We start from the raw sequence: 111,776 nt of genomic DNA, 5'->3' as shown, positions 1-111,776 counted from the left end.
TCGCGATCGGTGTCGCGTTGAGCCCGCTCGGGCTGGGGCTGCTGGTGCTCGCGGGGGTCGTGCGGGGGATGCGGCTGCTCGGGGGCCTGCACCGGCGGCTGGCGGGCGTGTTGCTCGACGCGCCGCTGCGCGCGCCGGCGCCGGTGGCGCTGCGGCCCGGGTTGTGGCACTGGCTGGTCGCGCGGCTCGGCGACCGGCACGCGTGGCGCGCCGGCGCGTATCTCGTGCTGCGGGTCCCGATCTCGTTCGCCGGGTTCGCCGTGGCCGGGTCGCTCCTGGTGTTCGGCGTCGCGGGGGCGAGCTACCCGGTGTTGTGGTTCTTCACGCGCGACGTGCTGCCGGTCTACAACATCGTCAGCCGCACGTGGCCGGGCACGGTGCTGTGGGCGGTCGGCGGCGTGATCGCGCTGGCCGCCGTGCCGTGGGTCGTGCACGCGCTGGCGGTCCTCGACCGGCAGCTCGGGCGGCTGCTGCTGTCCGGGCCCGGGTTGCTGCAGCGCCTGCGGTTCCTGGAGGAGACGCGGGCGACGGCGCTCGAAGACGCGGCGCAGCGGTTGCGGCGCATCGAACGCGACCTGCACGACGGGGCCCAGGCGCAGCTCGTCGCGATGGCGATGAAACTGGGGCTGGCGAAGGAAGAGCTGGCCACGGATACCGTCGACCTCGACCAGGTACGCACGCTCGTCGCAGCCGCGCACGGCAACGCCAAGCAGGCGCTGGTCGAGCTGCGCGACCTCGCGCGTGGCATCCACCCGGCGGCGCTGGACAAGGGTCTCGACGTCGCACTGTCCACTGTGGCCACTTTTGCCGGGATGGCGGCGACGGTGTCCGTGCGGCTGGGCCACCGGCCGCCGCCGTCGCTGGAGGCCGTGGTGTACTTCGCCGCTGCGGAGCTGATGACGAACGTGGCGAAGCACTCCGGAAAGCCTTGCACCGTCCGGATCGACGAGCACGACGCCGTGCTGCGGCTGACCGTCACCGATCCCGGCCCCGGCGGCGCGGCAGTGGTACCCGGCGGCGGGCTGGCCGGGGTCGCGGAGCGGCTGCGGCCGGTGGACGGCGAGCTGACCGTGGCGAGCCCGCCCGGCGGCCCGACCGTGGTCACGGCCGAGGTCCCGCTGCCTCGCTAGGCTGGCGACGAGGGGGGACGCATGCGGATCGTGATCGCCGAGGACTCGACCATCCTGCGCCAGGGCCTGGTTGAGCTGCTGGGGCTGCGGGGCCACGACGTCGTCGCGGCGGTGAAGGACGCCGAGGAGCTGCGGGCGGCCGTGCGCGCGCACCGGCCCGACGTGTCCGTGGTCGACATCCGCATGCCGCCTTCGCACACCGACGAGGGCCTGCGCGCGGCGATCGAGCTGCGCGAGGAGCTGGCCGGGTGCGCGATCCTGCTGTTCTCGCAGTACGTGGAGACGAAGTACGCGAAGCAGCTGCTCGCCGACCAGGCCGGCGCGGTCGGCTACCTGCTGAAGGACCGCGTCGCCGAGGTGTCCGACTTCCTCGACGCGCTGCGCCGGGTCGCGGCCGGCGAGACGGTGCTGGACCCCGAAGTCGTGCGCCAGCTCTTCGCCGCCACCGGCCGGTCGGGGCCGCTGGCAGAACTGACCGCCCGCGAACGCGAGGTGCTCGACCTGATGGCGCAGGGCCGGTCCAACTCCGCCATCGCCGGCGATTTGTTCCTGTCGGCGGGTTCGGTGGAGAAGTACGTGACGAGCATCTTCGCCAAACTCGGCCTGCCGCCGTCGGAAGGCCACAACCGCCGGGTGCTGGCGGTGCTCCGCTACCTCGGCGTGTGAACGCACCTACGCTCATCACCATGTACTCCACCGAACTCGAGGTGCACACCGGAAACACCGCCGTCGTGCACGACCTGACCCACGAGGCCGAGAAGTTCCTGCGCGACGCCGACGCCACCGACGGCCTGCTGCACGTCTGGGTCCCGCACGCCACGGCCGGTCTCGCGATCCTCGAGACCGGCGCCGGCAGCGACGACGACCTGCTCGCCGCGCTGGAGGACATCCTTCCCCGCGACGCGCGCTGGCGGCACCGCCACGGCAGCCCGGGCCACGGCCGTGACCACGTGCTACCGGCGCTGGTGCCGCCGTACGCGACGGTTCCGGTGCTGGGCGGGGTGCTCGCGCTGGGCACCTGGCAGTCGGTCTGCCTCGTCGACACCAACGTCGACAACCCGGTGCGCAAGGTCCGCTTCAGCTTCTTGTGTGGCTGAGTCTTTGGCCCCGGCTGTGTCTTTGGCCCCGGCTTCGCCGGGGCGTGCGAGATCGCCTTTGAGCCGGCTTCCGGATGGGGTGGTCGGATCGGCCGGGGGCCGATCGCACCGCCCCATCCGGAAGCCGGCGCGATCTCGCTGGTGGGTCGGCTCGGCAGGGTGAGTTGGGTGGGTGGCGCCGATCTCAGCCGGCTGCGACCTCGACGGGGCGCTCGGCGGGCTGAGGTAGCTCACGTCGCGAGCGGGTCGGCCACAGGGCCAAGGCCAGGCCGACGACCAGCAGCCCGGTCAGGACCCACACGCCCGTCGTCACGTCCGGAGCGGCTGGCGCGCCCTGCAGGAGGCTGCGCAGGCCTTCGGTCGAGAAGCGGAACGGCGTCCACGACCACAGCAGCGCGCGGTAGGCCGGGTTGAGCAGTTCGGGCACCTGCCCGGCCACCGCGGGCGCCACGAGGTACAGCGGCGCCAGGATGGCGAGCGCGCGCAGGCCGAGCAGCCGCAGCAGACCGGCCTGCAGCGCGGCGAACGCGGTGACCGTGAGGAACAGGAAGCCGAGCACGTCCCAGGTCAGCGGCAGCGTGGAGTCCCACAGCGCGGCGAAGCCCACCAGCACACCCGTCACCAGCACGCCGCTGCCCAGCACCTGCGCCAGGCGGACCGGAACGCTCACGCGACGGCCGGCGCTGAGCCGCACCAGCACGGCACCGGCGACGAGCGAGCCCAGCCAGGCGAGCGCGCTGGCGGCCAGCGGCACGATCCGGCCCGCGGCGCTCGCCGGCTGCAGCATCTCGAGCCGCGGCTCGCCGGGCAGCGCCTGAGCGGCGCCCGCGAGGACCTGCTGCGCCACCTGCGTGCCCGCCGGGTTCACCGCACCGGAGAGCACGACGGTGGCGGCGGGGCCAGGACGAAGCTCCAGGACCCCGTAGACCTCCTTGTCCGCCAACAGGTTCCGGGCCTCGGCCGGGTCGGCGACGCGCCAGTCGAGCTGCGTGCCGCCGTGGGAGGCGACCTGGTGCGCCAGCCCCTGCAGCGGCGGCGGCGCCGAAACGGCGACAGGAACGTGATCGGGCGCGACGGAGGCCTGCGCCCCGAAGGTCAGAAACCCCAGCACCACGGCGGCGAGCGCACCCACCAGCACCGCGACCAGGGCGAACGCGCCCGCGGGGCGCCGAGTAGCAGCCGACATATCGGCCTCCCAGTTATTCTTCACATGTTGAATTACGATCAAAGTAGGTCGCGCCCCCCGGAAAGTCAACAGACGTTGAATACTTCCGCCGGTACCCTCACGGCCGTGACGACGACGCACGCGCACCGGCTGGTGCTCTGGGACATCGACCACACGCTCGTGGACCTCACGGGGGTCGGCAGCAGCTGGTACGCCACGGCTCTCACGGCCATGGGCACCGAGCTGCGCACCCACCCCGACTACGGCGGGCGCACCGAGCGCGCGATCACCGCCGACATCCTCACCACGCACGGCATCGAGGCGACCGAGGAGAACATCCAGCGCCTGTGGAGCGAGCTGATCGCCGTGGCCGACGAGGCCCGCGGCACGCTGCACGAAGCCGGCCGGGCGCTCGACGGCGCGGCGGCGGCACTGGCCGCGATGGCCGGCCACGGCGCCGTGCAGACGCTCGTCACCGGCAACCTGCCGGAGATCTCGGTGCACAAGCTCGCCGCGTTCGGCCTCGACGAGCACCTGGAACTGGAGATCGGCGGGTACGGCTCGCTCTCGGCGCACCGGCCCGACCTCGTCCCCCACGCCGTGGCCGCGGCGGCCGCGAAGCACGGCACGGCGTTCGTGCCCGGCGACGTCGTGGTGATCGGCGATACCCCGAACGACGTGAAGGCCGCCCTCGACAACGGTGCCGTCGCGGTAGCTGTCGCCACCGGGCACTACAGCGCCGAAGAGCTCGCGGCCTCGGGTGCCCACACCGTGCTGCCCGATCTCGCCGACCTCGACTCGGTGCGCAAGGCCGTGCTCGGCTGAGCGGTTCACCCCTGCTTTCGCCCCGCACGGCGGTTTCGGCGCCCGCGCCGAGGCCGCCGTGCGGGGTTCGCCCCTGGTCGAGTGCTGTTCCCTGAGCCCGCATCCGCCTTCGGGTCAGGGTTTTCTCCCTCCGGGGTGGCACTCCCCTAGGGGGACAAGTCGCTCCCACGAAGGATGTCGGCTTTAGGTCCAGGCGCAAGACTCGGATCATGACGACCGCATCGCCGGCGGCGGGGACCGCCAGCGGTGCCGGCACGGGGGGACGCGGGCGGGCGGCCGGAAGGCCGAAACGCGAGCGGTTCGCCGTGCTCTGGCGCCGCCTGCCGTTCACCACCGCCGTCGTGCTCGCGATCCTCGTGGCCGGGGTCGCGAGCCGCACGCTCTGGCAAGCCGCCGAGCACCAGCCGTCGTTCGCCTACTACGCCTACGGCCTGCCCTCGCTGGAACACGGCCGCTGGTGGACGCTGGCGACCGGCCCGTTCTTCGCGCCGCGGCCGCTGTTCTACCTGCCGATGGCCGGCACTTTCGCGCTGCTGACAGGGTTCGCGGAGTGGCAGCTCGGCACGCGCCGCACGATCCTGGTGACCGTCGGCGGGCAGCTGGCCGCGGCCGCGGCGGCGATCCAGTTCCTCGTGCTGTGCCGCCATTCCGGCTGGACGTGGGCCGCGCACATCGCGACCACACTCGACGTCGGCTTCTCCGGCGGCACGCTCGCGGCCATCGCCGTGGCCAGCGCGACGCTGCGCGCGCCGTGGCGGCTGCGGCTGCGCGCCGGGTTGTGCGTGTACGCGGGCGTGGCGATCGTGTACGTCGGCACGCTCGCTGATCTCGTGCATTTCTTCGCACTGGTGCTGGCGTTGCCGCTCGGCCATCGGCTCGCGGGCACGGCGCGGCTCACCGAACCGGTGCGGCCGAGCGTGCGCGAGTGGCGGCTGCTGGCGTGCGCGGGACTGCTGCTGCTCACTGTGGCCGAAGTGGTCATGTGGCTCGTCCCTGGAGACGGCCCGTTCGGCCCGTCGGACGCGGTTTCCCTGTCGGCGCGAGAGATTCTCATCATGGGTGTGCTCGTGGTGCCGATGCTCAACGGCCTGCGCCGCGGCTCGCGCGTCGCGTGGCGCTGGGCCGTGGGGTTGTGCGTGTTCGCGGTGTCGCAGGTGCTCCTGGTGAGCGGGGTCCTGGCCGTGGCGAAGCTGGTGCGCACCGAGTACGACAGCCACGGGCTTTCGCTGTTCTTCGTGGACAATCTCCTGTGGACGGTCGAGCTGGTGCTGCTGATCGCGGCGAGCGGGGCGTTCCGCGTGCCCTCACGCCGGCGGCGCCGCAAGCTGCTGCGCGGTGGTCCGGACGGCAGCCTTGCCCGGCTTCTGCTGGGGCGCAACGGAGGCAGCACGATCTCGTGGATGACGACGTGGCCGCAGAACGCGTACTTCGTCGCCTCCGACGGCGCGTCCTACCTCGCTTACCAGCGCCACGCGGGGGTCGCGATCGCGCTCGGCGATCCCGTGGCGCCGTGCGGCTCGGCGGCACACGCGCTCACGGAGTTCCGGGAGATGTGCGAGAACTCCGGGCTCGTGCCGTGCGTTTTCTCTGCGACGGCCGCCACTGCCGGCGTGACGCGGGAGCTGGGCTGGCAGCACGTGCAGGTCGCGGAGGACACGCTGGTGGATCTCGAGAACCTGGAGTTCCGCGGAAAAGCCTGGCAGGACGTGCGTTCGGCGTTGAACAAGGCCCGCAAGGACGGCATCGAGTTCCGCCTGGTGCGCCTGGCCGAGCAGCCGCCCGCGATCCGGGAGCAGGTGCGCGCGCTGTCGGAGGAGTGGGTCGGCGACAAGGGCCTGCCGGAGATGGGGTTCACGCTCGGCGGTGTCGCCGAGGCGATGGACCCGGCGACGCGCGTGGGGCTCGCGATCGACGCGACGGGCACGGTCTGTGGTTTCACGTCGTGGCTGCCGGTGCACACGGGCTCGGGCACGGTCGGCGGGTGGACGCTCGACGTGATGCGCCGCCGTCCGGACGGGTTCCGGCCGGTGATGGAGTTCCTGATCGCGTCGGCGTGCCTGGCGTTGCGTGACGAAGGCGCGCGGTTCGTGTCGCTTTCGGGCGCGCCGCTCGTGCGCAGCCGCGACACCGCACCGGCGCGTGCGGTGGACCGGGTGCTCGACGCGGTGGGCGCGTTGATGGAGCCGTACTACGGGTTCCGCTCGCTGCACGCGTTCAAGGCGAAGTTCCAGCCGCGGCGCGAGCCGCTGTACCTGGCCTACCGCGACGAGGCCGACCTGCCGCGCATCGGCCTCGCGCTCGGGCGCGCGTACCTGCAGGGGGCCGGGCTGAAGGACTTCGCGAAGCTGGCGTTGCGGCGTCAGCGCGTGGTCGGCGGCGGCGTGGTCGTGGTCCGGTCGGCGGCCGGCACGCCGCGGTAGCTCTGAAGCAAGCGGACGACGTCGGCGCGGCTGGTGGTGTCGTCGGTGTAGACGACGAGGACCACGGACTGGGTCGCGGTGGCCAAGGCGAGCGCGCCGACGGTGACGTGCTTCTGAGTGCAGGCGTCGGTGCCGCCCTGGGTGACGTCGGCGAGCACCACTCGCGCGGGACGGGTTAAGCCTTCGAGCTGCACGGTCGCGTCCTGCGCCGGCGCGTACGTCACCTTCGCGCCGGGGTCGTAGGCACTGCCGACCAGGTCGCCGACGGCTTTGCGCGCGGCGGCTTCGGCGTTGCCGCCGTCTTCGGTCGTGACTCCGGACCCGCCGTGGCGGCTGTCGCTGCCGCAGTAGCCGCGGCCGACGGACGCCGTGGTGCCGAGCGTGATCCCCGGCGAGGTCGCCGTGCCGTCCCAGCCGTGCACGACGCCGGGTTCCGGTGTCCAGCTCGGCGGGACGTCGTAGGCGAAGCTGCCGTCGCGCGCGGCCACGGAGGACCAGCCGTCGACCACCGCGGGCACGACGAGGTGCGGCTCGGGCTGGAAGGTGACCGGGCCCTGGCTGGGTGTCGACGGGCTCGCCGAGTGGTGGCGGGCGGCGCCGAAGAAGTTCATCGCGGCCACACCGAGGGCGATCACGGCCACGAGGATCCACAGCGCCCGCGACGGCCGCCCCTTCAACCGCGCAGGCGGCCGGCTCGGCGGCCGGATGCGCTGGGGCTCCGCGCGCGGAGCGCGCCCGGTGGCGGCGGGATCCTCGGCGTACCAAGGAGTTCCGCCGGGTTTCTCGCCTTGCGCCGGCCACGGACCGCGTCCCGGTTCGGCCGCCGGCTCGGCGGCGGACTTCCCGGAAACCGGGGAGCCCGTGCCGTAGCCGGCGGCCGGGAAGCCAGGCGCGTCAGCGGGTTCGTACCCGCCGACGCCGGTGAGGGCGGCGTTGTCCTCGTAGCCGCCATCACCATCGGCGCCGTCGGCACCGTCGCGGCCGGACCGGCCGAAGAGCCCCACCGGCGTGGGCCGTCAGGAGCGGACGAGCTTGACCAGGTGGCCGACCACGGAGTCGACCGGGATCTCCTCGCGCTCGCCGGTGCGGCGGTCCTTGACCTCGACCAGCCCGTTGGCCAGGCCGCGCCCGACGACGAGGATCGTGGGCACGCCCACCAGCTCCGCGTCGGCGAACTTCACGCCCGGGGTGGCCTTGCGGTCGTCGAACAGCACGTCGACCCCGGCCGCGTCGAGCTCGGCGACGAGCTTCTCCGCACCCGCCGCGATGGTCTCGTCCTTGCCCGCGACGACCACGTGCACGTCGTACGGCGACACCTCGCGCGGCCACACGAGGCCGGAGGTGTCGTGGTTCTGCTCGGCGAGCACGGCGACCAGACGCGAGACGCCGACGCCGTAGGAGCCCATCGTGATGCGGATCGGCTTCGAGTCGGGGCCGAGGGCGTCGAGCTCGAACGCGTTGGTGTACTTGCGGCCCAGCTGGAAGATGTGGCCGATCTCGATACCGCGCGCGGCGACGAGGGTGCCGTGGCCGTCGGGCGACGCGTCGCCCTCGCGGACCTCGGCCGCCTCGATCGTGCCGTCGGGCGTGAAGTCGCGGCCCGCCACGAGGTCGAGCACGTGGTGGCCGTCCTGGTCGGCGCCGGTCAGCCACGCGGTGCCGGTGACCACGCGCGGGTCGACGAGGTAGCGGACGCCGTTCTCCTTGAGTGCCTTCGGGCCGATGTAGCCCTTGACGAGGAACGGGTTCTTCGCGAAGTCCGCCTCCTCCAGCAGCTCGACCTCGGCGGGCTCGAGTGACGCTTCGAGGCGCTTCATGTCGACCTCGCGGTCGCCCGGCAGGCCGACGCCCAGGAGCTCCCACTCCTTCGCGCCCGGCTGGCGGATCTTCAGCATCAAGTTCTTGAGCGTGTCGGCCGCGGTGAACTCGCGGCCGAGGCCGGCGGCGTTGAAGAACGCCACGAGCGACTCGATGGTCGGCGTGTTCGGCGTGGCGTGCACCTGCGCGGCGGGCAGGCCCTCGATCGGGCGCTCGGCCGGCGCGGGCGTGACCACGGCCTCGACGTTGGCCGCGTAGCCGGACTCCGTGCTGCGCACGTACGTGTCCTCACCCGTCTCGGCGACGGCGAGGAACTCCTCCGACGCCGAACCGCCCATGGCGCCCGACGTCGCGGCGACCACCACGTACTCGAGGCCGAGGCGGTCGAAGAGCTTGGTGTAGGCGTCGCGGTGCGCCTGGTAGGAGCGCTCCAGGCCCTCGTCGTCGAGGTCGAAGGAGTAGGAGTCCTTCATCACGAACTCGCGGCCGCGCAGGATGCCGGCGCGGGGGCGCGCTTCGTCGCGGTACTTCGTCTGGATCTGGTACAGCGTGACCGGGTAGTCCTTGTACGAGCTGAACTCGCCCTTCACGGTGAGCGCGAACAGCTCCTCGTGCGTCGGGCCGAGCAGGTAGTCGGCGCCGCGGCGGTCCTTGAGGCGGAAGAGGTTGTCGCCGTACTCGGTCCAGCGGCCGGTGGCCTCGTAGGGCTCGCGCGGCAGCAGCGCGGGGAACTGGATCTCCTGCGCGCCGATCGCGTTCATCTCTTCACGCACGACGTTCTCGACGCGGCGGAGCACCCGCAGGCCCAGCGGCAGCCACGAGTAACCACCCGGGGCGACCCGGCGGACGTAGCCGGCGCGCACCAGCAGCCGGTGGCTGGGTACCTCGGCGTCCGCCGGATCCTCGCGCAGGGTGCGGAGGAACAACGACGACATCCTGGTGATCACTGCGGACTCCCTGCACTGAGAGACTGAGACGCTGAGCGGGCTGAGACGTCGAGCCTGGTTCGACCGACACAGGGTAGTCAACCGGCGTCCGGCCACTCCACCCGGTTATCGCGTGGTCGGGGTTTTGTCGGTGTCCCGGGCTAGCGTCGGCGGCATGGCACTCGAACTGAGCATGATCACCATCGACTGCGCGGACCCCCGGGTCCTCACGGACTTCTGGACGCAGGCGCTCGGCGTCGCGGTCGAAGCGGACTACGGACCCTTCGTGATGCTCGCGCGCCCTGGTGGCGACGGGCCCGCGCTGGCCTTCCAGCAGGTCCCGGAGCCGCGCACGGTCAAGAACCGCGTGCACATCGACTTCTCCGCGCCCGACCGAGAGGCGGAGGTGAAACGCCTGGTCGGGCTGGGTGCGAGCGAGCAGGAGCGGCACGCGCAGCCGGGCATCGAGTGGACGGTGCTGGCCGATCCGGAGGGCAACGTGTTCTGCGTGGCACAGGCGGGCGCGCACTGAGCCGGCGGCACTAGGTTGGCGGGCATGAGCGCGCGAGTTCTCCTGCCCTGGACCGACATCGAGCTGCCCGAGGGGCTGGCCGCCGCGTACTACGACGGCGTGAACCTGCCCGGCGGCGACCTGTCCGGCGTGGAGTTCTACGTGCTGCCCTACGACGCGGGGAGCGAGCCGCCGAAGCTGATCGGGAAGCTGCCTTCGCTGCGCGCGGTGCAGGCGCTGTCGGCCGGGGTCGAGGCGCTGGTGCCGCTGGTGCCCGAGGGCGTCGTGCTGGCCAACGGCCGGGGTCTGCACGACCTCAGCGTGGCCGAGCACGCGCTGGCGCTGATCCACGCGGCTCAGCGGGACCTGCCGCGGTGGTTCGCGCAGCAGGCCACCGGGTCGTGGGAGCGCGAGCACACGCGTTCGCTCGCCGACAGCCGCGTGCTGCTCGTGGGCTACGGCTCCATCGGCCACGCGATCGAGCGGCAGCTGCTGGCCGCGGAGGCAGTGGTCACGCGGGTGGCGAGCCGCGCGCGTGAAGGCGTGCACGGGATCGCCGAGCTGCCCGAGCTGCTGCCATCGGCCGACATCGTGGTCTTGATCCTGCCCGAAACCGAGGCCACGAAGGGGTTGATGGGTGCCAGGGAGCTCGCGTTGCTGCCCGAGGGCGCGCTGGTCGTGAACGTCGGGCGCGGCTCCGCGATCGACACCGCCGCGCTGCTCGCCGAAACGACCACCGGCCGGTTGCGGGCCGCCCTCGACGTCGTGGACCCCGAGCCGCTGCCGGCCGACCATCCACTGTGGAGGGTTCCGGGCGTGGTGATCACGCCGCACGTCGCCGGCGGTTCGGCGTCGTTCTACCCGCGCGCCAAGAAACTCGTGGCCGAGCAGCTGCGCCGCTTCGTGGCCGGGGAACCCCTGCTCAACGTCGTCGAATAGAGCTTCAGATCGAGAGCACGTAGCCGTAGTAGGTGTCGGCGACCTCGTAGCCGCACCGTTCGTAGATGCCGACGGCGCTGTGGGCGTTGTCGGTGTCCACGGACAGGGCCGAGCGCTCGAACCCGGCGTCGCGAGCGTGGGCCAGCGTGTGGCCCAGCAGCGCCGTCGCCACGCCGCGGCCGCGCAGCTCCGACAGGGTGCCGACGTAGTCCACGTACAGCTCGCGCACGCCGGTCCCCGCGAAGTCGGCCGGGTGGAACGCGCTGAGCACGAACCCGACCACGGCGTCGTGCTCGGGGGTCAGGAGCAGGAACGACAGGTCGCCGCGGAAGTCCTTCGCCCCTGTGATGCGGTGGCGCCAGGCTTCGGCCGACAGCTCGGCGCTGCCCCAGTGGCCGGCGAAGGTCGCGTTGCGGGCCACGCGGGTGAGGTCGTCGTAGCGCTCGTCGAACGCGACCACCTCGTACTCGGCCGGGAGCGGCCGAGCGGGCGGCAACGCACGCAGGTCGGCGCGCATCTCGACGAACGACCGCGCGTGCCGGAACCCGGCCCGCGCCAGCGCGTCGAGGTACCAGTGCTCGTTCTCGTGCGCGCCCGCGTGCAGCTCCAGCGGCGCGTCGGGGAAGGCGCGCTCGTGCACGCGCTTGCCGGCGTCGAGGAACCACGTGGTGAGGTGCGCGGCGACGTCGGCCGTGCGGAACTCGGGGTGCGTCATCGCCTCGACGCGCGGCATGTGCACCGGGTCGGCGGCGTCGCGGCGGCGGATGGCCGCGTAGCTCACCAGGCGGCCGCCGGCCCACGCGCCGGTGCTGGCGAGCGCGAGGTCGAGGTCGGGTCCTTGCATCTCCTCGCGCAGGTCGGCGGCGGTGTAGTGCTCGCCGGTGCGGTCCAGCTCCTCGGCGGCCGCGAACACGGTCGCGAGCTGCTCCGCGTCGCCGAGGGTGAGCGGGCGCCAGGTGAGCTCCATGACGTCAGCGTAGGCGGGCGCCGAACAGCGGCGCACCCCGATTACCCTCGTCGTGTGCTGGTGCTCCTCCCTCCCTCCGAGACGAAGGCCGACGGCGGCAAGGGTGCGCCGCTCGACCTCGAGACGCTGTCCTTCCCCGAGCTCAACCCCGTGCGGGCCAAGCTCGCGGACGCGCTGGTCGAACTCGCGCAAGACGTCCCCGCGAGCCTCGCCGCGCTTGGCATCTCCGAGCGCCAGAGCCACGAGGTCGCGCGGAACGGGAGCCTCTGGACCTCGCCGACGCTGCCCGCGCTGCGCCGCTACACCGGGGTGCTCTACGACGCCCTCGACATCGGCAGCTTCACCCGCGCCGGCCTGGAGAAGGCCCACCGCCGCCTGGCCGTCACGTCTTCGCTGTTCGGGGTGGTCTCGGCCACCGACCCGATCCCCGCGTACCGCCTCTCGGGTGGCAACAGCGTGCCCGCGCTCGGCACCGTGCGCAGCCTGTGGAAGCCCGCGCTGGAGCCGGTGCTGCAGGACATCGAGGGGCTCATCGTCGACCTGCGCTCGGGCACGTACTCGGCGTTCGCGAAGCTGCGCCCCGGCGCGGTGACCGTGCGCGTGGTCACGGAGGACGCCGCCGGCAACCGCACCACCGTGAGCCACTTCAACAAGGCCTACAAGGGCCGGCTCGCCGCGGTGCTCGCGACCACGCGCACCGAACCGTCCACTGTGGACGAGCTGGTGAAGGTGATCACCAAGGCCGGCCTCACGGTGGAGCGCGCCGGCGACCACGCCCTGGAACTGCTGACCGACGACTGAGCCTGAGTACTGAGCCTGAGTACTGAGCCTGAGTACTGAGCCTGAGTACGGCAGCCTCAGCTGAACCGCGAAGGCGAGCACGCCGTCAGCAGGTCCGCCGGCAGGTCTTCGCCGAGGACGAGTGCGGCGATGAGCTTGCCCGCGTACGGCGCCAGCGTCAGCCCGGCCGGCCCGAAGCCCGTGGCCAGGAACAACCCCGGCGCGGCCTGGCCCAGCAACGGCAGCGTGTCCGGCGTCGCGGGCCGGAAGCCGACGCGGGTCTCGGCGAGCGTCGCGTCGGCCAGGCCCGGCGCGACGGCCAGCGCCTGGTCGAGCACTTCGCGCTGGCCGGCGGCCGTGACGCGGTAGTCGAAGCCGGAGTCCGTCTCGCGTGTCGCGCCCGCCACGACGCGGCCGCCCGCGAACGACAGCAGGTAGTGGCTCGACCGCGGCAGCACCACGGGCCAGGCCGACGTGTCCGTTTCCGGCAGGTCGAAGTGGCTGATCTGCCCGCGTTGCGGCGCCACCGGCACCGCGATCCCGAGCGGCTCGGCCAGCGCGGCCGACCACGCGCCCGCGGCGAGCACCACGGCGTCGCCGGTCAGCTCCTCGTCGCCCGCTTGCACGCGGGAGCCGGACAGGAGCGTTGCCTCCGCTGACACGAACCGTGCGCCCCGCTGCTCCGCGGCGGCCACGAGCGCCGCCCGCATCACCCGGCCGTCGACGCGGCCCGCGCCCGACAAGTGCACGGCGGACAGCTCCGGCGCCAGCGGCGGGAACAGCTCGCGCGCCTGCGCCGGATCCAGCCGCCGCACCTCGCCCGCCTCGGGTGCGTCCGCGACCCGCTCGACCAGCCGCTCGTAGGCCTCGTCCAGCTCGCCCGGGTCCGCCGAGACGATCATCCCGCCGACGACCTCGAACGACGGGTCCTGCCCCTGCTCGCGCAACGCCGCCGCCAGCTCCGGGTAGTACGCCCCGGCGGCGGCCGCGAGCGGGTAGATCGCGCTGTCCCACTGCGAGGTCCAGGGGCTCACGATCCCCGCGCCGGCCTCCGTCGCGACGCCGGGCAGCCCGGCGTCCACCACCACGACGTCGGCCCCGCTGCTCACGAGGTGGTAGGCAGTGGCTGCTCCGGCGATCCCGCCGCCGATCACGATCACGCGCATGTCTTCACCCTGCCCGCTCCTCGCCGCGCCGTCGAGCGAGCACCGCCATAGCCGCGTTGTGCCCGGGGATCCCGCTCACGCCACCCCCGCGCACGGCACCGGCGCCACAGAGCAGCACGCGCTCGTGCGAGGTCTCGACACCCCACTTCCCGGCGTCGGCCGGATCTTCGGCGTAGGGCCAGGACAGGTCGCGGTGGAAGATGTGCCCGCGCGGCAGCCCGAGCTCGGCCTCCAGGTCCAGCGGCGTCTTCGCCTCCACGCACGGGTTGCCCGCCGCGTCGCGCAGCAGGCAGCGCTCGATCGGCTCGGCGAGCACACTGTCCAGCGACGCGATCGTGGCGCGCAACGCCTCGGCCCGCGCGCGATCGTTGTCGGCCTCGAACAGCCGCGCCGGCATGTGCAGGCCGAACAACGTCAGCGTCTGCACGCCCGCCGCGCGCTCGGCCGGGCCGAGGATCGACGGGTCGGTGAGCGAGTGGCAGTAGATCTCGCAAGGCGGCAGCGACGGGATCTTGCCCGCCGCCGCCTCGGCGAACGCGGTTTCGAGCTGCGAGTAGGTCTCGTTGACGTGGAAGGTGCCGCCGAACGCGTCGCGCGGGTCCACGGCCGCGTCGCGCAGGCGAGGCAGCCGCGACAGGACCATGTTCACCTTGAGCTGAGCGCCTTCCGGGCGCGGGCCGGGTTCCTCGCCGAGGAGCCGCGAGAGCGTGTCGGGGGCGACGTTGGCCAGCACGTGAGAGCCGGCGGCCACGCGTTCGGTGCCGTCGAGCGTGTAGCTGACCTCGCCGTCGGGCGACACCGACCGCACCTCGGCGCCGGTCACGAGCGTGGCCCCGGCGCCGCGGGCGGCGTCGGCGAGCGCGCGGGTGACCGCGCCCATCCCGCCGACGGGCACGTCCCAGTCGCCCGTGCCGTTGCCGATCAGGTGGTAGAGCAGGCAGCGGTTCTGGCGCAGGTCCTCGTCGCCGGCGCCGGCGAAGGTGCCGATGAGCGCGTCGGTGAGCACCACGCCGCGCACAGTGTCGTCGTCGAACAGCCCGGTGAGCGTCTCGGCGATCGGGCGCTCGAACAACGTGGCCCACGCTTCGTCGTCGCCGATGCGGGCTTTGAGCTCTTCCCGGCCGGGCAACGGTTCGGTGAGCGTGTCGAACGTCGCCGCCGCCACGCGCCCGGCCTGCGCGTAGAACTCGCGCCACGCGTCGAAGTCCTTTGTGGACCCGGTGACGGCGCGGAAAGCCGCCGCGGTGCGCGCCTCGTCCCCCGTGTCGACAAGGAGACCCGTGTCGCCGGACGGCGTGTAGGACGACATCCGGCGCCGGCGCAGCTCGACGCCGAGACCGAGGTCGGCCGCGATCTTCCGCGGCAGCAGGCTCACCAGGTAGGAGTAGCGCGACAGGCGCACGTCGACGCCGTCGAACGCGCGGAACGACACAGCCGCTCCCCCGATCTCGCCGCGCCGTTCCAGCACCAGCACCGAGCACCCGGCCCGGGCCAGGTAGGCCGCCGCGACCAGGCCGTTGTGGCCGCCGCCCACGATCACCGCGTCGTACTTCCCGCCACCGTTCATGCCGCCGAGGCTAGGGGTATTTCGCGGAGCCCGTTAATTCGGTTGCGCGAGCCGCTCGCGCCCCGGCATGCTGCTCGCGAACCGGCGGGGTGCCGGTGGCCGACGGAAGCGAAGGAGGTGCGTCATGGCGAATGTCCGGGCGCTGACCTGCCCACTTCCGTCCGCCCCTCTCGGCTAGAGCCGCCGCGCTCGCCCGGTGGGGCACCCCGATCGAGGAGACCCACCAGTGCGCGAGCACGACTACGAAGACCTTCACGCGTCCGATTTCGAGCGTCCCCGTCGTGGGCGGCGCTTCAGCGACGAACCCGAGCCGACCCGCCGGGGCCGGCTCACCGAGGGCGAGCGCGTCCGCCTCGCCCAGGCGCGCGACGACGCCTACACCGAGACCGACCTCCCGGACGGCGCCGACCGCTGGACCACCTGGGACGACGCCGACCAAGGCCCCCACCCGAGGCCCGACTGGGTGGTCACGGAGCTCGGGGCCGTCGACACCGACCTGGGGGTGCTCAAAACCGGCAAGGAGGCCGACGTCCACCTCCTGCGCCGCACTCTGCCCGGCACCGACGGAGTGCTGCTGGCCGCCAAGCGCTACCGCAGCGACGAGCACCGGCTATTCCACCGTGACGCCGGGTACCTCGAAGGCCGGCGCATGCGGCGCTCACGTGAGATGCGGGCCATGGCGGGCCGCACCTCCTTCGGGCGCAACCTGATCGCCGAGCAGTGGGCGGTCGCGGAGTTCGCCGCGCTGAGTCGCTTGTGGACGATCGGGGCACCCGTGCCCTACCCCGTGCAGCGCCACGGGACAGAGCTGCTGCTCGAGTTCCTCGGCGAGCCCGACGGCACGGCCGCGCCCCGGCTGGCACAGCTGCGCCCGGAGCACGACGAACTGACCGAACTGTGGGAACAGGCCGTGTCGGCGCTGGAACTGCTCGCCACGCAAGGGCTCGTGCACGGCGACTTGTCCGCGTACAACCTCCTGGTGCACGAAGGGCACCTGATGGTGATCGACCTCCCGCAGGTCGTCGACCTCGTCGCGAACCCCCGCGGCCGCGAGTTCCTGGAGCGCGACGTGCGCAACCTGGCGGGCTGGTTCCAGGCCCGTGGCCTGCCGGAACGCGTGACGAACGTCGAGGATCTCGTGGCGGAACTGGCCTACGCCGGAGGGGTGGGCTGATCCGCCGGCTGTACTGTGGGTGGCGTCGCTGCGCTGGGCCATTCGGATGTGGCACACGACACGACTGCGACGCCGCCCACAACCGGACACCTGGGTGTGAAGCAGAAGCCCTCGCTCCGGTACAGTGAGCACAGACCGCAATCGGCGGCGTGGATGAGTTGGTGTCCGTCGCCTCCAAAGCCCACTGACGGGCTCGCGGTGAAATCCGAAGCATTTCCATCGGCGCTCGATGGTGGGAACTCCTGAGCGCGCCGGGTCCGTCCCTGTGAAAGCCCATTGCACACCATCTTGCCCTGCCTGCGAGCGGGCAGCCCGGGCCTCCTTGCGACGTGCCACGTCCGAGAGGCATAAGTGACAGTCACGTTCAACTCCGGCCATTCCGCTGCGTCGTCCCACTCAGGGCCGGGCCGCGGGGACCGTCCCGACCGCAAGCCGCGGCAGCGCCCGGCTCGCGAAGACTTCCTTCGCGACGACACCGTCGAGACGGTGGCCACCAAGACCTTCGCCGAGCTCGGTCTGCCCGACGAGCTACTGCGCGCGCTGGCGGAGGCCGGCATCAACTCGCCGTTCCCGATCCAGTCGGCGACGATTCCCGACGCGCTCGCGGGCCGCGACGTGCTGGGCCGCGCCCAGACCGGTTCCGGCAAGACGCTGGCGTTCGGCCTGGCCATCCTGGCCCGGCTCAACGGCGGCAAGGCCCGCCCGAAGCACCCCCGCGCGCTCGTGCTGGTGCCGACCCGCGAGCTGGCCATGCAGGTGGCCGACTCGCTGACCCCGCTCGCCAAGTCGCTCGGCCTGTGGTGCCGAACGGCCGTCGGCGGCATGGCCTTCACCCGTCAGGCCGACGCGCTTTCGCGTGGTGTCGACCTGCTCATCGCCACCCCGGGCCGGTTGTCGGACCACGTCCGGCAGGGCACCGCGTCGCTGAGCGACTGCAACTTCATCGCGCTCGACGAGGCCGACCAGATGGCCGACATGGGCTTCATGCCGCAGGTGCGGGAGATCCTCGACCTCACCCCGCCGCGCGGCCAGCGGCTGCTGTTCTCGGCGACGCTCGACGGTGACGTCAACAAGCTGGTGAAGCAGTACCTCGCCGACCCGGTCACGCACTCGGTCGCGCCGTCGACCGCGAGCGTGGACACCATGGACCACCACGTGCTCCAGGTGTCGCACCAGGACAAGCAGGACATCGTCACGCAGATCGGTGCCCGCGAGGGCCGCACGATCATGTTCGTGCGCACCAAGCACCACGTCGACCGCCTCACCGAGCGGCTGCGTGAGCAGGGTGTGCACGCGGCGGCGCTGCACGGTGGCAAGACCCAGGGACAGCGCAACCGCGTGCTGGCCGACTTCAAGGAAGGCCACACTCCGGTGCTGGTCGCCACGGACGTCGCCGCGCGCGGCATCCACGTGGACGACATCTCCCTGGTACTGCACGTGGACCCGGCCGCGGACCACAAGGACTACCTGCACCGCGCGGGCCGCACGGCGCGCGCTGGTGCGTCGGGTGTTGTCGTCACGCTGGTGACGCACGACCAGAAGCGCACCGTCCGCCGGATGACCGACCGGGCCGGCGTGCGCGCCGAGACCACGGTGGTCCGCCCGGGCGACGCGGAGCTCTCGCGCATCACGGGTGCGCAGGAGCCGAGCGGCGAGCCGGTGATCGAGCGTCGCCGCGAGTCGCCGCGCCGCAGCGGTGGCCGTGGCTTCGGCGGTGGCCGCGAACGCGGTGAGCGCAGCTACGGCGAGAACCGCGACCGCGGTGGTTACGGTTCGCGCGAAGGCCGCCCGAGCTACGGCGGTCGTGGCCGGTCCGGCAACGGTTCGGGTCGCCCGCAGCGCCCGGGTCGTCCGCAGCGCCGTGGTTACGACAGCTGAGCTTCCGTTCGAGAAAAAGCCCCGCCTTCGTGCGGGGCTTTTTCTTTGTGTGGCAGGGCCCACGGTTTCGCGCGTGACACGGGTGGGACACTGCGGGACGTGAATGCCATCCCGCAGCTGCCGCCCGAGAACGTCTTCGACTGGCTCGACACCGAGGCCGAGAAGCGCGCGGAAGCGGGTTTGGTGCGGCGGCTGCGGGCCCGGCCCGCGCAGACGGACGAGCTCGACCTCGCCGGCAACGACTACCTCGGCCTGGCCCGCGACAAGCGCGTCGTCGGCGCCGCCGCGGCCGCCGCCATGCGCTGGGGCGCGGGCGCCACGGGTTCGCGGCTCGTCACCGGGTCGACCGAGCTGCACGCCGAGCTGGAGCTCGAGCTGGCGCGCTTCTGCGGCGCCCAGGCGGCGCTGGTGTTCTCCTCGGGCTTCGCCGCGAACCTCGGCGCGGTGACGGCGCTGTCCGGCGCCGAATCGGCGATCGTGACCGACAAGTACATCCACGCGTCGCTCATCGAAGGCTGCCGCCTGTCGCGCGCCGACGTGGCGGCCGTGGCCCACGCGACGCCGTCGGCGATCCAGCACGCGCTGTCCACGCGCCGCAAGCCGCGCGCCCTCGTGGTCACGGACTCGGTGTTCTCCGTCGACGGCGACCTCGCCCCGCTGGGCGAGCTCGCGGAAATCTGCCGCGGCGCGGGTGCCGCCCTGCTGGTCGACGACGCCCACGGCTTCGGCGTCCTCGGCGAAGGCGGCCGAGGCGCCGTCCACGCGGCCGGTCTGTCCGCCTCGCCGGACGTCGTCACCACCCTGACGCTGTCCAAGTCCCTCGGCGCCCAGGGCGGCGCCGTCGTCGGCCCGCGGCGCGTGATCAAGCACCTCGTGGATACGGCGCGGAGCTTCATCTTCGACACCGCCCTCGCGCCCGCCAGCGTCGCCGCCGCGCTGACGGCGCTGAACGTGCTCAAGGCCGACCCTTCGCTGCCCACGAAGGTGACCGAAAACGCGGGCACCATCGCCATGCAGCTCAAGGCGGCCGGCCTGCGAGCCAGCCTCCCGGACGCCGCGGTGATCTCGGTGCAGGCCCCGTCCGCCGAGGCCGCCGTCACGTGGGCCGAGTCCTGCGCCGACCAGGGCATCCGTGTCGGCTGCTTCCGCCCGCCGTCCGTCCCGGACGGCATCTCGCGCCTGCGCCTCACCGTCCGCGCCGACCTCACCGAAGCAGACGTGGATCGCGCGGTGAAGGTCATCACCGCGACGGCACCGCTAGGGGCGGCTTCTTAGGAGCCGGCAGGGTCCTTCGCGACACGGCGCATGGTGATGTGCGGGATGCCGTCGTCGAGGAACTCGTCGCCTTCGGCCACAAAGCCGAAGCGGGCGTAGAGGGCCTGGGCGTACGTCTGCGCGTCCAGGACAAACTCGCCCGTCGCGCCGGCCAGCGCGGCCTCCATCAGCGACGCCGCGAGGCCACGACCGCGGGCTGAAACGGCCGTGACGACGCGGCCGATGCGGGAGACGTCATCCGGGTCGGCGAGGACGCGCAGGTACGCCGTGACCTCGCCGGCGGAGTCCGTGAACCACAGGTGCCGCGTCGACGGGAGCAGGTCACGCCCGTCGACGTCGCCGTAGGCGCATTCCTGCTCGACGACGAACACGTCGGCGCGCAGGCGGAGGACGGCGTAGAGCTGGGCGGCGGTGAGTTCGGGGCCGGTCGCGTGGTGCGGGGTCGTCACGATCCCTGCTTAACACAGCTCAGCCGAGGACCCGCGGCGGGGACTGCACAGCTCAGCCCAGGATCCGCGCCTGCGACTGCGCCGCGATGTCGTCGGCGTACGTCGACACACGGGTGTACACGCCGGGCTTGCCGGCCTTCGCGCAGCCGTCGCCGAAGGAGACGATGCCGATGAGGGTGTCGCCGACCACGAGGGGACCACCGGAGTCGCCCTGGCAGGCGTCGATGCCGCCGTCCGGGTAGCCGGCGCAGACCATGCTCGACGGGTCGTACGTGTCGTAGGCCGTCTTACACGTGGAGTCGCTGACGAGCGGCACGACTGCGCTGCGCAGGTAGTCGGAGCGGTCGCCGCCGTCGGCGACGCGGCCCCAGCCGAGGACGGTGGCCTGCGTGCCGGTGTCGTAGGCCGCGCGGTCGCTCGCGGACGCCACCCTCGCCGGCCGGTAAGGCAGCTGGCCCCGCACGCTCAGCACCGCGACGTCGGCGCCCTTCGTCGGGTCGGAGAAGTCCGGATCGACCCACTCGCGCGACACGGTGAGCACCACGCCGTCGCTCGTGCGCTTGTCCTGGCGGCCCGCGACGACGCGAACATCGGTGCGGGGCAAGGCTTTCGCGCAGTGCGCGGCTGTCGCGACCGCCGTGGAGCTCACGATCACGGCGCCGCAGAACTGGTTCCCGTTCTGGTCGGCGAGGTACACCGCGTACGGGTGGTCGGAAAGCGTGGCCTCGTCTCCGCCGACGATCCGCGGCTGCGCGCCGGAGGGCGGCGTGGGGGCGTCCTGTGCCGACGCCGTGCTGACCGCGATCGGCACCGTCACCGCGGTCACGAGCAGGGCCCCGGCCGCGAGAAGGAGCGGGCGGCGGAACTTGGCGGGCATGGGATTCCCCTTCGGCATTCGACCAGGACATTCGGCAAAAGCAAGGACATTCGGCAAGAGCAGGCAGCGGGATCGCGGCGCGTGAACGAGCAGCCGCGATTACCCTAAACGGAGCAGGCCCGAAATGGTGTCACTGGAACGGGTGGACTCAGCGCTCACGGAGCGCGTTTGATTGGCTGGTTCCATGCGACGGAGAGCGACGGCCGCGGCCGGCACCCTGATCACGTTCCTGCTGGTCGGCTGCAGCACGCCGGCCCCGACGGCACCTTCGGTCCCGCCCGGAACGCCGTCACCGAGCGCGACGAGCCGGACGAGCGCGGCACTCCCGACAACCCGGACAGCGACGAGCACCCCGCCCGTCACCTGGCAGGTGGGTGCACGCCCGCTCCCCCGCCGTTCCGACGGCTTCGGCGAGATCCTCCCGACTCCACCCGAACTGGTGAACCGCGCCCTGCCGACGCGCGACTTCCTGCCGCCGCCGGCCGGCACCACCTACACGTCGAAGATCGTCCCCGTCCCCGCCGACGTGCTCGCCCGCAGCACCTGGCAGGCCGGGTGCCCGGTGAAGTCGACGGACCTGCGCTACGTCACGCTCTCCTTCTGGGGCTTCGACGGCCGCGCCCACACCGGCGAACTGCTCGTGAACCGCACCGGCGCGCACGCCGTCGTCACCGCGTTCGGCAAGCTCTTCGCGCAGCGGTTCCCCCTCGAAGAAATGCGCGTGACCAGCCCCGAGGAGCTCGACGCGCCACCCACCGGCGACGGCAACGACACGAGCGCCTTCGTCTGCCGGCCCGTCCGCGGCGAGACGAATTGGTCCGCCCACGCGTACGGGCTGGCCGTGGACGTGAACCCGTTCTGCAACCCGTACACGAAGGGACCGCTGGTACTGCCGGAGCTGGCGTCGGCCTACCTGGACCGCTCGCGCGTGCGGCCGGGCATGGTTGTCGCGGGCGGACCGGTCGTGCGCGACTTCGCCGCCGTCGGCTGGAGCTGGGGCGGCGCGTGGACCTCGCCGGTCGACCGGATGCACTTCACAGCCACGGGGCATTGATCGCGGGAACACGCTGTGCGGCCGCGCAGTTGACTAGGCTGGGGAACGCCCGTTCTACGGCTTTCGGAGGAAGACTGTGCCGCACTACGACCTGGTGATCGTCGGGACCGGATCGGGGAACTCGATCCTCGACTCGCGCTTCGCCGACCTGAAGACGGCGATCGTCGAGAAGGGCACGTTCGGCGGCACGTGCCTCAACGTGGGCTGCATCCCGACCAAGATGTTCGTCTACGCCGCAGACGTGGCCGCGACGCCTTCGCACAGCTCCCACTACGGCGTGGACGAGGAGCTCAAGGGCGTGCGCTGGCCCGAGATCCGCGACCGCGTCTTCGGGCGCATCGACCCGATCGCCGCGGGTGGCGCGGAGTACCGGAAGAACCACGAGGACAACAAGAACGTCGACGTCTACCAGGGCGAAGGCCGCTTCACCGGAACGAAGGAGCTGCGCGTCAGCTTCACCGACGGGCGGCCCGACGAGGTGCTCACGGCCGACCGCTTCGTGCTCGCCGCAGGCGGGCGCCCGGTCGTGCCGGACGTCCCGGGCCTCGAGGAGACCGGCTACCACACCTCCGACACGATCATGCGGCTCGACGCGCTGCCCCGCCGCATCACCATCCTCGGCGGCGGCTACATCGCGGCGGAGTTCGCGCACGTGTTCGCGTCGTTCGGCGTGGACGTGACCGTGGTCCTTCGCTCGGGCGCGATGCTGCGCGGCGAAGACGAGGACGTGAGCGCCCGATTCACCGAGCTGGCCGCGGAACGCTTCGACCTGCGCCGTGACCGCAAGATCCTGCGCGCGCACCGCGAAGCCACCGGTGCGGTGCTGGAGCTCGAAGGCCCGCAGGGCGCCGAGACGCTGGAGAGCGACCTCATCCTGGTCGCTATCGGCCGTACGCCGAACTCCGACGTGCTCGACGTCGCGGCCACCGGCGTCACCACGAAGGCCAGCGGCCACGTGGCCGTGGACGACCACCAGGAGACGGTGGTGCCGGGCATCTACGCGCTCGGGGACATGTCGTCGCCGTACGAGCTGAAGCACGTCGCGAACCACGAAAGCCGTGTGGTGCAACACAACCTTCTGCACCCGGACGACCGCATCAAGGCCGACCACCGCTTCGTGCCGCACGCGATCTTCACCTCGCCGCAGATCGCCTCGGTGGGCCTGACGGAACAGGACGCGCGCGCTCGCGGCGTGTCCTACGTCGTGTCCAAACAGGACTACGCCGGCATCGCCTACGGCTGGGCCATGGAGGACACGACGGGCTTCGCGAAGCTCCTCGCCGACCCCGCCACCGGCCAGCTGCTGGGCGCGCACATCATCGGCCCGCAGGCCTCGTCGGTCATCCAGCCGCTCATCCAGGCCATGAGCTTCGGCCTCGACGCCCACACCATGGCGCGCGGCCAGTACTGGATCCACCCGGCGATGCCGGAGCTGATCGAGAACGCGCTGCTGAACCTGCCGCTGGACTGAGAATCTCGATACGCGAAAGGCCTCCCCGTTTTGACCGAGCGGGGAGGCCTTTCGCGTATCGGGTCAGACGTAGCGCGGACGCCCCGCCAGGACGCCGAAGAACATCTGCGCGCACATCACCACGATGAGCACGATCAGCGACACCGACCAGCTGCCCGTCGCGTTGTGGAGGAGACCGAAGACGAACGGGCCGACGGCCGCGAGCAGGTAGCCGTAGCCCTGGGCCATGCCGGACAGGCGCGCGGTGTCGGCGCCGGTGCGGGCGCGCAGGGCGATGACGGTGAGGGCGAGTGAGAAGACGCTCATGCCGATGCCGATGAGCACGCTCCACAGCAGCGGCGACGCGGCCGGCGCCACGAGCAGGCCGGCCATCCCGGCCAGGCCGCACAGGCCCATGCCGAGGATCCACCAGCTCTGCGTGCCCTGCCGTGCCGCGATGGGCGGGATGACGAGGCTGATCGGCACAGCGATCACGGAGATCAGGCCCAGCAGCAGGCCGGCGTCGCCCTTGCTGACGCCGGAGTCGATGAAAACCTGCGGGAGCCAGCCCATGACCACGTAAGCGATGAACGACTGCAGGCCGAAGAAGATCGTGACGATCCACGCGAGCGGGCTGCGCATGAGCGACCGTCCACCGCCGGTCGACGCGGCCGGCTTGGGTGCGCGGCCGGTGCCGCGCGTGGCGAAGAGCCAGACGGCCAGCGCGAGCGCGCCCAGCACGGCCCACGAGCCGAGCGACAGGCGCCAGCCGCCGAACGCCGTCTCCAGGGGTGGGCTCGCGGCGGACCCCGCGGCGCCGCCGCCTTGCAGCGCGGCCGTGTAGACGCCGGTCATCATGCCGACGCGCGCCGGGAAGGAGTCCTTGATCACCACGGGGATGAGGACGTTGATCAGCGCGATGCCGGCCGTCGCGACGAGGGTGCCGCCGAGGACCACGAGCTGACCGTCGACGACGCGCAGTACCAGCCCGGCCGTGAGCACCGCCAGCGCGAACCCGATCGCCGAGCCGATGCCAAACCGGCGCGAAAGAAGCGGCGCCGTGAGGCCCGCGCCGGCGAAACACAGGCCGGGCAACGTCGTCAGCACGCTCGCCCAGATCGCCGACGCGCCGAGGCTGCCGCGCATCTCCGCGAGCAGCGGGCCGACGCTCGTGATGGCCGGGCGCAGGTTCAGCGCCGTGAGCACCACGGCGACGGCGAGCAGCGCGCCACCCGCGATCACCCCGGGCCGGCGCACGCCGCCAGGCGTCTCTTCCTCGATGCCGCCTTCGAGTTCGAGCTCGAGGCGGTCGGAGTAAGAGGCGGGGCGTGGGGTGGGATCCCAGGAATCGACGGACACGTCCGCTACTATCGCATACATAGGATGATTGGATGAAGGGATTAATCCTGTGCCTCTCGCCACCACCCGGCGCGCGGGCCTGGTCGACCAGGTCATCGACCAGCTGCGCGACGCGATCGCACAGGGGGAATGGCCGGTCGGACAGCGCATCCCCACCGAGCCCGCGCTGGTCGCCCAGCTCGGCGTCGGGCGTAACACCGTGCGCGAGGCTGTCCGCGCGCTCGCACACACCGGCATCCTCGAAGTCCGCCAGGGCGACGGCACGTACGTCCGCGCCACGAGCGAGGTCTCCGGCGCACTGAGGCGCCTGTGCGGCACCGAGCTGCGCGAGGTCCTGCAGGTCCGCCGCACCCTGGAGGTCGAAGGCGCGCGCCTGGCCGCCACCGCCCGCACCGACACCGAGGTCGAGAGTCTGCGCGTGCTGCTGCAACAGCGCGACACCGACCAGCTCGACGGCCGCGTCGACGACTTCGCCCGCACCGACGCGGAGTTCCACCTCGAAATCGTCCGATGTGGACACAACGGCCTGCTGTTCGAGCTCTACCGCGGCCTGATGGAGGCGATCACCGCCAGTGTCGCGTCCACCTACGACCACCCGGACCACGCCGAGATCGCCCAGCACCGCGCCATCGTCGACGCCATCGAAGCTCGCGACCCGGCCCGCGCAGCCCAGGCGGCCGGCGACTTCCTCGACGAAATCCTGGCGCGGGCCGAGGAAAGCGGACAAACGGCGGACTAGGGACTCCTAGACACCGCTCCCCCGATGTCACCGCCGGTTCCCGGCCCGGCCGAGGGGCCTCCCCCACCCGCGGGACTCTTGAACGTGAAAGTGACTCACATAAGTTGCGGACTTGTCCGGACCACGCGAAAGTCTGATCACCATCCGTCGGACGGAGAGGTCAGGCCCGTGCGCCGTTCGCCCCTTGTCGTGTTGCTCGTGGTCGCCGGGCTGGTCGCCGGTGCCGCCGCCGCGGCCGCCAGTACTCCGTCGTTCCGCAAGTACGTCGCCCTCGGCGACTCGTACACCGCCGGGCCGCTGATCCCGTGGCAGCAGGCCAGCTGGTGCTTCCGCTCGAACAACAACTACCCGTCCTGGCTCGCGACGCGGCTGGGGATCTACGACGCGGACGGCGCGTTCACCGACGTCAGTTGCTCGTCGGCCGACACGTCGAACATGACGCAGCCGCAGGTCACGCCGTCGCCGAGCATTCCGCTGTCCACACAGCAGCCGCAGTTCGACGCGCTGCACGCCGACACCGACCTGGTCACCATCGGCATCGGCGGCAACGACGACAGCGTCTTCGGCGACCTCACCGGCACCTGCCCGACGCTGCGCGCCGACGACCCGACCGGTGCGCCCTGCCAGGCGCACTACACCGTGAACGGCGTCGACACCATGGCCGGCGCGGTGCAGGCGACCGGCCGCAACGTCGCGAAGGTCGTGCAAGGCGTGAAGGACCGCGCGCCCGCCGCGACGATCGTGCTCGTCGGCTACCCGCGCCTGCTGCCGCCCACGGGCACGTGCCCGAGCGTGATCCCGTTCGCCGACGGCGACTACGCGTGGGCAGACAGCATCGAGCAGAAGCTCAACGCCGCCATCGAAGGAGCGGCGCGCAGCGAAGGCGTGCACTTCTTCGACACTTACAGCCCCAGCCTCGGCCACGACGCGTGCGCCGGCGGCAAAGCGTGGGTCAACGGCCAGAGCACGAACCTCTTCGAAGCCGTCGCCTACCACCCGTTCCGCTCCGGCATGGAGGCCGAGGCGAAGCTGATCGCCCAGGCGCTCGGCGTGCCCGCGAAGGGCACCAAGGCACCGGCTCCGCGCAGCAAGGCCGACCCGGCTCAGCTGGCCCGGACCGCGCACCTCACGGGAGCGTGAGGATCTCCGCGCCGTCGGCCGTGACCACGAGGGTGTGCTCGAACTGGGCCGTCCACTTCTTGTCCTTCGTGGTCACGGTCCAGTTGTCGTCCCACACGTCGTAGTCGATGGTGCCGAGGGTGATCATCGGCTCGATCGTGAAGGTCATGCCCTCTTCGATCAGCGTGTGGACCGAGGGCTCCTCGTAGTGCAGCACCGTCGGCGCGGTGTGGAACGCCGGGCCGACGCCGTGGCCGGTGAAGTCGCGGACCACGCCGTAGTCGAAGCGCTTCGCGTACGCCTCGATCACGCGGCCGATCACGTTCAGCTGCCGCCCGGGGCGCACCGCCTTGATCGCGCGCGCCGTGGCTTCGCGCGTGCGCTCGACGAGCAGCTTCGCCTCCTCGGAGACGTCGCCGGCGAGGAAGGTGGCGTTGCAGTCGCCGTGGACGCTGCCGATAAAAGCGGTGACGTCGATGTTGCAGATGTCGCCGTCCTCGATCAGGGTCGAGTCGGGGATGCCGTGGCAGATCACCTCGTTGAGCGAGGTGCAGCACGACTTCGGGAAGGCGCGGTAGCCCAGCGTCGACGGGTAGGCGTGGTGGTCGAGCAGGAACTCGTGCACGACCTTGTCGATGTCGTCGGTGGTCGCGCCGGGCTTGACGGCCTTGCCGCCCTCCTCGAGCGCCTGCGCGGCGATCCTCGACGCCACGCGCATCGCCTCGATCACCTCGGGCGTGCGCACGCCGTTGCCGGTGTCTCGCTTCGGCGCCGGCCGGTCGACGTACTCGGGGCGGGCGATGTCTGCGGGAACGGCGCGGCGCGGAGTCTGGACGCCGGGCTTCAACGGGGCACGAACGGACATGCCCTCCAGACTACGACGTCACTTCGCGGCCACGCCCGCGAGGAACCGGTGAGCGGCGTCGACGGCCGGTTTCGACGAGCCGGCGTCGGTGAGCAGCACCGCGAACGCCAGGTCGCCCTGGTAGCCGACGAACCAGCCGTGGGAGTGCGTGCCGTCGCCGAACTGGGCCGTGCCGGTCTTCCCGCGCACGTCGGGCAGGTCGCGCAGGGCGGTGGCCGTGCCGGTGGTGACGACGTCGCGCATCATCGAGCGCACGGCGTCCAGCACGTCCGGCCGCGGCGCCGGGCCGAGACCGCTCACCTTGGCGGGCCGGCCGCGCACCAGCGACGGCGAGGGGACCTTTCCCGACTGCACGGCCGCGGCGGCGAGCGCCATCCCGAAGGGGCTCGTGACCACGGTCCCCTGCCCGAACCCGTTCTCCGCGCGCTGCACCACGGAATCGGCCTGCGGCGCGGACCCGGTGACGGTCGTGAGGCCGGGGATCACGAAGTCGGCGCCGATGCCGAGCGAGCGCGCGGCGTCGGTGAGCGCCGTCGGCGAGAGGTCGCCCGAAAGCTGGGCGAACGTCGTGTTGCACGACTGGGCGAACGCCTTCGCCAGCGGCACCGTGCCCAGGTCGAACCGGCCTTCGTTGGGCACCACGCGGCCGGCGAACGTCACCGTGCCCGGGCAGGCGACCGGCGAGTCGACCTTCACGCGGCCGGCCGTGAGCGCGGCCGTCGCGGTGACGATCTTGAACGTCGACCCCGGCGGGAAGCGGCCGGTGAGCGCGAGCGGTCCCTGCTCGTCCGCGGGCTCGTTCTGCGCGACCGCCAGCAGCTGCCCGGTCGACGGCTGCAGCGCCACGATGGCGGCGGCGGTCTTCACCGGTGCGAGGGCCTTCTCGGCGGCGGTCTGGACGTGGGTGCTGAGCGTGCTCGTGACGGCCGGCGAGTCCTTGGGCGGCACGGCGTAGAGCTCGCTGGCCTCGCTGCCGGTGACGTCGAGCGAGACGATCCGCCAGCCCGCGCCGCCCGCGGCTTGCTGTTCGACCATCGAGCGCAGGGCGGGCAGGATCTGGCGGCCGGTGTCGCGGTCGTCGGGCAGGAGGCGTTCCTGGCTCGTGAAGCGGACGCCGGGCAGGTCGTAGATGGTGGGCTTGACTTGCTCGTAGTCGGTGTCGCGCAAGGAAAGCACGGGGTAGGAGGCGCCGGGTTTGGTGGCCTTGATGCCGTCGAGCACGGAGCGGCCGGTCACCGTGGGCTCGAAGCGGTGCAGCGCCGAGCCGAGCTTGCTGGCGACGGCCGTGGTGTTGCCGGTCTTCGCCGGGTCCACGACGACGCCGATCACGGTCTGCGGGCGCAGCAGGGGGAAGCCGTCGCGGTCGAGGACCGGCGCGGGCTCGGCCGGATCGGGCACGATCGCGATGCTCTGCGACGGCGCCAGCTGCGGGTGCACGACGGTGGGCTGCCAGTGCAGCTGCCAGCCGTCCTCGGCCGAGCGCAGCTGCGCGTCGGAGGTGTAGCTCCAGCTGCGGCCCTTCGGGAGGTGCCAGGTGAGGCGGTAGCCGCCGGTGGCGTTGTCGCCCGACTGCTTCACCGTCTCGCCGGTCGCCTCGATCGACTCGGGCTTGAGCGCGGCGCGGACCTGGGTGAGCAGGGTCTTCGCGGCGTCGGGCGAGTCGGTGCGCGCGGCGGCCCCGGCGACGTCACCAGAGCTGACGGCGGTGAGGAAGGCGGCGAGCGTGTCTTCCGGGCCGTCGGACGAGAACAGGCCGCAGCCGGCGAGCGGCAGGACGGTCGCGACGGCGGCGGTCAGGGCCGCTGCGCGGTGTCGACGGTGCGGGTGCCGACCAGGTGCCATGCGTCGGATCGAACCAGCCCGGCGGGCGGGTCCGGGGCCGAAACGCCGACCCGGAAGGGCGAATCAGGTTCAGAACAGGACGGTCGCGTACTGGCCGACCTGCTGGAACCCGATCCGGCGGTACGCGGCGAGCGCGGGTGCGTTGAACGCGTTCACGTAGAGGCTCGCGGTGCGGCCGAGGCCGTGCACGAGCCGGTTGACGACCGCGGCCGTGCCCGCGGTGCCGAGGCCGCCGCTGCGGCGCGCCGGGTGCACCCACACGCCTTGGATCTGGCCGACGCCGGCCGACATCGCGCCGATCTCGGCCTTGAACACGACCTCACCGTCTTCGAACCGGGCGAACGCCCGTCCGGTGGCGATCAGCTCGCTCACGCGGGCGCGGTAGCTGGCGCCGCCGTCGCCACTGCGCGGGTCGACGCCCACCTCCTCGATGAACATCGCCACGGCTGCGGGCAGATAGCGGTCGAGCTCGTCCGGCCGCACCGCGCGCACGTGCGGGTCGGCTTTGACGTGCGGGCTGCCGTCGAGCGCCATCAGCGGCTGGTCTCCCCGCACTTCGCGCGCGGGCCCCCACTCGCTCGAAAGCTCGTCCCACAACCCCAGCACCTGCTCGGCAGGCCCGACGAGCGACGAGCACGTGCGCTGCCTGCGCAACGCCCGGTCCGCGAACGACCGCAAGGCCGACGCGTTGCCGCGCAACGGAATCAGGTTCGGGCCGGCAAAACACAACCCCTGGAACCGTGTGGACCGCCCCGGGCGGCCGTCGGCGGCCCAGAGCTCGCCACCGAGCCGCCAAGGGTCGAGGCCCGCGGCCTCGACCCTGGCGCTGACCATGCAGCTGCTCACCGGGTCGGCGGCCAGCGCGGCGCGCACCGCTGGGTAGTCCCGATCGTCGAGCAGCCGTGCACCTGCAAGCCGCAACACAGTGTCCAGAGTGCCAGATGACGCGGATGAACGGAACGCAAGCCCACCGACACGCTCAGATGAACGGCACAATCGGACACATGCAGCGCTACACGTACAAGGTCGTCGAACTCCGCGAGAAGCTCATGGGCGGCAAAATGTCCGGTGACCGGCTCGAGAAGGTCCTCAACGACCATGCCGCCGACGGCTGGCAGCTCAAGACCATCACCTCCGCCGACGTGAAGGGCCGCGTCGGCCCCGGCTCCGTGGAAGGGCTCTTGGTGACCTTCGAACGACCGGTTCAGTAGGCGCCCGCCTCACGCTCCCCGGTAGGTGCCGATCGTCCAGCTGTTGCCCTCCGGGTCGCGCAGGCTGAAGGTGTGCGAGCCGTAGTCGGTGTCGTGCAGGTCGAGGGTGATGTCGGCGCCGGCGGCGCGCACGCGGGCGTGGATGGCGTCCACGTGGTCGGAGACGACGTAGACCGCGCCGGTGCCCGGTTTCATGGCGTCGTGGACCTCGTCGGCGGGGCCGCCGGTGCTGCCGAGCATCACGGCGCCGCCTTCGGGCCAGCGGAGCTCGGCGTGGGCGATGGCGCGCTCGGCGCCGCCGGGGACCACCAGCGTTTCCTCGAAGCCGAGGACGTCGACGAGGAAGCGCACGGCCGCGGGGGCGTCGTCGTAGCGAAGGGCGGGCCAGACTGTCGGTTGAGGTGTCATGCCCCCGAGTCTGGTTCCGGGGGCGCCGAGTCGTCTTGGAGGAACGGGAGCTCCTCAGCGATCCACGTCCGCGGCGAGCATCCCGCCAACGCCCGCCACTCGTTCGACAGGTGCGCCTGGTCGTAGTAGCCGGCCTCGACAGCCACCGAGGCCAGGTCCGGCGAACCCGCTCGCAACAGACGACCGGCGCGTTCGAAGCGCAACACCCGCGCCACCTGCTTCGGGGCCAGGCCGACCTCCGCGCGGAAGCGCTCACCGAAATGCCGCCGGCTCCAGCCGACCGAAGAAGCCAGGTCCGTCACCCGCACACCGCCCGAACGCACCCGCAGAAGCCGCCAAGCCTCCCCCAGCTCAGGAGCCGGAGGGGGCGCCGAAGCAGCCGAAGAAGCCAGCACCTCGTCCAGCACGGCAAACCGGGAAGGCCAATCCGCAGCTTCGAAAAGACGCGAAGGCAACAGCGCCCACGGCCGGCCGAACTCGGCGAGGTCCACAACCCGCCCGCTCAGCTCAGCCGCCGTCACGCCGAGCAGGGAACGCACGCCCAGCGGGTCCAGCTCCACGTGCAGGCCCCGCTGCACCCGGTCCTGCGTGATGAGCGCGGGTGAGGTGTGCAACCCGCCGACCAGGGCCTGCAGGGTGCCCTCGCCGGGCAGGCCGGCGAAGCGGATCGGCTGTTCCAGGCTGATGATCAGCGTCACGTGCCGGGACGGCAGGCCGCGATGAACCGACAACGTGACGTCGTCCTGGGCGTAGCCGATGTAGCGCGTGACCAGCGGCCGCAGCACCGGGTGCGGCAAGCGGGTGGCCCAGCTGTGACTCACCTGACCAGCGTAGGCCGCGAAGCACCGGTTTCTGCTACCACGGACAGCGGGGGCCACCGGAGAAAGGACGCGGGAGTGACGATCCAGGAGCAGGCCCAGCAGCTCGAACTGCTGGCCGACTCGGTGCCCACCGGCATCGCCCTCGCGACGAAGGGCGAGCTGGAGGACCTCCAGTCGCAGGTGCTCGGGCTGCTCGGCGAGACGTCCACCGCCACGTCCATCCAGGGCGCGATCCAGCTGGCCAGCCAGCAGATCGACGAGGTCGCCGCGGCCCTGGAGAACGTGCGCATGCAGATCAAGGACGCCGCCCAGCACCATCTGCAGGGCTGAAAAACCGGCCCCGCGACAAAGGCGGGGCCGGTTTCACAAAAGCCGAAAACTCAGCCGACCGTGACGCTCGGCGAACCCTCGCCGATGCCCTCGCCGGCTTCCTCGGCGATGCGCATGGCCTCTTCGATCAGGGTCTCCACGATCGCGTGCTCGGGCACGGTCTTGATGACCTCGCCCTTCACGAAGATCTGGCCCTTGCCGTTGCCGGACGCGACACCCAGGTCGGCCTCGCGGGCCTCGCCGGGGCCGTTGACGACGCAGCCCATGACCGCGACGCGCAGCGGGATCTCCATGCCCTCCAGACCGGCCGTGACCTGGTCGGCGAGCGTGTAGACGTCCACCTGCGCGCGACCGCACGACGGGCACGACACGATCTCCAGCTTGCGCGGGCGCAGGTTCAGCGACTGCAGGATCTGGTTGCCGACCTTCACCTCTTCGACCGGCGGCGCGGACAGCGACACGCGGATGGTGTCGCCGATGCCTTGGGTCAGCAGCGCGCCGAACGCGACGGCCGACTTGATCGTGCCCTGGAACGCCGGCCCGGCCTCGGTGACGCCGAGGTGCAGCGGGTACTCGCACTGCTCGGCGAGGATCTCGTAGGCGCGGACCATCACGACCGGATCGTTGTGCTTGACCGAGATCTTGATGTCGTGGAAGTCGTGCTCCGCGAAGAGCGAGGCCTCCCACATGGCCGACTCGGCCAGCGCCTCGGGCGTGGCCTTGCCGTACTTCTCGAGCAGCCGCTTGTCCAGCGAACCGGCGTTGACGCCGATCCGGATCGGCGTGCCGTGGTCCTTCGCGGCCTGCGCGATCTCTTTGACCTGGTCGTCGAACTTGCGGATGTTGCCCGGGTTCACGCGCACGGCGGCGCAGCCGGCCTCGATGGCGGCGAACACGTACTTGGGCTGGAAGTGGATGTCGGCGATCACCGGGATCTGCGACTTCTTCGCGATCGCGGGCAGCGCCTCGGCGTCGTCGGCGGACGGGCACGCGACACGGACGATGTCGCAGCCGGCGGCGGTGAGCTCGGCGATCTGCTGGAGGGTGGCGTTGACGTCGGAGGTCAGCGTCGTCGTCATCGACTGGACGGAGATGGGGAAGTCGCTGCCGACACCGACGGAACCCACGTGGAGCTGGCGGGTTTTGCGGCGCTCGGCGAGGACGGGGGGCGGCAGTGCGGGCATACCTAGCGCGACGGTCACGTCCTCAGCCTACCTACTCCATCCGGCCCTGCTTCAACGAAGTCAACCGTCACGGTGAGCAGCGTTACCCCCGGTCGGGGGCCCACCGGCCGGGTAGTGACCCGACCGGTGGGACCGGTTACTGCAAGCGAATCGGGTTCACGATGTCCGCTGTGACCGTCAGTAGAGTGATGCCGCCGCCGATGACGACGAGCACCATCGTGACGGCCGAAAGCTTGGTGTAGTCGACCGGTCCACCCGCCGCCTTGCCGCGCAGGCCGCGCAGCCAGTCGCGCACCTTCTCGTACCAGACGACGGCGATGTGCCCGCCGTCCAGCGGCAGCAGCGGCAGCAGGTTGAACACGCCGATGAAGAAGTTAAGGCTGGCCAGCAGGAAGAAGAAGATCTGCCACAGCCCCCGCTCCACGGCCTCGCCGCCGATCCGGCTCGCGCCGACGACGCTGACCGGGGTGTTCGGGTCGCGCTCGCCGCCGAAGATCGCGCTGACCACGGCCGGGATGCGCTCAGGGAACTCCACGAGGCGCTGCGCGGTCTGGGCGAACATGTCGCCGGTGAACGAGAACGTGGCGCCGATGCCGGTGAGGCCGTTGTAGTGCAGGTACGCGGGCGGGATCACGGTGGAGGCGCCCATCATGCCGACCTCGTGCACCTTGCCGTCGGTACCCATCCGCTGCACGCGCGGGATGTCCACGACCAGGTTCACGGTCTTGTCGCCGCGCTGCACGGAGATCGGCGTGGGGCCCTTCGCGGCCTGCACGACCTGCAGCACGTCGGTCCAGCTCGCGGTGGGCTTGCCCGCCACGGAGACGATCTTGTCGCCCGCCTTGATCCCGGCCGTCGCCGCCGGCGTCGGCGCGCCGGGCGGGCACGAGGTGTCGCTCAACTGCTGCGTGGTGGTGGCCGGGCGGGCGCACGACGTGCTCTGGATGACCGGCTGCACCGGCTCCGACGCGGCCGCGATGTTCGGCAGGCCCATCGTGATCGACATCAGGTAGAGCACGATGAAGCCGAGGATGAAGTGCGTGATCGAGCCCGCCGACATCACGACGGTGCGCTTCCACGTCTTGAACCGCCACATTGCGCGCGGCGCCTCGTCCGGGGTCACCTCGTCGAGCGCTGTCATGCCGGCGATGTCGCAGAACCCGCCGAGCGGGATCCACTTCGCGCCGTACTCGGTCTCGCCGCGGCGGAACGAGAAGATGGTGGGCCCGAAGCCGATGAAGTACCGGCGGACCTTCATGCCGAACATCTTGGCCGTGACCATGTGGCCGGCCTCGTGCAGCGCGACGGAGATGCAGATGCCCAGGGCGAACAGCACCACCCCGATGATGTAGGCGAGCACGCGCTACTTCCCCTTACCCAGCATCGATCCTGCGCGCCCTCGAGCCCAGTGCTCGGCGGCGAGTACATCCTCGACGTCGCGCGGTTCGCGACGCCATTCGTCGGCGGCTTCGACCACCTGGGAAACAGTGTCCACAATCGACGTGAAACCGGTGTTCTGCGCGAGGAACGCGGCCACGGCCTCCTCGTTCGCCGCGTTGTAGACGGCGGGCAGGCAGCCGCCCTCGGTGCCGACGTGGCGCGCCAGCTCGACCGCCGGGAACGCCTCGTTGTCGAGGGGCTCGAACGTCCAGCTCGCGGCCTTGTCCCACGAGCACGCCGCGGCGGCGCCGGGCACGCGCTCGGGCCAGTGCAGCGCGAGCGCGATCGGCAGCCGCATGTCGGGCGGGCTGGCCTGGGCGATCGTCGAGCCGTCGACGAACGTCACCATCGAGTGGATGATCGACTGCGGGTGCACGGTCACGTCGATGCGGGCGGGCTCGATGCCGAACAGCAGCGCGGCCTCGATCAGCTCCAGGCCCTTGTTGATGAGCGTGGCCGAGTTGATCGTGATGACCGGGCCCATGGACCACGTCGGGTGAGCCATGGCCTGCTCGATGGTCACATCGGAGAGGTCCTCGCGCTTCTTGCCGCGGAACGGCCCGCCCGACGCCGTGAGCACCAGGCGCGCGACCTCGTTGTCCCGGCCGGCGCGCAGGGCCTGCGCGATGGCCGAGTGCTCGGAGTCCACCGGCACGATCTGCCCCGGCTTCGCGGCCGCGAGCACGAGCGGCCCGCCCGCGATGAGCGACTCCTTGTTGGCCAGCGCGAGCGTCGAGCCGGTGGCCAGGGCTTTGAGCGTGGGCTGAAGGCCCTGCGACCCGGGCAGGGCGTTGAGCACGACGTCGACGTTCACCGCGTCGATGAGCTCCGTCACGGCGTCGGCGCCGGCGAAGATGCGCGGGATGCGGAACTCGCCCCGGGAGTAGCCGCGCCGCTGCGCCTCCGCGTACAACGCGAGCTGCAGGTCTTCCACCACCGTCGGGCGGCTCACGGCCACGGCCTCCACGCCGTGGGCCAGGGCCTGCGCGGCGAGCGCCTGCGGGTCGGAGCCACCGGCGGCGATGCCCGCGACGGTGAACAGGTGGGGGTTACGAGCGGTGACGTCGAGGGCCTGGGCTCCGACGGACCCGGTCGAGCCGAGCACGAGGACGCTTCGCGAGGTAGTCATCGCACGCCATTATCGCCCGCCGAGCCGCGGCCCGTCTCCGCGGAGCACTCGGGGGTGTGGGATCATTACGGCGTACCAGGTTGAGCGGGTCAGGAGGAGTGATCGTGGCAGGCAAGGCGATCGAGAAGCGCCCCGAAGTGGACCCGCGCGACGAGCCGTCGGCCGAGTGGGGCTGGCACGGGTCGTTCCCGAAGGCCACGCGCATCGCCGGCTGGGTCAGCGTCGTCATTCTGCTGCTCATGATCAAGGGCAACCACGAGAACAACACCGAGAACGTGTGGCTCATCGGCCTCGCCGCGTTCCTCGCCCTGTTGCTCGTAATCGACTTCCGCAAGCGCCGCACGGCCTGGCGCAAGTAGGTTCCCGTTCGCTACCTTGCGGGGCTATGACGTCACGCTGGGTCGCTCTCGTTCTTTCGGTCGTGGCCGGTGTGGCGCTGTTCGCCGCGCCGGCCACAGCTGCGTCCGCGCCGGTTGTCCGCTGCACTTTCACGCCGACGCCGGACAACCCGGCGGCCCGTCCGGTGCTCCGGCCGCTGCCCTTCGCCTTGACGCGCGGCACGGTCGACGTGACCTTCCACTTCAACTACGGGCCGGTCACGGTTCGCTTGGATCGCGCCGGCGCCGCCCCGTGTGGTGTGGCGAACTTGGTGTCGCTGGTCATGCAGCACTTCTACGACCGTTCGCAGTGCTGGCGCCTGTCCGATTCGGAGCGCCTCGGCGTGCTCCAGTGCGGCGACCTCTACGAAGTCGAAAAGGGCGGCCCGGGCTACAAGTTCCCGGACGAGGTGTCGGGCGCGGAGACGTATGAGCGCGGCACCATCGCGATGGGCAACCAGGGCCCGGGGACGAACGGGTCGGAGTTCTTCATCGTCCATTCCTTCGCGCACATTCCCGCGCAGTATTCGGTCCTGGGGAAGGTCGTGCGCGGCATGGACGCGATCGACCGGATGGTGAAGGCCGGCATCATTCCGACCGATCCGAACGGGCCGCTGGACGGTGCGCCGAAACACCCGGTGAAGATCGCGACGGCGTCGTTCGGCCGGTAGGTCAGGCCCGCCGTTCGGCAGCCACTTTCACCCCGAATCCCGTGATCAGCCGGGACAGATCAGGGGTCAGGAACAGCTGGAAGTAGTACCCGCCTTGCGGCCGGTCATCGACGTAACCCAGCGCGAGGAACACGCCTTCGTAGGCGCCGAGGTCGCGAAGTCCCTCGGCGAACCCGATCGACGGCTGGCCGGCGCGGAGCGCGTTTCGTTGCCGCCGCCGGAACACTGATCTGAACTCGGCGGCGGTCGACGCCCCTGGCCACAGCTTGAAGGTCGCCCCCGCCGCCAGAGCCTCGCTGGCCGACGCGGCGGCGTCTCCCGGCGCGGTGGACAGCAGCTCCGCCAGACGTTCGCGGTCCACATCCACCCCAGAACCCGTCCCCGACCAGCACGGGCAACCCCAAAGAGTGAATCGTCGCCGCGCCTGATTACAGTACGCGAGCAGTCGGGCGGCGGACCGGGGGAGCTCATGCTGATGACCCACGAAACCTACCTCGCCACCAGGCGGTTCCCGGCGCTGGACGGGGTGCGGGCGATCGCCGCGGTGCTGGTGGTGGTGTTCCACTTCGGGGGCAGCGCGTGGGTGCGCGCGAACGGGTGGATCGGCGTGCACGTGTTCTTCGTGTTGTCCGGGTTCCTGATCACGACGCTGGCGTTGCGCGAGGAGGACCGCACCGGCCGCGTCTCGCTCAAGAACTTCTACCTGCGGCGGGCGTTCCGGATCCTGCCGGTGTACTACGTGGTGCTCGGGATCTTCGTCGTGGTCACGTACGCGCGTGGTGAGCTGCGGTCGAGTGCGCTGCTGGGCGCACTGCCGTGGTTCGCGACGTTCCTCAACGAGTTCCACGTCATCGGGGTGTTCGGGGTGGCGTGGACGCTCGGAGTGGAGCAGAAGTTCTACCTGGTGTGGCCCGTGCTGGCGTTCGGCGTAGCCGGGCTCGCGTTCGCGAAACGATTCAGCCTCGCGCTGGGCCTGGTGGTCGCGCTCGTCGCGCTCGTGCCGGTGGTCCCCTACTCCGGCGCGTACGCGTCCATCGTCATCGGCTGCACGGCGGCCATCGTTCTCCACCACCGCACAGGGTTCGCGGTACTCAAACCCCTCACGCACCCAGTGGCCGGCGTCGTCGTGGCCGCGGTGATCGTAGTGGTGCAGGTGTTCTTCACCGACCTCACCGTCGCCCTGCACGACGACGGCGGCGTCGCGGTCGGCACGGCGTATGCGGTGCTCGTGGCGCTGATGCTGCCGTCGCTGGTCGCGGGTGGGCCGCTGAGCCGGCTGCTGTCCCTGAAACCACTGCGGTTCATCGGGGAGCGGTCGTACTCGCTCTACCTCATCCAGTCCATCGCCGGCTGGACGCTCGCCGGTCTGGTGCCGCAGCTGGCCCAGCCGCGCACGCTCACCGCGGTCGGTGTCACGGCCGTCGCGCTGCTGATGGCCGACCTGCTCTACCGCTGGGTCGAGCTGCCGATGATCGCGCTCGGCCGGCGGGTCACCGCGAAGCGGCCCGAACCCACACCGGCGAAAGAACCCGTCCCGGCATAGAGAAACGGGCCGCCCCGGGAACGAATCCCGGGACGGCCCGTGCACCCGAAATGGTCACCGTTCGCTGGTCGGAGCCACCAGCTCGCTCGGCCCACCGCCGGACTCCCCGGCGACCGCGGCCAGCTCCTCACCCACCGATTCCGAAGTCTTGCCCTTGTCCTTCGTGAGCAGCGACGCGACCGCACCGATCAGGCAGACCACGATGGCGAAGCCGAACGCCACGGCCAGACCGTCCTGGAACGGACCCGAGATCAGGTTCGGGAAGAAGCTGCGCCCGGTCAGGAACGAGGCCTGGTCCGGCGGCAGGCTGCCCAGCTGGCCGCCCAGCAGCTGCTGGATCGGGTTGTAGCCGAGGAACGCCGCGAAGAGCACGGCCACCGCCGGCAGGTGCGCCACCTGGTTGGCCGGCCCGGCGGCCACGCCGTGGGCGGTGAGGCCCTGGAACATCGCCGTCGGGAGGTTGTCCGAGAGGCCCGCGATGATCAGGCTGAAGAAGAAGCCGATCGAGAGCACCATGGCCGCGTTCTGGAACGTGGTCATCATGCCCGCGCCGGAGCCGCGGGCGTCGGCCGGCAAGCTGTTCATCACCTCGGCGCGGTTGGGCGAGGAGAACATGCCCATGCCGATGCCGTTGACGAGCAGAATCGCCGCGAACGCCCAGTAGTTGAAGTTCACCGGCAGCAGGATCAGCAGCAGGAAGGTGATCGCGGTGATCACCAGGCCGCTCGACGCGAGCAGCCGGCTGCCGATGCGGTCGGACAGGATCCCGGCCGTCGGCGCGGACACCAGGAAGCCGACGGTCATGGGCAGCATGTAGATGCCGGCCCACAGCGGCGTCTGTTCGAAGGTGTAACCGTGCTGCGGCAGCCAGATGCCCTGCAGCCAGATGATCAGGATGAACTGCAGGCCACCGCGCCCGAGCGACGCCGTGAGGTTCGCGAGGTTGCCCCAGCTGAACGACCGGATCCGGAACAGCGAAAGCCGGAACAGCGGGTTGGCCACCTTGGTCTCGATGACCACGAACGCGATCAGCACCGCGATACCGCCGATGAGGCACGAGAGCACCATCGGGCTGCCCCAGCCGGTCGGCGACGAGCCGTAGGGCTGGATGCCGTAGGTGATGCCCACCAGCACCGCGATCAGGCCGACCGCGAAGGTGATGTTGCCCCACCAGTCCATCTTCGCGTGCTTGCGCACCCCGGTGTCGTGCAGCTTCACGTAGGCCCAGATCGTGCCGACCACGCCGAAGGGCACCGAAACCAGGAAGATCAGGTTCCAGTCGACGGGCGCGAGGATGCCGCCGACGACCAGGCCGAGGAACGAACCCGCGATCGCCGCGACACCGTTCATGCCCAGCGCGAGACCGCGCTGGTTGGAGGGGAACGCGTCGGTGAGGATGGCCGACGAGTTCGCCATCAGGAACGCGCCGCCAATGCCCTGCACGATGCGCCAGCCGATCAGCCAGAGCGCCGCGGCGTCACCGTCGAACCAGGTGATGGCCAGGAAGATCGACGACACGGTGAACACCGCGAAGCCGAGGTTGTACATCCTGGCGCGGCCGTACATGTCCCCCAGCCGCCCGAAGCTCACCACCAGTACGGCGGTGACCACCAGGAAGCCCATGATCATCCACAGCAGGTAGCTGGTGTTGGCCGGCTCCAGCGGGTTGATCCCGATGCCCTTGAAGATGTCGGGCAGCGCGATGAGCACGATCGACGAGTTGATCGTCGCGATCAGCATGCCCAGCGTCGTGTTGGACAGCGCGATCCACTTGTATCGCGGGCCCAGTTCCGCGAGTGAATACGTTCTGCGCTCGGCCACAGTGAAACCCTTCTCTCGTTCCCTTAGCTAGGCTAAGCAAGTTGCTTGCCTGTGGCAACCAACTTCGTAAATCGGTTACGAGAGAACCGTCACAGGATGATCACTGTCCTTTGAGGACTATTTACGTTCACTCGACCGAGTGAACAGCGAAAACCTTCCCGGGATTGAGGATCCCGTGCGGGTCCAGCGCGTTTTTCACGGCCTGGTGCATCTGCAGAACCGCCGGTCCCAGCTCGTTTTGCAGCCCCGGCCGCTTGAGCAGTCCCACGCCGTGTTCGCCGGTCACGGTGCCGCCGAGGGCCAACGCGTCGGCCACGATGTCGTCGAACGCGGCCTGCGCACGCCGCCGCGCGTCCTCGTCGCCGGCCGGTGTGCTGAGCAACGGGTGGAGGTTGCCGTCGCCGATGTGCGCGACGTTGGCGATGAGCGTGTTGTGCCGCTTCGCCGCGAGGTCGATGCGCGCGAGCATCTCGGGCACGAGGTGGGTGGGCACGCAGACGTCCTCGGTCAGCAGCGGGCCGAGCCGCTCCAGCGCCGGGTATGCCAGCCGCCGAGCGGCGAACAGCGCGTCGGCCTCCGCCTGGTCCGACGACTGCGCCGCCCACGTGGCGCCCGCCTTCTCGAAGCACGCGAGCATTACGGCGGCCTCGTGCTCCCCCGCCGCGCCCGGCGCGTCGCTGCGGCCCAGCAACACCACCTCCGCGTCGGCCGACAGCCCCATGTTCTTCCACTCGTCCACGGCGACGAGGCAGTGGCGGTCGACCAGCTCCAGCGCCGAGGGCACCACGCCGGCCGCCCGGATCGCGGCGGCCGCTTCGCCCGCGGCGACGGTCGAGTCGAAGTAGCCCGCCACCGTGCTCTCGGGCGCGCGCTGGGCTCGCAGGCGCACGGTGATCTCGGTGATGACGCCGAGCGTGCCCTCGGAGCCGACCATCAGACCGGCGAGGTCGTAGCCCGCCACACCCTTCGCGGTGCGGCGCCCCAGCCGCACGAGTTCGCCGGTGCCCGTGACGACTTGCAGGCCGAGCACGTAGTCGCGGGTCACGCCGTACTTCACGCAGCACACGCCGCCCGCGTTGGTGGCGACGTTGCCGCCGATCGTCGACCACGGGGAGCTCGCCGGGTCGGGTGGGTACCAGAGGCCGTGCTCGGCGCAGGCGGCGCGCAGGTCGTCGTTCACGACGCCCGGGCCGACCACGGCGAGGCGCTCGACCGCGTCGATCTCGTGGATCGCCGTCATGCGGTCGGTGACGAGCACGACGCAGCCGGCCACGGCGTTGGCGCCACCGGACAGCCCGGTGCCGGCGCCGCGCGTGACCACGGGCGTGCGGTGCTTGAGGCAGACCTTCACGGCGGCCTGCACGTCTTCGGCCGAGCGCGGCCGTACCACGACCTCGGGCAGCGCCCACGGCGCCCATTCGGCCTCATCGTGGGCGAAGCTGGGCAGCACGTCGGGGTCGCGCACGAGGACCTCGGGCGGCAGGACGGCTTGCAGGTCTTCGATCAACATGGGCGCTCCCGATCGCGTTGCGGCTTCTCCCGCCAGGTTAGGGCGCCGGGATGTCGAAACGGCGGCCTCTGCTTCGACGTAGGAGTAGAGAGCGAGTTCAGGAGGCAGCCATGGGAACCAGCTCACGCGGGATCGCGATGTTGCGGGCCGTCGCAGCCGGGCGCGCGAGGGTGACCTGCAGCGCCGAACCGGACCTGTTCGTCGACGGTCTGCCGTGCTGTGACCAGTTCACCGCGCACGCTTTGGCCCACGAGGGTCTGGTGCGCCCGGCGCGGCTCGGGCTCATCGGGCAGCAGGTGGCGGCGGAGCTGACGCCGGCGGGCGCGGCCCTGCTGACGACGGTGGCCGCGGCGGCGTGAGACAAAGCAGGGCCCTGCCGGCTCGCCCGAGCGCGAGACGGCAGGGCCCTGGTCCGGGGAACGCCTACGTGTTGAGCGAGCCGTAGACGATGATGTTGTCGAGGTAGCTGTGCGCGGCGGCGTCGAACGCCCCGCCGCACGTGATGAGGCGGATCTGCGGATCGGTGGTGTTGCCGTAGACCGCTTCGGTGGGGAACTCCTTCTTCGCGATCTGGTCGACCTTCGTGACGGTGAAGGTGGCCTTCGACCCGTCCTGGCGCCCGATCACGACCTGGTCGCCCTTCTTCACCTCGTGCAGCCGCCAGAAGATGCCCTTCTGGTGGTTGCCGTCGATGTGCCCGAGCACCACGGCGGGGCCGACCTGGCCCGGCGTCGGGCTGTTGGAGTACCAGCCCGCCTGCAGTGGTTCGGTCACCGGCGGGACCTGGACGGTCTTGTCGGCGTTGAGGCCGAGCGAGACGAGCGAGGAGTGCGCGTCGATGCTCGGGACGTCGAGCGACACCGGCACCGACCGCGCCAGCCCGACCACGGGTGCGGCGCTCGCAGGCGCGGCCGGCTGCTGGGCCGGGGTCGTTTCCGCGCCACAGCCGGACAGGGCGAAGGTGGCGACGAGCGCCAGCAACAGGGCGAAGAGCCCAAACCGGCGTCGGGTCACTGCACGATCACTCACCGAGCGATCACTCACCGAGCGAACACTCACTGAGCGAACACCGTGGCGAGCGAGCCGTCACCGGTCTCCGGCGCGCCGGCCGGGATGACGGTGACCTGGCCGGGGCCCTGGGCCGGCGGCTTGGCGGGGGCGGTGGGCTGGGTGGGCGTGCTCGGCGTCGCCGCGACCTTCGCGCAGGTGGAGGAGGCGAGGACGATGTCGCCGCTGCCCAGCGCGCCGGTGGCCTTGCCGCCGAGGAGCTTCACGTGCAGGGCGTTGACGGTGAGGGAGCCGTCGTCGTGCTTGATCTGCTCGTTCACGATCACCTGCACCACCCCGGGCACACCGATCTTCTGGTTCGGCGCGGTGCCCACGGGCAGCTTGCCGATGCGGCCGAGGTCCAGGCCCGCGAGCTCGGACGACGCGGTGATGCCGTCGGGCGTCGACGTGCATTCGGAGCTGATCACGCGCGCCTTCGGCGTCGCGCCCGCGAGCGGGGCGAGCACGGGCAGCGTGGTGTCGACGATGGAGGCCTTCGAGGCGACCTTGTCGTCGGTCTTCTTCGCGGAGCTGCTGACCGCCTTCGCCGTGACCAGGCCCTTCAGCGGCACGTCCACCACCGACGCCGACGTGGGCCCGTCCGTGTTCGACGGCGCGATCTTGCCCGTTTCCACGGAGATTCCCTTGTCCCCCAGCACTCCCGCCAGCAGTGAGACCGACGCGGACGCGCCGTAGGCCGACCCGGCAGGCGCGTCGGCGGCTACCGCCGAGGGGGCGCCGGTGGCGAGCAGGGCGAGGGCCGGAGCGGCGACCACGAGGGCCCGTCCTCGCAGCAGGGCAGAACGCATGAATTGTCCTTTCGAACACCAAAGAAATGGAACCGCCCGCGGATCCCCGAATCCACGCGTGACCCGACGCAACTGTCGATCACCGGCGAGAACGCGACGCTATCAAGGGGGCCCGGAATTGCAAAGCAAGATCCACTGCGCAGCGCGTCGATCAGCCGAGTCAGTGACCACGTTTTCCGCAATTTCACCACTAAAGAGTGATGTAACGCTGTGGTTTTGGCCGAGTTCTCTCACTCTGCGCTAGGACGTTTCGGCACCTACTTGGCGGATTCCTCGCGCCGCCACTCTTCGGGGTGATCCTGGGGATGGGTGACCGGCGGGCACTCACCGTCATGTGACCACTACGGCGGCTCGTGGGTTTTTCGTAAAACTCCGCGCGGGAAATCGTCGCGGAGAATTGTCCACTATGGAGCGTGGGGTGGCATTCACTCGCCGCCGGTCAGCACGACGACGTGATCCGCCGTCGTGCCGGCGACCAGATAAAGGAAGTCGTTCTCGACGGCGCGGCCGGGAACCTTCAGCAGGTAGTAGCCCGCGCGCAGCCCGGACAGCCGGTAGCTGCCGTCCGGGCCGCTGACCGCGGTCCAGGTCTGGTCGAGCGTCGCGAGGCTTTGGCTCGCCGCCACGACGGTGACGCCCGCGACCGGCTTCCCGTCCTCGACGACATGCCCGTTCACCGGCACGACCGGTCCGATCACGTCGGCCGCCGCGCCGCTGAGCATGACGAACCCGCCGGCGGTGACCACGCACGTGGCCTCCAGCCCGCCGCGCCGCACGCCGTCCTCGGTGACCCGCCCGGTCAGCCCCGCCGTGATGGTCTGGTCCGCCCGCAGTGTTCCGGAGAAGCCGCCCTGCAGTGGCTGGTTGGTCTGGATCCCGTTGAGCGCCATGCGATCCGCGGGATCCGCCGACGCGCACGTCACGTGGACGCCGTAGACCGGCCGGCCGGTGTCGTTCGTGAGCGTGAGCGTCCCCCGGACCGACGCACCCGGCTCGTACGTCGTGCGATCCAGGCTCAGCGCCGGGTCGAGCTTCACCGACGCCACGGCCGCGTCCTCGTCGAGCGGCGCCGCCACCGCGGCCACCGCGAGCACGGCCGCGGGCAGCGCGAACCACAGGGACTTCCGCATGACACCCCCAAAGAGTCAATCACCCGAGAATACCGGGAACTCCGTCGCTGGAGTGCGGTTCGCGCTCAGACTCCCGCGCCGCCGTCGACGCGGAGGATGGCGCCCGTCACGTAGGAAGCGCGGTCGCTCAGGAGCCAGGCCGCGGCTTCCGCGATCTCGGCCGGCTCGGCGCCGCGGCGCAGGGGGGTCGCCGAGACGAGGCGGTCCTGCAGGCCCGGCGACTCCGCTTCCCACGCGCGGATCATCTCGGTGAGGGTGTTGCCCGGGGTGATGGCGTTGACGCGGATGCCTTCCGGGCCGTAGGTGACGGCGGCGGACTCGGTGAGGCTGTTGACGGCTCGCTTCATGGCGCCGTACGCGGGCAGTTCGGGGTTGCCCCGCAGACTGCCGACCGACGATGTGTTCACGATGGCGCCGGTGCCCGCCGTCGCGCGGATGGCGGCGACCTCCGCGGCCATGGCGAGCCACACGCCCTTGAGGTTCACGGCGAAGACGTGGTCGAACTCGGCCTCGGACAGGCGGTCCATCGGGCCGGGCTGCTGGATCGTGGCGCCGTTGTTGAAGGCGATGTCGAGGCGGCCGTAGAGCTCGGCCGCGCGGTCGACGGCGGCTCGCACACTGGCGGCATCGGCGAGGTCGCAGAGCACGTAGTCGGCGGTGCCGCCGGCGGCGCGGATCTCTTCGGTCACGGTCTTGAGCTGGGTTTCCGTGCGGGCCGCCAGCAACACGCGAGCGCCTTCCCGGGCGAACAGGCGCGCCGCAGCGGCACCGATGCCCCGGCCCGCGCCGGAGACGAAAGCGACCTTGCCGGCCAGCAGGCCGGGTGTTTCGTGGAGTTCCATAAACCCAGGCTGCGACGCCGCGGCGGGCTTATTCAGGCATCGGCAGTACCTGGCTGAGCGCCGTGCGACGCGGATACTGGAGACGTGGACAGGCGAGAACTGGCCGGCTTCCTGCGCAGCCGGCGCGAGCGGATCACCCCGGCCGACGTCGGGCTGCCCGCGGGGCCGCGCCGCCGCACGCCGGGGCTGCGCCGCGAGGAGGTGGCGCAGCTGGCGTTCATCTCGACCGAGTACTACACGCGCCTCGAACAGGCGCGCGGCCCGCACCCGTCGCGTGAGGTGCTCGGCGGGCTCACGCGTGCGTTGCGCCTGAGCGACGCCGAGCGCGAGCACCTGCACCACCTCGCCGGTGAACCCGCGGCGCCGCTGCCCGGGCCGTCGCGCGTGGTGCGCCAGAGCATCCTCGACCTGCTGGACCGGCTGCCGCAGGCCGCCGCGATGGTGATGTCGGCGACGTACGAGGTGATCGCCTGGAACGACCTCGCCGCCGCCCTGATGGAGGACTTCTCCGCGCTGCCCCGGCGCGACCGCAACCTGGTCCGCCGCGTGTTCCTGCGTTCCGACGACCAGCGCCTCTACGGCGTGTCCGACGCCGACGAGTTCGCCCGCTACGCCGCCCGCAACCTGCGTGCCACCGCCGCCCGCTACCCGGACGACCCCGAGGTGACCGAGCTCGTCCACGACCTGCTCGCCGGCAGCGAGCACTTCGCGCGCCTGTGGGCGTCGCACGACGTGACCGCCGAACCCAGCCTGCGCAAGACGTTCCGGCACCCGGTGGTCGGTCCCCTCACGGTCAACTGCGACGTGCTCGACCTGACCGACCGCGACCAGCAGGTCGTGATCTACACGGCCGTGCCGGGCTCGCCTTCGGAGGAGGCGCTGCGGCTGTTGTCGGTGATCGGCACGCAGCGCATGGACGTCGGCAGCTGAGGCCAGAACACCGGAGCCCCAGCACACCGGAAGCTCAGAACACCGCGACAGGGTTCACCGGCAGCCCGGTGGTGCCATTGACCCGGGGCGGTGCTGCTACCAGCAGGAAGCTGTGACGTCCCAGCTCTGTGCACGTAGCCGCCAGGTCTTCGACGTTGGCGGCGTCGATCAGCGGCACGCCCAGGCGCGTGAGGGCCACGACGTGCAGCGGGAACGGCACGGCGGGATCGAGCGCCGGGAACGCGTCGCCGATGTCCCCCGCGTACACCGAAACTCCGCGCTGGTGCATCCAGCGCACGGCGTCGATGCTCAGCCCCGGCGACGACCGCGCCGGATCCGGCGTGAACTCCCAGCCGCACCGCACGACGAGCGCGTCCCCGGACTCGACGCGGACGTCATCCCTCAGCTCCGCCGCTTCGAGATCTTCGGCCGTCACGGCGTGGCCTTCGGGAAGCGGGCCGTCGCCGGCCAGGTCCAGGAGGACCCCGCGCGTGACGATCCCTTCGCTGAACGCCGCGCTCGAACCCCTGCGCACCCCGGCCGGGGTCACGCACTCGGCCAGCGGCCGTCCGGAGTAGACGGCCCCGTCGCCGGCGATGTGGGCGAGCGCGTCGAGGTGGGTCGACCGGGGATGGTGGTTGGTGACGAGGAGGACGTCGAGGCTCGCGCAGACCGAAGGATCCGGGTGCACCGGGTGCACCATCAGCTGCTGCACGGGCGATTCCTCGACTTTCGCCGGCACGAACGGACCGCTGAGGATCGGCGCCGGCTCGATCGGCAGCGCCAGCGACACCCAGCGGCCCGTCCGCACCTCGCGGGCGGCGCGCGCCCGGACCTCGTCGGTGATGAGGTTCAGCGCACCTCGTTCGTCGTCCTCGCCCCAGCGGCCCCAGTTGCTCGGCAGTTCGGTTGTCATCGAGCCAGCGTGCGGGTTTCGCCGGCTCACGAGCTGACGGTGGCTGCCGCGGGGACTGACGATATGCGCCAAGGTCACCAGTCGGCGCAGGACCGGATCCCGAACCCGCGACCCGGAAAAACCTTCCGCAGGAAGAAGTCGTGCACTTCCGGATCGGCGTCGGCGCAGCCGTCGGACAGGACCGAGACGCCGTAGCCCCGGTCAGCGGCGTCGTAGCAGGTCGCGGCGACCATCGCGCTCGTCGCCACTCCGGCGACGGCCACCTCGTCCACGCCACGCGCCCGCAGCACCAGGTCCAGATCCGTGCCGGCGAAGGCGCTCGCCCGGCGTTTGAGCACCACGACGTCCTCGGCCAGCACCGGCAGGTCCAGGTCCGTGCCGGGCGAGCCTTCGTGGAAGGTGTCGCCCGCCTCGAAGAACCCGGTCAGCACGGTGTCACCCGGCGGGAGGTCGGCGCGGTTGACCCGGAACGCGGTGTGCACGAACACCACGAGCGCCCCGGCCGCCCGTGCCCGGGGCAGCAAGTCGGTGACCGGCGGCAGGACCTGCCGCGCGAAGGCGTAGTCACGGGTGATGCCCTGCTGGAGGTCACCCACGATGAGTGCGGTCGTCATGGGACCAGCTTCCCGTCGAGCCGTTCCATCCGCCGCCCGGCCGTCGCGAGCACGGCGATGCCGGCGAGCATGATCACGGCGATCGCCGGCAACGCGAAGGTGAAACTACCGGTGGCGGTCTTGATCGCGCCCGTGAAGTACGGCCCGACGAAGCCGCTCAGGTTGCTGACGGAGTTGATCAGGGCGATGCCGGACGCCGCGGCCGTGCCGGTGAGCCCGATCGCGGGGATCCGCCAGAACTGCGGCATCGCGGTGTAGATCCCGGCCACGCTCAGGCACACGGCCACGATGAACAACAGCCCGCTGCCCGCGAACGTGGCCAGCAGCAGCCCGGCGGCGCCGACCGCCATGGGAACCCCGGTGGCGACGACCGCGCTGCGCCGGCCGGCGAACCTCGCCCAGGCGAGCATCGCGATCGCCGCCACGACGTACGGGATGCCGGACAGCAGCACGCTGCTCACGTCGGCCGCGCCGTCGACGCCGTGGGTGATCGAGGTGATCATCGTGGGCAGGAAGAACGCGAGCGGGTAGAGACCGAACACGATGGCGAAGAACGTCACGGCCAGCGCCCACACCCGGCCGCTGGTCAGCGCCTGGCGCAGGCCGGTGAGAGCGCCGTGGCCTCGCTGTTCTTCCACTTCCGCCGCCAAAGTCCGCTCCAGCGTGGCCTTTTCACGCTCGTCGAGCCAGCGGGCCTGCGAGGGCCGGTCGGGCAGGAAGCAGAAGATCAGCACGCCGATCACGATCGTGAACCCGCCCTCGACGAGGAACAGCGAGCGCCAGCCGGCGATGCCGAACAGGCGACGCCAGGTGCGCACGCGGAACTTGAGCCGATTCCGACGGAACTTGATTCGCTCGCGGGTCGGCTTTTCCGGAAACGTCGGAGAATGATTAATTCTTGCAGCAGGAAATCAGGGTCCGCGCGTTATCCCGATTACGGCGAATACGATATTCACGTTTGTGCGCGCTACTCGAAGTCTCAGTACACCGTGGACATCGCCTCGCGCACCTCGGCCAGCGTCGCCTCCGCCGTGGCACCCGCGCGGAGGTTGCCGTCGCGCAGCAGCTCCGACACGAGGGCCGGGTCGCCGGCGAACTCGGCCCGGCGACGGCGGATCGGCGCGAAGTGGTCGTTGACCGCGTCGGTCACGATGCGTTTGAGCGTGCCGCCACCGCCGGCACCCGCCTCCCGGGCGATCTCCCTCGGATCGACGCCCCGGCACAGCGCGGCCAGCAGCACCAGGCTCGACACCTCCGGCCGCCGCTGCGGCTCATAGGTGATCACGCGTTCGGAATCCGTCTTGGCGCCCTTGAGAAGCCGCGCCGTCTCGTCCGCCGAGGCCCGCAGCGCGATCGCGTTGCCACGGCTCTTGCTCATCTTCCGGCCATCGGTGCCCAGCAACGACGGCGCCGCGGACAACAGTGCTTCCGGCTCCGGGAAGACGCGGCCGTAGCGGTCGTTGAACCGGCGCGCGACGGTCCGGGTCAGCTCGAGGTGCGGGAGCTGGTCGCGTCCCACCGGGACGAGGTTGGCCTTGCAGAAGAGGATGTCCGCCGCCTGGTGCACGGGGTAGGTGAACATCAGGCCGCTGACCGAGCCCTGGTGGGAGTGCGCGATCTCGTCCTTGACCGTCGCGTTGCGCTGCAGCTCGGGCACGGTGACCAGGCTGAGGAACGGCAGCAGCAGCTGGTTGAGCGCCGGCAGCGAGCTGTGGGTGAACACCGTCGAGCGGGCCGGGTCGATGCCGACGGCGAGGTAGTCCAGCACCAGCTCGCGGACGTGGCCGGGCAGGTCGTCGGCGACGTCGCGGTCGGTCAGCACCTGGTAGTCGGCGATGACCAGGATCGTGTCGACGCCCAGGTTCTGCAGGCGGACGCGGTTCTGCAGCGTGCCGAAGTAGTGGCCCAGGTGCAGCGGCCCGGTCGGGCGGTCGCCCGTCAGGACGCGGAAGTCCGACGGCGCGGCGAGGATCTCCGCTTCGAGCTCGTCGCTGCGCGCGACGGCGGGGTCGACCTCGGCCATCACGCGTTCCATCCCCGGTGGTGGTCGACGATCTTCGTCGTCAACCTCAGCAACTGCTCACGCTCGTCCGCGCTCAGCACTTCGAGGCTCGCCTTCTCGGCGGCGCGGGCGCGGGGCTTGACCTTCTTCAGCACGGCCGCGCCCTCGTCGGTGAGGCTCAGCAGCTTCCGGCGTGCACTCGCCGGGTCCGTCGCGCGGGTCAGCAGGCCGCGCTCCACGAGGCGGGAAACCAGCGGTGTGAGCGTGGCGGAGTCGATCATCGTCATCGCGGTGACCTCGGTGAGGCTCGACTGCGGGCTGCTCTCCAGCGCGAGCAGCACCGTGTACTGCGGCGGCGTGATCTCCGTGATCCGCTCCTGCCAGCACGCGGTGGTGGCCTGCACTGCCCGGCGCAACATGATCACGTGGTTGCTCCTCAGCCCGGCCACGATCCCTCCAAACTCTCGTGTACGAATATTTCGTACACGAGAGTACTACAGTGGCGAGCACCGCACCGCCACCCGAAGGAGTCGTCTCGTGCTCGACCTCGTACCCCTGTTCACCCTCGACGTCCAGCTCGCCGCGCCGAAGACCGTCCACAACGGACCCCACGGCGAACGCCGCGTCATCGACATCCTCGGCGGCACCTTCACCGGCGAGCGCCTCAGCGGCGAGGTACTCCCCGGCGGCGCCGACTTCCAGCTCATCCGCCCCGACGGCGTCGCGGAGATCGACGTGCGCGCGACCCTGCGCACCGAACACGACGACCTCGTCTACCTGACCGGCCGCGGCCTGCGCCACGGCCCCGCGGAGACCATGCGGCGGATCGCGGCGGGCGAAGACGTCGATCCGGACTCGTACTACTTCCGCGAGTGTCTGCTCTTCGAGGCGGGCGGCCCGCAGACCGAGTGGCTCAACCGCGTGGTCACCGTCGCGCGGGGTGCGCGCACGCAGTCGACGGTGAAGGTCGACGTCTTCGAGGTGCGCTGACCGGCGCCTGGCCGGGCTGAGCGTCCGCGCTCTCGAAGAGGGCTTCCGGCGTCACGTCGGCGTTCCGCCTGTGCGGTACCTCCGTCAGATCAGGCGCGCACGCCGCGCCCCCGGTGGCCGACCCCGAGACCGTGACAGCGACGTCCGTGGCCTACGCGTGAGGCTTGCTGCACTACGGCCGGTTCGCGGCCGAGTACCGCAAGGCCTACCACCGCTCGCCCTCGGAGAAGCTGGGGTCAAAGGCCCGGTAGCAACTTTCCCGTCGTGCCGGCGCGTGATCACTGGATACCCCCATTAACGCCCTGACCTGCCATGACTCCATCTATACACTCGAAGTATACTCTGTATATGCAGTGACCTTATGGTGATCATCCGCAGCCCCCTGGAACCTCGTCTTCCCGTCAGCAGGGTCGCTCGCCGGCCGGCCGCTGGGCCCTTCGCGTGGCCGGCGATCTCGGTCGTGGCGCCGTGCACCGCCCTCGCCCTGCTGGTCGAGGCCTGGCTGCAGGACTACCACGGCGACGAGCTCTACTTCCTGTCCGCGGCCCAGCACCTGTCCTGGGGCTACGCGGACCAGGGCGCCCTCGTGCCGTTCCTGGCGTGGCTCGGCGAAGGTTCGCCGTTGACCTTGCGGATTCCGGCGGTCCTCGCCACGGTCGTCGGCGTCGTGCTCACCGCGCTGCTCGCGCGGGAGTTCGGCGGCGGCCGCTGGGCGCAAACCGCCGCGGCGGCCGCGTACGCCGCTTCGCCCCGGGTGCTCGACACCGGATCGCTGCTGCTGACCCAGACGTTCGACATCCCGCTGTGGATCGCCACGACGTTGCTGCTGGTGCGCTGGGCCCGGACCGGCTCCGACCGCCTCTGGTGGGGCATGGGACTTCTCGCCGGGGTGGCGTTCACGGTCAAACCGCTGATCGCCGTGTTCTGGGCGTGCTGCGTCGCCGTGCTGCTGGCAACCCGCCGGCGGAGCGTGCCGTGGGCCGGGCTGGGGAAACTGCCCGCGCTCGCCGTGGCCGGTGCGTTGCCTTACCTGATCTGGCAAGGGTTTCACGGCTTCCCGCAGCTGACGCTCATCCCCGTCGTCGCGCAGGAGACCGGCGAGTTCGCCGGCGGCAACTGCGCGGGCCTGTTCCCGGTCTGCCGGGCCGCAGCCGCGGCCCGCATCAGTACCGCGGCGGGATCACGGTGGTGGCGACGGATCGCGTTGGGCGTTTCCGCGTTCTCCGGCGCCGTCGTCCTGGCGACCAGCCTGCTCTCCGGCGGACCTTCGTCACCGGCCTGGGCCACGGCGGCCACCCTCGAAGTCCGGGCCGAACAAGGCTGGAGCGGCTTCACCGACGCGGTGTCCACCGCCTACCACCACCTGCCACCCGCGACGACGATCGTCACCGACCACTACTGGCAGGCGAGCGCGCTGAACTGGTTCGGCGCGGGCCGCGGGCTGCCTCCCGCACACAGCCCCCACCGCGGCTTCTCCTACTTCGGCGAACCCTGGGACGCCGCGCAGGCGATCCTGTTCGTCGGCACCGACCCGGCCGAGTTGCCCACACACTGCCTGCGGGTGTCGGCAACCCCGGCCGACGGTGACCACGGTTTCGCCGGGCTCAACGAGGGCGTGCCGATCTGGCTGTGCAACACACCAAGGCAATCGTGGGAAACGCTGTGGCCGCAGCTGCGCCATTCCTGACCCGGCTGAGCCTTCAGCTGGTCGCGACCCAGGGCGCCAGCAGCACTTCCAGATCCGCATCCGACAACGCCTGCGGGCCGTTCTCGAACTCGTGCCAGCGCGAAGCGACGCGGGCGGCGTGGAAGTCCACGGAGTACGCGCGCATCAGCACGTACATGAAACTCTCCGAATCGAACCGCTCACCCAGCAACGTGCGGGCCGCGCGAGCAACCGCCACCCCGCCGGTGATGTCGCGCAGCTTCAGTTCTTCGGCAGCCGGGTCCAGCAGACACGGGGTTGAGATCACAACAGATTCTCCATCACTGAAACGAAAAACTCAGCCTTCGGCAGCCAACTGGCCACACGCGGCAGCAATGTCCTGACCACGAGTGTCACGCACCGTGCAGGCTACGCCCCCCGCGTTGACCAGCCGCACGAACTCCCGCTCCACCGGCTTCGGCGACGCATCCCACTTCGAACCCGGCGTCGGGTTCAACGGAATCACGTTCACATGCACCAACTGACCCAAGTGCTTCCGCAGCCGCTTAGCCAGCAACTCCGCCCGCCACGGCTGGTCGTTGATGTCCCGAATGAGCGCGTACTCGATCGACACCCGCCGACCGCTCGTGTCCGCGTAATACCGAGCGGCCGACAAGACCTCGTCCACCGACCAGCGATTGTTCACCGGCACCAACGTGTCCCGCAGCTCGTCATCCGGCGTGTGCAGCGACACCGCCAACCGCACCTGCATCTTCTCGTCCGCCAGCTTCCGGATCGCCGGTGCCAAACCCACCGTCGACACCGTCACCGAACGCTGCCCGATCCCCAAACCCGACGGCGCAGGCTCCGTGATCCGCCGCACCGCGGCCACCACCCGCTTGTAGTTCGCGAGCGGCTCACCCATGCCCATGAACACGATGTTCGACAACCGGCCGGGGCCGCCGGGCATGGCGCCGTCGCGCATGACGGCGGCGGCGGAGCGGACCTGGTCGACGATCTCGGCCGTCGAGAGGTTGCGGTCGAGGCCGCCCTGGCCGGTGGCGCAGAAGGGGCACGCCATGCCGCAGCCGGCCTGGCTGGAGATGCACAGCGTCGCGCGGTCGGGGTAGCGCATGAGCACGCTCTCGAGCAGCGTGCCGTCGTGGGCGCGCCACAGGGTCTTGCGGGTCGCGCCGGCGTCGGCGGTCAGGGCGCGGACCTCGGTGAGCAGCGACGGCATGAGGTCGGCGACGAGCCGCTCGCGCGAGGCCGCGGGGATGTCCGTCATGTCGGCCGGGTCGACGGTCAGGCGCGAGAAGTAGTGGTTCGACAGCTGCTTCGCGCGGAAGGCCTTCTCCCCCAGCTCCACCACAGCCTCCGCCCGCTCGGCGGAGGTGAGGTCGGCGAGGTGGCGCGGCGGCAGGCCGCGCTTGGGCGCATCGAAAACAAGGGGGAGGGCAGTCATAACCGATCCAGTATTCCACGTCCACCGGACACGCCGTCAGGACTCCCCCGACCATGTGCTGCCGGTCACCAGCCGGACGGGCCCGCCCGCAGCACCGCGGCCGCCTCGCGGACGGCGTCGACGATGAACTGGTAGCCCGTGCACCGGAAGCGGGCGGGGACCTCACCGCGGCGGCCCGCACTCTGTACGTGCACCGCAACACGTTGAAGTACCGGCTGACCCGGATCCGGGACGCGTTCGGGGTCGATGTCGAGATTCCCACGCAGCGCCTCGTCGCGGAGCTGCAGGTGGCGGTGTTCACCGGCCACCCGGAACTGCAACGAAGGCCGGACGCCACCGCGCCCGAACAGGAGTGACGCACCGTCCTCCGGCGGACCTGCACCGGAGGACGGTCGCGGCTCACGCCGTCAGGGCTTCGAACCGCCGCAGGGTCTCGTGGCGGCCCAGCGCCTGCGTGATCGAGTGCAGGTCCGGGCTGCGGGTTGAGCCGGTGATCGCGATGCGGATGATCTGCGAGGCCTCGCGGATCGAGCCCGGGAACGCGTCGGGGTTCTTCTTGAGTTCCTTGGCGTTCTTGGCGAAACCGTGCTTCGCCGCGACGTCGCGGATCTGCTGGAACCACTCCTGGCCGTCGTCGAGCTGTGTGTAGTTCGCGACGAAGTCCGACGCCACCGCGCGCACGACGTCCGGCGCCACGCCCAGTGCGGCGATGCGCTCGTCGTCCGGGCCGGTCACGGGCGCGTGCAGCTGCGGGAAGAAGAACCCGTAGACCGCGCGGAACTCGCTCCACTTCTTGAGGTCCTTGCGCGGGTTCTCGGCGCCTTCGCGCTCGACGGCCAGCGCGCGCAGCGCCAGCTCCTCCGACGACTCGAGCACCGACAGCAGCTCCGGGTCGAAGCGCTGCGCCCACGTGCGCACGGCGGCGAGGATCTCCGCGCCGGACATCGTGGCGATGTGGTCGGCGGAGATGTCGTCGAGCTTCACGAGGTCCACGAGCGGTCCCGCGACGCCCATCTCGTCGAGGTTGACCGGCTCGTCCAGCGCCTGGGCCAGCGGCAGCTCAGCGAGGCGGCCGTTGGCCAGCCCGCGCAGGTAGTACAGGACGGCCTCGACCGGGTAGCCGGCCTCGATGTAGAAGTCGACCGACGCCTCGGGGTCCTTGCGCTTGGACAGCTTGCGCTTGCTGCCGCCCTCCTGCTTCATCAGCGGGGCGATGTGCGCGTAGGTGATCGGCTCGAAGCCGAGCGCGTCGAACAGCTGCTGGTGCACCGGCACGGACGAGATCCACTCGTCGCCGCGGATGACGAGGTTCACGCGCATGAGGTGGTCGTCCACGGCGTGCGCGAAGTGGTAGGTCGGCAGCCGGGGGCTCTGGTCGGAGCTCTTGAGGATCACCACGTCGTTGCGGTTGGCCTCGGCCTCGATCGTGCCGCGGATGGCGTCGGTGAAGCGCACGCGCACGCCGGTGTCGTCGGGCGCGCGGAAGCGCACTACCCACGGCTCGCCGGCGTCGAGCTTCGCCTGCACGTCGGCCGGGTCGGCGTCGCGCCAGATCGCCCAGGAGCCGTAGTAGCCGGTGGGCAGCTTCGTGGCCTGCTGGCGCGCGGTGATGGACGCGAGCTCGTCCTTCGTCGCGAAGTCGATGTACGCGCGGCCTTCGCGCAGCAGCTGCCGCACGAAGGTCAGGTAGATCTGCTCGCGGCCCGACTGCTGGTACGGGCCGTAGTCGCCGCCGCGCAACGTGTCTTCGTCGGCCTGCAGGCCGAAGTAGGTGAAGCCGCGCTCGAACTGCTCCAGCGCGCCCTCGACCTCGCGCGACTGGTCGGTGTCCTCGACGCGCACCAGGTAGCGGCCGCCGGAGCGGCGGGCGACGTCCTGGTCGATCGTGGCCACGTAAATGCCGCCGATGTGCACGAACCCGGTGGGCGACGGGCCGAACCGGGTCACCTTCGCACCGTCGGGCAGCTGCCGCGCCGGGTAGCGCTGCTCCCAGTGCTCCGGCTCGGGCAGGTCCGCGGGGAACAAGGCGTCGATGACCACTCGGTCCAGCATGGGGGGTCGGGTCTCCCAGGTCGTCTCAGGTCTGTCGTTACGGGGCGTCTTCCTACTCCTTCGAGTATCTCCGACCACCGCAAACGCGCCTCGCGCAGGTCCCCGACAGTCGTTAGGTTGCATCGCGACCGTTTCCGATATATCGTGAACCAGTCGCAACCGATCAGCGAGATCGCGCCGGCGTCTCGATCAGGCGGTGCGCTCGGCCCCCGGCCGTTCCGACCGCCTGATCGAGACGCCGGCGCCAAGGCGATCTCGCACGCCCTGCCGGAGGCGGGGCAAACAACACAGCAAAGGAACATCGACATGAGGCACCCTCACCCCGGTGCGCGAGGCGCGCACCAACACGGAGAACACGGCCGTCCCGCTTTCGGCCCCTTCGGCCGCGAGTTCGGCGACTTCGGATTCGGCCCCGGCGGCCCGATGGGTCGCGGCCGGCGTGGCCACGGTCCCGGCGGACGGCGAGGCCACGGCGGCCCGCGTCGCGGCCGGCGCGGTGACGTCCGCGCGGCGATCCTGACCCTGCTCGCGGAGCAGCCGCGGCACGGCTACGAGATCATCCGCGAGATCGGCGAGCGCAGTGGCGGCTTCTGGAAGCCCAGCCCCGGCTCGATCTACCCGACGCTGCAGATGCTGGCCGACGAAGGCCTGGTCGTGAGCAAGGACGAGAACGGCAAGAAGCTGTTCGAGCTCACCGACGAGGGCCGCGCGGCCGCGGAGCAGCAGACCGGCGCCCCGCCGTGGGAGCACTTCGCCGAGGACGTCGACCCCGTCGAGGTCGACCTTCGCAAGGCAGGCGCCACGCTCGCGGCGGCGGTCGTGCAGGTGATGCGCGCCGGCAGCCCGAGCCAGCAGGCTCGGGTGGTCGACGTGCTCAACGAGGCCCGGCGCTCGGTCTACTCGATCCTCGGCGAGGTCGAGGAAACCGACGAGTCGCCGGAAGAAGCCGAGTGACCCGGCAGGACGAGGCCGGTGGGCTTGACCCGCGTGTGCACGCGGTAGCCCACCGGCAGCGTCACCCCGGCCCCGTCGGCCGTGCTGACCGTGCGTTTGTGCACGTCGGCCACGGCCCGCGCGGCGACCTGCGCGCTGAACTCGATCTTCAGCACTGACTCCATGGCGGCGTGGTCGGCGAACAACCAGCGCGTCGCCACGCGCCGGAGGCTGAAGCCCTCGCCTTCGAAAAACTTCTCGATCTCTACGGGGTCGTAGTGCGGGATGTCCGCCCGAAGCCAGCCGCCGTAGGGCTCGCTCGTCGCGTCGAGGTCCACGATCAGGATCGACCCGCCGGGCCGCAGCACGCGTTCCGCTTCACGCAGCCCCGGCTCGCAGCCGGGGCCGAAGAAGTACGCCGTGCGCGCGTGGACCACGTCGACGCTCGCGTCGTCGACCGGCAACCGCTGCGCGCGGCCTTCGCGCACTGACACGTTCGGCAGTTCCCGCACGCGCTTCGCCGCGTCGCGCGCCAGCGGTGCGTACGGCTCGACGCCGAGCACCGAGCGCGCGTCGCGGGCGAAGCGCGGCAAGTGGAATCCGTCACCACAACCGAGGTCGAGAACGTCGCGGCCGGTCCAGTCGCACTCCTCGCACAGGACGCGCCAGATCTCGCCGTCGACGTCCTGCGCGCGGTTCTCCACCTCGTAAGCCTGCTGGTAGTACCAGATGTTGGGGCTCGGCAAGACCTCCGTCGCGCGGGACAGGCGCGAGGAGCGGGAGAAGAGACGCACGAACTCCTCCAACGTCGGCGGCCGCGGCCCGGTTCCGGGTTCCGGGGCTCATGGCGAAAAAATCACCGGCACCGCATAGACTTTCGCACTCACCGTGAGGAGGCCGCGATGACCGTCGGTTCGGCCAGTTCAAGTCCGATTCCGGCCGGCCTCCCGTGCTGGATCGAGGTCGCCTGCCGCGACGAAGCGGTGTCGCAACAGTTCTACACGGGCTTGTTCGGCTGGCAGTACGACGTGCGCCGCGACCCCGCGGCGCCCACCGGCCGCTACTGGATCTCGTCGCTCGCCGGCGAGCCGACGGGCGGTCTCTACCAAGCCGGGGCGCAGAGCGAGCCCGGCTGGACGCTGCACGTCTCCGTGCCGCACACCGCGAGTGCGGCCGAGTGGGTGGAGCACCTCGGCGGCCAGGTGACGCTGGGACCCGTCGCGATCCCCGATCGCGGCAACATCCTGCACGCGATCGACGCGGCGGGCGCACCCGTGGTCTTCTGGGAGGCGCCGCAGGACTGGCGGTTCATGACCGGCATCCCCAACACCTTCAGCGGCGCCGACCTCAACGCGCACGACGGCCCGGCGGCCGATCACTTCTACACCAAGCTCTTCAACTACGCGAGCCACCAGATCGGCGACGGCGAGAGCGTCGACTACGCGGAATACCTCATCGAGCACACGCCCGTGCTCTACCGCTACGTGATGGGCCCGGAGTACAGCCGCGACACTCCCCCGCACTGGCTCGTCTACTTCGAGGTCGACCCGGCGCGCGGCTGCGACGCGACGGCGGGGCAGGCGCTGATGCTCGGCGGGGACGTGGTGATCCAGCCCTACGACACGCCCTTCGGCCGCATGGCGATCCTCGCCGACCCGGACGGCGCGGTGTTCGCGGTGATCGACCACTCGCGCACGCTCGACGACGTCGGCCGCGCCGAGGTCGACGACCCTTACGACGACTGATCTTCACGACGACTGAGCCTTACGACGACCGAGCCTTAGCAACCCCGTCAGCGCCGCGATCGCGGCGTAACCCCCGGCGACGATCCACATCGCCGTGCCCGGCAGCAGCCCGCCGACGAGCGCGACACCCACCGCGCCACCGGTCTGGCGCGCCGCGTTGAGCACGCCCGCGGCGATGCCTGCCTTGCCGGGCAACGCGTTCATGGCCAGCGACGTCATCGCGGGCATCGCGAGCGAGCAGAACCCGAAGACCAACGAGAACACCACCAGCAGCACCGGCGAGCGCTCGTCCTGCAGCACCGCCATCCCCGCCGCGCCGACCAGTGCCGTGAGGCTGCCGACGACGATCGGCGGGCGTGAGCCGAACCGGTGCGTGAGCCGGCCGCTGACGAACGCGTTGAGCCCCACCGCGAGTGTGAGCGGCACGAGGGCGAGCCCGGCGACGAGCGCGCTCAGGTGCCACACGCGTTGCAGGAACAGGGCGAGGCAGAACAGTGTGCCGTAGAGGCAGAAGTTGAACAGGCCGCCGATCGCCGTCGCCACGGCGAAGGCCCGTACGCGCAGCACGCCCAAGGGCAGCACGGGCGCGGCGATCGCCTTTTCCGCGACCACGAACGCGATCCCGGCCACGACGCCGGCACCGACGAGGACCAGCGTGGTCGCGTCCGCCCAGCCCGCGTGGCCGGCCTCGATGAGCCCGGCGACCACGCACGCCAGCGCGGCCGTGCCGAGGACCTGCCCGACGCCGTCGATGCGGGTTTGCCGGCGCGGCGTGGTTTCGGTGACGTACCGGCGGGTCAGCGCGATCGCGATCAACCCGACGGGGACGTTCACCGCGAAGACGAGCCGCCAGTCGGCCAGCCCGACCGCGAGGCCGCCGAGCATCGGCCCCGCCGCGAGCCCGACGCCACTCATGCCGCCCCACACGCCCAACGCGCGGGCCCGGGCGCCGACCTCGGGGAACTGGTGCACGATCAACGCCAGCGACGACGGCAGCAGCGCCGCCGCGCCGGCCCCCTGCACCGCGCGGGCGGCGACGAGCCACGGCAGGGAATCCGCTGCGGCACAAGCGATCGAGGCGAGGACGAACACCGCGACGCCGATCTCGAAGACGCGCCGCGAGCCCCACCGGTCCCCCGCCTCGCCCCACGCCAGCAGGAACGCAGCGAGCGCGACGGTGTAGGAGTCGACCACCCACTGCAGCGCGGCCGTCGACCGTTGGCCGAACTCGGCGCCGATGGCGGGCAGCGCGAGGTTCACGATGGTCGCGTCGAGCGTGATCATCACGAACCCGAGGCACACGGCGGCGAGCGCGAGCCGGGCCGGGGAACGTTCGCGGGTCGAAGCTGGGGTCGAGGCGGTCATGACCTCGAGTGAAACGCGCCGACGCTTCGGTGGTCCACGAACCGTTCGCTACCCCTGGGAGGCCGAAGCTCCCAGCGCAGGTCCGCGGGTCGGGTCGATCAGGCGGGTCAGGCGCGTCACGCGGGGACGAACGCCGACAGCAGCAACCAGGAGACGACGGCCGAGGGCAGCAGCGAGTCGAGGCGGTCCATGATGCCGCCGTGGCCCGGCAGGAGCGTGCCCATGTCCTTGATGCCGAGGTCGCGCTTGATCAGCGACTCGACGAGGTCGCCGAGCGTCGCGGTGAGCACGATGGCCGCGCCGAAGACCGCGCCCTGCCAGGTGTGGCCGTGGAGCATGAGGCTGATCGTGAGGATGCCGGCGACGATGCCGGCGACCATCGACCCGGCGAAGCCCTCCCAGGACTTCTTCGGGCTGATCGTCGGTGCCATCGGGTGCTTGCCGCCGAGCACGCCGGCGATGTAGCCGCCGGTGTCGGAGGCGACCACGGCGATGAGGAACGTGAGGACCCGGCCGACACCGTCCTCGGGCGGCACGAGCATCGCGGCGAACGCGCCGAACAGCGGCAGGTACGCGCTCGCGAACACCGACGCCGAGATGTCGCGCAGGTAGCCGTCGGCGCCGCCGGGCAGCCGCCAGAGCAGGCAGGCGAGCACCGTGATGACGAACGCCGTGAGCGCGCCCGCGCGGCCGAACGGCCAGGCCAGCCAGATCATCGCCTGGCCGCCGACGAGCACGGGGATCATCGCGACCTTGATGTTCGCGACGCGCTTGAGCACGCCGGCGAACTCGAAGGTGCCGACCCCGATCGCGATCGCGATGACCCCGATGAAAATGAAGCGGACGGTGAGCAGGGAAACGATGATGGCCGCGCCGAGCAGCACACCCACGCCGATGGCCGCGGGCAGGTTTCGCCCGGCCCGGGAGTCCTTCTTGGCCGGCTCCGGCTGCGCAGCGGGTTCCGGCTGTCCACCCGGTTCGGGCTTGTCAGCCGGCTCTGGCTGCGGGGTGTGCTCCACCCGCTCTTCTCGTTCCTCGCTCACCTGGCTCATCAGACCTCGAGCAGCTCGGCTTCCTTGTGCTTCACCAGCTCGTCGACCTGGTGCACATAGGTGTCGGTGAGGTTCTGCAGCTCCTTCTCGGCGCGCGCGACCTCGTCCTCACCCGCTTCGCCGTCCTTGGCGATCCGGTCGAGCTCTTCCTTCGACTTGCGGCGGATGCTGCGGATCGAGACGCGGGCGTCCTCGCCCTTGCTCTTCGCGACCTTCACCATCTCCTTGCGCCGCTCTTCGGTGAGCTGCGGGATGACGATGCGGATCACGTTGCCGTCGTTGCTCGGGTTCACGCCGAGGTCGGACTCGCGGATGGCCTTCTCGATGGCACCGAGCTGCGTCTGGTCGTAGGGCTTGATCAGCGCCATGCGCGCCTCGGGCACGTTGACACTCGCCAGCTGGTTGAGCGGGGTCATCGCGCCGTAGTACTCGACGACGATGCGCGAGAACATCGACGGGGTGGCCCGGCCGGTCCGCACCGACGTCAGGTCGTCCTTCGCGACGGACACCGCTTTTTCCATCTTCTCCTCGGCGTCGAGGAGGGTCTCGTCGATCACGGCTACTCCCGGTGTTGTGATTGTCGAACCTGTGCTGATCCCAGCAGGTCTAGGCCGACGCCCCGTCGGCGGGGGTGTTGACCAGCGTCCCAATCCTCTCACCACTCACCGCACGGGCGATGTTCCCCTCGGTGAGCAGGTTGAAGACGATGATCGGCATGTTGTTGTCCATGCAGAGGCTGAACGCGGTGGCGTCGGCGACCTTGAGGCCGCGCTCGAGCACCTCGCGGTGGCTGATCTCGTGGAACATCGTGGCGCTCGGGTCGGTCTTCGGGTCGGCGGTGTAGACACCGTCCACGGCCTTGGCCATGAGCACGGCTTCGCAGCCGAGCTCCAGCGCGCGCTGCGCGGCGGCGGTGTCGGTGGAGAAGTACGGCATGCCGACCCCGGCGCCGAAGATGACCACGCGGCCCTTCTCCAGGTGCCGCTCGGCGCGGCGCGGGATGTACGGCTCGGCGACCTGGCCCATCGTGATGGCGGTCTGCACGCGCGTGGGCAGGCCTTCCTTCTCCAGGAAGTCCTGCAGGGCCAGGCAGTTCATCACGGTGCCCAGCATGGCCATGTAGTCGGCGCGGTCACGGTCCATCCCTCGCTGGGACAGCTCCGCGCCGCGGAAATAGTTACCCCCGCCGATCACCACCGCCACCTGCACGCCGGTGCGCGCGACCGCGGCAATCTGGCGCGCAACGGAGTGGACGACGTCGGGGTCGACCCCGATCGAGCCGCCACCGAACATCTCGCCGCCCAGTTTCAGCAGCACCCTTCGGTAGCCACCGTCGACCCGGTCACCCATTTGTGTGTCGCCTCCCGTGTTCACTCGCCGCGGACCCCTTCGTGAGGGAGCATCCTCGGCCGGACCCGACTGTGCCCCGTCCCCGCACCGCGGAGACGGGGCACAGTCGCAGAACTTAGACCCAGTACCTCGCTCAGGCCTGGCCGACCTCGAACCGGGCGAACCGGGTCACGGTCACGCCGGCCTCGTCGAGCAGAGCCTTCACGGTCTTCTTGTTGTCCTTGACCGACGGCTGGTCGAGCAGCACGTTGTCCTTGTAGTACGCGGTGACCTTGCCCTCGATGATCTTCGTGAGGGCCTGCTCCGGCTTGCCCTCTTCGCGGGCGGTCTGCTCGGCGATGCGGCGCTCGTTCTCGACGATCTCGGCCGGCACCTCCTCGCGGGTCAGGTACTTCGCGCGCAGCGCGGCGACCTGCATGGCGGCACCGCGGGCGGCGTCGGCGTCGTCACCGGTGAACTCGACGAGCACGCCCACGGCCGGCGGCAGGTCCGAGCCGCGGCGGTGCAGGTAGGTGGCGGTCTTGCCCTCGAACGCGACCACGCGGCGCAGCTCGAGCTTCTCGCCGATGCGGGCCGAGAGCTCCTGCACGGTTTCGATCACGGGCTTGCCGTCGAGGTCGGCGGCCTTGAGGGCCTCGACATCGCTGGTCTTGAGGGTCTTCGCGACCTCGACGATCTTCGCGGCGAGCTGCTGGAAGTCGTCGTTCTTGGCGACGAAGTCGGTCTCGGAGTCGAGCTCGATGAGCACGCCGCCTTCGCCGGTGACGAGGCCCTCGGCGGTGGCGCGCTCGGCGCGCTTGCCGACGTCCTTGGCACCCTTGATGCGCAGGAACTCGACAGCCTTCTCGAAGTCGCCTTCGTTCTCTTCGAGGGCCCTCTTGCAGTCCATCATGCCGGCGCCGGTCATCTCGCGCAGGCGCTTCACGTCAGCGGCGGTGTAGTTCGCCATCGTGTTGAATCCGTCCGTTTCAGGTACGTGTGAGGTGATCAGCGCCCGGGCGGCCCTGCGCGGGCCGCCCGGACACGGTGGATCAGGAGTTGGCCGGGGCCTGCTCGGTCACGGCTTCGGGGGTCGCCTCGGTGGCGGCCTCGGTAGCGGCCTCGGTGGCCGCCTCCGTCGCGGCAGCCGCCTCGGTGGCGTCCGCGGCAGCGGTCTCCGAGCCGGCGAGCAGCTCCTTCTCCCACTCGGCCAGCGGCTCGTCCGACGCCACGCCCGGCTCCGGCTTCGCGTCGGCCGACGCGCCACCTCGGCTCGAACGGGCCATCAGCCCGGCGGCGGCGGCCTCGGCCACCACCTTGGTGAGCAGCGCGGCCGAGCGGATCGCGTCGTCGTTGCCCGGGATCGGGTAGTCGACCTCGTCCGGGTCGCAGTTGGTGTCGAGGATCGCGACGACCGGGATGTTCAGCTTGCGAGCCTCGCCGACGGCGATGTGCTCCTTCTTCGTGTCGACGATCCACACCGCGCTCGGCACCTTGGCCATGTCGCGGATACCGCCGAGGGTCTTCTCGAGCTTGTCCTTCTCACGGGTGAGCGTGAGGATCTCGCGCTTGGTGAGACCCGCGAAGCCGCCGGTCTGCTCCTGAGCCTCGAGCTCCTTGAGGCGCAGGAGGCGCTTGTGCACGGTCTGGAAGTTGGTCAGCATGCCGCCGAGCCAGCGCTGGTTCACGTAGGGCATGCCCACGCGCGCGGCCTCGTTGGCGATGGCTTCCTGAGCCTGCTTCTTCGTGCCGACGAACATGATCGTGCCGCCGTGCGCGACGGTTTCCTTGATGAACTCGAACGCACGGTCGATGTACGTCAGCGTCTGCTGCAGGTCGATGATGTAGATGCCATTGCGCTCGGTGAAGATGTAGCGCTTCATCTTCGGGTTCCACCGACGCGTCTGGTGCCCGAAGTGCACGCCGCTGTCGAGCAGCTGCTTCATGGTGACGACGGCCATTGCCGGAATCACACCTTCTCTGTAGTCGCGCACCCCCGCGGTTCGCGCCCGCGGACGTGCTCGTTCGGTTTGTCGCTCGCGGCCGGGTGACCGCTCGCCCTGGTGCTCGTGCCGGCATCCGGACCCCGCGGTTCTCACTTCCGAGAACCCCAGGGACCGCCGGGCGCCGTGCGACTCCTCCGTCCGGACCTCCGCTGGTGTTTCAAGCGGAACCGGCCGGGGCTGCGCGCACGAGCACGCGAAGTCAGCCCAGCGAGTGGGCTGCGGGAAAGATTCTACCCCCTGCCACCAGGGGCGCCCCCACCGGCAGCGCTCCCGCCCGGCGGAGTTGTCCACAACTCGGGCCACCTGTGGACAACTCGCCTTGTTGGCAGGGTGCCGGTCAGGGGGTGCCTCATGATCGAACCCGTGACGACGACCTCGTGTTCCTCGATGCGTTCCTTGATGCCGCGGCCAGGCTTTGCACTGGGGCGTGGCGGTTTGCGGCCGGTGCGTGTTCTGCGTGCTTCGGGCGTTGGCGCTTCTGCTGCGTTCGACGCTCCGGGTGTTCTGGCCGCTTCAGGCGGCCAGCGGTCTTCGGTTGCGCTGGGTGCTCTGCGGATGCCTTGGGTCTCCCGATCCGCTCCACCTGAGCAGTCTCCTCAGCGGGGACGACATCGGCGCCCTGCCCCACGGTTGTGGATGCGCTGGCTCGAGGTGCTGCGCCGGGCCGTGGCGCGGACCCGGTACGTGATGGCCGCCGCGCTGGTGCTGCTCACCGTGTTGCCCGGCGCGTGGGCCGGACGGGCACTCGCGGACGTCCCACCTTCGCCGAATGTCGGCGCGCAAGCGGGACGGTTGGCCTGGCCGCTCACGCCCCGGCCGAAAGTCACCCGGTTCTTCGAACCACCCGCCACGGTCTACGGGCCCGGCCACCGCGGCGTCGATCTGGAAGCCGCTGCGGGACAACAGGTTCTCGCGGCCGACATGGGCGTCGTGATCTTCGCGGGCGAGGTCGGGGGCCACGGCGTCGTCGCGGTGGACCACGACGGTGGCCTCCACACGACCTACCTGCCGCTCACCCCGGCCGTGGCCACCGGAGACCAGGTGTACCGCGGCCAGCCGCTGGGGACCGTGGCCGCCGGGCACCCCGGCTGTCCCACCGCCACGTGCCTGCACTGGGGCGCCCGCAAAGGAGAGGAGTACGTCGATCCGCTGGCCCTCGTCGGCACGCCGGGCCGAGTCCGCCTGAAACCCTGGGCCGACCCGCACTGACCGGGCGCGCGCTCAGGTGCTCGGCTGCTCCGTGAGCTTCGCGCGCAGCCGCATCACGGCGCGGGTGTGGAGCTGGCTCACGCGGGACTCCGTGACGCCCAGGACCTTGCCGATCTCGGCGAGCGTGAGGCTTTCGAAGTAGTAGAGGCTGACCACGATCTTGTCGCGCTCGGTCAGCTGGGCGATGGCCTCCGCGAGCTGGCGGCGGTTGTCCTGGTCGACGAGGACGGCGACGGGGTCGACGGCGCCGTCGTCGGGGATCGTGTCGACGAGCGAGCCGCTGTCCTTGCCGGCCGCGACGAGGTCCTCCAGCGCGACGACGCTGGTGAGCTGGAGCTGGCCGTAGAAGTCGCGCAGGTCGTCGAGGCCGATGTTGAGCTCGGTGGCCAGCTCGGCGTCGGTGGGGGTGCGGTGCAGGCGCGCGCCGAGGCGCTCGAGGGCGCGCTCGGCCTCCTTCGCCTTGCTGCGCACGGCGCGGGGCACCCAGTCCTGGGAGCGCAGATCGTCGAGGATCGCGCCTCGGATGCGCTGCATCGCGTAGGTCTCGAACCGCAGCCCGCGCGCGGGCTCGAACTTCTCGATCGCGTCGACGAGGCCGAAGATGCCGGACTGCACGAGATCGCCCACGTCGACGTGCGTCGGCAGGCCCGTGCCCACGCGGCCGGCGACGTACTTCACCAGGGGCGCGTAGTGCAGCACCAGCCGGTCGCGCGACATCTGGTCCGGCTTGTCGGCGAACTGCTGCCACAAAGCTTGGATGCCCGCGTCGACGTCATGACCGGGGCGCCCGTCCTCGCTGACGGCGCCCTCGCCTCCGGCAGTGCTCACCCCGGCGTCCGTGACTTGCGGCGTGGAGGTCATTGCACGGTCGTTCTCGGCATGCGGCTCAGTATGGTCTCCGTGCTCGTGCGGATGCGCGTGCGCCGGTGGTTCGGCCCCGGGTTTTCCGGCCGAGCCGCCACCGGCCTCGTCAGGCCCGTGGGTGTGCTCGGTCATGGATCGCCTTCAGCCGATCGACGGTCACGTGAGTGTAGAGCTGGGTCGTGGCAAGCGTAGCGTGACCGAGCAGTTCCTGAACGCTCCTGAGATCGGCACCTCCTTCCAGCAGATGGGTAGCGGCCGAGTGACGTAGTCCGTGTGGCCCCATGTCCAGTGCTCCGGGTACCGCGGCCACTGCCTCGTGCACCACGCGCCGCGCCGCGCGCGGATCGAGCCGGCTGCCGCGAACCCCCAGGAAGAGGGCCTGTTCCGACTTCGGGCCGGCCAGTTCCGGGCGCCCCGCGTCGAGCCACGCGGTGAGTGCTTCGGCCGCCGGAACGCCGAACGGCACCGTCCGTTCCTTGTCCCCTTTCCCGATCACCGAGACGACACGCCGCCCGAAATCGACCGCGCCGACGTCCAGACCACACAACTCAGACACCCGGATGCCACTCGCGTACAGCAGTTCGACGAGCGCACGGTCACGCAGTGCAACCGGATCCCGCTGCTCGGCTCCCATCGCGGCCGCCTGCATCAGCTCGTCCGCCTGATCGGCCCGCAGCACGCCCGGCAATGTCCGGTGCGCCCGCGGCGCCGCGAGCCGGCCGCCCGGGTCCGCCTTCAGCCCGCCCTGCCTGTGTGCCCACGCGGTGAACGTCCGCGCCGCCGCCGCCCGCCGCGCCAAGGTCGTTCGACCCGCCCCGTCGGACCGCTGCCCGGCAAGCCACGCGCGCAGCAGCCCGATGTCGAGATCGGCGAGCCCGCGGCTGTCGTCCTCCGCCGCGGTCAGGAACCCCAGCAACGACACCACGTCGCCCACATACGCCCGCACCGTGTGCGGCGACAGCCCGCGCTCCAGCGTCAGATGCCGTTCGTACTCGGCCACCACCGCGCGCTCCGGCCCGGGCAACCCCTCGCGCACCGCCCGCAGATCCGGCCGCTGCGCGCCTTTCCGGTGCCCCGAGACACGCGGGACCGCGTCCCGGCGGGCGCTCGCTGACGACATGGCGATCACGCTGCGCGAACCACCGCCCGAGGTCAAGCATCGCCACGCCGTTTTCCTCTGTGCCGCATGCACATTCCGGGGCCACGTGGGTTGTGCGCCATCCGGCCGAGCGCCACGGTCGTCGCCGTTCACCGAGGTGCGAGCGGGTGGTGGGGCGCCGGCGGGTGCCGCACCACGCGACCGAACAGCCTGTCCGGCGCCGATCACGGTCCTGCGGACCTGCGCGGATACCGTGCGGGCGTGCGGCCAAGCGCGGCGGCGTCCGGCGCCATCCGGCGGCGAGCGGTCAGGGGCCACCTACGAAATTCGGTGCCGTTCGCTGCAGATCGATCCGTGGCCACCCGTAACCGCCCTCCGTGCGGCCGAGCGCGACGACAAGCGCCGTTCACTTTGGTGCCGCGCGGACGATGCGGCGCCACCCGGTGTCGCCGCGGACGGCGAAGCCGTCGATTTCCAGCTCGGGCAACAGGGCGCGCACACGGTCGACCGGGACGCCCGATTCGGTGGCGACCTGATCGGCCGAGCGGCCGGCGCGGGGTACGAGTGCTTCGTAGACGCGGAGGGCTTCGGGGGCGAGGACGTCGGTGGGGCGGCGCGGCCGGGGGTTTTCCGGTTCGGCGGCGGGGCCGAACCGGCCGACGGTGTCGACGACCTCGTCGACGGAGGTGACGAGGGTGGCCTTGCAGTCGCGGATGAGGGCGTGGCAGCCGGCGGAGTTGCCGGACTGGACGGGGCCCGGCAGTGCCATCACGACTTTGCCGAGGGCACCCGCGGTGGTGGCGGTGTTGCGCGCGCCGCTGCGAATGCCGGCTTCGATGACGACGGTGCCGTCGGTGAGACCGGCGATGAGGCGATTGCGGACGAGGAAGCGGTGGCGCGCGGGAGGGGTGCCGGGGGCGTACTCGCTGACGACGGCGCCGCCGTTGTCGGCTATGCGCCTCAGCAGGTCGACGTGGCCGGCCGGGTAGCCGATGTCGACGGCGCAGCCCAACACCGCGACCGTGACGCCCCCTGCGCCGAGGGCACCGCGGTGGGCGGCGCCGTCGATGCCGAGGGCCGCGCCGGAGAAGACCGGGACGTCGCGGGTCGCAAGGCCGTGGCCGAACTCGGCGGAGTTGTGTTCTCCGTAGTTCGTCGCGAGGCGCGCTCCGACGACGGCGACCGCGCGGTCGGCTGCCTTCGCGAGGTTCGCGCCGCCGCGGACCCAGAGGGCGAGCGGGGCGGCGACGTTCTCGACTCCGCGGCCGCTCGCGACCGCCAGCGAGAGCAACGGCCACGCCGGCCACTCGTGGTCCTCGGGCACGACCAGACGGGCTCGGGTTTTCGCGGCCGTCTCCAGATCTTGCTCGGCCAGGTCGACATCGCGTCGGGCCGCGGTTTCGCGACGGACCTTGTCGGGACAATCGCCGCTGCGGACGCGGGCCGCGGCCTCGACCGGGCCGCGCTCCCCCACGAACGCGACCAACGCCGGCGCCGGCGGCTCGGCGACGCGCAGCAGGTAGGCGCGGGCGAGGCGTTCTTCATCGGTGGCGGTGGCGACCGGCTGTTCGGTGGGCAGGGCCGTCATGCCGCACCTCTCAGTCTCACGAGCGACAGCGGGCGCGGCACGAGAATGGCGCGGACGCGGGCGCGATCGCGTTCGGGCGGGTTGTGGGGATTCGGAACGAGACGCAGGTGGCGTTTCACGGCGGATTCCTTTCGGGGGCGGGTCATGCGGCGGTCCTTTCTCGGAAGTCGAGCGCGGCGGCGACGTGGTCGGGGGTCGGGTGGGGCGTGGCGGACAGGTCGGCGAGCGTCCAGGCGATGCGAAGGCAACGGTCGGCACCGCGGGCCGTGAGGAGGCCGCGGTCGAGGGCGCGGTCGAGCAGGGCGGTGGTGGGCGACGGCAACACGAACTCGCGGCGGAGGGCGGGGCCGGGGACGTCGGAGTTGGCGCGCCAGCCGTGCGTGCGCCAGCGGTGGGCCGCACGGTCGCGGGCGGCCAGGACGCGGGCGCGGACCGCCTCGGACGATTCGGGCTCCGCGGACTGGTGAGCGGAGATGGCGGTCAGCGGACGCAGGCGCACGCGGAGGTCGACGCGGTCCAGCAGCGGCCCTGAGATCCGCCCGAGGTAACGGCGGCGGACGATCGGCGAGCAGATGCAGTCGGTCTCACGCGGCGGCGCGCAGGGGCACGGGTTGGTGGCCAGGATGAGCTGGAAGCGGGCCGGGTAGCGGACGGAGCCCCTCGTGCGGGCGATGCGGACCTCGCCTTCTTCGAGGACGGTGCGTAGAGAATCCAAACGCTGTGCGCCGAACTCACATACCTCGTCGAGGAAAAGAACTCCTCGGTGAGCACGGCTGATCGCGCCGGGGCTCGCGATCCCGCTGCCACCACCTACCAGTGCCGCAACGGTGATCGAGTGGTGCGGTGCCACGAACGGCGGGACGGTCACCAGCGGCGAAGCCTTCGACAGGGAGCCGTCGATGGAGTGGATGGCTGTGACCTGCAGTGATTCCTCCTTGGATAATGGCGGCAACAGACCCGGCATTCGCTTGGCGAGCATGGTCTTGCCGACACCCGGAGGACCGGTCAGCAACAGTTGATGCCCACCCGCCGCGGCGACTTCCAGCGCCCAACGGGCCTCTGGTTGGCCGACCACATCGGCAAGGTCCGGTACAGGGGCCGCTTCTGCCGCCACCGCTTCGGGGCTCGACTCGAGTTCGCCCTCACCCTTAAGCCAGGCGACGAGGTCAGATAGGCGCGACGCACCGGCGATCTCGAGGTCGTCGACGAGCGCAGCTTCGTAGAGCGACTCCATCGGGACGACAGCGCGCTCGTACCCCGCTGCCCGCGCAGCCAGCAGTCCGGGCAGGACACCGCGGACTGGGCGGATCCGACCGTCGAGCGCCAGCTCGCCCAACAGAATCGTGCGCAAGAGCTTTGTGGCTGGTACAGCGCCGCTGGCAGCAAGCACCGCGGCGGCTATCCCCAAGTCGTAGCCAGAGCCCACCTTCGGCAAGTTCGCGGGCGACAACCCGAGTGTGACTTTGCCGTCGGGCCAGGGCTGGCCCGAGTTGCGGATGGCCGAGCGCACACGATCCTTCGCCTCACGCAGCCCGGCATCGGGCAGTCCGACCAGGGTCACCCGGCTGAGCCCGCCGCCCAGGTCGGCCTCGATCTCGATCACCCGGCCTTCGATTCCCAGCAGTGCTACCGACCAAGCCTTCGCGATGGGCATCAGAAGGCTCCCGCGATGTGGTGGACCTGTGGGTGGGCCCCGGCGGGGGCGAAGACGGTCACGACGTCGTAGCGGGTGCGGCACCAGCCGACGCGGTGGGCGCGCAGCCAGCGTTGGGCGGCGCGGTGGACGCGGGTGATCTTTTCGGCCGTCACGGATTCCGCGGGGGAGCCGTAGGCGTTGGTGGCGCGGGTTTTGACCTCGCAGAAGACGACCTTGTCGCCGTCGGCCAGTACGAGGTCGAGTTCGCCTTCGCGGCAGAGCCAGTTGCGGCTGAGCACCACCAGGCCCGCGTTCTGCAGGTGCCGGGCCGCCAGGTCTTCGCCCCAGCGGCCGAACGCGCGGCGCCACTGGGCGCCCGGGTCCGGGCCGTCGTTCATCGCTCCCCCTCGGCCGCGCCGTCGCCGGGCCTTTGCCGGCTGTCACGATGCGTGTGCGATCAACCGTCGCAGAGTGACGAGGGAAGGCGCCACCATCGAAAAGCCGGGCTGTGGACAACTGGGGGGTTGTGGATAACCGTGGCAAGCCTGACGGCAGGTGGCGTGAAAATGTCGGTGCCCGGTGCTAGCGCCGGGAACGCAAAACGGCCACCCGGGCGAACCCGGGTGGCCGGTGAAACCGAGAGGGACCTCAGCCCGAGAAGGGGCCGTCCTCAGGGAGGCGCAGGTCGGGTTTGTCGAGTTCCTCCACGTTGACATCCTTGAACGTGATGACGCGGACGTGCTTCACGAAGCGGGCCGGGCGGTACATGTCCCAGACCCACGCGTCCGACATGCGGACCTCGAAGTACACCTCGCCGCCGCCGTCGCGTACCTGTACGTCGACTGCGTTGGCCAGGTAGAACCGCCGCTCGGTCTCCACCACGTACGAGAACTGGCCGACGATGTCGCGGTACTCGCGGTACAGCGAGAGCTCCATCTCGGTCTCGTACTTCTCGAGATCCTCTGCGCTCATGAAATCCGCGCCCCTCCTCGCGTTCGTCTTGCTGCTCCGGCGGCGGAGCGTTCATTCTTACCCACCGAGCGGGCCAGGGCACGGACCGGCGCGCTCGGGTTTTCCCGAGAACCATTCTCCTCCGCGGCGGCTTCCGAAGCCGCGTTCTCCAGAGCAGCGTAGGTGAGCACGACCGGATGCGGTGGGGTGAGTCCGTGTGCGAGGGCCGCGGTGGCCACATTCGTGTAGGACCAGCGGTGCGCGGGGCTCGGGCCGTGCTCGGTGAGAGCCCGCAGGTGGTCGGCGGTGCTGTAGCCCTTGTGCACGTCGAAGCCGTAGTGCGGCAGCTCGCCGTGCAGGCCGGCCATGATGCGGTCACGCGTCACCTTCGCGAGCACCGACGCGGCGGCGATGCTGGCCACGCTGCGGTCGCCCTTGATGACCGCGACGTTGGGCGCCGGGATGCCCGGCACCGGGAAACCGTCGGTGAGCACATACCCCGGGTGGTCGCGCAGAGCGGCGACCGCGCGCCGCATCCCCTCCAGGTTCATCACCCGGATGCCAAACAGGTCGACCTGTTCGGACGGGATCACGATCACCGCGTAGTCGAGGGCGCGCTTGAGGACCAGGTCGTAGACGCGGTCACGGGCCTTCGCGGTGAGCAGCTTCGAGTCGGTGAGCTCCGGCAGCCGCGCGCCGTCGCCGGGGCGCAGCACGCAGGAGGCCACCACCAGCGGGCCCGCGCACGCGCCAGCGCCGGCCTCGTCCACGCCGGCGACGGGGCCCAGGCCACGGCGTTCGAGAGCACCCTGCAGACCCCAGAACAGCTCGCCGCGCACGACGGCGCGCGGCGGCCGCAGGGGTTCGGCCGGGGTTCGGGGAGCGGGAACGGTCACTGCCAACCTTCTCGGGCGGGGCACCCTAACGGCGCGCCTTGCGCAGGCCCGCCTTCACTCGCCGGCCGACGAACAGCGTGGGCACGGCCGCGGCGAACCCGACGCCGAGCGGCAAGCCCTCCTGCCACGCCGGGGCACCGAGGGCCACCGGCTGCGCGTTCGCCTGCGGATCGTGGTCCGAGACCCCGCCCCAGCGACCCGGCGGGAAGACGATGATCCGGGCCTTGCCGATCACGTCGCTCACGGGCACGGCGCCGTTGGCACCGCCCTGGCCCTGGTAACGCGAGTCGGCCGAGTTGTTGCGGTTGTCGCCCATCACCCACAAGGTGCCCTGCGGCACCTTGACCGGCGCGAACGAGTCCTGCATCGCGTGGTCGGGGTTCTCCCAGTGGATGTACGGCTCGTCGAGGGCCTTGCCGTCGACGATCACGCGGTTCTGCGGATCGCAGCACTGCACGGTCTGGCCGCCGACGGCGATCACGCGCTTCACGAAGTCGCGCTCGTCCGGCGGGGCGAAGCCCACCAGCGAGCCGAGACCCCGCAGGCCGCGGACGATGACGTTGGTGGATTCCTGCGGCGCGATCTCGTTCTCAGTCCACGCGGGCGGACCCTTGAACACGACCACGTCGCCCGGCGAGGGATCCGTGAAGTCGTAGGTGACGCGGTCGACCAGAATCCGGTCGCCCGTGCAGCCGGGGCAGCCGTGAAGCGTGGCCTCCATGGACCCCGAGGGGATCATGAAGACCTTCGCCAGGAAGGCCTGGATCAGGATCGTGAGCACCAGGGCGATCACGATCAGGATCGGCAGTTCCTTCCAGAACGACCGCTTCTTCTGAGGCTTGCCCCGCCGGTGGGAGCCCCGACGCTCCTCGGAACGAGAGTCCTCCGAGCCGTCGGGGTCATCCTCAGCGGCGTTCTGGGGCACGGGGTCGACCACGTCGCCAGGCTACCGGGTACCGCCTTGCCACTCAGGAGGCAGAGGTGGTCTCGCGGTTCTCGCGACGCTCCTTGATCTTCGCCTTCTTGCCACGCAGGTCGCGCAGGTAGTAGAGCTTCGCGCGCCGCACGTCGCCGCGCTTGAAGACCTCGACCTCGGCCAGGTTCGGCGAGTGCACCGGGAAGGTGCGCTCGACGCCCACGCCGAACGAAACCTTGCGCACGGTGAAGGTCTCGCGGACGCCGCCGCCCTGGCGGCGGATCACGACGCCCTGGAAGACCTGGTTGCGCTCGCGGTTGCCCTCGATGACGCGGACGTGGACCTTGAGCGTGTCGCCCGGGCGGAAGTCCGGGATGTCGGAACGCAGGGAGTGCGCGTCCAGCGCGTCCAGGGTGTTCATCGGTGGTCCGTCCTCGTCGATTCGTGTAACTCGGGTACTTCTCCCCGGGCGCGCAGCAATGCTGCTGCAACTACACCAGGGGCTGATGGCGGGCTCGTGAACGAGGCGGTCCACTCACGCCAACCTGTCGATTATGGCAGAGGCGCTGGTGCTCGCTTCGCACGGGGTCTAGCCGAGGTCCTCGCCGAGCCGGTCGAGTACCTCGTGATCTCGGCTGTTCAGACTACCCTCCGGCAACCGGGCCAGAAGATCCGGGCGCCGCAGGGCCGTGCGTTCCAGCGCCTGATCGCGCCGCCAGCGCTCCACGAGCGCGTGGTTCCCGGAGCGCAGGACGTCGGGCACCGCCAGGTCGCGCCACACTTCCGGGCGCGTGTAGCTGGGGCCTTCGAGCAGCCCGTCGGAGAACGAGTCCTCGGCCGCCGACCGCGCGTTGCCGAGCACGCCCGGCAGCAGCCGGACCACGGCCTCCACGATCACCAGCACCGCGGCCTCGCCGCCGACCAGCACGTAGTCGCCGATCGACACCTCGTCCACGGGCATGCGGCGCGCGGCGTCGTCGACCACGCGCTGGTCGATGCCCTCGTAGCGGCCGCACGCGAAGACCAGGTGCTTCTCCCTGGCGTACGCGTGGGCCAGCTCCTGGGTGAACGGCTTGCCCGCCGGCGTCGGGACCACGAGCCGGGTCTCCTGCCCGCAGACCTCGTCGAGCGCCGGGCCCCAGATCTGGGGCTTCATGACCATGCCGGGGCCGCCGCCGTACGGCGCGTCGTCGACCGCGCGGTGGACGTCATGGGTCCACTCGCGCAGGTCGTGCACGCCGATCTCGATGAGGCCGCGATCGATCGCCCGGCCCAGCAGCGCGGCGCGCAGAGGGTCGAGGTACTCGGGGAAGATCGTGACGACGTCGATGCGCACGCTCACCACCTCCGGTGCGAGGGGAACGGGATCACGTCAGTCCTCGTCCAGCAGGCCTTCGGGCGGGTCCAGCACCACGCGCCCGCCCGCGACGTCGACCGTCGGGACGATCGCGCGCACGAACGGCACGAGCACCTCACGGCCGTCGACGTCGAGCTCCAGCAGCTCCCCCGCCGGCGAGTGGACGACCTCGACGACCTTGCCCACGACCGTGCCGTCGGCCAGCTCGGCGCTGAGGCCGGCCAGCTCGTGGTCGTAGAACTCGTCGGGGTCGCCCGTCGGCGGGAGTGCGGCGGTGTCGATGAGCAGCAACGCGCCGCGCAGGGTCTCGGCGACGTCGCGCGTGGGGACCTGTTCGAAACGCACCAGCAGCCGCCCGCTGTGTTCGCGGGCGGCTGTGATGGTGAGATCCCTCTTGCTGCCGTCACGCAGCTGCGTCGTGACGACCGCACCGACGGCGAACCGCTGTCCGGGCGAGTCCGTGCGCACATCCACCGCGAGTTCCCCGCGGATGCCGTGCGCCTTGGCGATGCGGCCGACTACGACGTCCATCCTGACCGTCCGAGTTCCGCCGCGGGTCAGCGATCGGTGTCGACGACGTCCACACGGACGCCGCGGCCACCGATGCCGCCCATCACGGTGCGCAGAGCGGTCGCCGTGCGACCGCCCCGGCCGATCACCTTGCCGAGGTCGTCGGGGTGCACGTGCACCTCGAGCGTGCGGCCACGGCGAGTGGTCAGCAGCTCGACCCGGACCTCGTCCGGGTTGTCGACGATCCCGCGCACCAGGTGCTCGAGTGAGTCAGCGAGAAAACTCACTCGGACTTCTCGCCCTCAGCGGCTTCGGCCTTCTCGGCCTCGGCCTTCTTGGGAGCGGACTTCTTCTTCGGCGTGGTGGCCTCGGCGGAGGGCTCCTCGCCGGCCGCGGCCAGCGCCGCGTTGAACAGGTCCTGCTTGGACGGCTTCGGCTCGGCCACCTTCAGGGTGCCCTCGGCGCCCGGCAGGCCCTTGAACTTCTGCCAGTCACCGGTGATCTCGAGGATGCGCTGGACCGGCTCGGTCGGCAGGGCGCCGACGCCCAGCCAGTACTGGGCGCGGTCGGTGTCGACCTCGATCAGGCTCGGCTCTTCCTTCGGGTGGTACTTGCCGATCGTCTCGATGGCCTTGCCATCCCGGCGGGTGCGCGCGTCGGCGACGATGATGCGGTAGTACGGCGCACGGATCTTGCCGAGGCGCTGCAGCTTGATCTTGACGGCCACGGGTGTGGGTACTCCTCAGTGCTGGTGCAGGGTGGGCGCTCGTCGACCGCGTGGGGACACGATCACAGACGCCCGAAACAGGAGCCCCCGAACGGCGAGAGGGTCCGGACGGAAGCGGGCAAGCGAACATTCTGCCAGATGGCTCGAAGTGCCTGCGCAGGGCCTCGGAACAGACTCGGAACGCACCTCAGAACGAGCTGACCCCGAGCGAGCCGAGCAGGATCGCGACCGAGGGCAGGAAGTTGTTCATCGAGTGCGCCACCACACTGCCCGGCAGCCGGCCGGTGGCGAAGCGCGCGAGACCGATCGGCACGGCGATGACCAGCAGGAGCGTGGTCCGCAGTGGTTCGAGGTGACTGGCGGCGAACACGGCCGTGGACAGCAGGAAAGCCGCCATGCGACCCCACCGTTCGCTGCGCCACTGCAGCCGCTCCACCGCTCCCCAGAGCAGGCCGCGGTAGATGATCTCCTCGCAGATCGGCCCGAGCAGCCAGAGGTAGACGAACGTCACGATGGCCGCGGACACCGACATCTTCCGGTCGTCCACCAGCGCGCTGATCGCCGACGTCGCGTCGGCCGAGCCCACGATCTCGGTCCACACCCAGGCGCTCAGCGACGTGAGCACCAGCCCGAGCAGGCCGAACTTGAGCCCGATCTTCACGTCGGACCAGCGCCACTCCAGGCGCAGATCGATCTTGGGTCCGTTGCCGCGCACGACCGTGGCCAGCAGCGCGACGCCCGCGGCGATCATCGCGGGCAGCATCGTGCCCAGCAGCACCGTGCGGATCGGCAGCGGCTGCCCGGCCGGCGGATCGCCGAGCAACGCGCTCACGAACGCGGCCGATGCGATGAGCACGGCCTCCACGAGCAGGAACGCCCCGAAGCCCCACCGGTGCGGCGGGAACTCGCGCGGGGCGCTCACCAGGTCCTCCGGACGGATCGGCGTGGCGCCCGGAATCGGTTCCCGGGGCTGGGAAGTGGTCACGCCCGCCCTCCGGTGATCGCTCGGCTCACCGGTCGAGCCTAACCGCCGAGGAGACTTCGCACAGTACTCGGGCGATCACCGGTGAAGGAGGTGTTTCAGCCGAAAACCGTGCCGCGCAGGACGATGTGCGACGGGTGGCGCAACACCGCGAGGTCCTCACGCGGGTCGGCCGGGTACACGATCAGGTCGGCCGGGGCGCCGTCGGAGATGCCGGGGTGGCCGAGCCACTCGCGGGCGGCCCAGGACGCGCTCGCGAGCGCCTGCTCGCGCGTCATGCCGGCGCGGTGCAGCGCTTCGACCTCGTCGGCGATGAGGCCGTGGGCGACCATCCCGCCGGCGTCGGTGCCGGCGAAAACGCGCACGCCCGCCTCGACGGCCGCGGACACCATGTCGGCGACGCCCGCGTGCAGGGCCCGCATGTGGGCCGCGTACGTGGGGTACTTCGTGGCCTGGTCGGCGATGCCGGGGAAGTTCTCGATGTTGATCAGCGTGGGCACGAGCGCCACGTCACGGCGAGCCAGCTCGCCCAGCTGGTCGGGGTTCAACGCGGTGCCGTGCTCCAGGCAGTCGATGCCCGCGTTGATCAGCCCCGGCAGGGCGGCTTCGCCGAAGACGTGGGCGGTCACGCGGGCGCCGAGGTCGTGCGCGACGCCGACGGCCTCGGCCAGCACGTCGTCGGGCCACAGCGGCGCGAGGTCACCCTCGCCGCGGTCGATCCAGTCGCCTACGAGCTTGACCCAGCCGTCGCCGTCACGCGCTTGTTCCGCGACGGCCTCGGGCAGCAGCGCCACGTCGTCCAGCTCGACGGCGAAGCCGGGGACGTAGCGCTTCGGCAGGGCCAGGTGACGGCCGCACCGGATGATCGTGGGCAGGTCGGCGCGCGCCTGCAGGGGCCGCACGTCGAGTGGCAGACCGCAGTCGCGGATCAGCAGCGTGCCGGCGTCGCGGTCGGTCGCCGCCTGCTCGGCGGCGTCGGCGACCGGCACCGCCCCGCGCGGGCCGAGGCCCGGGTGGCAGTGGGCGTCGACGAGGCCGGGCACCAGGAACCCGCCGGTCGCCAGCGTTTCCGCGCCGGGCACGGGCTCGAACGAGATGCGCCCGTCGGTGATCCAGAGCTCACGCGGCGAGCCGTCGGGCAGGACGGTGCCTGAGACGTGCAGGGCGCTCAATTGTCCGGCGCTCAATTGTTCTTGGGGTCCTTCGGCAGCTTGAACTTCGTCGGGTCGAAGCCCGGCACGTCGTTCATGCCGCCGAGCTGCGACAGGTCGGGCATGCCACCACCGGTCGGCATGCCGCCAGGGGGCAGCATCGGCATGCCGCCGGGGAAGCCGCCGCGGACCTTGGGCTGCGTGGGGCCGCGCCCCTTGCCCTTCTTCCCCTTCTTGCCCTTGCGCGTCTTGCTGCCGCCACCACCGCCGAAGCCGAAGCGCCCGGCCATCTGGGCCATCATCTTGCGGGCTTCGAAGAAGCGGTTGACCAGGTCGTTGACCTCGCGGACGGAGACGCCCGAGCCGTTGGCGATGCGCAGCCGGCGCGAGCCGTTGATCATCTTCGGGTCGTCGCGCTCGGCCGGGGTCATGCCGCGGATGATCGCCTGCAGCTTGTCGAGGTGCTTGTCGTCGACCTGCGCCAGCTGGTCCTTCATCTGGCCCGCGCCCGGCAGCATGCCGAGCAGGTTGCCGATCGGGCCCATCTTGCGGACGGCGAGCATCTGCTCGAGGAAGTCCTCCAGCGTCAGCTGCCCGCTGGTCAGCTTCGCCGCGGCCTTCTCGGCCTGGTCCTGGTCGAAGTGCTGCTCGGCCTGCTCGATGAGCGTGAGCATGTCGCCCATCCCGAGGATGCGCGAGGCCATCCGGTCGGGGTGGAAGGTGTCGAAGTCCTCGAGCTTCTCGCCGTTGGAGGCGAAGAGGATCGGCTGGCCGGTGACCTCGCGCACGCTCAGCGCGGCACCACCGCGGGCGTCGCCGTCGAGCTTCGTGAGCACCACGCCGGTGAAGCCGACGCCGTCGCGGAACGCCTGGGCCGTATTCACGGCGTCCTGGCCGATCATCGCGTCGACGACGAACAGGATCTCGTCGGGCTGCACGGCGTCGCGGATGTCCGCGGCCTGCTTCATCAGCTCTTCGTCGACACCCAGGCGGCCCGCGGTGTCGACCACCACGATGTCGTGCTGCGCGTGCTTGGCCTCCGCGATGGCGCGGCGGGCGACGTCCACCGGGTCGCCGACGCCGTTGCCCGGCTCCGGCGCGAACGTGACCACTCCGGCGCGCTCGCCGACGACCTGCAGCTGCGTGACGGCGTTCGGGCGCTGGAGGTCACAGGCCACCAGCATCGGCGCGTGGCCCTGCTTCTTCAGCCACATCGCGAGCTTGCCGGCGAGCGTCGTCTTACCGGCACCCTGCAGACCCGCCAGCATGATCACCGACGGCGGGTTCTTCGCGAGGTTCAGCCGGCGCGTCTCGCCGCCGAGGATGCCCACGAGCTCCTCGTTGACGATCTTGATGACCTGCTGCGCGGGGTTGAGCGCCTGCGATACCTCGGCGCCCTTCGCCCGCTCCTTGATCCGGGCGATGAACTCCTTGACCACCGGCAGCGCGACGTCGGCTTCCAGCAGCGCGATGCGGATCTCGCGCGCGGTGGCGTCGATGTCGGCGTCGGACAGCCGGCCCTTGCGAGACAGCGTCTGCAGGGCGGCGGTGAGCCGATCGGAGAGGGTGTCGAACACGGGTGTGCACGCTCCAGCTGGGTCGTCGTTCGCGTACCGGGCATCGCTGGGCGACCCCGGCAACCTCCCAGGGTAGCGGTCCGGGCTCGGCCGCCTCGCGGGTGCGCGAACCTTCAAGAGAAGGTTAGTACGCACATGCGTAATAACTCCATGGGACGCCCTGGGTCAACACAAGAAAATCGCTCGACTCGACAGCGCGAATCGGTAAACATCTGCGTATGACTTCGGCAACGACACCGCGTCCGACGCTGGCCGAACCGGAGGCGGACACCGACGAGAAAGTGCCGTTCAGCCGCATCGCCGCGCTGTTCCGGCCGCACCGGAGACCGATGGCCGCGCTGTTCGTGCTGCTGGTGGTGCAGGCGGGTCTCGGCGTCACCTCGCCGTTCCTGCTGCGCGAGATCCTCGACACCGCACTCCCCCACCGCGACGCGCTACTGGTGTCCCTGCTGGCGATGGGGATGATCGCCGCGGCGCTGGGCTCAGGCGCGCTCGGCGTGGCGACGACCGGGCTGTCGAACACGATCGGGCAGCGCGTGATGAACGAGCTGCGCGTGTCGGTCTACGGCCACCTGCAGCGCATGTCGCTCGGCTTCTTCACCCGCACCAAGACCGGCGAGATCCTGTCGCGGGTCTTCAACGACATCGGTGGCGTGGACAACGTGGTCACGACCACCGCGGCCTCGATCGTGCAGAACGGCACCACGGCTCTGGCGATCACCGTCGCAATCCTGATCATGGACTGGCAGCTGGCGCTGCTCTCGCTCGTGGTCGTGCCGCTGTTCCTGCTGTTCACGCTGCGGCTGGGCGGCAAGCAGCGCAAGCTCGCCCGCGGCCGGACCCGGCGGATGGCGCGGCTGACGACGATCGTCGAGGAGTCGTTGTCGGTCACCGGCGTGCTGCTGGCCAAGACCATGGGCAACGGACGGCGGATGCGGGAGCGCTTCGCCGAGGAGTCCCGCGAGGTCGCGGCGCTCGAACGCAGCGCGGCGCTGGCCGGGCGCTGGCAGCGGGCTTCGCGGGTGATGAGCCTGACGATCATCCCGGCGCTCGTGTACTGGGTCGCCGGGCTGGAGCTGGCCGGCGGTTCGGCGCCGGTGTCACTGGGCACAGTGGTGGCGTTCACGAGCATGCTCAACCGGCTGCTCGGACCGGCCACGGCGATGCAGACGGTGAGCCAGAGCGTGGGCGCGGCGAAGGCGCTGTTCGGGCGGATCTTCGAGGTGCTCGACCTGCGCGTGGAGATCGACGACCGGCCGGGGGCGCGGGAGCTGGCCGTGCGCGAGGGCGCGGTGTCGATGCGCTCGGTGTCGTTCCGCTACGACGACGACGGCGCGTGGACCCTGCGCGACGTCGACCTCGACGTGGCGCCGGGGACGACCACGGCGCTGGTCGGCTCGACGGGCTCGGGCAAGACCACGCTCGCGTACCTCGTGGCGCGGCTGTACGAGGTGACGGAAGGCCGCGTGACCATCGACGGCACGGACGTCCGGGACGTCACGCTCGCGTCGCTGGCGGCGGGAGTCGGGTTCGTGTCGCAGGAGACGTACCTGTTCCACGCTTCGGTGCGGGAGAACCTGCGCTTCGCGAAGCCGGACGCCACCGACGCGGAGATCGAGGAGGCCGCGAAGGCCGCGCACATCCACGACACGCTCGCGAAGCTGCCCGAGGGCTACGACACCGTGGTGGGGCAGCGCGGCTACCGGTTCTCCGGCGGGGAGAAGCAGCGGATGGCGATCGCGCGGATCCTGCTGCGCAACCCGCCCGTGCTGGTCCTCGACGAGGCCACGAGCGCGCTCGACAACCGCACCGAACGCTCGGTGCAGGCGGAGCTCGACCGGCTCGCCGCGGGCCGCACGACGCTGACCATCGCGCACCGGCTGTCCACTGTGGAGAACGCGGACCAGATCGTGGTGCTCGACGCCGGCCGGATCGTGGAGCGCGGCACGCACTCGGAGCTGCTGGCGCTCGACGGCCGGTACGCGCGGCTCGTGCGCGGGGAAACCGCATAATGTGGCGGTATGCAGACCGAAGCCGACACCCGCCGTGCCGACGAGCTGGCCGAGCTGGCCCGCCACGTCCGGGAGGGAGTCGGGCGGCTCAACTGGCGCATGCGCTCGGAGGCGGACTCGCCGTCGCCGGGTCCGACGGTGCTGGCCGTGCTGTCGCGGCTCTACCGCGCGGGCACGCACACGCCGAGCGAGCTGGCGGAGGCCGAGCGGATGCATCCGCAGTCGCTGACGCGGGTGCTGGCTTCGCTGGCGTCTCGCGGGTTGATCACGCGCACCGCGGACCCGTCGGACGGGCGGCGGTCGTTGCTCGACATCACGCACGCCGGGCGCGTGGTGCTGCGGGACTACTCGATTTCGCGGGAGCAGTGGCTGGCGGCGGCGATGGAGCGCGCGTTGAGCCCGACGGAACAACAGCTGTTGCGCATGGCCGCGGATCTGATGGTGCGGATGGCGGATTCCTGAACTCCCCCAGGGGTTCCGGGACGCGGCCGCTCCCCACGGCCGGCCCCGGAACCTTGACGGAAGGGCTCACCTCCCCGGGAGCCTTCCGCCGCGTGCACGCCAGACGGGTGCCCCGTCCCCCGCTCGCCAGACCCCCAGTACCGGGCGAACGCGCTCCGCCTTGCGTTGGGGAGAAGTCTGCCGGGGCGCGGGCCGGCGGGGCAGTGTGAAAGCCCCCAACCGGAGTTGCGTAGAACTACTCAAGCCGCGGTTCTTCACCGCGCGCTCGGCTCGGGAACGGGCGCTCGCGGCCTTTTCGAGGGCGGCGCGGGCCGTGGCCACCAACGGTCCTCCGGTGGAGGGGCTTCAGCAACCCGGTGACGCCTTCGGCCTGTTCGCGTGCGGTGGGCGGGACAGCTACAAACGAGTGTCAGGTCCTGCGGATTCGCTCACGCATTCGAACGACGGCTCGGCCTCGGCCAGCGCTTCGGCCGAGCAGCCCACCGCGCACGCCGCCGCTTGGAGCACCTCGGTGACCACCTCGACGTCCACGGACGGCGCGGCCGCCAGGGCCCCGTTTCGCACGTCCACGCGCCGCGCGAGACCGGCCAGTGCGTGCGCGAGCGCGTGCTGGCCCGCGACGAGCTGGGTGACGACCTCGGTGAGCTCCCCCAACGTCGCCGCTTCGCCGTCGGTGCGAAACGAGCCGGCCAGCTCCTCCGCACACGACCTCAGGTGCGCCGCGACCACGGTGGGCGGCAACGAAAGCCTCGGCAGGTTCTGCTCGGACCCCAGCACCCCACACCCCGCCCTCCGCACAGCCACTCCGGACCCGCGCCATATTGCCACCGGGGCCTGCCTTCGCCAGCGCGACACCCCGATCGTGTGACGGGCGGGTTGGGTAACGGGGCTGGTCAGCCTGGTTACGTGCTGGGTCGGGGGTGGGTGGAGGTGTTTACGGATGGGACGGTCAGGAGGTCGGGGTGATTCGGTGGGATGCGGTTCCTCGCAGGAGCGGCTCGCGTTGGGTGAGCACCCCGAAGCTGGATTGTGTTGACGGCCGGTGACCCCGTGTCAAGGCGGGAAAGCGTGCCTTGACACGACGTCGCCGGCCGCAAGGAGGCTTCGGATCGGGGTGCAGGGCCGGGTCTGGGTGCTGGGCTTCATTGCGTGGTTGGTGGCGGTGGGGAGGTGCCGCGCATGGCCCGGGTGGGTGATGAGTTGGGCGGGCGGTTGGCAGTTGGGTGGGGCCCAAAGCACCCCAATGTGGCGTTCGGTGCGTTCAGCGCACCCAATGCCGCATTGGGGCGCGGTCAGGAGGCGGGTTTTCAGCGCGCAGTCAGGGTTCGAGCGCGGATTGTCGGCCGGGCGGGCCACGGGAGAACCGTAGCCCGCCCCCACGCTCACGAAGCGGCGGTGAGCACGGCATCCTCGACTTTGGCGCGCCAAGGTGAATCGATGGGGCCCGTCGACGGGCTGACGGCGAAGGAGTCCACGACGGCGCCGCCCAGGGTGGTGGCTTTGGCCCAGTGCACGGAGGCGCCCGAGCGGCTCAGGGCGCGGGCGACGCGGAAGAGCAGGCCGATGCGGTCGGTGGCGCGCAATTCCAGCACCACGGTGTTCGGGCCGCTGGTTTCGTCGTCGAACCAAAGGACCTTGGGGGCGACCACGGACGACGCCATGGTGGCGTAGTCGCGTTCCTTGGCGGCGAGGCGTTGCGTCAGGGGCAGAGTGCCGGCGACAGCGCGGGAGAACTGTTCGCGCAGCAGCGTCGAGTCGGGCAGGGAGCCGAACTTGGGTGAGGCGGTGAAGACGCCGACGCGGTCGCGCAGGACGGCGGCGTGGACTTCCAGCGAGTTGAGCGCCAGGACGCCCGCGGCGGGTGCGAGGAGCTCGGCGCGCGACGGGACCGCGAGGGTCACCGTGACGACCTTGCCGTGGGCGGTGATGCGGACCTCGCCGATCCCCGATCGGACGGCTTCGGCCATGAGGTCGCGTTGTGAACTGTCCAGGGGCTCCGGCGCGGTGAAACCCGTGCCGTGCAAGGCTTCCTCGCCGGCGGCGACCAAGTCGGCGAGCAAGCGGTCCTTCCAATCCGTCCAGACGCCCGGGCCGGTGGCCAGCGAGTCGGCGCGCGTCAGGGCGTGGAGCAGGTCCAGCAGCACGACGTCGCCGTCCAGGGTTTTGACGACGCGGGAGACCGTGGCGGGGTCGGCGATGTCGCGGCGGGTGGCCGTGTGCGGGAGCAGGAGGTGGTGACGGACCATCGCGGCCACCGTTTGCACGTCGGCGGAAGGCAAACCGAGGCGTGCGGCCACTTGCGCGGCGATGTCGGCGCCCAGCTCGGAATGGTCGGCGTCGCGGCCTTTGCCGATGTCGTGCAGCAGCGCGCCGATCAGCAGCAGGTCGGGTCGCGCGACCGTGGTGGTCAGGCGGGCGGCCTCGACGCACGCCTGTACGAGGTGCCGGTCCACCGTCCACTGGTGCACGGGCGAACGCGGCGGGAGGTCGCGCACCGCGCCCCATTCCGGGAACAGCCGGGCCCACAAGCCGGTACGATCCAGTGCCTCGACCGCGTCGACCAGGCCCTCCCCCGCGCCGAGCAGCTCGACCAGAGCGTTGCGCGCCTCGTCCGGCCACGGCGCGCGCAGCTCGGGCGCGGAGTCCGCCAGCGTGCGCAAAGTGCCGTGCGCGATGGGTTTGCCCGTGCGCGCCGAAGCAGCGGCGACGCGCAACAGCAAAGCCGGGTCCTTCGCTGGGACGGCGTCGCGGGCCAGCGACACCTCGTCGCCGTGCAGCACGACGCCCTCGGCCAACGGGGTGCGCGAAGGTCGACGACCGAACCGCGGCCGGGAAGGTTCCACAGTGGACCGCAGGGCGACGTCCACCGCATAGGCGACCGTCCGTCCCGCCCCGGAAAGCTTGCGCGCCAACGCGAACCGGTCCGCCAGACCCAGCTCGGCGGCCACGACCTCGGCCTCCGGTGCGCTCAACACGTCCCGTTCCCGGCGAAGCTCCCGACGCAGCTCCGTGCGCACGTCGAGCAGCAACGCCTTGGCCGCCAGCAGCTCCTCGCCCGGACGCGCCGTGAGCTGCGCCAGCGCCAGCGCCTCCAGCACCGCGAAATCCCGCAGCCCCCCGCGGCCGTGCTTGAGATCCGGCTCCGCCGACTGCGCGATCTCGCCGCTGCGCCGCCACCGGGTGCGGACGGAGTCGGCCAGCTCGTCGAGCCGCTTGCGGGCCGTGCGCCGCCACTGGTCGCGCGCGGCGGACGCGAGGCGCGCGGTCAGCTCGCCGTCGCCCGCGAGGTGGCGCGCATCCAGCAAGCCCAGTTGCGTCCGCAGGTCCTCCGAAGCGACCTTCAGCGCTTCACCCGGCGTACGCACCGAATGGTCGAGCCCGAGCTTCGCGTCCCACAGCGGATACCACAACGCGTCGGCGAGCTCGCCGACGCGCGGGTTCCCGTTGTGCACCAGCACCAGGTCCAGATCGGAAAACGGCACCAGCTCACGCCGCCCCAGGCCGCCGACGGCGACCAGCGCGACACCGGGATCAGCGGTGTCCACGCCGGCCGCCGTGGCGCCCTTCGCGAGCCAGAATTCGTACAGATCCACCAAGGCCGCCCGCAGCGCGGCCGGGCCGTGGCGACCTGTGAGCAGCTGCTCTCGAGCCCGGACCAGTTCACCCCCGTGAGTGCTCACCTAGAGCGCATCCGCTCCGCGCTCGCCGGTGCGCACCCGGATCACGGTCTCGACCGGTGTCACCCACACCTTGCCGTCGCCGATCTTGCCCGTGTGCGCGGCGGAGGTGATGGCGTCGAGGACCTTCTCGACGTTCGCGTCGTCCGTCACGACCTCGATCTTCAGCTTCGCCACGAAGTCCACGGAGTACTCGGCGCCGCGGTAGACCTCGGTGTGGCCCTTCTGCCTGCCGTAGCCCTGGACCTCGCTCACGGTCATGCCGAGCACGCCCAGCTGCTCCAGCCCGGAGCGGATGTCGTCGAGCGTGAACGGCTTGACGATCGCGGTGATGAGCTTCATGCCTTGGTCTCCTCGAGCTTCGCAGGGGCGGTGGCGGACTTGACCGGGATCGTGGTCGGCTGACCGAGCCCGCCGCCCATGCCGGTGAAGTCGTAGGCGCTCTCCGCGTGCTGCGCCTCGTCGATGCCGCTCACCTCGTCCTCGGTGCTGACGCGGAAGCCGCCCGCCTTCTTGATGACGAAGCCGATGATGGCCGTCAGAATGAAGGAGTACCCGAACACCGCGCCCGCCGCGGCCGCCTGCTTGCCCAGCTGGGCGAAGCCGCCGCCGTAGAAGAGCCCGTCGGCGCCGAGGGAGTTGACGCTCGTGGTGGCGAAGAAGCCGATGAGCAGCGTGCCCACGATGCCGCCGACGAGGTGGACGCCCACGACGTCAAGCGAGTCGTCGAACCCGAAGCGGTACTTCAGCGACACGGCCAGCGCGCACAGCACACCGGCGATCACGCCGATCGCGATCGAGCCGAGCGGGCTCACGAAACCACACGCCGGGGTGATCGCGACGAGGCCGGCGACGGCACCGGAAGCGGCACCCAGCGTGGTCGGCTTGCCGAACTTCAGCTGCTCCACCAGCAACCAGCCGAGCACGGCGGCCGCGGTGGCCACGGTCGTGTTGGTGAACGCGACGGCCGCGAGGTCGTTGGCGGCCAGCGAGGAGCCGGCGTTGAAGCCGTACCAGCCGAACCACAGCAGCGAGGCACCCAGCAGCACGAACGGCACGTTGTGCGGCCGTCCGGTGTCCTTCGGCCAGCCCTTGCGCTTGCCGAGCACGATCGCGAGGGCCAGACCCGCCGCGCCCGCGTTGATGTGGACCGCCGTGCCACCCGCGAAGTCGAGGGCCTTCAGGTTGTTGGCGATCCAGCCGCCGACGGAGTTCTCACCGAGGAAACCGTTGAACGAGAACACCCAGTGTGCCACCGGGAAGTACACGACGGACACCCAGATCACCACGAACAGCGTCCAGCCCCAGAACTTCGCGCGATCCGCGATCGCACCGGAGATCAGCGCCGGCGTGATGATCGCGAACATCAGCTGGAACATGCAGAACGCCAGCAGTGGCAAGGCGTCCGGGCCCGGCCACGGGACAGCCGGCGCGGAGTCCGTGGCCGCCGCGGCGAAGCCGACCAGCTTGCCGAAGGTGTCCGACAGCCCGGCGAGGTCGAAGTTGCCGACCAGGCCGCCGAAAGCGTCGTTGCCGAAGGACATGGAGAAGCCGAAGAGGACCCACAACACCCCCACCACGGCGAGGGCGATGAAGTTCATCATCAGCATGTTCAAGACGCTCTTCGCGCGGACCATGCCGCCGTAGAAGAACGCCAGTCCGGGTGTCATGAGCATGACCAGCGCGGCGCCGGCCAGCACCCACGCGGTGTCTCCTGCGTTCAGCACAATCGTCCTCCCGTGCCCTGGGTAGATGACCCGGAAGTCTTGGTTCCGGGTGTTTCGCGGGGCGGCGCTGAAGGTTTCGTGGGCGTGAACTGTCGGGTCGCGGTTGTTACGGGAAGGTTTCCCGCCACGCGGGGTGGGGTGTCCGATTGCGAAACGTCATGGTCGAATAGCCGCATGACCTCGGCCGGACCCGGAAATGACCCACTGCCACGGCGGGTCGTGGACGCACTCCGGTGCTCGGTGTGCCTTGCCCCGGTCGGGTTAGCGGGCCGCACGGTGCGTTGCGAAGACGGTCACTCGTTCGACTTGGCGCGCCAGGGTTACGTCAACCTGTTGCACGCACGCATCCCCGCCGGCACCGCCGACACCGTGCCGATGGTCGAGGCGCGTTCGGCGCTCCTGAATTCCGGCGCGTACGCACCGCTGGCCGACGAGCTCGCGCGCGTCGCCGCGCCGGCCGCCAGGGGCCTCGTGATCGACGCGGGCGCCGGCCCCGGTTACTACCTCGCGCGCGTGCTCGACGCCGCGCCCGAGGCGACCGGGCTCGCGCTCGACGTGTCCGCCGTCGCGCTGCGCCGGGCCGCCCGAGCGCACGAGCGGCTCGGCGCCGTGGTGTGGAACCTGTGGGAGCCATGGCCCGTCGGTGACGGCGTGGCTTCCGTGGTGCTCGACGTGTTCTCCCCGCGCAACCCCGCGGAGTTCCACCGCGTGCTCGAACCCGGCGGCGTGCTCGTGGTGGCCGCGCCGCTGCCCGGGCACCTCGCCGAGCTGGGCGACCTCGTGCTGTCCGTGGACGAGCGCAAGGAAGAGCGGCTCGAAACGGCGCTGGGCGATCATTTCGCACGGGTGTCGCGAGTGGACGTGGTGCATACGGCGCCCTTCACCGCGAGCCAGGTGCACGACGTGGTCGCCATGGGTCCCGCCGGTTTCCACCTCGACCGCGACGGGCGTCGCGAACGCCTCGAAGCCGCCGAGGGCCGGGACGTGACGCTCGCGGTGGGGGTGAGCGTGTGGCGGAGGCAGCCGTGACGCCGGCCGCGCTGCTGGCCGACGCGACATGGGTGCGTGCCCGCATCGGCGGCGCCGCGAAGCTGTACGGCTGCGCGGCGCCCGAGGTGATCGGCACGATCTGGTGGTACTCGCTGTCGTCCGTGCTCGTCGCGCCGACGATGGAGTCGCTCGCCGCGGGCGGCGAGGTGCTGGACCCGTCGCTGGACGCCGTCGAGCTCGACATCGTGCCCGACGGGCGGTTCCTGGGCGCCCGCTCGACGCGGGCGCTGAGCGGGCCGCTCGGCCCGGCACTCGGCGCCGCACTGAACACGGCCATCACGACCATCGCTTCGGTCACGGGCGCGCGGGCGCGCGCTTTGGGCGCCATCGCAACGGACTCCATCGCCAACCGGCTGTTGTGGGCTTCGGCGCCGCAGCTGGCGGCCGACGTCGTGGCGTCGACCGGCCTCGACCTGCCCGCGCCGCGATACGTCAGCGTCGGCCGGACGCAGGCCGTGAAACGGGCGTCGTGCTGCCTGATCTACGAAGTGGGCAACCCGAAGTGCGTCAGCTGCCCGCGGCAGACGCCCGAGGAGCGCGACGCCCGGCTGCGCGCGGCCCTCGGCGGCTAGGACTCACACCCCGACTTGGCGCCACATCGAGCACCGGCTGCGAGAAGCATCGCCACGATGATCAGCACCTTGCGCACATCCGGCCCCGAGTCGAAGATCACCACGAACGGTAAGCGGCCCATCGCCGTGCGGCATCACCAGGTAGAACGGCCCGAGGTCCTCCGAAAGCGCGACGACCACGCTTCGAGAGGGATGGCCGCTGACCTCCCGGCTGAGTAGCGTGACCGCTGATGAGTGAACGCACCTGGGGCTTCCGCACCCGCGCCCTGCACGCCGGTGGCACGCCCGACCCCGCCACCGGCGCGCGCGCCGTGCCGATCTACCAGACCACCAGCTTCGTGTTCGAGGACGCGGCCGACGCGGCGAACCTCTTCGCGCTACAGAAGTACGGGAACATCTACAGCCGCATCGGCAACCCGACCGTGGCCGCGTTCGAGGAGCGCCTCGCGAGCCTCGAGGGCGCCATCGGCGGCGTGGCCACGGCGAGCGGCCAGGCCGCGGAGTTCCTCACCTTCTCCGCGCTGGCCGAGGCGGGTGAGCACATCGTGTCCGCGAGCGGCCTCTACGGCGGCACCGTCACGCAGCTCACCGGCACGCTCAAGCGCTTCGGCGTCGAGACGACGTTCGTCAACGGCGGCATCGAGGACTACGCCAAGGCCGTCACGGACAAGACGCGGCTGATCTACACCGAGGTAATCGGCAACCCGTCGGGCGCCATCGCCGACCTGGCCGGGCTCGCGGACCTCGCGCACTCGCACGACATCCCGCTGGTCGTCGACGCGACGCTCGCGACGCCATACCTGTGCCGCCCGATCGAGCACGGCGCGGACATCGTGCTGCACTCGGCCACGAAGTTCCTCGGTGGTCACGGCACCACGCTCGGCGGTGTGGTCGTGGAGTCGGGCCGCTTCGACTGGGGCAACGGCAAGTTCCCGCGCATGACCGAGACCGTCGATTCGTACGGCGGCCTGAAGTACTGGGAGAACTTCGGCGAGTACGCGTTCTGCACGCGCCTGCGCGCCGAGCAATTGCGCGACATCGGCGCGGTGCTCTCGCCGCACTCGGCGTTCCTGCTGCTGCAGGGCGTGGAGACGCTGCCGCAGCGGATGGACGCGCACGTGGCCAACGCGAAGGCCGTGGCGGAGTACCTGAACGCCGATCCGCGCGTGGCCTGGGTTTCCTACGCCGGGCTGCCCGATCACGCCGACCACGAGCTGGCGCGCAAGTACCTGCCGGCCGGGCCGGGCGCGGTGTTCTCGTTCGGGGTGAAGGGCGGCCGGGCCTCGGGTGAGAAGTTCGTGGAGTCGGTGGAGCTGCTGTCGCACCTGGCGAACGTCGGCGACGCGCGCACGCTGGTGATCCACCCGGCGTCGACCACACACGCGCAGCTGTCGGACGACCAGCTGGCGGCCGCCGGCGTCGGCCCGGACCTGATCCGGCTTTCGGTGGGGCTGGAAGACCTCGAGGACATCCTGTGGGACCTCGATCAGGCGCTGGAACGGGCGGCGACCGGCAAGGGAGTGGCTTCGGAATGAGCACGGCGGTGAGTTACGACGTTTCGGCCGTGGAGCGGCGGCACATCCTCGGCCGCACGCGGTCGGTGACGGTGATCGGCGCCTCGGCCAACCCGGCGCGGCCGAGCTACTTCGTGGCGACGTACCTGACTTCGTCGACGCGGTACGAGGTCAACTTCGTGAACCCGCGCCTCGACACGCTGCTCGGCAAGCCCGTGTACCCGACGCTGGCCGACGTGCCGGGTGAGATCGACCTGGTGAGCGTGTTCCGCAAGCACGACGACCTGCCGCAGGTGGCCGAGGAGATCATCGCGGCGGGTGCGCGCACGTTGTGGCTGCAGCTGGGCCTGTGGCACGAGCAGGTGGCCGACCGCGGCCGCGAGGCCGGGCTCGACGTGGTGATGAACCGCTGCGTGAAGATCGAGCACGCGCGCTTCGCCGGCGGCCTGCACCTGGCCGGCTTCAACACGGGCGTGATCAGCTCGCGGCGCCAGGGCGCCCCTTAACGGACGGCCAACGGCACCACGACCACCGCGGCGATCAGCACCACGAACCCGCCGATCGCCACGGGGTTGCCGAGGTTCAGCGTCCAGCCGAAGCCGAAGCGTTTCGGCACGAAGACCGCGTGGTCGGCGCGGTTGACGTAGAGCAGGCCGCCTTTCCAGAAGCGGTCGTCGTCGCGTTCGACGGCGTCGCGGGGCGGCTCTTCGTCGGTCTCCAGGCGGCTGCCGCCCTGGCCGTAGCGGACGGCGAAACCCAGCAGGCCCGCGGCGCCCACCAACGTCGGCAGGATGATCGGCACCACCGAGACCGACGCCGGGGCCGACCAGATCTGCCCCGCTGCCAGGGCGATCGTCAAGTTGACGCACGCGCCGAACAGCAGCAGCAGGCGCGGCATGGCCTCGATGAAGCGCCGGTGCTGGCTGGCACTGGCCTTCGGGCGCGCCGGGTCGAGATCGGGCCGGAACCGCGGCGCGACGTAGGCCAGCGCGGAGAACAGCACCGTGAGCCCGGCCTGCACGAACACCAGGCCGAACGCACTGCCCACCGATTTCGCGGCGGTACGATCGGGGGTGCCGGAAGCGGTGTAGTGCAGCGTCAACGTCGCGGGCAGGTCCGGGTAACGCACCACGCCGACCACGACCGTCGCGGCGAGCACGAGGACCGCCGGGACCGCCCACAGCCACGGGAACGGCGGCCGCGTGACGCGGGAGGTGTCGGCGGTGACCGTCTGGCGCAGCCCCTGGTACCAGTCCTCCCGCCGCTTGGCCGAGCGGATCACGGCGCGCGCCCGCACGTACGCCGGCGTGACGACCCCCAGCAGCGCCACGACCACGAGCACCGGCACCAGGACCTTCTGCACGACCACGCCCACGATGAGCCCGGCGACGACCAGCGCGGTCCCGGCCACGCCCACCCACCAGCGGTAGATCCGCCGCTGCTCGGCGATCAGCGGGTCGGCCACCCGCGCCGCCGGCACTCGCACCCCGAACGGCACCGTCGGCTTCGCCACCGACGGCATCACCCACGCGCTGACCAGCAACAGCACCGGGACCAGCAGGTCCCGCAGGACGATCACCCCGATCACGCGCGCACCTCCTCGAACGCCCGCAGCGTCGTTTCGCAGTGGCCGAGGACTTCTCGTTCGGCCAGCCCGTGGGCGATCGCCTCGGCCAGCAACGTCTTCAGCCGTTCCTGCCAGTCGGCCGCGAAACCCGCGGTCGAGGCCCGCCGCACCACCGCGCCGCTTTTCCGGGTGATCAGCAGCAGACCCTCGCGCCGCAGCTGGTCGTAGGCCTTGTTCACGGTGTGGAAGTTGATGCCGAGGTCCACGGCGAGCTGACGCGTCGAGGGCAACGGGTCGCCGTCGGCGAGCTCGCCGGCCGCGATCGCCTCGACCACGCGGTCGTGGATCTGCTGGTAGATCGGGACCTCGCTGGTGAGGTCGACGTCGAGGATCATCGGTGCTCCAGGAAGGTCCGAAGGGCGGTGACCACGCTCGGGTCGAGTACCTGGTCGTTGACCGGTGTGCCCGGCGCGTGCTGGAAGTGGTCCACGGGCAGGGGCCGCGGCAGCGTTCGCAGGGCGGCGGCCAGCGGCGACGTGGTCCAGCAGGGCACTTGGGTGTCTTGCGTTCCGCACGTCAGCAGCACGCGCGGGCCCGGCCGCGCGACCGACGGCGGGTAGACGGCATCGTCGCTGCGGACGAACCGGGTGTTGACGGGGCTGAAGATGGCCTGCTGGAGGAAGGTCGCGAGCTGCGTGCTCATCCCGGTGTAGTCGAGCTCGCGGCCGGCGCGGAAGTCGGTGATCACCTTGGTCAGCGCGGCCTGGTCGGCCGCGGTGGCCTGCGCGTCGAGCTGGATCTTCAGCAGGTCCAGCAGCCGCAGGTCCTGCGGCGCGAGCAGCACGAGGCTCTTCACGCGGACCCGGCGCGCGACGAGCATCGCCTGCAACCCGCCTTCGCTGTGCCCGACGATCGACACCTCGTCGCGGTCGACCTCGGGCTGCTCGGCCAGCGTCTGTTCGGCGACGACGGCCTGTCTCGTGAACGTCGGCAGGTCCAGCGCCGCCGGGTCCAGCCCGCCAAGGCCCGTGCGGCCGGTGCCGTACTTGTCGAACCGCAGCGTGGCCACGCCGTCCTGGTCCAGGGCGTTGGCGAGCAGCTTCAACGTCCCCGGCGTGACCGTGGGCGGCTCGTCGCCGTCGCGGTTCGTCGGGCCGCTGCCGGGGATCAGCAGCGCCGCCGGCACCCGCGCGCCCGCCCGGTGCGCGGGGACGTGCAGCGTGCCGTAGGCCGGCACGCCGTCGGACACGAACCTCACTTCCCGGTCGGACGCCGCCACCGTGCCGGGTGCGGCGGCGGCGATGCCGCTCGCGACCAGTACGGCGGCGGTGAGGAACACGGCGAGGGTCATTGGTCTGTTCTACAACTCATAGAACAGATGCGCAAGCCGTGCCGCCCGGGCCGGCGCAGACACGCCACGCCGGCGCGGAGGCGACACCTCGCGCAAACCGCGCTGGGCCCGAGCACCGGAGATCTCCGCTCGGCGGCCGCCGCGACCCGATCGACACCTCGCCGGACGCCGGACCATGCCCGGCCCAGCCACCAACCGCACGCAACAGACCCGCGCGCGGGAACCTCACTCCCTCACCCGGCCCGACCCGCGTACGGCCGCGCAAGCCGCGCCGCCCGTCGCGGTCCGCAGCCGGGGCGCCACGGTCCGCGAAGCAGCTCGATCATGGCCGGTCCTGCCGTGAGCGGCTGGTCAGGCCCGTGAGAAGGTGGCGGCATGGCCAAACCGACCCCGCTGCAGATGCGCAACGCCCTGGCCGCCGTGTTGATGGCGGCGGGGTTCATCTGGAACGTCGTGACCGGCGGACCGTGGTGGCTCGGGGCGATCTTCGCCGTCGGCACGCTGCTGTCGTGTGCCTCGATCTACCTGAACCGGCCCGGCGCGAACTCCTAGAACCTCACGCCCTCGTTTCGGTGAAGCGCGTGGTGACGGCTTCGCGGCCGCGTTTGGTGAGCTCGCCGTAGAGGCGCAGGCGGGCGAGGCCGCCGTCCGGGTAGATGTCGAGGCGGGCGTCGGTGATCTGCGGGCCGTCTTCGAGTGCGAAGCGGTGGCGGGTGTCCGGCTGCAGGCGGGTGCGGGGAAGCAAAGAAACCCATTCACCGTCGTCGAGGCGGCCGGAGATCGCGGCCCAGCCCGGCGCGTTGCCCTTGAGGTTGCTCGTGTCGACCTCGGCGAAGCGGACGATGCCGGCGCCGGCGAGGCGTACGGTCACCCAGTCGTTGCCGTCGTCGCGGCGGCGCGCGGTTTCCCAGCCCTCGGCCTGGTGCGCGGCGAGCCCGGGCGAGAACAGGTTGTTGGGCGACGAATAGAACATGTTGCTGCAGCCCGTGACGACGCCGCCGTTGACCAGCGCGGCGAGATCGAGCGAGCGCGGGTCCAGCAGCGCCGGGTCGGGCACCGGCGAGCCGTGCACGCGCAGGCGGGCCACGCCGCCGTCCGGGTGCTGCGTGAGGCGGACGTGGGTGAACCGCCGGGGCGAGGAGACCTTGAAGAAGTTCTCCGAGTCACCGACCACCGGCTCGTGGTCGACCAGCACTTCCCAGTCCACTTCGGACAGTTCGGCCGCGCTCGGGTATCCGGGCACCGACACCGCTTCCACCGACACGAACGGCGGGTAGTTGCCCTTGAAGAACGCCGTATCCACCACCACGCCGGACACCACACCGGCGACGCCGAGGCGCAGCACGGCCTGGTCGTCACCCGGTTCGCGGTGCCGGCGCGTCTCCCAGCCGTCGTAGACCTGACCCTTCGGCCCGAACGTCTCGGCCCGGTGCGCGGGGCGCCACGGGTTGACGAGGTTCTCCTTCTCGGCGAACAGCTCGTCGCTCGCCCACATCACCGTGCCCCCGAACACGCGGGAAGCGAGGTCCGGCTGGGCTGTCCACTCGGGACGGTCGTGCGACACGTGGTCCTCCATCTCTAGCAGTTCCCCCTGGTCAACAGCTCTCCCCGCGGCTCGTCGCCGGTCACCGGCGAACCCCGCAGCCACGTACCGCGCACCACGCCGGCCAGCGGCCGCTGGTCGTACGCGCTCACCGGGTTGCGGTGCTTCAGCGCGGCGACGTCGACGACGAACGCCTCGTCCGGCGCGAACACGGAGAAGTCCGCGTCGTAGCCCACGGCGAGGTGGCCCTTGCGCGTCATCCCCACCTGCGCCGCCGGGCGTTCGGCCATCCACCGCACCACATCGGCGAGGCCGAACCCGCGTTGGCGCGCCTGCGTCCATACCGCGGGCAACCCCAGCTGCAGGCTGGAGATTCCGCCCCACGCGAGGCCGAAATCGCCGGTGTCGAAGCGTTTCAGCTCCGGCGTGCACGGCGAGTGGTCGCTCACGATCGTGTCGATCACGCCGTCGGCGAGCCCTTGCCACAGCAGTTCCCGGTTGGCCGCCTCCCGGATCGGCGGGCAGCACTTGAACTGCGTGGCGCCGTCGCGGATCTCCTCCGCGACGAAACTCAGGTAGTGCGGGCACGTCTCCGCCGACAGCGCCACGCCCTCGCGGCGTGCGCTCGCGATCAGTGGCAGAGCGTCCGAAGAGGACAGGTGCAGCACGTGCGCGCGGGCGCCGGTGCGCCGGGCCGCCTCGATCACGTGCGTGATGGCCAGGTTCTCGGCGCCGCGCGGGCGCGAGCCGAGGAAGTCGGTGTACTTCTCGCCGTGCGGGTCCGGCGCGGCGTCGATGGCCTCGGAGTCCTCGGCGTGCACGATCATCAGCGCGTCGAACGAGGCCAGCTCGCGCAGCGCCGCGTCCAGGTCCGCGGGGTCGAGCGGCGGGAACTCGTCGACGCCCGAGTGCAGCAGGAAACACTTGAACCCGAACACCCCCGCGTCGTACAGCGGACGCAGATCGCTGATGTTGCCGGGGATCGCGCCGCCCCAGAAGCCGACGTCCACGTGCGTGCGCCCCGAAGCCGCCTTGCGCTTCACCTCCAGCGCGGCGACGTCGACCGTCGGCGGCAGGCTGTTGAGCGGCATGTCGACGATCGTCGTGACCCCACCGGCGGCGGCCGCGCGCGTCGCGGTCTCGAAGCCCTCCCACTCGGCACGGCCGGGGTCGTTCACGTGCACGTGGGTGTCCACGAGCCCCGGCAGCAGCACCTCGTCGGCCGAGAGCTCGACCACGCGAGTGCCGGGCAGGTCGACGATTCCCTGCTCCAGCACGACAATCCGGCCACCGTCGACCCCCAGCGTCGCGGGGCCCTCACCGGCCGCCGTCACCGCACGTGCGGCGCGCACCACGAGATCCATCTGCGGGCACACTCCTTCTCCCGTCGACAAGACCGACGGGTTGTTTCACAGTACGGAAAGTATCTTTCGCCAACCGAGATTAACCACGACGCTCTCGCCTCGTCAACGCCTCGCCCTCCACGTTACGGTCACCAGGTGGAGCTAGAAGCCGAGTTCACCAGCGAACCCTTCCAGGGCGAGGGCGCCCCGCCGGAGCACGCCGTGCGCGCTCGCGACGCGGCGCGCGACGCCGGACTCGACACCGACTTCGGTCCACTCGGCACACTCGCGCGCGGCCCGGCCGACCAGCTGATGAACGCGCTGCCGGCCATCGCGCGAGCCGCCCTCGAAGGCGGCGCCACGCGCGTCACGGTCCAGCTGCGCCGCACGGACGAACCCGGGCCGACCCCGCCCGTCGAGCTCAACACCGCGCTGGCCCGGCTCATCGCCGACGTCGAGCGCGAGCTGGGTGCGAAGCTCGGTGACCTCGACCGCCCGGACAAGCAGCGGGCGGTGCGGCTCCTGCGCGAACGCGGCGCGTTCAGCTTGCGGAAATCGGTGTCCGCGGTGGCCGAAGCGCTGGGCGTCACGCGCTTCACGGTCTACAACTATCTCAACCGGGAAGTGGACTGACCAGCGCGTTCAACAAAATGTTGACGGCGGCGCGAGGGCGCCGTACCGTCGGCAGGCACCAGCTCCCCCGCAGCGAGGAGATCCCGTGCCACTCGCACTCGCCGAGTTCAACACCGCCGACGCCGCCGACGTGCGGCCCGCGCTCACGGCCTGCCTGGCCGTGCCGCGCTGGGTCGACGCGGTGCTCGCCGGCCGGCCGTACGCGGATTTCGACGCGCTCCTGACCGCCGCTGAAAAAGCCACTCCCCTGCACCGCGACGAGGTGAGTGCCGCCATCGCCGCCCACCCGCGGATCGGGGAGAAGCCGACGAGCGAGGGCGCCGACGCCGAGTGGTCGCGCTCGGAACAGTCCGGTGTGGACAACGCCGACGAGTTCGCCGCCGCCAACGCCGAATACGAAGCCCACTTCGGCCACGTGTTCCTCGTGTGCGCCGGCGGCCGCAGCGGCGCCGAACTGCTCGCGAACCTGCGGTCGCGGCTGGGCAACGACCCCGAGACCGAACTCGACGTGGCGGGCGCGGAGCTGGCGAAGATCGCCGCGCTGCGCCTGCGGAAAGCGATCCTCGAATGAGCTTGGTGACGACGCACGTCCTCGATACGGCAGCAGGCAAACCCGCCGCCGGCATCGCCGTGCGCTTCGAACGCGGCGACGGCACGCTCGTGGCCGAAGGGATCACGGATGACGACGGCCGCGTCCGCGACCTAGGACCCGAGACCCTCGAACCCGGCGTCTACCGGCTGGTCTTCGACACCGGCGCCTACCTCGGGCCCGAAGCGTTCTTCCCCGACGTCACCATCGCGTTCCGCATCACCGACGGTGCCTCGCACCACCACGTGCCGGTGCTGCTGAGCCCGTTCGCCTACTCGACCTACCGTGGCAGCTGAAAAGGAGCTGACTGTGGGAATCTCCCTGGGCCCCAACCAGTACGGCAAGGCGGAGGTCCGCCTGGTCACCGTCCGCCGCGACGGTCCGGTGCACCACCTGCGCGACCTCACCGTGTCCACAGCCCTGCGCGGCGACCTCGCCGCGACGCACCTGACCGGCGACAACAGCGCCGTGCTGAGCACCGACGCGCAGAAGAACACCGTCTACGCGTTCGCCAAGCAGCAGGACGTCGGCGAGATCGAGGATTTCGCGCTACGCCTGGGCCGGCACTTCGTGGCCACGCAGGAGGCGATCACCGGCGCGCGCATCACCGTCGCCGAGCACGCCTGGGAACGCATCCCCGTCGACGGCCGGCCGCACGACCACGCGTTCAGCAGCTCCAGCGGCGAAAGCCGCACCACCACTGTGACCGTGCACGCCGGCCGCGCGTGGGTGGCGTCCGGTGTGGACGGTCTGACCGTGCTCAAGTCCGGCGGCTCGGAGTTCCACGGCTTCCCGCGCGACGAGTACACAACGCTCGCGGAGACTGACGACCGCATTCTCGCCACGGCTGTCACCGCGCGCTGGCGGTACGACGGCGACCCGGCCGACACCGATGTTGATTGGGCCAAGAACCACCAGGAGATCCGGCGGACGCTGCTGCAGGCGTTCGCCACGAAGCACAGCCTGTCGTTGCAGCAGACCCTGTACACGATGGGTGAGGCCGTGCTGCTCGCACGGCCCGAGGTCGCCGAGGTCCGGCTTTCCCTGCCGAACAAGCACCACTTCCTCGTCGATCTGAGCCCCTTCGGCCTCGAGAACCACAACGAGGTGTTCTACGCCGCCGACCGCCCCTACGGCCTCATCGAAGGCACCGCGGTCCGCGACGAAGCCGAAGAGCCCGGCCCGGCCTGGACCGACGCCGTGCTCTAGCCCCGAATCCCCACCGGGAGAGCACATGTCAGAACGACCATCCCGTCATCCCGTCGATGTGCGCCCGAAGTGGCCACAGCTCGTGCTCGGCGGAATCCAGCACGTGGCGGCGATGTACGCCGGCGTGGTGGCCCCGCCGTTGGTGATCGGCGCGGCCGTCGGGCTCTCGCCCGGGCAGCTGAGCCTGCTCATCAGCGCGTCCCTGTTCACCGCAGGCCTCGCGACGCTTCTGCAGACGCTCGGCGTGTGGCGCTTCGGCGCGCGGCTGCCGCTGGTCAACGGCGTCACGTTCGCGTCCGTCGCGCCGATTCTCTCGATCGCGCAGCAGCACGCCGGCAACGCGCTGGGCGTCGTCTACGGCGCGACGCTCGTCGGCGGCGTGTTCGTGGTGCTGGCCGCGCCGTTCTTCTCCAAGCTCACACGGTTCTTCCCGCCGGTGGTGACGGGGACCGTCATCACGCTGATCGGCGTCTCACTGCTGCCCGTGGCCGTGCAGTGGATTTCCGCGCAACAGCCGGCGGCGCGGCCGAGCGGGCTGCTGCTGGCGGGCGTCACGCTGGTCGCGGTGCTGGTGTTCACGCGGTTCCTCAAGGGTTTCTGGAGCCGGATCGCGCTGCTGCTGGGCCTGGTCGCCGGGACGCTGCTGGCGTGGCCGCTGGGCGAAGTCGACACATCGACACTCAAGCAGGCGCCCGTATTCGGCATCGCCACGCCGTTCCACTTCGGCGCGCCGGTGTTCGACATCGCGGCGATCGTCTCGATGCTCATCGTGATGCTCGTCGTGATGGCCGAGAGCACGGCCGACCTGCTGGCGCTCGGCGAGATCGTCGGACGGCCGACCACGAGCCGGACCCTGGCGGACGGCCTGCGGGCTGACGGGCTCGCCACCGCCGTGAGCACCGTGTTCGGCGGGTTCGCGTGCACGGCCTTCGCGCAGAACATCGGGCTGGTGTCGCTGACGCGGATGGTCAGCCGGTACGTGGTCGCGGCCAGCGGCGTGGTGCTGGTGGTGCTCGGCGCGCTGCCGGTGACCGGTGGGATCGTGGCGCTCGTGCCGCAGCCGGTACTCGGCGGGGCCGGGCTGGTGCTGTTCGGCAGCGTGGCGGTGAGCGGCGTGCGGACGCTGGCGAAGGCGTCGTTCGAGCATCCCGGCAACGTCGCGATCGTGGCCGCGTCGCTGGGCGTGGGCCTGATTCCCATCGCAGTGCCGGGTTTCTACTCGGGATTTCCGGCGGCACTGCAGGTGGTGCTGAACTCCGGCATCAGCGCGGGTTGCCTCACGGCCGTGGTGCTGAACCTGGTGTTCGGCGAACGGTTGATAGAACGCTCTACCGCCCCGGAGCTATCCTCGGTGCCGTGACAGGCACGAAGGACCGCATCCTGGCCGCGGGCGCGGAGCTCTTCCGCCGCGGTGGCTACACCGGCACGGGCGTGAAGCAGATCGTCGAAAAGGCCGGCGCGCCCTTCGGCTCGCTGTACCACTTCTTCCCCGGCGGCAAGGAGCAGCTCGCCGAAGAGGTCATCCGCACGTCGGGGATGGAGTACGCGCAGCTGTTCGACCTCTTCATCGCCCCCGCGCCTGATGTCGTGAGTGGCATCGAAGCCTTCTTCGCCGCCGGGGTGACCACGCTGCTGGACACCGATTACGTGGAGGGCTGCCCGATCGCCACGGTGGCGTTGGAAGTCGCGACGACGAGCGAACCCCTGCGCCAGGCGACGGCCGACGTCTTCACCGCCTGGATCTCGGTGGGCACCGAGAAGTTCGCCGCGTTCGGCCTGCCGCCCGAGCAGGCACGGGTGCTGACGATCGCGCTGATCACCAGCCTGGAGGGCGCGTTCGTGCTGGCGCGCTCGATGCGGTCGCCGGAACCGATGGCGGTCGCGGGCGCCGCTGTGGTCGACGTGGCCCGCCGGATCCTCGACGAGCTTGGACACGACGGGAAGAGGCGCTAGCGGTACTCGGGCGTCCAGCGGGCTTGCCGGACTGTTTCGGCAAGGTGGTCGTTCGCCGGGGCGACGCCGTCCTTCACGGCTTGCTCGGCGACGGCCGTGGCGATCCGCGTGGCGACCTCGGGCACGTCCTCCCACGCCGGCAGCAGCGGTTCGTCCGGGTCGTCGAGGGCGGGTGACGCCTCGCCGAGCGTCTTCGCGGCGACGCGCATCATCGCGTCGGTCACGCGGGTGGCGCCGACGGCCGTGACGGCAAGGCCGATGGCCGGGAAGATGTAGACGTTGTTGCACTGCGCGACGCGGTGCTGCTTGCCGTCGCGCTCCACCGGTGCGAACGGCGATCCCGTGGCGACGAGGGCGCGGCCGTCAGTCCACTCGTCGAGCTCCCGAGGAGTCGCCTCGGCGCGGCTGGTGGGGTTGGAGAGCGGGAAGATGATCGGCCGGTCGGTCTTGGCGGCCAGCTCGCGTACGAGGTCCTCGGTGAACGCGCCCGCCGCCGTCGAGAGGCCCAGCAGCACGCCGACGTCGACGTTGTGCACGACGTCGGCCAGCCCGGTGCCGGTCCAGCCGTGGGTTTTGGCGGCCGGCTGGGCGAACCGGCGCTGGCTTTCCGACAGGTCGGTGCGGTCGTCGGTGAGCAGGCCCGCGATGTCGACGACCCAGATCCGCTCGGCCGCATCCGCGTCGGACAGACCCTGCGCCACCATCTCCTGGCGGATCATCTCCAGCACGCCGATACCGGCCGAGCCCGCGCCGAGCATCACGATCTGCTGTTGCGACAGCGGCCGCCCGGCCACCTTCGCCGCGCCGTGCAGCGCCCCGACCGCGACGGCGGCGGTGCCCTGGATGTCGTCGTTGAAGGTGAGCAGGCGGTCGCGGTAGCGCTCGAGGATCGGCTGGGCGTGCGCGGTGGCGAAGTCCTCCCACTGCAGCAGCACCTCGGGCAGCTCTTCGCGCACCGCCGTGACGAAGTCGTCGACGAACGCGTAGTACTCGTCGTCGCCGATGCGCCGGTGGCGCCAGCCCAGGTACTGCGGGTCTTCGAGGCGCTCGACATTGTCGGTACCCACGTCGAGCATGATCGGCAACGTGCGCGCCGGATCGATGCCGCCGATGAGCGTGTACAGCGACAGCTTCCCGATGGGGATGCCCATGCCGCCGATGCCCTGGTCGCCCAGCCCGAGAATGCGCTGGCCGTCGGTGACCACGATGACGTCGACCTCTTCGCGGGGCCGGTTCCTCAGCACTTCGCGCAGGTGCTCGCGGTCGGGGTAGGCCACGTACAGGCCCCGTGGGCGGCGGTAGATCTCGCTGAACCGCTGGCACGCCTCGCCGACGGTGGGCGTGTAGACGATCGGGAGAGTTTCCTCGAGGTGCTCGGCGAGCAGCCGGTAGAACAGCGTCTCGTTGCGGTCCTGCAACCCGCGCAGGAACACGTGCTTGTCCAAGTCGGCCGGCTGGCGGGCGAACTCCTGATAGGTGTGCGCCACCTGCTCGCCGATCGTCTTCTCGGCGAGGGGCAGAAGGCCGAGCAGGCCGAGTTCCCGCCGCTCGTCGTGGGTGAACGCGGTGCCTTTTGTGGTGAGTGGGTCGAAAAGGCGGTCGTGTCCGCGGTCCGGCATGCGCGCTCCCCCGTCTGATCCACATCGGACGTTCCGCGTCGGAGACTACGCCGGGTTCACGTCCCCGTCAGGTGTTCCGGCCGGACCGGCACCCGGGTGAGTGCCAGGCCCGTCGCGGCGCGGATGGCGGCGACGATGGCCGGGGTGGAGGAGATGGTGGGGGGTTCGCCGACGCCGCGGAGGCCGTAGGGGGCGTGGGGGTCGGGGCGTTCGAGGACGTCGATGGACATCGGGGGCACGTCGAGGACGGTGGGGATGAGGTAGTCGGTGAAGGAGGGGTTGCGGACGCGGCCGGCGTCGACCTGGATTTCCTCCATGACGGCGAGGCCGAGGCCCTGGGCGGAGCCGCCCTGGATTTGGCCGAGGACGGCTTGCGGGTTGAGGGCGCGGCCGACGTCTTGGGCGCAGTCGAGCGCGACGACCTTCACCAGGCCCAGCTCCACGTCCACGTCGACCACGGCGCGGTGGGCGGCGAAGCCGTATTGCACGTGGGCGGTCCCCTGGCCGGTAACAGGGTCGAGCGGGTAAGTGGGGCGGTGGCGCCATTCGACCGTTTCGTCGAACGTCGAGGACCCCAGCACCGACGCGAGGTCCGCCAGCACCACACCGTCGGACGCGACGAGTTTGCCGCCGGCCACACGCGTCGACGCAGAAAGCCCGGCCTGGGATAGCAAGCGGGAGCGCACGGCAGCGGAAGCGGCCTGCACAGCGCCGCCGGTCACGTAGCTCTGGCGGGACGCCGACGTCGAGCCGCCGTTGCCGATGGAGGTGTCCATGGGCAGCACGGTCACCTGCTCCACGCCGAGCTCCGTGCGCACGATCTGCTGCATGATCGTCACAAGCCCCTGCCCGACCTCGCACGCCGCGGTGTGCACGGTGGCCGCGGGTTCGCCGCCGACGAGCTGCAGGCGCACGCGCGCGGTGGAGTAGTCGTCGAAGCCCTCGGAGAAGCAGACGTTCTTGATCCCCACGGCATACCCGACACCTCGCACCACGCCTTCGCCGTGCGTGGTGTTGGATACACCGCCGGGCAGGTGGCGCAGGTCGAACGAGCGCGAAGCGGGCAACGGCTTGGCGCGCAAGCGTTCCAGCAGCTCGGCGACGGGCGCGGCCGAGTCCACGACCTGGCCCGTCGGCATCACGGCGCCCTCGGTCATCGCGTTGCGGATGCGCAGCTCGACCGGGTCGAGGCCGCACGCGGCGGCCAGCTTGTCCATCTGCGACTCGTACCCGAACGCCGCCTGCACCGCGCCGAAGCCACGCATCGCGCCGCACGGCGGGTTGTTCGTGTAGGCGCCCCAGCAGTCCACCGCCACGTTGTCCACTGTGTACGGTCCGACGCCGAGCGTCGCCGCGTTGGCCACCACGGCGCCGGTGGACGACGCGTACGCGCCGCCGTCGAGGAACAGGCGCGCGCGGACGTACACGAGCCGGCCGTCGGAGGTGGCGCCGTGCTCGTAGTACATCTTCGCCGGATGCCGGTGCACGTGGCCGTAGAAGGATTCCTCGCGGTTGTAGACCATCTTCACCGGCTTGCCGGTGTGCAGCGCGAGCAGGCACGCGTGCACCTGCATCGACAGGTCCTCGCGGCCGCCGAACGCGCCACCGACGCCGCCCAGCGTCAGCCGCACCTTCTCGACCGGCAGGCCGAGCGCGGCGACGATCTGCTGCTGGTCGACGTGCAGCCACTGCGTCGCGACGTACAGGTCCACGCCACCGACGGTGTCGGGCACCGCGAGCCCTGACTCCGGGCCGAGGAACGCCTGGTCCTGCATGCCGACCTCGTACACGCCGGACACCACGACGTCGGCCCGCACGTCCTCGGAGCCACGCCGGATCCGCACGTGCCGGACCACGTTGCCACCGTCGTGCAACAAAGGCCCGTCGCCCCGTACCGCCGCCTCGGAACTGGTGACGGGCGACAGCTGTTCGTACGTCACCTTGATCCGCTTCATCGCCCGCCGCGCCGTCTCCGGGTGGTCGGCGGCGACGAGCGCCACCGGCTCCCCCTGGTAGCGCACGACCTCGTCGGCCAGCACCGGCTGGTCGGCGTGCTCCAGCCCGTAGCGGTTGACGCCGGGCACGTCCTCGTGGGTCAGCACGGCATAAACCCCTTGCACCGCAAGGGCTTCCGTGAGGTCGATCCCGGTGATCCGCGCGTACGGGTGGGGGCTGCGCAGGGTCGCGCCCCACAGCATGTCCTCGTGCCACAGGTCCGAGGAGTACGCGAACTCGCCGCGCACCTTCACCGTGCCGTCAGGCCTCGGCGCGTCGGCCCCGACGCCGTTGGTGGTGCCGGTGGCCTGCGAAGTGGTGGTGGTCGTCGTCATCGGTCCTCCCGCAGCCGGGCGCTCGCGGCGGCCAAGTCGCGGGCGATCGCGGACTCGTCCTCCTCACGCAGCGTGCCGTGCTCCACCACGGTCCGGCCGCCCACGAGCAGCCGCGCCAACGGTGGGGTCGCGCCCAGCACGAGCGCGGCGACCGGGTCGGTGATGCCCGCGTACTCGAGCCCCGACAGGTCCCACACGGCGAGGTCACCGAGCTTGCCGGCCTCGATCGAGCCCAGTTCGGCGTCGCGGCCGAGGCAGCGCGCGCCGCCCATCGTGCCGAGCCACAGCGCTTCCCGGGTGGTCAGCGCGGTCGGCCCGCCGCGTTGCCGAGCCTGCAGCAGCGCCTGGTGCAGCTCCTCGCCGAGGCCGCCGGACTCGTTGGACGCGGCGCCGTCGACCCCGAGGCCCACGGGCGCGCCGGCGTCCAGCAGGTGCCGCACGGGGGCGATGCCCGCGCCGAGCCGGCCGTTGGACGTCGGGCAGTGCGCCGAGCCCGTGCCGGTGGCGCCGAAGCGGCGGATCGCGTCGGGCGAGAGGTGGATGGTGTGCGCGAGCCAGACGTCGCCCGCCAGCCAGCCGAGCTTGTCCGCGTACTCGGCCGGCGTGCAGCCGACCTCGGCGAGGCACTGGCGTTCCTCGTCGAGCGTCTCGGCCAGGTGCGTGTGGAGCCGTACGCCCTTGCGGCGCGCCAGGTCCGCCGCGCCGGTCATCAGCCGCTCGGTGACGGAGAACGGTGAGCACGGGCCGACCGCGATCCGCAGGTGCGCGTCGGGCGACGAGTCGTGGAACCGGTCGATGACCGCCTCCGTGCCGAGCAGCGCGGCGTCGGTGCCCTCGACGAGGTTGTCCGGCGGCAGCCCGCCGTCGGACTCGCCGCGGTCCATCGAGCCGCGTACGAGGTGCAGCCGCACGCCGACGCGCTGCCGGGCCGCGACGAGCGCCTCGACCTGGTCGCCGCCGTCGCGCGGGAAGACGTAGTGGTGGTCGGCCACGGTCGTGCAGCCGGTCAGCGCGAGCCGCGCCAGCCCGGCGGTGCCGGCGGCGTGCGTGATCTCCGCGTCGAGGCGACCCCACACGGGGTAGAGCGCGACGAGCCACTCGAACAGCGTGTGGTCGGCCGCCATCCCGCGCGTGGCCCACTGGTAGAGGTGGTGGTGGGTGTTGACCAGGCCGGGTGTCACGAGGCAGCCGGACGCGTCGACGTGCTCCTCGGCGTCGCCGGTGAAGGTGCCTTCGCCGACTTCGGCGATCACGCCGTTGTCCACGAGCACGTGCCCCGAGCCGTACTCGGGGCCGCTGACGGTGGCGATCGCGGCGTTCTCGATGACCGTCCTCATGCGACACCACCCTTCACGGCGCCGCCCTTCAGGACAGCGGCGGCGCGGACGGCGTCGAGGATCTTCTCGTACCCCGTGCACCGGCACAGGTTCCCGGCCAGCGCCTCGCGGATCTCCTCGTCGCTGGGCTGCGCCACGCGGTTGAGCAGGTCGTGAGCCGCGACGACGAGACCGGGCGTGCAGAAACCGCACTGCACGGCGCCGTTGTCCACGAAGGACTGCTGCACGGGATCCAGCTTGTCGCCGTCGGCCAAACCCTCGACGGTCCGGACCGAGTGGCCCTCGACCTGGCCGGCCGCCACGAGGCACGAGCACACCGGCACGTCGTCGAGGTACACCGTGCAGGACCCGCATTCGCCCTGTTCACAGGCGTTTTTCGAGCCCGGCAGGCCGAGCCGCTCGCGCAGCACGTAGAGCAGGCTCTCGCCTTCCCACACGTCGTCGGCCTCGCGGGCCTCGCCGTTGACGGTCACGTTCACGCGCACGTGCGCTCGCTCCCCCGGTGTTCGTCCCAGGCCCAGGTCAGCGTGCGCCGAGCGAGCACGGCCAGGGCGTGTCTGCGGTAGTCCGCGCTGCCGCGGACGTCGTCGATCGGTGCGGCGGCCTCGGCTACGAGTTCGCCGAAGCGCCGTTTGAGCGAGTCCGCCAACGCCGTGGGCGCGTCCCACGGCAGCTCGGCGGCGAGGAACTCCTCGGCCGCGCGGGCCCGGCGCGGGGTGGGCGCGGCGGACCCGACGGAGGCGCCCACCTGGCGCTGCGAAGGCCGCAGGTTCACCGCGAAGGAGCAGACCGCGATCACCATCGCGTTGCGCGTGCCGACCTTCGCGAACTGCTGCGGACCCGCGTGCGCGGGCAGGTGGACGGCGGTGATCAGCTCGTCTGGCTCCAGCGCGTTGCGCTTCACGCCGAGGTAGAACTCCTCCGCCGGCAGCACGCGCGTGCCCCGGACGGACGCCACCTCCACGCGCGCGCCGAGCGCGAGCAGCACCGGATGCGTGTCGCCCGCCGGTGACGCGGCGCCGAGGTTGCCGCCGACCGTGCCGCGGTTGCGGATCTGCGGCGAACCGACCGTGCGCGAGGCCATCGCCAACGCGGGCAAAGGTTCACCCAACTCCGTGATCACGCGCGAATAAGACACGGCCGCGCCGAGCCGCACGGTGCTGCCCGAAAGAGTGCTGCTCTCAAGAGTGCCGTCCGAAAGAGTGCCGTCCGAAGTGGACCACTCCGCCAGCTCCGCGACGCCGGTGAGATCGAGCAGCGCGGCCGGGCGGCGGTGGTCGAAGTTCAGCTCCACCATCACGTCCGTGCCGCCGGCGATCGGCACCGCGTCGGGGCGTTCGGCCTTCACGGCCAGCGCCTCGGCCAGGTCGGCGGGTCGCAGGAAATCCACGCTCGAACTCCTCCCCACGGGCTGATGTCCCAGTACACGCCGAACGCGCCCGCGCGGCAACGGTGCCCCGCCATGAAAGCCGTCCCAGCGGAAGACCACCCGTTTGTGCTTTCCTACAAGCCTGATGACGACCGTGAGAACCCTGCTGGGCCTGCCCGGCCTGCGCCCGCACCCGAGCACCGCCGAGGACCTGCTCGACCGCGCCGTCACGCGGATCTACGTGACCGAGCTGCCCGACCCGGGCCGCTACCTGACGGCGGGTGAGCTCGTGCTGTCCGGGCTGCTGTGGTGGCGCGCGCCGGGCGACGCCGAGCCGTTCGTGGCGGCGCTCGCGGCCGGGGGCGCCGCCGCGTTGGCCGCGTCGGGCGCCGACGCCGGCGGCATTCCCGAAGACGTCATCGACACGTGCGCGCGCCACGGCGTCCCGCTGCTGGAAGTCCCGCCCGACCTGTCGTTCGCCGTGGTCACCGAGCGCGTGGTGCTCGCACTCGCGGCCGCCGCCGACGGGGCGCGCAAACGTTTGCTCACCGCCGCCGCGGAGGACGCGCCGCTGGAAGACCTGCTGGCCCGCGCAGCCAAGGAGCTCGGCACGGCGTGCTGGGTCCTCTCGGGCGTGCCCCGCGTGGTGGCCGGCACGGCGGCGCTGCCGGTATCGGCGGCCGAGCCCGTGCGCCAGTTCGCCGCCGCCCGCGCCCGCCCGACGGCGGCGGGCGGCCTGACCGTGCTGCCGGTGGAGAGCCGCCACGCGGTGCCGTGGCTGCTCGCCGTGGACGGACCGCTGAGCACCGCGCAGACCGAGCTCGCCGAGGAGCTGGCCGGGCTGGTCGGTTTGGCTCGCGCACGGTCGCGTCCGTCGCCGGCGCCGCTCGGCGGGAACGTCCGCGCGGTCGCCCTGCGGACCGAGGACAGCGCAGAGGCCGACGACGTCCTCGCCGAACTCCTGGCCACCACCGGGAGAGCCGTCACCCCGACCGGCAGCCGCGACCACACGGAGGCGCTCGCCCTCGTCGCCGACGACGGTTCGTGGCCCGCCGGCTGGGCCGACGACGCGATGACCGCTCTGTCCACAGTGGAACCCCTGCTGCGCGCGACGCGGATCCTCGCCGGCGTCAGCGATGCCGTGCCCGCGGCGGAGTCACGCGGCGCGTTCGAAGTCGCGCGCCACGCGCTTTCCCTTGCGGCGGACCGGGAGGGCGACGTGGTGGTCGTGCCCGCCGCCGCGCTCGGCGTGCACCAGCTCCTGCTCGCCGGCGCGTCCACCGACCTGCGCGCCGCGTTGCGCCGGCGCCTGCTCGGGCCACTGCTCGACTACGACGCCGAGCAGCACTCGGACCTCGTGCGCACCGTGCGCGTGTTCCTCGAGTGCTCCGGCTCCCCCACGCGCGCGGCGAAAACCCTGCACATCCACGTGAACACCCTGCGTTACCGCATCGGCCGCGCCGCCGAGCTGCTCGGCGTGGACCTCACGGACTTCGTCGCGCAGGTCGACGTCTACCTGGCGCTGACCTCGGAGTCCTGAAACGCCGTGAAGGGCACCTTGGGTTTCCCGCAAGGTGCCCTTCACGGACCGGTGGTCAGAGAGCCTTCGCGGCCCGGTCGGCGACCAGCTTCAGGAACCGGCCCGGGTCGGCCAGCTCGCCGCCCTCGGCCAGCAGCGCCATGCCGTGCAGCAGCTCCGCCGTCTCGGCCAGCGAACCGTCCGCCGGGTTCTCCGCGAACGCCTTGCGGAGCCCGGAGACCAGCGCGTGCTCCGGGTTGAGCTCCAGGACCCGCTTGATCTGCGGCATCTCCTGGCCCATCGCGCGGTACATCTTCTCCAGCGTCGGCGTCATGTCACCCGAGTCGCCGACGATGCACGACGGCGAGGTGGTCAGCCGCGAGGAGAGGCGGACCTCCTTGACGCTGTCGGTGAGCGTCGCCGACATCCACTTGAGCAGGTCCTCGTACTCGGCCTTCTGCTCGTCGGACGTCTCGTCGCCGCCGAGGTCGACCTCGCCCTTGGCCACGGACTGGAACGACTTCTCCTCGAACCCGCCCACTCCGTCGACCCACATCTCGTCGACCGGGTCGGTGAGGATGAGGACCTCGTACCCCTTGGCGCGGAACGCTTCCAGGTGCGGCGAGTTCTCGATCACCGTGCGCGACTCGCCGGTGAGGTAGTAGATGTGCTCCTGGCCTTCCTTCATCCGCGAGACGTAGTCGCGCAGCGAGGTCGGCTTCTCCGCGTGGTGCGTGGACGCGAACGACGAGATGTCGAGGATGGCGGGGCGGTTCTCCGGGTCGTCGAGCAGACCCTCCTTCACCGCGCGGCCGAACTCGCGCCAGAACGTCGCGTACTTCTCGGCGTCCTCGGTCATCATCGTCTTGATCGTGGACAGGATCTTCTTCTCCAGCCGCCGCCGGATCGCGCGGATCTGGCGGTCCTGCTGCAGGATCTCGCGCGAGACGTTGAGCGAAAGGTCCTGCGCGTCGACGACACCCTTGATGAAGCGCAGGTAGTTCGGCATGAGCGCTTCGCAGTCGTCCATGATGAACACGCGCTTCACGTACAGCTGCACGCCGCGCTTCGCGTCCCGCATGAACAGGTCCATCGGCGCCTGGGACGGGATGAACAGCAGCGCCTGGTACTCGAACGTGCCCTCCGCCTGCATGCGGACGGTTTCGAGCGCGTTGTTCCAGTCGTGGCTGATGTGCTTGTAGAACTCCTGGTACTCCTCGTCGGAGACTTCCGAGGAGGGGCGGGCCCAGAGGGCCTTGCGGGAGTTGACGGTTTCGAACTCAGGCTCGGTGCGTTCTTCGGAGCCCTCTTCGGCGCCTTCCTCGGCGGCCTCGAGGGGGCTGGCCTGCTTGGCCATCCGCACGGGCCAGGTGATGAAGTCGGAGTACCGCTTCACGATCTCGCGGACCTTCCACTCCGACGTGTAGTCGAAGAGGTGGTCCTCGTCGTCGGCCGGCTTCAGGTGCAGCGTGACGGCAGTGCCCTGCGGCGCGTCGGCCACCGGCTCGATCGTGTAGGTGCCCTCGCCCTCGGACTGCCAGCGCACGCCGTCGGCGGTGCCGGCCTTGCGCGTCACGAGGGTGACCTTGTCGGCGACCATGAAGCTGGAGTAGAAGCCGACGCCGAACTGGCCGATCAGGTCCTGCGAGCTTCCGTCTTGCGACTCTTTGAGCTTGCGCAGGAACTCGGCGGTGCCCGACTTGGCGATCGTGCCGATCAGGTTCACGACGTCGTCGCGGCTCATGCCGATGCCGTTGTCGCGGACGGTGAGGGTGCGGGCGTCCTTGTCGACGGTGAGCTCGACGTGGAGGTCCGAGGTATCGGCTTCGAGGTCCTTGTCGCGGTAGGTCTCGAGACGGAGTTTGTCGAGGGCGTCGGAGGCGTTGGAGATGAGCTCGCGGAGGAAGATGTCCTTGTTCGAGTAGATCGAGTGGATCATCAGCTGGAGGAGCTGGCGGGCCTCGGACTGGAATTCGAGGGTTTCGGGCTGTGCTGCTTGAGTCGCCGCTTCTTGAGACATGGTGTCGCGTTTTCCTTTCCCACCCCACACCAGAAAGACGGCAGCGAGCCTACCTGGGGTGGGTTGGATGGGTTGCGGGTGCAGTCAGCTCTGTGTGGTTTCTGGTCCTCGCAGGGCGTGTTGCGTGGGGTGTGCACCCCGAAGCTGGATTGTGTTGACGGCCGGTGAGCCGTTGTCAAGGCGGGAAAGCGTGCCTTGACAACGGCTC

113 protein-coding genes (1 of these 113 running past the window's edge) are annotated in these 111,776 nt (G+C 71.0%); 42 read left to right on the top strand and 71 right to left on the bottom strand.

The genetic code is table 11. The features are described 5' to 3' along the window. The 3 genes in view from AB0H62_RS44810 to AB0H62_RS44800 are tightly spaced (at most 21 nt apart) and all read left to right on the top strand, a layout consistent with a single transcriptional unit that may run on beyond the window. Nucleotides 1-1,130: the 3' portion of a sensor domain-containing protein gene (locus tag AB0H62_RS44810; protein ID WP_360592311.1), read on the top strand. The gene continues 142 nt to the left of window position 1, outside the view; 1,130 of the gene's 1,272 nt are visible here — the last part of the coding sequence; the start codon falls outside the window, past its left edge; its stop codon occupies nt 1,128-1,130. A 21-nt stretch (nt 1,131-1,151) separates the two neighbouring features. Further along, nucleotides 1,152-1,796, top strand: a complete 645-nt coding sequence (locus AB0H62_RS44805) for a response regulator transcription factor (protein ID WP_360592310.1) — start codon at nt 1,152-1,154, stop codon at nt 1,794-1,796. Nucleotides 1,797-1,816: 20 nt separating this feature from the next. Next, nucleotides 1,817-2,227 carry a secondary thiamine-phosphate synthase enzyme YjbQ gene (locus tag AB0H62_RS44800; protein ID WP_220237869.1) on the top strand — a complete coding sequence of 137 codons (411 nt, stop codon included), beginning with the start codon at nt 1,817-1,819 and terminating at the stop codon, nt 2,225-2,227. Between the two features lie 184 nt (nt 2,228-2,411). Here AB0H62_RS44800 and AB0H62_RS44795 read toward each other — a convergent pair whose 3' ends face one another. After that, on the bottom strand, nt 2,412-3,413 hold the full coding sequence (locus AB0H62_RS44795; RefSeq protein ID WP_360592309.1) for an ABC transporter permease: 1,002 nt from the start codon (nt 3,411-3,413) through the stop codon (nt 2,412-2,414). A gap of 132 nt (nt 3,414-3,545) precedes the next feature. Between AB0H62_RS44795 and AB0H62_RS44790 the strand changes: the two genes are divergently transcribed. Both AB0H62_RS44790 and AB0H62_RS44785 read left to right on the top strand, forming a co-directional pair. Beyond that, nucleotides 3,546-4,217 (top strand): haloacid dehalogenase-like hydrolase, encoded by a 672-nt coding sequence (locus AB0H62_RS44790; RefSeq protein ID WP_360592337.1) that lies wholly within the window; start codon nt 3,546-3,548, stop codon nt 4,215-4,217. 209 nt (nt 4,218-4,426) lie between these two features. Then, a complete protein-coding gene (locus tag AB0H62_RS44785; protein WP_360592308.1) occupies nt 4,427-6,637 on the top strand; it encodes a DUF2156 domain-containing protein in 2,211 nt (736 codons plus the stop codon). On the opposite strand, the gene AB0H62_RS44780 is transcribed toward AB0H62_RS44785, so the two are convergent. Together AB0H62_RS44780 and AB0H62_RS44775 are read right to left on the bottom strand one after the other, a co-directional pair. After that, on the bottom strand, nt 6,577-7,641 hold the full coding sequence (locus AB0H62_RS44780; RefSeq protein WP_360592307.1) for a hypothetical protein: 1,065 nt from the start codon (nt 7,639-7,641) through the stop codon (nt 6,577-6,579). The genes AB0H62_RS44785 and AB0H62_RS44780 overlap by 61 nt on opposite strands. Before the next feature lie 12 nt (nt 7,642-7,653). Beyond that, complete coding sequence (locus AB0H62_RS44775; RefSeq protein WP_360592306.1) at nt 7,654-9,402, bottom strand: proline--tRNA ligase; 1,749 nt, start codon at nt 9,400-9,402, stop codon at nt 7,654-7,656. 154 nt (nt 9,403-9,556) lie between these two features. On the opposite strand from AB0H62_RS44775, the gene AB0H62_RS44770 reads away from it, so the two are divergent. Together AB0H62_RS44770 and AB0H62_RS44765 are read left to right on the top strand one after the other, a co-directional pair. Next, on the top strand, nt 9,557-9,913 hold the full coding sequence (locus AB0H62_RS44770; RefSeq protein WP_360592305.1) for a VOC family protein: 357 nt from the start codon (nt 9,557-9,559) through the stop codon (nt 9,911-9,913). A gap of 24 nt (nt 9,914-9,937) precedes the next feature. Beyond that, nucleotides 9,938-10,831, top strand: coding sequence for a 2-hydroxyacid dehydrogenase (locus AB0H62_RS44765; protein ID WP_220237863.1), 894 nt, complete (start codon nt 9,938-9,940; stop codon nt 10,829-10,831). 4 nt (nt 10,832-10,835) lie between these two features. On the opposite strand, the gene AB0H62_RS44760 is transcribed toward AB0H62_RS44765, so the two are convergent. Further along, a complete protein-coding gene (locus tag AB0H62_RS44760) occupies nt 10,836-11,798 on the bottom strand; it encodes a GNAT family N-acetyltransferase (protein ID WP_220237862.1) in 963 nt (320 codons plus the stop codon). Nucleotides 11,799-11,852: 54 nt separating this feature from the next. On the opposite strand from AB0H62_RS44760, the gene yaaA reads away from it, so the two are divergent. After that, complete coding sequence (yaaA, locus tag AB0H62_RS44755) at nt 11,853-12,599, top strand: peroxide stress protein YaaA (protein ID WP_220237861.1); 747 nt, start codon at nt 11,853-11,855, stop codon at nt 12,597-12,599. A gap of 56 nt (nt 12,600-12,655) precedes the next feature. Here yaaA and AB0H62_RS44750 read toward each other — a convergent pair whose 3' ends face one another. Together AB0H62_RS44750 and AB0H62_RS44745 are read right to left on the bottom strand one after the other, a co-directional pair. Next, nucleotides 12,656-13,744, bottom strand: a complete 1,089-nt coding sequence (locus tag AB0H62_RS44750) for an FAD-dependent oxidoreductase (RefSeq protein WP_360592304.1) — start codon at nt 13,742-13,744, stop codon at nt 12,656-12,658. 4 nt (nt 13,745-13,748) lie between these two features. Next, a complete protein-coding gene (locus AB0H62_RS44745) occupies nt 13,749-15,311 on the bottom strand; it encodes an NAD(P)/FAD-dependent oxidoreductase (protein ID WP_360592303.1) in 1,563 nt (520 codons plus the stop codon). A gap of 226 nt (nt 15,312-15,537) precedes the next feature. Between AB0H62_RS44745 and AB0H62_RS44740 the strand changes: the two genes are divergently transcribed. The 3 genes from AB0H62_RS44740 (at nt 15,538) to AB0H62_RS44730 (ending at nt 19,638) form a co-directional block, all read left to right on the top strand. Next, a complete protein-coding gene (locus tag AB0H62_RS44740; protein ID WP_220237858.1) occupies nt 15,538-16,485 on the top strand; it encodes an RIO1 family regulatory kinase/ATPase in 948 nt (315 codons plus the stop codon). Nucleotides 16,486-16,836: 351 nt separating this feature from the next. Further along, nucleotides 16,837-18,363 (top strand): DEAD/DEAH box helicase, encoded by a 1,527-nt coding sequence (locus tag AB0H62_RS44735; RefSeq protein WP_354873402.1) that lies wholly within the window; start codon nt 16,837-16,839, stop codon nt 18,361-18,363. A 99-nt stretch (nt 18,364-18,462) separates the two neighbouring features. After that, nucleotides 18,463-19,638: an 8-amino-7-oxononanoate synthase gene (locus tag AB0H62_RS44730; protein WP_220237856.1), complete on the top strand. Its 1,176-nt coding sequence runs from the start codon at nt 18,463-18,465 to the stop codon at nt 19,636-19,638. On the opposite strand, the gene AB0H62_RS44725 is transcribed toward AB0H62_RS44730, so the two are convergent. Together AB0H62_RS44725 and AB0H62_RS44720 are read right to left on the bottom strand one after the other, a co-directional pair. Next, nucleotides 19,635-20,087, bottom strand: a complete 453-nt coding sequence (locus AB0H62_RS44725) for a GNAT family N-acetyltransferase (protein ID WP_220237855.1) — start codon at nt 20,085-20,087, stop codon at nt 19,635-19,637. The genes AB0H62_RS44730 and AB0H62_RS44725 overlap by 4 nt on opposite strands. Before the next feature lie 52 nt (nt 20,088-20,139). Continuing rightward, entirely contained in the window at nt 20,140-20,964 is an 825-nt protein-coding gene (locus AB0H62_RS44720) for a serine protease (protein WP_354873396.1), read from the bottom strand. 184 nt (nt 20,965-21,148) lie between these two features. Between AB0H62_RS44720 and AB0H62_RS44715 the strand changes: the two genes are divergently transcribed. Both AB0H62_RS44715 and AB0H62_RS44710 read left to right on the top strand, forming a co-directional pair. Further along, nucleotides 21,149-22,018 (top strand): M15 family metallopeptidase, encoded by an 870-nt coding sequence (locus AB0H62_RS44715; protein ID WP_360592302.1) that lies wholly within the window; start codon nt 21,149-21,151, stop codon nt 22,016-22,018. 76 nt (nt 22,019-22,094) lie between these two features. Then, nucleotides 22,095-23,489 (top strand): mycothione reductase, encoded by a 1,395-nt coding sequence (locus AB0H62_RS44710; protein WP_360592301.1) that lies wholly within the window; start codon nt 22,095-22,097, stop codon nt 23,487-23,489. 63 nt (nt 23,490-23,552) lie between these two features. Here the strand turns inward: AB0H62_RS44710 and AB0H62_RS44705 are convergent, their stop codons facing one another. After that, nucleotides 23,553-24,827: an MFS transporter gene (locus AB0H62_RS44705; protein ID WP_255637653.1), complete on the bottom strand. Its 1,275-nt coding sequence runs from the start codon at nt 24,825-24,827 to the stop codon at nt 23,553-23,555. A 49-nt stretch (nt 24,828-24,876) separates the two neighbouring features. On the opposite strand from AB0H62_RS44705, the gene AB0H62_RS44700 reads away from it, so the two are divergent. Together AB0H62_RS44700 and AB0H62_RS44695 are read left to right on the top strand one after the other, a co-directional pair. After that, nucleotides 24,877-25,566, top strand: coding sequence for a FadR/GntR family transcriptional regulator (locus tag AB0H62_RS44700; RefSeq protein WP_220237850.1), 690 nt, complete (start codon nt 24,877-24,879; stop codon nt 25,564-25,566). 168 nt (nt 25,567-25,734) lie between these two features. Further along, nucleotides 25,735-26,706: an SGNH/GDSL hydrolase family protein gene (locus tag AB0H62_RS44695; RefSeq protein WP_360592300.1), complete on the top strand. Its 972-nt coding sequence runs from the start codon at nt 25,735-25,737 to the stop codon at nt 26,704-26,706. On the opposite strand, the gene map is transcribed toward AB0H62_RS44695, so the two are convergent. From map to AB0H62_RS44680, 3 genes are all read right to left on the bottom strand, one after another. Next, nucleotides 26,693-27,550, bottom strand: coding sequence for a type I methionyl aminopeptidase (map, locus tag AB0H62_RS44690; RefSeq protein WP_354873384.1), 858 nt, complete (start codon nt 27,548-27,550; stop codon nt 26,693-26,695). The genes AB0H62_RS44695 and map overlap by 14 nt on opposite strands. Nucleotides 27,551-27,568: 18 nt before the next feature. Beyond that, nucleotides 27,569-29,392, bottom strand: coding sequence for a penicillin-binding transpeptidase domain-containing protein (locus AB0H62_RS44685; protein WP_360592299.1), 1,824 nt, complete (start codon nt 29,390-29,392; stop codon nt 27,569-27,571). Between the two features lie 69 nt (nt 29,393-29,461). Further along, entirely contained in the window at nt 29,462-30,316 is an 855-nt protein-coding gene (locus tag AB0H62_RS44680; RefSeq protein ID WP_220237846.1) for a GNAT family N-acetyltransferase, read from the bottom strand. A gap of 80 nt (nt 30,317-30,396) precedes the next feature. On the opposite strand from AB0H62_RS44680, the gene AB0H62_RS44675 reads away from it, so the two are divergent. After that, nucleotides 30,397-30,603: a DUF4177 domain-containing protein gene (locus AB0H62_RS44675; protein WP_220237845.1), complete on the top strand. Its 207-nt coding sequence runs from the start codon at nt 30,397-30,399 to the stop codon at nt 30,601-30,603. A 9-nt stretch (nt 30,604-30,612) separates the two neighbouring features. Here the strand turns inward: AB0H62_RS44675 and AB0H62_RS44670 are convergent, their stop codons facing one another. Beyond that, on the bottom strand, nt 30,613-31,011 hold the full coding sequence (locus AB0H62_RS44670) for a VOC family protein (protein ID WP_360592298.1): 399 nt from the start codon (nt 31,009-31,011) through the stop codon (nt 30,613-30,615). Further along, complete coding sequence (locus AB0H62_RS44665; protein WP_220237843.1) at nt 31,008-31,832, bottom strand: AraC family transcriptional regulator; 825 nt, start codon at nt 31,830-31,832, stop codon at nt 31,008-31,010. Before AB0H62_RS44665 ends, AB0H62_RS44670 begins: the two co-directional genes overlap by 4 nt. Nucleotides 31,833-31,907: 75 nt before the next feature. Between AB0H62_RS44665 and AB0H62_RS44660 the strand changes: the two genes are divergently transcribed. After that, nucleotides 31,908-32,162 carry a hypothetical protein gene (locus AB0H62_RS44660; protein WP_220237842.1) on the top strand — a complete coding sequence of 85 codons (255 nt, stop codon included), beginning with the start codon at nt 31,908-31,910 and terminating at the stop codon, nt 32,160-32,162. A gap of 50 nt (nt 32,163-32,212) precedes the next feature. Here AB0H62_RS44660 and ispG read toward each other — a convergent pair whose 3' ends face one another. From ispG to dxr, 3 genes are all read right to left on the bottom strand, one after another. Further along, complete coding sequence (gene ispG, locus AB0H62_RS44655) at nt 32,213-33,364, bottom strand: flavodoxin-dependent (E)-4-hydroxy-3-methylbut-2-enyl-diphosphate synthase (RefSeq protein WP_220237841.1); 1,152 nt, start codon at nt 33,362-33,364, stop codon at nt 32,213-32,215. Nucleotides 33,365-33,482: 118 nt separating this feature from the next. Then, nucleotides 33,483-34,706 carry a site-2 protease family protein gene (locus AB0H62_RS44650; RefSeq protein ID WP_220237840.1) on the bottom strand — a complete coding sequence of 408 codons (1,224 nt, stop codon included), beginning with the start codon at nt 34,704-34,706 and terminating at the stop codon, nt 33,483-33,485. A gap of 3 nt (nt 34,707-34,709) precedes the next feature. Then, complete coding sequence (gene dxr, locus AB0H62_RS44645; RefSeq protein WP_220237839.1) at nt 34,710-35,915, bottom strand: 1-deoxy-D-xylulose-5-phosphate reductoisomerase; 1,206 nt, start codon at nt 35,913-35,915, stop codon at nt 34,710-34,712. A gap of 104 nt (nt 35,916-36,019) precedes the next feature. On the opposite strand from dxr, the gene AB0H62_RS44640 reads away from it, so the two are divergent. Both AB0H62_RS44640 and AB0H62_RS44635 read left to right on the top strand, forming a co-directional pair. Further along, the gene (locus AB0H62_RS44640; protein WP_220237838.1) at nt 36,020-36,274 is read left to right on the top strand and encodes a DUF2631 domain-containing protein; all 255 of its coding nucleotides are present in this window, start codon (nt 36,020-36,022) and stop codon (nt 36,272-36,274) included. 26 nt (nt 36,275-36,300) lie between these two features. Beyond that, on the top strand, nt 36,301-36,963 hold the full coding sequence (locus AB0H62_RS44635) for a peptidylprolyl isomerase (protein ID WP_220237837.1): 663 nt from the start codon (nt 36,301-36,303) through the stop codon (nt 36,961-36,963). A 1-nt stretch (nt 36,964) separates the two neighbouring features. Here AB0H62_RS44635 and AB0H62_RS44630 read toward each other — a convergent pair whose 3' ends face one another. Further along, entirely contained in the window at nt 36,965-37,324 is a 360-nt protein-coding gene (locus AB0H62_RS44630; RefSeq protein ID WP_360592297.1) for a hypothetical protein, read from the bottom strand. A 114-nt stretch (nt 37,325-37,438) separates the two neighbouring features. Here AB0H62_RS44630 and AB0H62_RS44625 point away from each other — a divergent pair, with 114 nt between their 5' ends. Beyond that, nucleotides 37,439-38,506, top strand: a complete 1,068-nt coding sequence (locus AB0H62_RS44625; protein ID WP_360592296.1) for an acyltransferase — start codon at nt 37,439-37,441, stop codon at nt 38,504-38,506. A 54-nt stretch (nt 38,507-38,560) separates the two neighbouring features. Here AB0H62_RS44625 and AB0H62_RS44620 read toward each other — a convergent pair whose 3' ends face one another. After that, nucleotides 38,561-40,327, bottom strand: a complete 1,767-nt coding sequence (locus AB0H62_RS44620; protein ID WP_220237835.1) for an MFS transporter — start codon at nt 40,325-40,327, stop codon at nt 38,561-38,563. A 127-nt stretch (nt 40,328-40,454) separates the two neighbouring features. Then, the gene (locus tag AB0H62_RS44615) at nt 40,455-41,837 is read right to left on the bottom strand and encodes an FAD-linked oxidase C-terminal domain-containing protein (RefSeq protein WP_220237834.1); all 1,383 of its coding nucleotides are present in this window, start codon (nt 41,835-41,837) and stop codon (nt 40,455-40,457) included. Nucleotides 41,838-41,947: 110 nt separating this feature from the next. Here AB0H62_RS44615 and AB0H62_RS44610 point away from each other — a divergent pair, with 110 nt between their 5' ends. Beyond that, nucleotides 41,948-42,196 carry a hypothetical protein gene (locus AB0H62_RS44610; RefSeq protein ID WP_220237833.1) on the top strand — a complete coding sequence of 83 codons (249 nt, stop codon included), beginning with the start codon at nt 41,948-41,950 and terminating at the stop codon, nt 42,194-42,196. 64 nt (nt 42,197-42,260) lie between these two features. On the opposite strand, the gene AB0H62_RS44605 is transcribed toward AB0H62_RS44610, so the two are convergent. From AB0H62_RS44605 to AB0H62_RS44590, 4 genes are all read right to left on the bottom strand, one after another. Further along, nucleotides 42,261-42,851 (bottom strand): class F sortase, encoded by a 591-nt coding sequence (locus AB0H62_RS44605; protein ID WP_220247464.1) that lies wholly within the window; start codon nt 42,849-42,851, stop codon nt 42,261-42,263. Nucleotides 42,852-42,892: 41 nt separating this feature from the next. Beyond that, the gene (locus AB0H62_RS44600; RefSeq protein WP_220237832.1) at nt 42,893-43,693 is read right to left on the bottom strand and encodes a choice-of-anchor P family protein; all 801 of its coding nucleotides are present in this window, start codon (nt 43,691-43,693) and stop codon (nt 42,893-42,895) included. 425 nt (nt 43,694-44,118) lie between these two features. Further along, nucleotides 44,119-44,823: a carboxypeptidase-like regulatory domain-containing protein gene (locus tag AB0H62_RS44595; RefSeq protein WP_360592295.1), complete on the bottom strand. Its 705-nt coding sequence runs from the start codon at nt 44,821-44,823 to the stop codon at nt 44,119-44,121. 65 nt (nt 44,824-44,888) lie between these two features. Next, a complete protein-coding gene (locus AB0H62_RS44590; protein WP_360592294.1) occupies nt 44,889-45,665 on the bottom strand; it encodes a glucose 1-dehydrogenase in 777 nt (258 codons plus the stop codon). A gap of 84 nt (nt 45,666-45,749) precedes the next feature. Between AB0H62_RS44590 and AB0H62_RS44585 the strand changes: the two genes are divergently transcribed. Continuing rightward, nucleotides 45,750-46,595, top strand: coding sequence for a helix-turn-helix transcriptional regulator (locus AB0H62_RS44585; RefSeq protein ID WP_354873351.1), 846 nt, complete (start codon nt 45,750-45,752; stop codon nt 46,593-46,595). Nucleotides 46,596-46,629: 34 nt separating this feature from the next. Here AB0H62_RS44585 and AB0H62_RS44580 read toward each other — a convergent pair whose 3' ends face one another. From AB0H62_RS44580 to AB0H62_RS44560, 5 genes are all read right to left on the bottom strand, one after another. After that, nucleotides 46,630-47,511 carry a cyclase family protein gene (locus tag AB0H62_RS44580; RefSeq protein ID WP_360592293.1) on the bottom strand — a complete coding sequence of 294 codons (882 nt, stop codon included), beginning with the start codon at nt 47,509-47,511 and terminating at the stop codon, nt 46,630-46,632. 74 nt (nt 47,512-47,585) lie between these two features. Continuing rightward, complete coding sequence (locus AB0H62_RS44575) at nt 47,586-48,125, bottom strand: isochorismatase family cysteine hydrolase (protein ID WP_220237827.1); 540 nt, start codon at nt 48,123-48,125, stop codon at nt 47,586-47,588. Beyond that, a complete protein-coding gene (locus AB0H62_RS44570; RefSeq protein ID WP_360592292.1) occupies nt 48,122-48,943 on the bottom strand; it encodes an MFS transporter in 822 nt (273 codons plus the stop codon). The genes AB0H62_RS44575 and AB0H62_RS44570 overlap by 4 nt, the downstream gene beginning before the upstream one ends. 161 nt (nt 48,944-49,104) lie before the next feature. Beyond that, nucleotides 49,105-50,148, bottom strand: a complete 1,044-nt coding sequence (trpS, locus tag AB0H62_RS44565; protein WP_360592291.1) for a tryptophan--tRNA ligase — start codon at nt 50,146-50,148, stop codon at nt 49,105-49,107. After that, nucleotides 50,148-50,576, bottom strand: coding sequence for a MarR family transcriptional regulator (locus tag AB0H62_RS44560; protein ID WP_360592290.1), 429 nt, complete (start codon nt 50,574-50,576; stop codon nt 50,148-50,150). Before AB0H62_RS44560 ends, trpS begins: the two co-directional genes overlap by 1 nt. Nucleotides 50,577-50,664: 88 nt before the next feature. Between AB0H62_RS44560 and AB0H62_RS44555 the strand changes: the two genes are divergently transcribed. After that, entirely contained in the window at nt 50,665-51,117 is a 453-nt protein-coding gene (locus tag AB0H62_RS44555; protein ID WP_220237824.1) for a DUF3237 domain-containing protein, read from the top strand. Nucleotides 51,118-51,577: 460 nt separating this feature from the next. Beyond that, nucleotides 51,578-52,804, top strand: coding sequence for a glycosyltransferase family 39 protein (locus tag AB0H62_RS44550; RefSeq protein ID WP_360592289.1), 1,227 nt, complete (start codon nt 51,578-51,580; stop codon nt 52,802-52,804). 13 nt (nt 52,805-52,817) lie between these two features. Here the strand turns inward: AB0H62_RS44550 and AB0H62_RS44545 are convergent, their stop codons facing one another. The 3 genes from AB0H62_RS44545 to AB0H62_RS44535 form a co-directional block, all read right to left on the bottom strand. After that, nucleotides 52,818-53,090: a hypothetical protein gene (locus AB0H62_RS44545; RefSeq protein ID WP_360592288.1), complete on the bottom strand. Its 273-nt coding sequence runs from the start codon at nt 53,088-53,090 to the stop codon at nt 52,818-52,820. Nucleotides 53,091-53,120: 30 nt separating this feature from the next. Further along, the gene (gene rlmN, locus AB0H62_RS44540; protein WP_266118346.1) at nt 53,121-54,227 is read right to left on the bottom strand and encodes a 23S rRNA (adenine(2503)-C(2))-methyltransferase RlmN; all 1,107 of its coding nucleotides are present in this window, start codon (nt 54,225-54,227) and stop codon (nt 53,121-53,123) included. Nucleotides 54,228-54,292: 65 nt separating this feature from the next. Further along, entirely contained in the window at nt 54,293-54,421 is a 129-nt protein-coding gene (locus tag AB0H62_RS44535; RefSeq protein WP_360592287.1) for a hypothetical protein, read from the bottom strand. Here AB0H62_RS44535 and AB0H62_RS44530 point away from each other — a divergent pair. Then, entirely contained in the window at nt 54,416-54,583 is a 168-nt protein-coding gene (locus AB0H62_RS44530) for a helix-turn-helix domain-containing protein (protein ID WP_360592286.1), read from the top strand. The genes AB0H62_RS44535 and AB0H62_RS44530 overlap by 6 nt on opposite strands. Nucleotides 54,584-54,626: 43 nt before the next feature. On the opposite strand, the gene AB0H62_RS44525 is transcribed toward AB0H62_RS44530, so the two are convergent. After that, the gene (locus tag AB0H62_RS44525) at nt 54,627-56,279 is read right to left on the bottom strand and encodes a glutamate--tRNA ligase family protein (RefSeq protein WP_360592285.1); all 1,653 of its coding nucleotides are present in this window, start codon (nt 56,277-56,279) and stop codon (nt 54,627-54,629) included. 306 nt (nt 56,280-56,585) lie between these two features. Here AB0H62_RS44525 and AB0H62_RS44520 point away from each other — a divergent pair, with 306 nt between their 5' ends. After that, on the top strand, nt 56,586-57,233 hold the full coding sequence (locus tag AB0H62_RS44520) for a PadR family transcriptional regulator (RefSeq protein WP_360592284.1): 648 nt from the start codon (nt 56,586-56,588) through the stop codon (nt 57,231-57,233). Here the strand turns inward: AB0H62_RS44520 and AB0H62_RS44515 are convergent. Beyond that, nucleotides 57,176-58,006 carry a class I SAM-dependent methyltransferase gene (locus AB0H62_RS44515; RefSeq protein WP_220237817.1) on the bottom strand — a complete coding sequence of 277 codons (831 nt, stop codon included), beginning with the start codon at nt 58,004-58,006 and terminating at the stop codon, nt 57,176-57,178. The genes AB0H62_RS44520 and AB0H62_RS44515 overlap by 58 nt on opposite strands. A 108-nt stretch (nt 58,007-58,114) precedes the next feature. On the opposite strand from AB0H62_RS44515, the gene AB0H62_RS44510 reads away from it, so the two are divergent. After that, entirely contained in the window at nt 58,115-58,957 is an 843-nt protein-coding gene (locus tag AB0H62_RS44510; RefSeq protein WP_220237816.1) for a VOC family protein, read from the top strand. 3 nt (nt 58,958-58,960) lie between these two features. On the opposite strand, the gene AB0H62_RS44505 is transcribed toward AB0H62_RS44510, so the two are convergent. The 6 genes from AB0H62_RS44505 to rpsB all read right to left on the bottom strand — a co-directional run bounded on the left by AB0H62_RS44505 (nt 58,961) and on the right by rpsB (nt 64,664). Then, entirely contained in the window at nt 58,961-60,322 is a 1,362-nt protein-coding gene (locus AB0H62_RS44505; RefSeq protein WP_360592283.1) for a DHA2 family efflux MFS transporter permease subunit, read from the bottom strand. Between the two features lie 116 nt (nt 60,323-60,438). After that, nucleotides 60,439-61,374 (bottom strand): phosphatidate cytidylyltransferase, encoded by a 936-nt coding sequence (locus AB0H62_RS44500; protein WP_220237814.1) that lies wholly within the window; start codon nt 61,372-61,374, stop codon nt 60,439-60,441. Then, nucleotides 61,374-61,931, bottom strand: a complete 558-nt coding sequence (gene frr / locus AB0H62_RS44495) for a ribosome recycling factor (RefSeq protein ID WP_285969478.1) — start codon at nt 61,929-61,931, stop codon at nt 61,374-61,376. Before frr ends, AB0H62_RS44500 begins: the two co-directional genes overlap by 1 nt. Nucleotides 61,932-61,980: 49 nt before the next feature. Further along, nucleotides 61,981-62,724 (bottom strand): UMP kinase, encoded by a 744-nt coding sequence (gene pyrH / locus AB0H62_RS44490; RefSeq protein ID WP_220237812.1) that lies wholly within the window; start codon nt 62,722-62,724, stop codon nt 61,981-61,983. A gap of 133 nt (nt 62,725-62,857) precedes the next feature. Next, nucleotides 62,858-63,673 carry a translation elongation factor Ts gene (gene tsf / locus AB0H62_RS44485; protein ID WP_220237811.1) on the bottom strand — a complete coding sequence of 272 codons (816 nt, stop codon included), beginning with the start codon at nt 63,671-63,673 and terminating at the stop codon, nt 62,858-62,860. Nucleotides 63,674-63,755: 82 nt separating this feature from the next. Beyond that, nucleotides 63,756-64,664 (bottom strand): 30S ribosomal protein S2, encoded by a 909-nt coding sequence (gene rpsB / locus AB0H62_RS44480; protein WP_220237810.1) that lies wholly within the window; start codon nt 64,662-64,664, stop codon nt 63,756-63,758. 681 nt (nt 64,665-65,345) lie between these two features. On the opposite strand from rpsB, the gene AB0H62_RS44475 reads away from it, so the two are divergent. Continuing rightward, a complete protein-coding gene (locus tag AB0H62_RS44475) occupies nt 65,346-65,918 on the top strand; it encodes a M23 family metallopeptidase (protein WP_220237809.1) in 573 nt (190 codons plus the stop codon). Between the two features lie 12 nt (nt 65,919-65,930). On the opposite strand, the gene AB0H62_RS44470 is transcribed toward AB0H62_RS44475, so the two are convergent. From AB0H62_RS44470 to ffh, 16 genes are all read right to left on the bottom strand, one after another. After that, nucleotides 65,931-66,779 carry a FliA/WhiG family RNA polymerase sigma factor gene (locus tag AB0H62_RS44470; RefSeq protein WP_220237808.1) on the bottom strand — a complete coding sequence of 283 codons (849 nt, stop codon included), beginning with the start codon at nt 66,777-66,779 and terminating at the stop codon, nt 65,931-65,933. 109 nt (nt 66,780-66,888) lie between these two features. Continuing rightward, entirely contained in the window at nt 66,889-67,902 is a 1,014-nt protein-coding gene (locus AB0H62_RS44465; RefSeq protein WP_220247462.1) for a tyrosine recombinase XerC, read from the bottom strand. 385 nt (nt 67,903-68,287) lie between these two features. Continuing rightward, nucleotides 68,288-69,469: a DNA-processing protein DprA gene (dprA, locus tag AB0H62_RS44460; protein ID WP_220237807.1), complete on the bottom strand. Its 1,182-nt coding sequence runs from the start codon at nt 69,467-69,469 to the stop codon at nt 68,288-68,290. 142 nt (nt 69,470-69,611) lie between these two features. Further along, nucleotides 69,612-71,123, bottom strand: a complete 1,512-nt coding sequence (locus AB0H62_RS44455; RefSeq protein ID WP_360592282.1) for a YifB family Mg chelatase-like AAA ATPase — start codon at nt 71,121-71,123, stop codon at nt 69,612-69,614. After that, nucleotides 71,123-71,503, bottom strand: a complete 381-nt coding sequence (locus tag AB0H62_RS44450; RefSeq protein WP_220237805.1) for a YraN family protein — start codon at nt 71,501-71,503, stop codon at nt 71,123-71,125. Before AB0H62_RS44450 ends, AB0H62_RS44455 begins: the two co-directional genes overlap by 1 nt. Nucleotides 71,504-71,753: 250 nt before the next feature. Beyond that, nucleotides 71,754-72,077 carry a DUF2469 domain-containing protein gene (locus AB0H62_RS44445; protein WP_003096226.1) on the bottom strand — a complete coding sequence of 108 codons (324 nt, stop codon included), beginning with the start codon at nt 72,075-72,077 and terminating at the stop codon, nt 71,754-71,756. Further along, a complete protein-coding gene (locus AB0H62_RS44440) occupies nt 72,074-72,952 on the bottom strand; it encodes a ribonuclease HII (RefSeq protein WP_360592281.1) in 879 nt (292 codons plus the stop codon). The genes AB0H62_RS44445 and AB0H62_RS44440 overlap by 4 nt, the downstream gene beginning before the upstream one ends. Nucleotides 72,953-72,977: 25 nt before the next feature. Continuing rightward, nucleotides 72,978-73,889 carry a signal peptidase I gene (lepB, locus tag AB0H62_RS44435; RefSeq protein ID WP_220237804.1) on the bottom strand — a complete coding sequence of 304 codons (912 nt, stop codon included), beginning with the start codon at nt 73,887-73,889 and terminating at the stop codon, nt 72,978-72,980. A gap of 31 nt (nt 73,890-73,920) precedes the next feature. Continuing rightward, complete coding sequence (gene rplS, locus AB0H62_RS44430) at nt 73,921-74,289, bottom strand: 50S ribosomal protein L19 (RefSeq protein ID WP_220237803.1); 369 nt, start codon at nt 74,287-74,289, stop codon at nt 73,921-73,923. A 168-nt stretch (nt 74,290-74,457) separates the two neighbouring features. After that, nucleotides 74,458-75,204: a tRNA (guanosine(37)-N1)-methyltransferase TrmD gene (gene trmD / locus AB0H62_RS44425; protein WP_220237802.1), complete on the bottom strand. Its 747-nt coding sequence runs from the start codon at nt 75,202-75,204 to the stop codon at nt 74,458-74,460. Between the two features lie 36 nt (nt 75,205-75,240). After that, nucleotides 75,241-75,756 (bottom strand): ribosome maturation factor RimM, encoded by a 516-nt coding sequence (rimM, locus tag AB0H62_RS44420; protein WP_220237801.1) that lies wholly within the window; start codon nt 75,754-75,756, stop codon nt 75,241-75,243. A gap of 26 nt (nt 75,757-75,782) precedes the next feature. Then, complete coding sequence (locus tag AB0H62_RS44415; RefSeq protein ID WP_003103110.1) at nt 75,783-76,022, bottom strand: RNA-binding protein; 240 nt, start codon at nt 76,020-76,022, stop codon at nt 75,783-75,785. Further along, nucleotides 76,019-76,462, bottom strand: a complete 444-nt coding sequence (gene rpsP / locus AB0H62_RS44410) for a 30S ribosomal protein S16 (RefSeq protein WP_220237800.1) — start codon at nt 76,460-76,462, stop codon at nt 76,019-76,021. Before rpsP ends, AB0H62_RS44415 begins: the two co-directional genes overlap by 4 nt. Nucleotides 76,463-76,649: 187 nt before the next feature. After that, nucleotides 76,650-77,447, bottom strand: coding sequence for a type II CAAX endopeptidase family protein (locus tag AB0H62_RS44405; protein WP_220237799.1), 798 nt, complete (start codon nt 77,445-77,447; stop codon nt 76,650-76,652). 95 nt (nt 77,448-77,542) lie between these two features. After that, nucleotides 77,543-78,616, bottom strand: coding sequence for an amidohydrolase family protein (locus tag AB0H62_RS44400; RefSeq protein WP_360592336.1), 1,074 nt, complete (start codon nt 78,614-78,616; stop codon nt 77,543-77,545). An 11-nt stretch (nt 78,617-78,627) separates the two neighbouring features. Next, a complete protein-coding gene (gene ffh / locus AB0H62_RS44395) occupies nt 78,628-80,172 on the bottom strand; it encodes a signal recognition particle protein (protein ID WP_220237798.1) in 1,545 nt (514 codons plus the stop codon). Nucleotides 80,173-80,390: 218 nt separating this feature from the next. On the opposite strand from ffh, the gene AB0H62_RS44390 reads away from it, so the two are divergent. Continuing rightward, nucleotides 80,391-82,184 (top strand): ABC transporter ATP-binding protein, encoded by a 1,794-nt coding sequence (locus AB0H62_RS44390; RefSeq protein WP_360592280.1) that lies wholly within the window; start codon nt 80,391-80,393, stop codon nt 82,182-82,184. A gap of 9 nt (nt 82,185-82,193) precedes the next feature. Next, nucleotides 82,194-82,646, top strand: coding sequence for a MarR family transcriptional regulator (locus AB0H62_RS44385; RefSeq protein ID WP_354863515.1), 453 nt, complete (start codon nt 82,194-82,196; stop codon nt 82,644-82,646). A 396-nt stretch (nt 82,647-83,042) separates the two neighbouring features. On the opposite strand, the gene AB0H62_RS44380 is transcribed toward AB0H62_RS44385, so the two are convergent. The 4 genes from AB0H62_RS44380 to AB0H62_RS44365 form a co-directional block, all read right to left on the bottom strand. Further along, nucleotides 83,043-83,423 (bottom strand): hypothetical protein, encoded by a 381-nt coding sequence (locus tag AB0H62_RS44380; RefSeq protein ID WP_360592279.1) that lies wholly within the window; start codon nt 83,421-83,423, stop codon nt 83,043-83,045. A 605-nt stretch (nt 83,424-84,028) separates the two neighbouring features. Continuing rightward, a complete protein-coding gene (locus AB0H62_RS44375) occupies nt 84,029-86,326 on the bottom strand; it encodes a [protein-PII] uridylyltransferase (RefSeq protein ID WP_220237794.1) in 2,298 nt (765 codons plus the stop codon). Continuing rightward, nucleotides 86,327-86,665, bottom strand: coding sequence for a P-II family nitrogen regulator (locus AB0H62_RS44370; protein ID WP_220237793.1), 339 nt, complete (start codon nt 86,663-86,665; stop codon nt 86,327-86,329). Further along, on the bottom strand, nt 86,662-88,050 hold the full coding sequence (locus AB0H62_RS44365; RefSeq protein ID WP_220237792.1) for an ammonium transporter: 1,389 nt from the start codon (nt 88,048-88,050) through the stop codon (nt 86,662-86,664). The genes AB0H62_RS44370 and AB0H62_RS44365 overlap by 4 nt, the downstream gene beginning before the upstream one ends. A gap of 174 nt (nt 88,051-88,224) precedes the next feature. On the opposite strand from AB0H62_RS44365, the gene AB0H62_RS44360 reads away from it, so the two are divergent. The 4 genes from AB0H62_RS44360 (at nt 88,225) to AB0H62_RS44345 (ending at nt 91,692) form a co-directional block, all read left to right on the top strand. Beyond that, nucleotides 88,225-89,079 carry a putative RNA methyltransferase gene (locus AB0H62_RS44360; RefSeq protein WP_360592278.1) on the top strand — a complete coding sequence of 285 codons (855 nt, stop codon included), beginning with the start codon at nt 88,225-88,227 and terminating at the stop codon, nt 89,077-89,079. After that, entirely contained in the window at nt 89,061-89,672 is a 612-nt protein-coding gene (locus tag AB0H62_RS44355; RefSeq protein WP_255637646.1) for a (2Fe-2S)-binding protein, read from the top strand. Before AB0H62_RS44360 ends, AB0H62_RS44355 begins: the two co-directional genes overlap by 19 nt. 230 nt (nt 89,673-89,902) lie before the next feature. Further along, on the top strand, nt 89,903-91,207 hold the full coding sequence (locus AB0H62_RS44350; protein WP_220237790.1) for an O-acetylhomoserine aminocarboxypropyltransferase/cysteine synthase family protein: 1,305 nt from the start codon (nt 89,903-89,905) through the stop codon (nt 91,205-91,207). Between the two features lie 8 nt (nt 91,208-91,215). After that, the gene (locus AB0H62_RS44345; RefSeq protein ID WP_360592335.1) at nt 91,216-91,692 is read left to right on the top strand and encodes a CoA-binding protein; all 477 of its coding nucleotides are present in this window, start codon (nt 91,216-91,218) and stop codon (nt 91,690-91,692) included. Here AB0H62_RS44345 and AB0H62_RS44340 read toward each other — a convergent pair. The 3 genes from AB0H62_RS44340 to AB0H62_RS44330 are packed head-to-tail and all read right to left on the bottom strand — an operon-like array spanning nt 91,689 to nt 94,104. Beyond that, entirely contained in the window at nt 91,689-92,774 is a 1,086-nt protein-coding gene (locus AB0H62_RS44340) for a DUF5808 domain-containing protein (protein ID WP_360592277.1), read from the bottom strand. The two genes, AB0H62_RS44345 and AB0H62_RS44340, sit on opposite strands and share 4 nt — an antisense overlap. Next, the gene (locus AB0H62_RS44335) at nt 92,771-93,148 is read right to left on the bottom strand and encodes a GntR family transcriptional regulator (RefSeq protein WP_220237788.1); all 378 of its coding nucleotides are present in this window, start codon (nt 93,146-93,148) and stop codon (nt 92,771-92,773) included. Before AB0H62_RS44335 ends, AB0H62_RS44340 begins: the two co-directional genes overlap by 4 nt. Next, nucleotides 93,145-94,104: an alpha/beta fold hydrolase gene (locus AB0H62_RS44330; RefSeq protein WP_360592276.1), complete on the bottom strand. Its 960-nt coding sequence runs from the start codon at nt 94,102-94,104 to the stop codon at nt 93,145-93,147. The genes AB0H62_RS44335 and AB0H62_RS44330 overlap by 4 nt, the downstream gene beginning before the upstream one ends. Before the next feature lie 375 nt (nt 94,105-94,479). On the opposite strand from AB0H62_RS44330, the gene AB0H62_RS44325 reads away from it, so the two are divergent. Then, nucleotides 94,480-94,656: a hypothetical protein gene (locus tag AB0H62_RS44325; RefSeq protein ID WP_220237786.1), complete on the top strand. Its 177-nt coding sequence runs from the start codon at nt 94,480-94,482 to the stop codon at nt 94,654-94,656. A 4-nt stretch (nt 94,657-94,660) separates the two neighbouring features. Here AB0H62_RS44325 and alc read toward each other — a convergent pair whose 3' ends face one another. After that, entirely contained in the window at nt 94,661-95,680 is a 1,020-nt protein-coding gene (alc, locus tag AB0H62_RS44320; RefSeq protein WP_360592275.1) for an allantoicase, read from the bottom strand. 2 nt (nt 95,681-95,682) lie between these two features. After that, nucleotides 95,683-97,011, bottom strand: a complete 1,329-nt coding sequence (gene allB / locus AB0H62_RS44315; protein ID WP_360592274.1) for an allantoinase AllB — start codon at nt 97,009-97,011, stop codon at nt 95,683-95,685. Between the two features lie 135 nt (nt 97,012-97,146). On the opposite strand from allB, the gene AB0H62_RS44310 reads away from it, so the two are divergent. From AB0H62_RS44310 to AB0H62_RS44285, 6 genes are all read left to right on the top strand, one after another. Next, nucleotides 97,147-97,623, top strand: coding sequence for a helix-turn-helix domain-containing protein (locus AB0H62_RS44310; protein WP_220237783.1), 477 nt, complete (start codon nt 97,147-97,149; stop codon nt 97,621-97,623). Between the two features lie 85 nt (nt 97,624-97,708). Further along, on the top strand, nt 97,709-98,194 hold the full coding sequence (uraD, locus tag AB0H62_RS44305; RefSeq protein WP_360592273.1) for a 2-oxo-4-hydroxy-4-carboxy-5-ureidoimidazoline decarboxylase: 486 nt from the start codon (nt 97,709-97,711) through the stop codon (nt 98,192-98,194). After that, entirely contained in the window at nt 98,191-98,508 is a 318-nt protein-coding gene (uraH, locus tag AB0H62_RS44300) for a hydroxyisourate hydrolase (protein WP_360592272.1), read from the top strand. Before uraD ends, uraH begins: the two co-directional genes overlap by 4 nt. Nucleotides 98,509-98,521: 13 nt before the next feature. Further along, nucleotides 98,522-99,421, top strand: a complete 900-nt coding sequence (gene pucL, locus AB0H62_RS44295) for a factor-independent urate hydroxylase (RefSeq protein WP_360592271.1) — start codon at nt 98,522-98,524, stop codon at nt 99,419-99,421. Between the two features lie 25 nt (nt 99,422-99,446). Further along, on the top strand, nt 99,447-100,781 hold the full coding sequence (locus AB0H62_RS44290; RefSeq protein WP_285969520.1) for a nucleobase:cation symporter-2 family protein: 1,335 nt from the start codon (nt 99,447-99,449) through the stop codon (nt 100,779-100,781). Beyond that, the gene (locus tag AB0H62_RS44285) at nt 100,778-101,374 is read left to right on the top strand and encodes a TetR/AcrR family transcriptional regulator (RefSeq protein ID WP_360592270.1); all 597 of its coding nucleotides are present in this window, start codon (nt 100,778-100,780) and stop codon (nt 101,372-101,374) included. The genes AB0H62_RS44290 and AB0H62_RS44285 overlap by 4 nt, the downstream gene beginning before the upstream one ends. Here the strand turns inward: AB0H62_RS44285 and AB0H62_RS44280 are convergent. Genes AB0H62_RS44280 through AB0H62_RS44260 form a run of 5 tightly spaced genes read right to left on the bottom strand, consistent with a single transcriptional unit; the run spans nt 101,371 to nt 108,050 of the window. Continuing rightward, on the bottom strand, nt 101,371-102,993 hold the full coding sequence (locus AB0H62_RS44280) for an NAD-dependent malic enzyme (RefSeq protein WP_360592269.1): 1,623 nt from the start codon (nt 102,991-102,993) through the stop codon (nt 101,371-101,373). The two genes, AB0H62_RS44285 and AB0H62_RS44280, sit on opposite strands and share 4 nt — an antisense overlap. 56 nt (nt 102,994-103,049) lie before the next feature. Further along, complete coding sequence (pucD, locus tag AB0H62_RS44275) at nt 103,050-105,323, bottom strand: xanthine dehydrogenase subunit D (protein ID WP_360592268.1); 2,274 nt, start codon at nt 105,321-105,323, stop codon at nt 103,050-103,052. Beyond that, nucleotides 105,320-106,660, bottom strand: a complete 1,341-nt coding sequence (locus AB0H62_RS44270) for an 8-oxoguanine deaminase (RefSeq protein WP_360592267.1) — start codon at nt 106,658-106,660, stop codon at nt 105,320-105,322. The genes pucD and AB0H62_RS44270 overlap by 4 nt, the downstream gene beginning before the upstream one ends. Next, nucleotides 106,657-107,145 (bottom strand): (2Fe-2S)-binding protein, encoded by a 489-nt coding sequence (locus AB0H62_RS44265; protein ID WP_360592266.1) that lies wholly within the window; start codon nt 107,143-107,145, stop codon nt 106,657-106,659. The genes AB0H62_RS44270 and AB0H62_RS44265 overlap by 4 nt, the downstream gene beginning before the upstream one ends. Further along, the gene (locus AB0H62_RS44260) at nt 107,136-108,050 is read right to left on the bottom strand and encodes a xanthine dehydrogenase family protein subunit M (protein ID WP_360592265.1); all 915 of its coding nucleotides are present in this window, start codon (nt 108,048-108,050) and stop codon (nt 107,136-107,138) included. Before AB0H62_RS44260 ends, AB0H62_RS44265 begins: the two co-directional genes overlap by 10 nt. Nucleotides 108,051-108,174: 124 nt before the next feature. Between AB0H62_RS44260 and AB0H62_RS44255 the strand changes: the two genes are divergently transcribed. Then, on the top strand, nt 108,175-109,569 hold the full coding sequence (locus AB0H62_RS44255) for a PucR family transcriptional regulator ligand-binding domain-containing protein (RefSeq protein ID WP_360592264.1): 1,395 nt from the start codon (nt 108,175-108,177) through the stop codon (nt 109,567-109,569). A gap of 55 nt (nt 109,570-109,624) precedes the next feature. Here the strand turns inward: AB0H62_RS44255 and htpG are convergent, their stop codons facing one another. Next, the gene (htpG, locus tag AB0H62_RS44250) at nt 109,625-111,568 is read right to left on the bottom strand and encodes a molecular chaperone HtpG (protein ID WP_360592263.1); all 1,944 of its coding nucleotides are present in this window, start codon (nt 111,566-111,568) and stop codon (nt 109,625-109,627) included. Nucleotides 111,569-111,776: the final 208 nt, after the last annotated feature.

This window comes from Amycolatopsis sp. NPDC050768, from assembly GCF_040654155.1.
In the GTDB taxonomy this organism is placed as follows: Bacteria; Actinomycetota; Actinomycetes; order Mycobacteriales; family Pseudonocardiaceae; genus Amycolatopsis.
The sequence above is the reverse complement of the archived record's forward strand: the minus strand, read 5'-3'. Positions and strand labels throughout refer to the sequence as shown.

Excerpts from the sequence above, each read along its gene's own strand:
- pyrH (WP_220237812.1), bottom strand. The coding sequence starts at position 62,724 with ATGGGTGACCGGGTCGACGGTGGCTACCGAAGGGTGCTGCTGAAACTG.
- rpsB (WP_220237810.1), bottom strand. The coding sequence starts at position 64,664 with ATGGCCGTCGTCACCATGAAGCAGCTGCTCGACAGCGGCGTGCACTTC.
- AB0H62_RS44360 (WP_360592278.1), top strand. The coding sequence starts at position 88,225 with ATGACCTCGGCCGGACCCGGAAATGACCCACTGCCACGGCGGGTCGTG.
- AB0H62_RS44330 (WP_360592276.1), bottom strand. The coding sequence starts at position 94,104 with ATGACCCTCGCCGTGTTCCTCACCGCCGCCGTACTGGTCGCGAGCGGC.
- rlmN (WP_266118346.1), bottom strand. The coding sequence starts at position 54,227 with ATGACTGCCCTCCCCCTTGTTTTCGATGCGCCCAAGCGCGGCCTGCCG.
- tsf (WP_220237811.1), bottom strand. The coding sequence starts at position 63,673 with ATGGCGAACTACACCGCCGCTGACGTGAAGCGCCTGCGCGAGATGACC.
- AB0H62_RS44280 (WP_360592269.1), bottom strand. The coding sequence starts at position 102,993 with ATGCCGGACCGCGGACACGACCGCCTTTTCGACCCACTCACCACAAAA.
- AB0H62_RS44745 (WP_360592303.1), bottom strand. The coding sequence starts at position 15,311 with ATGAACGGTGGCGGGAAGTACGACGCGGTGATCGTGGGCGGCGGCCAC.
- AB0H62_RS44350 (WP_220237790.1), top strand. The coding sequence starts at position 89,903 with ATGAGTGAACGCACCTGGGGCTTCCGCACCCGCGCCCTGCACGCCGGT.
- dprA (WP_220237807.1), bottom strand. The coding sequence starts at position 69,469 with ATGACGGCCCTGCCCACCGAACAGCCGGTCGCCACCGCCACCGATGAA.
- AB0H62_RS44600 (WP_220237832.1), bottom strand. The coding sequence starts at position 43,693 with ATGCGTTCTGCCCTGCTGCGAGGACGGGCCCTCGTGGTCGCCGCTCCG.
- AB0H62_RS44335 (WP_220237788.1), bottom strand. The coding sequence starts at position 93,148 with ATGATCCTCGACGTCGACCTCACCAGCGAGGTCCCGATCTACCAGCAG.
- AB0H62_RS44750 (WP_360592304.1), bottom strand. The coding sequence starts at position 13,744 with ATGCGCGTGATCGTGATCGGCGGCGGGATCGCCGGAGCAGCCACTGCC.
- AB0H62_RS44610 (WP_220237833.1), top strand. The coding sequence starts at position 41,948 with ATGGGAACCAGCTCACGCGGGATCGCGATGTTGCGGGCCGTCGCAGCC.
- AB0H62_RS44445 (WP_003096226.1), bottom strand. The coding sequence starts at position 72,077 with ATGAGCGCAGAGGATCTCGAGAAGTACGAGACCGAGATGGAGCTCTCG.
- AB0H62_RS44270 (WP_360592267.1), bottom strand. The coding sequence starts at position 106,660 with ATGAGGACGGTCATCGAGAACGCCGCGATCGCCACCGTCAGCGGCCCC.
- AB0H62_RS44455 (WP_360592282.1), bottom strand. The coding sequence starts at position 71,123 with ATGCCCATCGCGAAGGCTTGGTCGGTAGCACTGCTGGGAATCGAAGGC.
- AB0H62_RS44505 (WP_360592283.1), bottom strand. The coding sequence starts at position 60,322 with ATGACCGCCTCGACCCCAGCTTCGACCCGCGAACGTTCCCCGGCCCGG.
- AB0H62_RS44785 (WP_360592308.1), top strand. The coding sequence starts at position 4,427 with ATGACGACCGCATCGCCGGCGGCGGGGACCGCCAGCGGTGCCGGCACG.
- AB0H62_RS44580 (WP_360592293.1), bottom strand. The coding sequence starts at position 47,511 with ATGACAACCGAACTGCCGAGCAACTGGGGCCGCTGGGGCGAGGACGAC.
- trpS (WP_360592291.1), bottom strand. The coding sequence starts at position 50,148 with ATGGCCGAGGTCGACCCCGCCGTCGCGCGCAGCGACGAGCTCGAAGCG.
- AB0H62_RS44805 (WP_360592310.1), top strand. The coding sequence starts at position 1,152 with ATGCGGATCGTGATCGCCGAGGACTCGACCATCCTGCGCCAGGGCCTG.
- AB0H62_RS44675 (WP_220237845.1), top strand. The coding sequence starts at position 30,397 with ATGCAGCGCTACACGTACAAGGTCGTCGAACTCCGCGAGAAGCTCATG.
- AB0H62_RS44800 (WP_220237869.1), top strand. The coding sequence starts at position 1,817 with ATGTACTCCACCGAACTCGAGGTGCACACCGGAAACACCGCCGTCGTG.
- AB0H62_RS44765 (WP_220237863.1), top strand. The coding sequence starts at position 9,938 with ATGAGCGCGCGAGTTCTCCTGCCCTGGACCGACATCGAGCTGCCCGAG.
- rimM (WP_220237801.1), bottom strand. The coding sequence starts at position 75,756 with ATGGACGTCGTAGTCGGCCGCATCGCCAAGGCGCACGGCATCCGCGGG.
- AB0H62_RS44685 (WP_360592299.1), bottom strand. The coding sequence starts at position 29,392 with ATGGCACCTGGTCGGCACCCGCACCGTCGACACCGCGCAGCGGCCCTG.
- AB0H62_RS44770 (WP_360592305.1), top strand. The coding sequence starts at position 9,557 with ATGGCACTCGAACTGAGCATGATCACCATCGACTGCGCGGACCCCCGG.
- AB0H62_RS44325 (WP_220237786.1), top strand. The coding sequence starts at position 94,480 with ATGGCCAAACCGACCCCGCTGCAGATGCGCAACGCCCTGGCCGCCGTG.
- alc (WP_360592275.1), bottom strand. The coding sequence starts at position 95,680 with ATGGAGGACCACGTGTCGCACGACCGTCCCGAGTGGACAGCCCAGCCG.
- AB0H62_RS44635 (WP_220237837.1), top strand. The coding sequence starts at position 36,301 with ATGACGTCACGCTGGGTCGCTCTCGTTCTTTCGGTCGTGGCCGGTGTG.
- AB0H62_RS44795 (WP_360592309.1), bottom strand. The coding sequence starts at position 3,413 with ATGTCGGCTGCTACTCGGCGCCCCGCGGGCGCGTTCGCCCTGGTCGCG.
- uraH (WP_360592272.1), top strand. The coding sequence starts at position 98,191 with ATGAGCTTGGTGACGACGCACGTCCTCGATACGGCAGCAGGCAAACCC.
- AB0H62_RS44370 (WP_220237793.1), bottom strand. The coding sequence starts at position 86,665 with ATGAAGCTCATCACCGCGATCGTCAAGCCGTTCACGCTCGACGACATC.
- AB0H62_RS44595 (WP_360592295.1), bottom strand. The coding sequence starts at position 44,823 with ATGCGGAAGTCCCTGTGGTTCGCGCTGCCCGCGGCCGTGCTCGCGGTG.
- allB (WP_360592274.1), bottom strand. The coding sequence starts at position 97,011 with ATGGATCTCGTGGTGCGCGCCGCACGTGCGGTGACGGCGGCCGGTGAG.
- AB0H62_RS44760 (WP_220237862.1), bottom strand. The coding sequence starts at position 11,798 with ATGGAGCTCACCTGGCGCCCGCTCACCCTCGGCGACGCGGAGCAGCTC.
- AB0H62_RS44470 (WP_220237808.1), bottom strand. The coding sequence starts at position 66,779 with ATGACCTCCACGCCGCAAGTCACGGACGCCGGGGTGAGCACTGCCGGA.
- AB0H62_RS44465 (WP_220247462.1), bottom strand. The coding sequence starts at position 67,902 with ATGTCGTCAGCGAGCGCCCGCCGGGACGCGGTCCCGCGTGTCTCGGGG.
- AB0H62_RS44520 (WP_360592284.1), top strand. The coding sequence starts at position 56,586 with ATGAGGCACCCTCACCCCGGTGCGCGAGGCGCGCACCAACACGGAGAA.
- AB0H62_RS44715 (WP_360592302.1), top strand. The coding sequence starts at position 21,149 with ATGCGACGGAGAGCGACGGCCGCGGCCGGCACCCTGATCACGTTCCTG.
- AB0H62_RS44390 (WP_360592280.1), top strand. The coding sequence starts at position 80,391 with ATGACTTCGGCAACGACACCGCGTCCGACGCTGGCCGAACCGGAGGCG.
- htpG (WP_360592263.1), bottom strand. The coding sequence starts at position 111,568 with ATGTCTCAAGAAGCGGCGACTCAAGCAGCACAGCCCGAAACCCTCGAA.
- map (WP_354873384.1), bottom strand. The coding sequence starts at position 27,550 with ATGTCCGTTCGTGCCCCGTTGAAGCCCGGCGTCCAGACTCCGCGCCGC.
- AB0H62_RS44385 (WP_354863515.1), top strand. The coding sequence starts at position 82,194 with ATGCAGACCGAAGCCGACACCCGCCGTGCCGACGAGCTGGCCGAGCTG.
- AB0H62_RS44615 (WP_220237834.1), bottom strand. The coding sequence starts at position 41,837 with ATGTTGATCGAAGACCTGCAAGCCGTCCTGCCGCCCGAGGTCCTCGTG.
- rplS (WP_220237803.1), bottom strand. The coding sequence starts at position 74,289 with ATGAACACCCTGGACGCGCTGGACGCGCACTCCCTGCGTTCCGACATC.
- AB0H62_RS44475 (WP_220237809.1), top strand. The coding sequence starts at position 65,346 with ATGCGCTGGCTCGAGGTGCTGCGCCGGGCCGTGGCGCGGACCCGGTAC.
- AB0H62_RS44525 (WP_360592285.1), bottom strand. The coding sequence starts at position 56,279 with ATGCTGGACCGAGTGGTCATCGACGCCTTGTTCCCCGCGGACCTGCCC.
- AB0H62_RS44670 (WP_360592298.1), bottom strand. The coding sequence starts at position 31,011 with ATGACACCTCAACCGACAGTCTGGCCCGCCCTTCGCTACGACGACGCC.
- AB0H62_RS44590 (WP_360592294.1), bottom strand. The coding sequence starts at position 45,665 with ATGGAACTCCACGAAACACCCGGCCTGCTGGCCGGCAAGGTCGCTTTC.
- AB0H62_RS44255 (WP_360592264.1), top strand. The coding sequence starts at position 108,175 with ATGACGACCGTGAGAACCCTGCTGGGCCTGCCCGGCCTGCGCCCGCAC.
- dxr (WP_220237839.1), bottom strand. The coding sequence starts at position 35,915 with ATGACTACCTCGCGAAGCGTCCTCGTGCTCGGCTCGACCGGGTCCGTC.
- AB0H62_RS44575 (WP_220237827.1), bottom strand. The coding sequence starts at position 48,125 with ATGACGACCGCACTCATCGTGGGTGACCTCCAGCAGGGCATCACCCGT.
- pucD (WP_360592268.1), bottom strand. The coding sequence starts at position 105,323 with ATGACGACGACCACCACCACTTCGCAGGCCACCGGCACCACCAACGGC.
- AB0H62_RS44290 (WP_285969520.1), top strand. The coding sequence starts at position 99,447 with ATGTCAGAACGACCATCCCGTCATCCCGTCGATGTGCGCCCGAAGTGG.
- AB0H62_RS44720 (WP_354873396.1), bottom strand. The coding sequence starts at position 20,964 with ATGCCCGCCAAGTTCCGCCGCCCGCTCCTTCTCGCGGCCGGGGCCCTG.
- AB0H62_RS44625 (WP_360592296.1), top strand. The coding sequence starts at position 37,439 with ATGACCCACGAAACCTACCTCGCCACCAGGCGGTTCCCGGCGCTGGAC.
- AB0H62_RS44450 (WP_220237805.1), bottom strand. The coding sequence starts at position 71,503 with ATGAACGACGGCCCGGACCCGGGCGCCCAGTGGCGCCGCGCGTTCGGC.
- AB0H62_RS44500 (WP_220237814.1), bottom strand. The coding sequence starts at position 61,374 with ATGAGCCAGGTGAGCGAGGAACGAGAAGAGCGGGTGGAGCACACCCCG.
- AB0H62_RS44510 (WP_220237816.1), top strand. The coding sequence starts at position 58,115 with ATGACCGTCGGTTCGGCCAGTTCAAGTCCGATTCCGGCCGGCCTCCCG.